Here is a 115,343-nt window from a genome sequence, read left to right on the forward strand (position 1 = left end):
GTATCATGCGGGCAGCCGAACATCTGGCCCGTCCGGCGATCGCGGAAGGGACGCTGGTCGAACTGCTCGCCGATCATCGGGCGGACGATGAGACGGCTTTTCATATCGTCTACCTGCCAGAACGTCAGCTTCTACCCAGAATCAGAGTATTTGTCGATTTCATGATAGAAAAGTTTTCGTCGCCTAGCTGGGATTTCAGCCGGTATTCGCGGCAGAGATAAGTCTTATTTCGATAACTTAGTTGACCCTGATTTCGTCACACGATTATCGTCGCGTTACATTCATGCGGAAATTCGCCTTCTGAAGTCGACTGCAGCGCCATCCCGGGGGAAACATGGGGGAACGGCGTCGCTGCTCCGCGATGCCCGAATGTTCGATCGTCTTTGCCGGCTGACGTTTGTCAGGCAGACGAAGACGGTCGGTTCTTCGAACCTTATGGGAGGAAAGCATGACGTCCATCTTACGCACTATAATTGGCACAGGTCTCGTGGCAGCGCTCGCGACTACAAGCCTGACAGTGTCTACCGTTGCGCAGGAAACCTACGCGCTGAAGCTCGGTCATACCGGTGCGCCGAACCATCATTTTCAGGAGATCTCAGAACGTTTCGCCGAACTGGTAAGCGAACGGACCGACGGCGCAGTCAAGATTGAGGTCTTTCCGTCCGACTCGTTGGGCAAGCAGGTTGAACTCGTCGAGGGTACGTTCCTCGGGACGACGGACATGGTTTTGACTTCCGACGCCGTTCTGTCGAATTTCGCTCCGGAGATCGGGATCGTCAATTTGCCGTTCATCTTCCGCGACAGCGATCACGTCCGCGCAGTGCTCGACGGTGAGATCGGCGAGCAGCTGTCCGCGAAGGTCGAGGAACAGGGTGCAACGGTCCTTGCGTGGTGGGAAAACGGATTTCGTCATATTACGAACTCCAAGAGGCCGATCGAGACGTCCGCCGACGTTGCAGGCTTAAAGCTGCGCGTTCCGGAAGGTCCAGTCTTCGTGGATACCTTTACGACGCTCGGTGCGAACGCAACGCCGATCGCTTTCACGGAACTCTATTCGGCCCTGCAGCTCGGCGTCGTCGACGGTCAGGAAAATCCCCCCGCCCATATCCTGACCCAGAAGTTCTACGAGGTGCAGGACTTCGCCTCGAAGACCGCGCACATTTACCTGTCCTCGCCGCTCCTGGTCAGCAACATCGCTCTGGAGCGTCTTCCAGAGGAGTACAGGACGGTCCTGAAGACCACCGCGAAGGAACTGGCGCCTGTGCATACCGCCATGGTGCTCGAGGCCGAAGCCAAGCAGTGGGAGGAGATCGCTGCGGCTGGCATGGCGATCAACGAAGTCGACAAGGCGCCTTTCGTTGAGGCGACCCGTCCGGTAATCGAGAAGTATCGCGGGCAGTTCGGTCCCGAGATCATTGACGCCATCATTGCGAACGGCGCGAGCACGAACTGATCGTCCTCCCGGACACCGCAGGCGTGAGCAACGCCTGCGGTGTCACTTCAATGGTCTGGAAAGCACCGCAATGACGAAAATTCTTAACGGCGTGGAGCATCTCGCTGGCTGGCTGACGTCGGTCATGTTCTTGGCGATGACTGGCCTCGTCTGCGTTCAGGTTTTCTACCGCTATGTCTTGAACGTCCCGCTGACGGGTTCGGAGGAGGCGGCGCGGGCGCTCATGGTCTTGCTCGTCATGATCGGCAGCGCGATCGCGGTCAGGAACGGGACGCATATGGCGATCTCGTACTTCGTCGATCTGTCTCCCCGGCCCGTACAGATCCTATGCTCGACGGTCTATTTCTTCTGCATCTTCGCGGTCGCCTTGCTTCTTAGCATCAAAGGGTTCGAACTGGCGGATCGGACGATGTTTCAGCGCACACCGGCCCTGCAGATCCCTAAGGGATACCTCATTGCCGCATTTCCGATCAGTGGAATGCTCATGACGATCTTTGGTCTCGAGCAGCTGGTACGCGCACTTCGTGGCGGCATCGCAGTCAGCGGTCGCGAACACCCTCTCGATTGAACCGTAAGGTCTGAACAACCGTGGTCGTCACTCTCTTCATTCTGTTTTTCCTGCTGTTGATTGCCGGCGTCCCGGTGGCGTTCGCCCTCGCTGTCGCCTCGACTGCGGTCCTGGTGCTTTTCACTGACACGCCGCTGCTCCTCGTCGTCCAGAGAATGTATTCCGGCCTCGACGTCTTTGCCTTGATGGCGATCCCGCTCTTTCTTTTTGCGGGCTACCTGATGAGCGAGGTCAAGATCTCAGAAAAGCTCGTCGCCCTCGCATCGGTGCCGTTCGGGCGGTTCAGGGGCGGTCTTTCACTTGTTGCGACCGGTTCGTCGGCGATCTTCGGTGCGATCTCCGGGTCGGCGAATGCAACGACAGCCGCGATCGGCTCAGTGATGGTGCCCACCATGGCTCGTAAGGGTTACGACCAGGCCGATGCCGCAGCGACGGTCGCCGCATCCGGCATTCTCGGGCTGATCGTGCCACCAAGCATCACTATGGTCCTCTACGGCGTCGTCGCGGGAGTTTCGATCGGCGATCTATTCCTCAGCGGCATCGTCCCTGCCATTATCATCGCAGCCGGTCTGATGGCGGTGAACTACGCCGTTGCGATCAGGAAGGGTTATGCGGCAGACGAGGCGGTTGGCCGTAAACAAGCTCTTCGAGCACTGCGCGACAGTCTCGTCGCGCTGCTGATGCCCCTCATTATCTTAGGCGGGATCTATTCTGGTGCCTTCACCCCTACAGAATCGGCAGCCATTGCCTGCGCCTACGGTCTTCTCGTCGGCTTCTTTTGGTACCGCAACCTCAGCTTCGCCCGCACCATCGCGATCACGCGTAAGTCCGTGGAGGTCACGGCCTCGATTCTCTTCCTAATCGCAGCCTCAAATATCTTCACCTACATCCTGTCGGCCCAAAGCGTCCCGGCCAGACTGGCCAGCGGTCTGCTCGGCATCTCCGACAGCGCAGTTGTCATCCTTTTGATTATCCTCGTCATTCTCCTAGTCCTCGGGACCTTTCTCGACAATGTCGCGGCCGTCATTCTCATTACGCCGACCCTAATGCCAGTGATCTCGGCCCTAGGCATTGATCCGATCTTCTTCGGCGTCTTCCTCGTGATGGCCGTTGCCGTCGGGCAAATCACTCCGCCGGTTGGGCTCAATCTGTTCATTGCGCAGGCTTTAACCGATCGCCGGTTCGAGGACGTGGTCGCGAGTTCTCTTCCCTACCTTGCCATGTACATCCTCCTCTTGATCTTCTTCATCTTCACACCTGGCCTACTCTCGATCTTTTCGTAACTCCTCGAAGAGACGGTACTCGCAGTCAGATCGGTTCTGGACAGCACGCCGATGCCCCGGTCAAGTAGCGAGGCCACGGTTTACCGGATGTCGACAGCCGGGGTGGGGGCGAAGTTGTGCGACCCATTATGAATATGCAGCTAGCAAATAGCAGTTATTATGACTGACGATTGGAGTTCATCTGTCTATTCAGTAAATTTATTCCAGAAAGGCGGTTGAATTACTCGATCCGCCGTCAATACGCATAGGAGGAAACGTATTATGCTTGATCTTGGAAACCGTAAATCGATCTATCAGCCGGAGCAGCAGGGCTTAAAGTTCCCGGACCTGCCGGAATTCGACACGCCCGCGGAGGAGCGCAAGCACCGCAAAGAACGGCTCGTTGCGGCATGCCGCTTCTTCGCTCAGCAGGGATTCGACTACGGATTCGCAGGCCATCTGACCATCCGCGATCCTGAGCGTCCGGAGCTCTACTGGACCAACCCGATGGCGGTGCATTTCGCCAACGTGAATATGTCGAACCTGATCCTCGTCGACCACAAAGGCCAGGTCGTCGAAGGCGAGTATGCCGTAAACCGGGCTGGCTTCGTCCTGCACGCCAACGTGCATGAAGCCCATCCAGATATCATCGCCATGTGCCATGCGCACACCGTTTACGGAACCGCGTTCTGCGCACTCGGCCGTCCGATCGAGCCGATCACGCAGGATGCATGTGCGTTCTTCGAGGATCACGTCATCATCGGCGATGAAGCCGGGGCTGTCGCGGTTGAGAACCATGCTGGTTCGAACGTTGCTGCAGCCTTCAAGGGCGTGAAGGCAGCGCTTCATCAAAACCATGGCCTTCTGACAGCCAGCCGCCATAGCATCGACTCCTGCGCCTTTTGGTTCGCAGCTCTCGAGCGCTGCTGCCAGCAGCAGCTGATGGTCGATGCGACTGGCCACAAGCAGACCTACGTTACGCCGGACCGGGCCCGTTACAGCCGTGAGCACGTTGGCAGCGAGTATATCGGCTGGCTCCACTTCCAAGCGGTCTACGAGCAGCTTGCTAAAGAACAGCCCGATATGTTCGACTGAGGCTGTAGCTTAGTTCAAAGAATTCGACGTTTAGAAAGCGGAATAAGGGCGCCCACAACGCGGCGCCCTTAGAGCCCGTCCGGAAAGGGTTGAATAATCGGGGTGGCGATGATTCCAGAAGGTGTCTTAAGCCTGATCTGGAAGAGCCATGTGGACCCCGACCACTCGCGCGGAGCATAACCGCGATCACCTTCGCTACGAAACAGACCTCACCGACGCGGAATGGGAAATTCTCGAACCGTTTCTGCCGAAGCCGAAGGCAGTGGGACGACCGCTGAAGTGGCCGCTTCGCGAGATCGTCAACGCCATCTTCTATGTGCTGCGTGGCGGGATAGGCTGGCGGTTGCTCCCCAGCGACCTGCCGCCCAAGAGCACGGTCTTCGATCACTTCAGCCGCTGGCGCGATGAGGGCGTCTTCGCCAGCATCAACCACCGTCTCGTGATGGCGGACCGCGAGCGGGTTGGTCGAGAGGCCTCCCCGAGCGCCGCCGTGATCGACAGCCAGAGCGTCAAAACCACCGAAAGCGGTGGACCAAAGGGCTATGACGCCGGAAAGAAGGTCGCCGGGCGCAAGCTGCAGGCGATGGTCGATACGGACGGAAGAGCGCTCGTCATCGAACCCCAGCCCGCGAACATCCAGGATCGTGACGGCGCTGGTTCCATTCTCAAAGTGTCCCGCAAATCATATCCGTTCGTCGAGAAGGCCTTCGCCGACAGCGCCTATTCAGGCGACCGGCCGAAGGACGCCTCGCCGATCGACATCGAGATCGTCAGGAAGCCGCCTGATCAGGTCGGCTTTGCCGTTCACCCCCGCCGCTGGGTCGTCGAGAGGTTCTTCGGCTGGATCAGCCGAAACCGAAGGCTCTGGAAGGATCCCGAAGCGACGATCGCCTCCGCGACTGCCTTCCTCTATGCCGCCTCCGTCATAATCCGCATAAGACGTCTCGGGCGTGCATCATGACCTTTCCGGACGGACTCTAAGCTGACTCGACGATTAGGACGTACGATCTTGTTCATCCTGCATTAATATTGTTGCTTGATGGCAACATCTACGAATTCTGAAAATCATGTAGTGGAACTGCCTGTTCTCCTTACGCGTATAACTCCCGGAATTGGAAAATCATCTGTCTCTATTGCGCTAAACTAAGGGAGAAAATGTATGACGAAGACCTTGAAATGCTTCTTTCTCGCTTCCGCGCTTTCAGCAGGGAGCCTGCCAGCACACGCGAACGAAACCATCGTCATTTGTAAGGAAACAATGGCATCCCCTCCGGCTGCGGCAGGATGCTTGGTGTCGGCGTTGTCATTCATGAATTCTTGGCCGATCAGCCTTTTGGCCCCAATGGCGAGATCATGAAGGTTCTGGCCATGCCTGTTGAGGTCGTTTCCGGCAACATCGAGATTGCGAAGCGCGAGCGTGGTGCAGGAGCCAAAGTGCTCGCTACGGCGACGGGGATCAGCGTAGACGCTATTGAAGAAAATGGTGGCGTCTTCGGTGGTGGCCTCTCGGGTGGTCGCGGTAGCTTCTTCCGTAAGAATTTTGGCATCCGCTTCTAATCGGTGCGCACGTCACTTGGCTCCGGCGGACAGACGTTCGCCGGAGGTAGCTCACCAAATTCATGGAGATTCCTATGAAAAACGTCTTGACTACCGCTGCCTTCGCGCTTTCGCTTGCCGTTTTGGCTGTGCCAGCTTCCGCTGCGGTCCTTTTTGACTCCCTTGATCCCTGCATTGGGGCCCGTAAGAAGTTTAAGCAGATCCGCCATGACGCCCTGACCGCTCACGACCGCGCTATCGCCATGACAAGCGCCGCAGAACTGACGGATGGGTACAAAACGGCTTGGGTTGAGGCTAAGCGCATGCAGCTCCGACCAATCTTTGACGAACATGTCGCACCGGAACTGACGAAGTATGGTGTTGCAGATTTTGACACTGCATACACGACTTGGTTCGACAGCCAGTTGGCCGCGTACACGACCCAGGAACTTGACGCGCTCATCACAAACAACATGCGGGAAGACCTGAGGAAGCTCGCTCTCGATGCGAAGAACGCAGACGTCAACATGCTTGGAGAGCAGAAGGCCAAGCTCAACGAGCAATGCAAGATGGATGTGGCGAACCAAGTGTTCCGCGGCACGGTGACCGTCGCCGTGACGCCCTTCGGCGCAATCGCGCGGAACATCGAGATTGCGAAGCGCGAGCGTGGTGCAGGAGCCAAAGTGCTCGCTACGGCGACGGGGATCAGCGTGGACGCCATTGAAGAAAATGGTGGCGTCTTCGGTGGTGGCCTCTCGGGTGGTCGCGGTAGCTTCTTCCGTAAGAATTTGGGCATCCGCTTCTAATCGGTGCGCACGTCACTTGGCTCCGGCGGACAGACGTCCGCCGGAGCCAATACGTTTAACAATTTGGGCCCGTGAACCAGAAACAGTCACTTATGCCCATGTCTCTAATGCTGAAAATATCCCAGCTACCGATCAATGCCAAAATTAAGCTGGCAGGACTTTTTGAACCTCTCAGGCTATTATAGCGCTTACGGTCCATATCATAGCTTATTGACCCATGTATGCGTTCTCTGCAATTTAAGCATCTCGATCGGCATAGGCCATTTTGCATGGTTTATTTATCAACGGATCAATACCATTCGCTTGCCTCTCGATTGGTGACCGACCAGTATGCGGAGATTGTGATGAAGCTCTACGAATTGCCAATGCAGGAAAATGGACGCGTTGTGCTGCCCGCAGACCTGCGCAAGTCTCTGGGGCTTTCGAAGGGCGACAAGGTCCTGATCGAAGCCGAGGGCGACGAGGTCAAGTTGACCACAGCACGGTTACGGCGCAAACGGGCTCAAGCCATTGCCAAGAAGTACGCGCGCCCAGGCGTTAGCGTCGTCGACGAGTTTCTCGCCGAAAAGCGCGTTGAAGCCGAACGCGAAATAGCGCGGATCGAACCGGATGCAGAAACAGATGAGAACGGTGGCGGTTCGTGATCGCCTGCGTCATCGATACGTCGGCGATTCTCGCTTATGCCTTCGCCGAGCGAGGTGCCGCCAATGTCGAGCGCTGGATCGATGGCGGTGCGGCGGCCTCGACTCTCACAGTTCAGGAAGCCGTCTCGAAGCTGTGTCAGAGCGGCATGAGCCGCAACGAGGCGGAGGACCTGATCCTGTCGCTCGGGCTGGTCATCCAGGATCTCGATCTTGACCTTGCGTTCAGCGCAGGGGCCATGTTCGACCTGACGAAACCTTACGGTCTAAGCCACGGGGATCGCGCCTGCCTCGCCCTTGGACAGAAGCTTTCCGTTCCGGTGGTTACCGCCGATAAGGCGTGGTCGAAGGTCGCGGCCGATCTCGGACTGAGGATCGAGCAGTTTCGCTGAGATAGCTGAACTCGACCGAACGGGCAAATGGGGCCGAAAGCGGACGGTCAGCTTCGAAACGGTAGAAACGAAAAGATGCCGTGTCGAGAACAGTCACGGTGGATGGAGCCGCCGATCCGCGGATATTTCAAGATTGGAAATCTGCGACCCGTCAGCCTACAAACTCGTAGGCTAGCAGGGAACATGCTGTAGGAAACTGCGACAGCCGGTCGGCGGGCTGCGAGCAATATAGCATTGTAAGCCTTTTTGCATGGCAGAGCTTCAGCAAGACGCGCTTCGCGCGACGGCCTGTAGGCTCTTGAAGGTGTCAAAGCGCTTTCGATGCACGTCCCGCGTCGCATCGTCGACGGTGATAGTCTCGGCGAAACGGCTCATCGACTCCATCGCCTCGGCGATGCTTTTGAAGGCAATTCCAGCGACTGCGCCGAGGATGGCGGAGCCGAGGATGACCGGCTCCTCGACATCCGGGATGGCGAATTCCATGCCGGACGCATCTGCGAGGATCTGGCGCACGACCGGATGGCGCCCAGCACCGCCGCTGAGGACGACGCGAGCGATGGCAATGCCCTGTCGTTCCTGAGCCTCGACGATCTGGCGAAGGCCGTAGCCTACGCCGCAAAGGCCGGCGACGTAAAGGGCGAGGAGCGAGTCCAGATCGTCGTCCATGCCCAGGCCGGCGATGACCGCGCGGGTCTTGGGGTCGGCGTAAGGTGCGCGGTTGCCGAGAAATTCTGGAACGACGTGGACGCCGCTTGCGAGCTTCACTGCATCGCCGGGGCTCTCCACCCGGTGGGCAGCCTGCACGGCGAGCCAGTCCGGCAACGACATGCCGGCCTTTCGGGCTTCGACTTCGGCCTTGGCGGAAAACGGATGATGGCGCAGGAGATGGGCGATCGCGGCCCCAGCCGCCGACTGGCCGCCCTCGTTGAGCCACAGGCCGGGCACCATCGCATCGTAATACGGACCCCAGACGCCCGGCACGAAGACCGGCTCCGTCGTCGTCGTCATGGTGCAGGACGAGGTGCCGAAGACGTAGGCGAGGTTCGATTCGGCGCCGCCCTCGGGCCCGACCGTACCGACCCCGCCTGCATGGGAATCAATCAGACCAGCGCCGACTGGCGTTCCGGGAAGCAGACCGAGCTCGCGGGCCGCTTCCGTCGTCAAACCTTCACCAAGCGCGGTGCCGGGCGAGACCACGCGCGTGCCGATGCGCTCGAAGCCTTCGTCGGCGAGAGCGCCGAGACCGATGGCGCGGAAATAGTCGGCGTCCCAGCGCTTCTCGTGGGCGAGATAGGTCCACTTGCAGGTGACCGTACAACTGGACCGCTCGAGCGCGCCGGTCGCGCGCCATGTGAGGAAGTCGGTGAGGTCGAAGAACTGCCAGGCGGCCTCGAAGATCTCCGGCCGGTTCTCCCTCAGCCAGAGCAGTTTGGGCGTTTGCATCTCCGGCGAGATCGTGCCGCCCACATAGCGCAGCACCTCATGCTCGCCGGCATTGATACGTCGGGCCTGATCCGCCGCCCGATGGTCCATCCAGACGATGACGTCGCGCTCAGGCGCTGTGGCGTCCGAAACCGGCAGGGATCGACCGCCTTCGCCGAGGACGACAAGGGAACAGGTCGCGTCGAAGCCAATCCCCGCAATTGTTTCGGAAGGAACGGTCGATGCTTTGAGAGCGCCCTTCACCGATCGGCAGACAGCCTCCCAGATGCCGGTACTCGACTGCTCGACGATGCCGCCGGGTGCCTTCGTCATGGCGATCGGCGCCTTGTCGCTGCCGAGCATCCGGCCTGCCCGGTCGAAGACGCCGGCGCGTGCGCTTCCCGTCCCGACGTCGACGCCGAGGAGATGGATATCGCCCGCCATCCCTAGAGCTCCACGCTGTTCGGCAGGATGACGAGGTCGCGCACGACGACGTTACGGGGCCGCGTTACCATGAAGAGAACGCATTCCGCGACTTCACGCGCCTCCATCAGGGAGCCGTTGGCGAGAGCCTCGTCCTTCTTCGCCTGTGGCCACGAATCGATGAGGGCCGTGACGACGGGCCCGGGAAGCACCGCGCCCATCCTCACGCCATGTTTCGAAACCTGCTGACGGGTCGCGTGGAGAAAAGCCTGCACGGCATATTTCGAAGCGGTGTAGACCGGCTCCCACTTCACAGGAATGACGCCGGCGACCGAGGACGTGAACAGGATATCGCCGGTTCCGCGTTCGATCATGCTCGGCAGCACGGCCCTGACTGACCGGAACGCGGCGTTGACGTTGAGGTTGAGGACGCGGTCCCAGACGTCCGGGTCGCCTTCCGCCGCCTCGCCGCCGACATAAGCGCCGGCATTCGCGTGGAAGATGTCGCACGGTCCTGCGAGCGCCTCGATCCGCTCCCGGAGGCGCGAGACCTCGGGGCCGTCGAAGAGATCGAGGGTGAGGGCGAGGGCGCGCTCGCCGAGCTCCGACTTGAGCGTCTCGAGCTTCTCCGCATCGCGGTCGATCAGCACCACCTTTGCGCCGTTCTCGATGAGGATGCGGGCGCATTCGAGCCCGATCCCCGAGGCCGCGCCGGTGATCGCGGCGGTCTTTCCGTCGAGTTTGGTCATGAGGTCGTTTCCTTATTAGCGGCCGTGGCTGGCGCGCGAGCGCCGGGCGAGCGAGTCGACGATCACGGCGATGGCGAGCACAGCACCGGTAATCATGTAGCGCAGCGATCCCGAGAGGTTCAGAAGTGTCAGCCCGTTCGAGATCGCCTGGATGACGAGGACGCCTAGGAGGGCCGACCAGGCCGAGCCGCGCCCGCCGAAAAGCGAGGTTCCGCCGATGACGGCGGCTGCAATCGCGTTGAGGTTGACGTCTCCGGCGCCGGCCTGCTGGCTGGCGGAGGCGAGGCGGGCTGCCGAGAAGACACCGCCGAGCGCCGCCAGCGAAGAGCAGAGGACGAAGGCCGATAGGCGAATGCGGCGCACGTCGATGCCCGACCGCCGGGCAGCCTCCGCATTACCGCCGACGGCGAACAGAGAGCGCCCCCACTTCGTGCGGGTGAACTCTCCGGCTGCGAGCGTCAAGGTCCGATGGCGGGCGGCGCCGTCCTTTCGGGAGTCCTTGACGCGGAAGGTGACGGTGCGGTCGTCGAAGGCGGTTATCCGGCGCGACGAGATAGCGACCCGGTGGGTGTAGCGCGACAGGTAGGCGAGCACGGCCTTCGGCCCGGCGAAGGGCGGCTTGGAATAGACGACCCAACGCTTGCGACGTACCGGCGCGAGATGCCGGGCGAAAGCCCGAGGATCGGACAGGTGAATGATTGATCCATGGAAGTCGAGCCGACCGGCCTCGTGGAGTGCGACGAGCCCTTCGAGGAAGAAGCGCCGGAACAATGATCCAAGGACGCGGACCGGCAGCAGGAAAGCGGGACGCGATGCGATCCAGCGTGATCCGTCCGGCGAAAGCCCCCCACCGGGCACGATCATGTGGAGATGGGGATGATGGGTCATCGCCGAGCCCCAGGTGTGGAGGACTGCGGTGATGCCTATACGGGCGCCGAGATGCTTCGGGTCCGCGGCGATCGTCGTCACCGTCTCGGACGCCGCCCGGAACAGGAGATCGTAGACGACCCGCTTGTTCTGGAAGGCGATGGCGGCGATCTCGGCGGGCAGTGTGAAGACGACGTGGAAGTAGCCGACCGGCAAGAGATCGGCCTCGCGCTCGGCCAGCCAGTCGCGCGCCGCCGCACCTTGGCATCGCGGGCAATGCCGGTTGCGGCATGAGTTGTAGGCGATCCGCAGATGGCCGCAGTCGTCGCAACCTTCGACGTGTCCGCCGAGGGCTGCGGTTCGGCAGGCTTCGATCGCCGACATCACCTTGAGCTGGGACAGGCTCAGATGTCCGGTGTTTGCGGCCCGAAAGTTCGGGCCATGGTCACGGAAGATGTCGGCGACCTCGATGGAGGCGGCCACGGCCCGTCACTCTCGGGCGTTCTCATTCTCCATCAGGATCTTGAGCTGTTCGATCGGACTGGTCACGGCGCGGATCGTTCGGGTCGCGACCTTGGCGTAGAGCGCGGTCGTGTCGAGCTTGGAATGACCGAGCAGAACCTGGATCACCCGGATATCCACGTTCTGCTCGAGCAGGTGCGGCGCGAAGGAATGGCGCAGCGTGTGGGGGCTGACACGCCTGGTGATGCCCGCGGCCTCGGCCGCTTCGTGGACCGCCCGGTTTAGCCGGCGGGTGGAGACCGGCTGCAGGCGACTGCGTCCGGGAAACAGCCAGCCATGCGGCAGCATCACGCCACGTTGCCGTCCTTCTTTCCACCAGAGGCGCAGAAGTTCGAGAAGCTGGGGCGAAAGCATCGCATTGCGATCCTTGCGTCCCTTACCTTCCTCGATCCGGATCAGCATCCGCGTGGAGTCGATATTGTCGATCTTCAGTGTCGCGACCTCGGACACCCGCAGGCCCGCTCCGTAGGCGGTGCCAAGCGCGGCGCGATACTTCGCGCCCGGCGCGGCTTGAAGAAGCCGCCCGACTTCCTCCACGCTCAGGACCTCGGGCAGTTTGCGAGGATATCGTGCGAGGACGAGCCGCCGCGAGAGATCCGGCCGGTCGAGCGTGACGGTAAAGAGGAAGCGCAGCGCCGAGACCGAGCAGTTGATCGTCGGTGGCTGCACGCCGGTCTGGGCCTGATGGACCTGGAAGCGGCGAAGATCGTCCGCCGTCGCTGTCTCGGGTGAGCGACCGAGGAAGGCGGCGAAGGTCTGAACGAAGCGGATATAATCTCGCTGGGTGGCTTCGCGCAGACCGCGAACCGCCATGTCTTCGAGCATGCGACGGCGAAGGGGAGTGACGGGACGGTCGTTCGAATGAGGGGACATCGGATCTCTCCATGAGATGAGGGAAACTCCTCATGCTCACGGCGTCGACCGACCTAACTCAATCCTCGTTCAGGACCCGCGGCTGCGCACCGATCTCGAAGCACGCTCCCATCCCGCGCGAGCGGGTTCGTGCATGGGCGCAAAGCTGCCAGCGCTTCCCTGCCCTACGGATTTTTGAGCATGCTCATCTTTGGCCGTTTCTGCCGACGCCCACTTTTAAGAGCCGGTTTTAAAGTTCTATAATTGAGCACTCAAAGCTTACAGTTCTGCTAAATAACCGGTAATTACTGATTCAATATTTTTGTCCTGTTCCAAACCCATTAAGAGTGCACTTTGTACGCTGAATTTGCTTGGCCAACTGCAAACGATGGCCTCCACTTTCGGGTCCGGTTTGATTTTCACTCGCTCTGCTACCGTCGATCCACAAGTCTTTGACAAAGCTTCTAGCATCTCTTTCGGCGTCACGGTTATGCCGGGTAGGTTGATCTGGATGCGACGGGCGAGCAACGACCGGTCCATCGTGAGCAGCGAGACAAGATTGGCGATCACTGTCTGCGGAGAACTGATCCATAGAGCCGTATCAATTGGGACGGTGCAAACTGCATTCTTACCGGACAGTGGTTCGCGCAGGATGGAACTAACGAAGGATGAGGCGGCGGCATTTGGCTGTCCGGGCCTGACTACCACCGTCGGCAGGCGCGCGACGACACCGTCGATAAAGCCGCGTCGCGTGTAGTCGGCGACAAGCATTTCGACAATGGCCTTCTGCGTGCCGTAGGAGCTGCGGGGACGTAGAATCTGATCGTCGAAGACAACCGGCGGGCAGTCGTCGCCGAACACCGCAAGCGAACTCGAAAACAAAAAGAAGGGTCTCGATCCAGCTTCGCGACAGGCATCGAGCAGAAGCCGCGTCCCATCCAGATTGGCACTCATGCCAGTCTCGAACTCAGCTTCCGCCTGACCGCTGACTACAGCCGCCAGATGGAAGACGCCGCATGTCTGCGGTCCGATAACCATCTTTGCTAGATCCGGATTAGAAATGCTGCCGGTCCTAGAGACAACGCGCTCGTCGGCAAGCGGACATTCGGCGAGGTCGAGCGAGACGATCCGGTCGAACGCGGGGATGCCCGGACGCTCCTCTTCCCTAGCTTCGAGAAGCGCGCGAATAAGGCGTGTGCCGAGAAAGCCAGCTCCGCCGGTGACGACGATATCCATCGTGTTTATCCTTTTATCGGTTACGCGAAGACCGCACTGTCCTGCAGTCCCATCCGCTTGGGATCAAACAGCCGTTCGTCCATCAATTTCGGCTCGCCATCGAGCTCGGGCGTAAAGTCCATGTGGGAAAGCACATCGCGTTCGAGATTTATACCAGGTGCGATTTCTTCGAGGTGCAAACGGCCGCCGACAAGACGGAAAACGGCCCGCTCTGTGACGAACAGCGCATGCCGGCCCTCGCTCGAGGCGAACGCACCACTGTAGGAGATCTGTTCAATTGTTTCGCGAAATTTGCGGTGTCGGCCCTCATTAAGGATGACGAGACGTCCATCGCGGCATTCCACCTCTAGTCCGCCGGCGGTAAACGTGCCGCTGAAGATCGTTTCCTTGGCGTTCTGGCTAATGTTCACGAACCCACCGATCCCGACGATCGTGTTGCCAAAACGCGAGATGTTGACGTCGCCCGAGGCATTCAGTTCAACGAAGGAGAGAAACGCACGGTCGATGCCGCCGCCGTCATAAAAATCGAACTGGTAGGGCTGATCGACCATAGCCGCGTAATTCTGCGCTGCGCCGGAATCCGGACCGGTGAGAGGCGCACCGCCGATAAACCCCTGCTCGTTCGTAAGGATTACCTGCTCTAAAATCCCTTCCTCGGCCGCTACTGATGATATACCGGTCGAAATTCCAGCGCCGATATTGCAGATCGCACCGGGCGCAAGCTCCATCGCTGCACGCCGCGCGACGATCTTGCGTGGACCGAAGGGAAGTGGTCGAATCCCGTCCAACGGAACGCGAAGTTCGCCAGCATAGCTCGCATCATAATGCGTAGCGTAGGTCTGGCTCTGCTCGGGCTCGACAACTACATGGTTAACTAAAATGCCTGGGATCTTCACCTGCCGTGCCGGCAGAGTTCCGCGCTTGGCCTTGCGCTTTACCTGAACGATCACTGTACCGCCTGCTCGTCGAACCGCCTGGGCTGTAGATAGCATTTCGCCCGGGATTGCTTCCTGCTCCATCGTTACGTTGCCGTCCTCGTCGGCGGTGGTGCCGCGCAGGAAGGCAACGTTCATCGCAAACGGCTTGAACCGCAGCCATTCCTCGCCATCGATGGTCATGAGTTCGACCCGCGGCTCGCTCATTGAACCACCCTGCAGACCGCCGGCTTGGCGCGGATCGACAAAGGTATGTAGCCCGGTCCGAGTGATGAGGCCGGGGCGACCTGCCGCCATGTCACGCATCATCTGAGCGAGAACGCCTTGCGGCAGAGTGTAAGCTTCGATCTCGCCAGCAATCGTCATTGGAATGAAGGCAGGCGCATCAATGAGCGCGCTCGTGATGAGACGGCTGACCATGCCGGGTTTGGCTAGATGGGCCGCACCTCGCTCCTTTCGGTCGCCAATCCCAACTACATGGACAAGGGTAAGTCCAGACGGCGAATTCGTCTCGCCAAAGCGTCGTCCAAGCGCGGCCAAAAGTGCTTCAGGCACTGCGTGCCCGCCGCCCGATCCACTGGCAACCAGCGTATCTCCGGTTTCGACCAGCTTGGCCGCCTCTTCTGCGGTGATGAATTTCACGGCCATTCCCCTGTCGATCTTCTCTACCATTGACGACAACCAATTCCCTCTGTAACCGGTTACAACGAGAATTTCTAACGGCGCTTTTCTTCAGTGGCAAGAGAAAACGCGCGACGATCGGGAGCAAGGGTGTTCAATGGCTGAATCAGGTTTGGATTACGTGAAAATTGGCGAGGTCTTCCGCTTTGCCAAAACAGTCGGAGAGGTCGATGTCACGCTTTTTGCGGGTTTGACTGGCGATTTCAGCGACACGCATATCAACGAGCAATACATGAATGAGCGTTCCTCACTTGGCACGCGGATCGCTCACGGCGCGCTGATCGTCGGTTACATGTCAACGGTTTCAACCGTCAGCATTGCCCACATCATTCACAAGCCTGGCCTTACTGATTTTCCGGTATCGTCCGGATACGACCGGATTCGCTTCCTTCGTCCGACCTTTCTCGGCGACACCGTGACAGTCACTTACGAGATTGAGAGTATCGACCGAGAGGTCGGCAAAAGTTTCGCGAAAATGGAGGCTATCAACCAGCGTGGAGAGTTGCTCGCCGTTGGGACCCACGTGATGCGTTGGGCAAAGAAGCTTTCCGATGCAGCGAATTCGCAGGTTGCAAACTGATGGATCAAGGGCTTTTGGGAACAGGCGTCCTTGCCATATGGAACGGGATCGCACCCGGCAAGGAAAGTGATTTCCTGCGCTGGCATGTCGGCGAGCACATTCCAGAGCGGATCGGCGTTCCAGGTTTCCTGCGGGCCCGGCGCTACTTCGCGCTCGAAGGGGAGCCGGCCTACTTTAACTTCTACGAAGTAGAAACGCCGGAGGTGCTCTTGTCAGCTGCCTATCTCGAACGGCTTAACGATCCGAGCGATCTAACGCGTGCGATCGTCCCGCATTTTACGGATACGAGCCGGACACTTTGCGACGTCGCCGCGACAAGAAGCATCGGCGTCGCGGGCACCGTTCTGACACTCAGGTTCGATGAGACCGTTTTGGATGCCGCCGGCATCAGCGAGCGGCTCGCCAGCGCACCCGACGTCTCGGGAGTCCACTGCCTGATGCGAACGTACAACGGCCCTTCCGATACGTCGGAAAGCAAAATGCGACGCGAGCGGGACGGATCGTCAGCTGCGATCGTTCTGGTTGAAAGTGCATCGCCCAATGCGCTGCGCAGCATCAATCGATCGGTTCTAGACGCTACCGGCCTTTCTGATTTTGGCCTGCCTTCCCCAACCCACCGCGGAATCTATCAACTCGACTATCTGCTGGCCGCGCTTGCCGCTGACTGAACCCGTTTTTCTTGCCAGCACGAACATCCGTGCCTGCTGGTTCGAGCGACATACACAATAAGGAGATATATCCAATGAAGTTTGCACGCTATGGCGAAAAAGGCTTGGAAAAGCCGGCTCTCGTCGACGCCCACGGTCAGTTGCGCGATCTTTCGGCCCATTGCGAGGACGTGACCGGCGAAGCATTCGAGAGCGGTCTTTTCGAAAAGATCGCCGCACTTGATCCGGAGAGCCTGCCAGTGGTCAATGGCAGTGTGCGCATCGGTCCCTGCGTCGGAAAGATTGGCAACTTCATTGCGATTGGCCTCAACTATACCGATCATGCCGAGGAGACCAATGCACCGATTCCTACCGAGCCAATCCTCTTCAACAAGGCGAGATCCTGCGTCGTCGGCCCCTATGACGATGTCGTCCTGCCGCCAGGTTCGCAGGACGCCGATTGGGAGGTCGAACTTGCCTTCCTGATCGGACGTCGAACCTACCGGGTTTCCCAAGACAATGCGCTCCAGTCCGTCGCCGGTTATTTCGTCTGCAATGACGTTTCTGAACGCGACTATCAACTGAAGCGAGAAGGCCAGTGGATGAAAGGCAAGTGCTGCCCGACCTTCGGCCCCATCGGCCCTTGGCTGGTGACACCGGATGAGGTCGGCGATCCGCAGAATCTTAGTCTCTGGCTCGATCTCAACGACGAGCGGTTTCAAGACAGCCACACCTCAAAGATGATCTTCCCGATCGCCGAGATCGTTTCATATCTCAGCCACTTCATGATTCTGGAAGCCGGCGACATCGTCACGACTGGCACGCCTCCCGGAGTTGGCCTTGGCATGAAACCCGAGCGTTATTTGAAGGCTGGCGACGAAATGCGTCTTTCCGTCGAAGGCCTTGGCGAACAGAGACAGAAGGTTGTCGCCTTCTCGAACTAACTTTCGCTGCTATCGATCGGCGCCTGGAGTAGGTATGAGCAATGGGTGCCGATCGAAGCAGGAGGCAAATACTCGATGCCAGCAGGCGACCGCGAGTTAAAGGCGACCAAGAACCGATCTATAAAAACCGATGGCGAGAAGCCTCTTGGCGGCTTGCGCCAAGTGGCGGCAATTGCCGGCGTTTCGACGGCGACTGTTTCACGCGTCGTCAATCGACCTGAAACCGTCTCCGAAGCATTGCGCAAGCGTGTGGAGATGGTTGTCGACCAGCTCGGCTGGATTCCGAATGGGGCCGCGCGTGCGCTATCGTCGAACCGGACCGGGGCGATCGGCGCGATCTTTCCAGCGCTGGCACTGGGCGATTTTGCCCGTGCTATTGACGCCATGCAGGATGCGCTCGCCGAGCGAAACTTTCTTCTACTCCTCGCTCGCTCGCAATACGATGCCGATCTCGAATTCAACCTTGCGCGGAAGATGGTGGAACGCGGCGTTGACGGCCTCGTACTTGTCGGAAAAACGCGTACGGAAGGCTACGAACAGTTCCTTTCCAAGGCTGAGATCCCTTACGTCAATACCTTTGTCTACGACGATACGGCGAAGCGTCCTTGCATAGGTCCTGACAATGCTCAGGCAATGGAAAGTCTTGTCGACTACCTTGTATCGTTAGGTCACAAACGTTTTGGAATGATCGCCCAAACGACACGCAACAACGATCGAGCCGCCGCTAGGCGGGAGGGTGTTCGAACTGCTCTGGCGAGGCACGGCCTTGCCATTCCGCCCGAGAGCATTGTTGAAGGTCAGTGGAGCATTGAAGAAGGCCGCATGCTGTTTCGCCGCATCGTTAAAGCCGATCCCCTGCCCACAGCATTGATCTGCGGAAATTCTTTACTTGCGGTCGGAGCGGTTCTGGAAGCATCTGAGCTCGGGATAGAGATCCCAAAGAAGATGTCGATCGTTGGCTATGACGACATCGAGCTTATGGCGGAACTACCGGTCCCAATCACCACGGTGCGGGTTGCATCGGACGAAGTCGGACGCGTAGCCGCCCGCACCATTGCTGATCTCGTTGATCGAAAGCCCCACATTGCTGGCGAGCGCATTCCAAGCGAGATCATCATCAGAGCCTCGACTGGCAAGCCCCGAGAGGACTGAAACTCTCGCCGATCGAAAGCACGATTCATACGAGCAGCCTCTCGTTGTTCAAGCCGGCACTCAACGAGAAGGTTTTGATTGGATGCTTGACTCGAGATCACTCTCAATTCATTTATGTAACCGGTTACAGTTGGTAGCTGTCTTTTTTCTGGATGAGGAGGTCCGAAAAATGTCGAAGAAATCAACCTTTCTAGCGACGGTCGCCGTCGCAGCCCTCAGCGCTTGGCAACCGGTTACAGCCCAAGAGACATGGCAGCCGACTGAGCCGATCCAGATCATCGTTCCATGGTCTGCTGGCGGCGCGACCGATGCGGTCATGCGGGTTTTGGCCGGCGAAGTATCCGAAGCCCTCGAGGTCCCGGTGGTTGTCGTCAATCAAACCGGTGCGCGCGGTACAGTCGGAACAAAGAGTGTTATGGACGCTCCCCATGATGGCCTGACATGGGCTTCAGGTGGCGTCCAGGATCTTGGAACTTATAAGGTTCAGGGGCTCTTGGACACCAGCATCGAGGACTGGGAAATTTTCCTCGTCATGCGGAATGCGCCCGTGCTCAGTGTCGGGATGGAGACCCCCTTCGAGACGCCACAGGATGTTGCGAACTACATGAACGAGAACGCCAGCGGCCTTACCGTCGGCACGTCCGGTATTCCCTCCACTGCCTATTCGGCAATGCAAGCCTTTCAGAACACCGTCGGCGGCGAGTTTCGTGCCGTTGCATACGAAGGCGATGCACCAACGATGGTCGCCGTCGTCTCCGGCGAAGTTCAGGCCACGACCCAGTCCGGCCCAGGCCAGGCAGCGATGATCCGCGGCGGGCGCGTGAAACCTCTCGCAGTGCTTGCTGATACAAGTCTCGAGATTGAGGGCGTTGAACCTATTCCCCCAATCACCGAAAGTTTTCCGGAGTTCTCCGCGCCAGGCGTCACCATTCAGGCCGGCATCTTCGTTCCGGCAGATGCACCCGACGAAGTGATCGCGCGCCTTACCGAGGTATGGGAGAACGAGATCGTCAACTCCGAGGCCCTGAAGAATTACGCTTCGGAAAACGGCTCAATCTTTACGCCGGTTTACGGCGAAGAAGCGATGCAGATGGCAAAGGAGGCGGTCGCAGAAACCGCTTGGCGGATGCATGAGGACGGCACTGCGACCGTCTCTCCTGACGAGGTGGGCATTCCGCGCCCTTAAAAGCCAGCCATCTAGCGAATGAAATTGAGCCCTCGTCCTGACATTTCGGGCGAGGGCCTTGGGAGGCTGCATGCATAGCGATGGATACAAGACGGCTGATCTATGGTCAGGTCTCTTCTGGATCGTTTTGGGCGGCGCGATAATCGCCAACACGGCGTCAATGCCGATCCCCTACAACCTCGGTGCGACGTTCCTTACCGGACCTGGATTCGTTCCGGGTGTTCTTGGTGCGGGTCTTATGCTGCTCGGTGTGATCCTTTCCCTTCGCTCACGTAAAGCGAATGCAAAGAACCCGGAGGATTCCGAACAGAGACTTTCCACTTGGCGCCCATTCGCCGCGCTCGTCCTCATGTTCGTCTACGCGTCCTTCCTTGCGTTTCGGCAGCCTTTCCTGCCCGCAACGATCGTGTTCGTCGCTCTGTTCGTAATAGTTTTTAATTGGCAGGACCGGGACACGGCAGCACGTCTCAAACTTCTCGTTGGCGCTTCGGTGCTGGGCATCGCCACCGGTTTCGTTGTTGAATTTATCTTCGAGACTTTGTTCTACGTCCGTCTCCCCTGAGGTCGCGATGTTTGATTTTCTTCCCTTACTGTTGAATGCATTCAGCGAGCTTTTCGACTTCCAGTCGCTAGGCCTCGCTGCGATCGCCTGTTTTGGAGGGCTCGTCATCGGTGCCCTACCAGGCCTGACGGCTACGATGGGTCTGGCGCTACTCACCACGATGACCATCCGCATGGATGCAAACGATGCGATTCTTGTTCTCATCTGCACCTATGTTCTCGCAATTTACGGCGGCAGCCGCAGCGCGATCCTTCTAAACATCCCCGGCACTCCTTCCTCGGCTGCGACCGCTCTTGACGGCTATGCTCTCGCCCAGCAAGGCCGAGCCGGCGAAGCTATGGGCATGGCAACCGTAGGATCGGCCGCTGGCACACTTCTAGGTCTCGTTCTTCTCGCAGTGATCACGCCGCCGCTTGGCGAGTTCGCACTCTCTTTCGGGGCCTATGAATTCGCTTGGCTGGCTTTCGCAGGTGTGATGCTCTCCGGCGGTCTTAGCGGGACCGATCCAGTTAAAGGCTGGATCGCAGGTATTCTCGGGCTTCTCGTTGCGATGGTTGGCCGTGAGTCGTCCTACGGCTACGAGCGCTTCACTTTTGGGATCACGGAAATGTCCGGCGGGATCGAGCTTTTGCCCGCCATGGTCGGCGCTTTCGGGTTCGCAGAGGTTCTCTATGTCATGCGCCGCAAGGCCAATGCCTCTATTAATGACAGTTCCGGCCGCATTCTGCCGCGACTGTCGGAGTTCCTGGCGATGCGATGGGTTATCGTTCGCTCAAGTCTTTTAGGCACGTTCACAGGGCTCTTGCCTGGCGTAGGCGAGGACATCGGTGCCTGGACCTCCTATGCGCTCGCCAAACGCACCAGCAAACACCCCGAACTCTACGGGAAGGGTTCGGTCGAAGGGCTGACGGCCGCCGAAACCGGCAACAATGCCTCTGTACCAGGCGCAATTATTCCTGTCTTGACGCTCGGAATTCCAGGATCCGGTGTCGCGGCGGTCTTGATGGCGGCACTGATCATTCACGGTGCGCAGCCCGGGCCACTCATGATGACGACCTCGCCCCAGCTCGTCTACGACATTATCGCGATGCTTGTTATCGCTACCTTCGGTATTCTTATCCTTGGCCTCGGCCTCACCCGTGTGATGATCCTGATCCTGCGAGTGAAGGAGACATGGCTAATGCCGGTAATCGCCGTCCTTTGTCTGATCGGTCCCTACGCTATCCAGTCACGCGTCTTCGACATCTGGGTTGTCGTATTCTTCGGTGTCTTTGGCTTCTTCCTGCGGCTGAAGAACTATCCAATGGCCCCCCTCGTGCTCGGCATCGTTCTCGGTGGCATCCTCGACCGGAACCTCAGACGTGCGTTCACGCTCGCCGACGGCGACTTCACGCCGTTCTTCACGCGACCAATCTCCGCCGTCCTAGCAACAATCGTTTTTTTAATGGTCCTTGGCCAGATCCCGCCAGTTCGCCGTTTCTTCTCGCGCCAGTACTCTCGTCTGGCGGGCAAGGCGGAAACCAAAGCATGAGAACCGAGATGCCATTCATTACCGGAACCACACGCTTCATAGCCATGCTCGGGGATCCAGTGAAACAGGTGAAGACGCCGGCAGCCTTCAACGCGTTCGCGGCCGAGGCAGGCCTCGACATAATCACGCTTCCCATAAACGTTCAGGCTGAAACGCTGGCAAAAACCCTCGAAGCGCTTCGTGGGTTTCAAAACTGCGCCGGTGCCATCGTTACTTATCCTCATAAGGCTGCGGCACTCCAAGCCGTCCAAACCTCGGACGAGATTGCCCGTCTGGTAGGCGCCTGTAACGTCATCCGGCGTGATAACGACGGACAACTTCATGGCGGCATGACCGATGGACGCGGCTTCGTTGCCGCCTTGCGCTCCAACGGTGTCGATCCACGCGGCCGGGACATTCGCCTGATCGGCATCGGAGGCGCGGGCTCTGCGATCGCGGCGGCTCTTGCAGAAGCGGGTGTAAAGCGGATCGTCGTTCATGATCTTGACGACCGGCGCACCGCAGCGCTCGCGCAGAAGTTTCGTAAAATATATCCTGATACGTCGATCGCTGCTTCTGACTTTTCCGATTTCGATCCCCTTGTCGTCGTCAACGCGACCCCTGTGGGCATGAATGGTGATCCGAACTTCCCTTACCCGCTCGACGGCCTAACGCCGGATTGTCTCATCGCCGATATCGTGCCGACACCTGTCGTCACAGCTTGGCTCGAGAAGGCCCGATCGCTCGGCCATCAGATCCAGACCGGCCCAGAAATGGTGGCAAACCAGCTTGGTGCCGTGGTGAGACATATCCTCCCGGAACTAACGGCTGATCAAATGAGGAGATTTCAGTGAAACTCGGCTGCATCGGAGATGATTTCACCGGTTCTTCGGACCTGGCCAACATGCTCGCCAAAGAGGGCATGCGGGTCACGCAGTTCACCGGCGTGCCGCAGGAGGATGCGGACGACGACGTCGATGCGGGTGTCGTTGCGCTCAAGTCCCGCACCACCGCGCCGGAAGATGCCGTGAGGCTTTCGCTTCAGGCGCTCCAATGGCTTCAGCGGCAGGGCTGCACTCAGTTCTTCTTCAAATATTGCTCGACCTTCGACTCCACGAAGGAAGGCAATATCGGCCCCGTGATCGACGCGTTAATGAAGGCGTTGCACGCGGAGACGACCATCGTTTGCCCCTCCTTTCCCGCAACCGGCCGCAGTGTCTATCAGGGCCACCTGTTCGTCGGCGACAGGCTGCTGTCGGAATCGGGCATGGAGGATCATCCGCTGACCCCGATGGTGGATGCGGACATCCGGCGGTGGCTCGGCTATCAGACCAGCCAGGGCGTCGGCCACGTTCCGGCCGTCACCGTGTTCGATGGACACGAGGCGATCGCCGCGAAACTGGTATCCGAGACGCGGGCGGGGCGACCGGTCATCGTCGTCGATGCCATCCGCGATGCCGATCTTCGCCAGATCGGCGCGGCTGCGAAGGATCTGAAGCTCGTAACAGGCGGCTCGGGCGTCGCGCTCGGTCTGCCCGCCAATATCCTTAGGCGCGACGAGATCAGCGACGTCGCGGCCGAATGGCAGGGGCTTCCAGGCCCGGCGGCGATCCTTGCAGGGTCCGCCTCGAAGATGACGCAGGCCCAAGTGAGGCGTTACGCCAAGGACAATCCGTCGATGGAGATCACGGCGGAGGCGGTGATGAACGGCGGGGCGACACCGGATCAGGCCGCACGGTTCGCCCTTGAAGCCGCCGGAACCGCGCTTCTCTATTCGTCCGCCAACCCAGAAACCGTCAAATCGGCGCAGAAGCGCTATGGCCGCGAGACGATTGCAGCCCGGATCGAGGATTTCTTCGCGCAGACCGCTCGCCTGCTTGTCGACGGCGGCATCGAACGGCTGGTCACGGCGGGCGGCGAAACGTCGGGCGCCGTGGTCGAGGGGCTTGGGCTGTCGGCCCTGCGGATCGGCCCCGAAATCGCGCCGGGCGTTCCGGCTCTCAAGACAGCGGACCGCAATCTCGTCCTTGCCCTTAAATCCGGCAATTTCGGTGACGAGGCCTTCTTCGAAAAGGCGCTCGCGCTTCTGGACGGCAAGAGATGAGCACGATCAACACGCTGCGGGAAGACATCTGCCGCTTCGCCGGCTCGCTTCATGCCCGCGGGCTCACCCACGGGTCGACAGGCAACATTTCGGCGCGAACACCCGATGGCGGGCTTCTGGTGACCCCCACCGGATCGTCCTTCATGACGCTCGATCCCGCCCGCCTCAGCCATTTCGACGCCGACATGACGCTGATCGACGGAGAAAAGCCGACGAAGGAAATGCCCCTCCATCGGGCCTTCTACGACACGCGATCATCGGCCGGTGCCATCGTGCATCTTCATTCGGCCCATTCGGTCGCCCTGTCGATGATGCCGGATGCCGACGAAGACGACTTCCTGCCGCCGCTCACGCCCTATCCCATCATGAAGCTCGGACGGGTCAAGCTCCTGCCCTACTTCCTGCCTGGGGACGCTGCGATCGGAGAGGCCATTCGCGGTCTGGCCGGCAAGCGGTCGGCGGTGATGCTGGCCAATCACGGTCCTGTCGTCGCCGGAAAGGATCTGGAGTCGGCCGTCTACGCCATCGAGGAGCTCGAAGCCTCCGCGCAGCTCGCCATGTTGACCCGGGACCTGAAGCCTCGCCATCTGACGGACGAGCAGGTCACCGAGCTCGTCGAAACCTTCGATGTGGAGTGGGACCGATGACGCTTCTTTCGGCCAATCTCGGCTTTCTGTGGAAGGACTGGCCCCTTCCCGACGCGATCCGTGCGGCAAAGGCTGCGGGCTTCGACGCCGTCGAGTGTCACTGGCCTTACGACACACCTGCCGAAGCCGTGAAGGCCGCTCTCGAGGAAACCGGCTTTAAGATGCTCGGGCTCAACACGGTGAAGGGGTCCCGCGAGGGCGATGCCGGGCTTGCCGCACAGCCGGGACGTGAGGACGAAGCCCGGGCTGCGATTGATCAGGCGTTCGCCTATGGTCGTGCGATTGACGCCGGCGCCGTTCATGTCATGGCCGGCACGGCCCGCGGCCAGGACGAGACCGCCTGCATGGCCGCGTTCGCCGCAAATCTCGCCTATGCCTGCGATCGGGCGCGAGAGGCCGGCGTGACCGTGCTGATCGAACCGCTCAATCCCTACGACAATCCCGATTATCTTCTCATCGGCTTCGACAAGGCTCTCGGCATGCTCGACAGGGTCGCCCGCGACGAGCTGAAGATCATGTTCGACTGCTACCATCTGCAGATCACAGACGGCGATCTCCTCCGCCGGTTTCGCCGCCACGCGGACGTGGTCGGACACGTGCAGTTTGCCGGCGTCCCCGATCGCAGCGAGCCCGACCGCGGCGAGGTCGCCTACGAGCGGCTGCTTCCGACGATCGCGGATGCGGGCTTCGAGAGGCCTTTCGGCGCCGAGTACAAACCGTCGGGCGACACCAACGACACGCTCGGCTGGATGAAAACACTACGGTGAAAGGCCGAGCGCGGTGCAACCTTATGAAATATGAGATAAAGTACATTAGCATACATAGAATGAGACGTGGACACCTCCGGAAACGGGGTGATTTTCATTTCGTAGACGGATTGGGTGTCGTGCTGATCCGATCGGCTCCATTCGGACGCTGATTTCGGACCGAACGGCGTGATTTACCGCCGTTATCGGCTCATACGGACGCAGTTCGGCTGTCGAGCCATTGCCATCGGTTCATGTTGTAGGCCATGTTGGCGAGCGTGATCGTCGCCTTCGCCCTGGCGATGCCGATCGTTCGGACCACCATGCCCATCGGCCCCTTCTGGCGGGCGAAGACATGCTCGACGCATGATCGAACGGTCGACTTCGCCGCGTTCGCCTTGCGGGTCGCGACCGGCATGGGTTTGCCTTTCGGTTTGCGCCGGTGAATGCGGCTGGTCTTGCCCGCTTTGCCCAGAAAGCGTTCGTTCTCGGCCGAGCGATACGCGCTGTCTGCCCAGACGTCGGACGCAGTGTTGTCCGGATCGATCAGGCCCTCTCGCAGACGTGCGCCGTCATGGGCCGCAGCGTCGGTGACGAGAGACTTGCGGATGACGCCATGCCGGCGGTCGATCGAGATGTGGTTCTTGTAGCCGAAGGTCGGGATCGCGATGTCGACCTGCTGCTTCTGGCCGTCTTCTGCGGGTTTGGCTTTCGAGAACTTCACCGTCCAGCGGGCATCGATGTCCTTTTGCCTGGCCTTGAACGGCTTGTCCTTCCAGATCTCTTTCGCGCTCTCGCCGGCCTTGATCCGGGCCTTCTCATCCCCGGTATTCCTCTGGCGAGGAGCGGCGACGAGCGTGGCGTCGACGATCTGGCCGGACATCGGCAGATAGCCCGCTTCGCCGATCGCCCGATCAAGGCGCAAGAACAGGGCATCGAGCGCGTCGGCGGCGATCAGAGCCTCACGGAAATCCCACAGCGTGTTGGCGTCCGGGACGCTGGCGTCGCTGACCCACAGGGCGTTCGGCCGCGGTGCCTGGAACTGACGGTTCACCCGGTCGAGTGGACAGGACGAGGCTTTGTCGCTGATCGTCGTCCTGACCGGCTTGCCACGGACGAGGCCTTTCAACCCCATGGCTTTCATCAGCCGAGCGACGGTGCAGCGCGCGACGCCGACGCCTTCGCGCTTCAACTGGCGCCAGACCTTGCGCACCCCATAGACGCCGAAGCTCGCCTCGAAGACGCGGCGGATCTCGGCGCAGAGGTCGCCATCGCAGCGTTCGCGGGCGGGCCTTCGAGACGCATCTCGCTAACGGGCGGCATGGTCACGATACGTCGATGGGGCGATCGGCAGAGTGAGCCTTGTCGCGCCATTGGTCCGAGCGACAATGGCGAACGGCAGATCGGCTCGACTCCGCATCGTCGGCATGCATCGCGAGCTGGATCTGCGCGAAGACGGCAAGGCCGGCTACTGAGCTGACCTTACCCCCGCAAGGCGAACCGCCTTGCTCTTACGCCGCCCCCTCTGCTACGTCGCAATCGCCAACCAGCCGCTGCGCCGTGAACTTGTCAGTGATCAGAAAGTCGATGACGCCGGTGTGGAGCGCGCCGCGAATGGCTTCGGTTTTGGCTTGTCCCCCGGCCAGCGCGATCACGCGCTCGACCTTCGAGAGTTCTTCGAGCGTGATCCCGATCACACGGTCATCGAGGGGCGTGCGGATAGGCGCGCCTGCGGCGTCGAAGAAGCGCAGGCTCATATCGCCGACGCCGCCGGCCTCCTGAACCTCCGCAAGTTCGCGCGACGAGAACACGTTGCCACTGCGGGCGAGCATGCTTGAGGGCTCCAGTGCACCGATCCCGACGATGGCGAGCGTGATCTTGCCGAAGAGATCCGTCGTCGCGCGCACGTAAGGGTCGCCGAGCAGGACGAGCTTTGCCTCGCGCGAGGGTGCGACGCCCGGCGCGCTTAGATGGTGGGATTCGGCGCCGGTGAGCTTGGCGAGCCGCGTCGTTAGCTGGTTGGCATGGGTCTGAACGCTCGGATCGCCGACGCCGCCCAGGGTCTGGACGATGTAGCGCGCTTTGCCTGTCTTCATCGGATGGATGTTTTCGACCATGCGCAGAATGGTTTCCGACCAGCTCGATACGCCGATGATCTCGTCGGCCTGTAGCGTTGCCTCCAGAAAATGTGCCGCCGCCTCTCCGATCCGCACCATGATGGCGCCGTCGCGATCCTCCGCGCAGTCGACGACGATCGCTTCGGTGAGGTCGTAGCGCGTGCGCAGCGCCGTTGCGAGATCGGAGTAGATGCCTGGCGGCGCGACGACGCTCGTACGCACGATCTCCTCTTCATATGCGCGCTTGAGCATACGCGAGACGGTGGCCTGGGAGATTCGCAGATGCTGGGCGATATGGGCCTGGCGATATCCCTCAATATGGTACATCTGCGCAATTCTCGAGATCATCCGCAGTTCGTTCAGTCGCGACATTCGACGCTTCGGCCCGAGTTCGTGTGAATAAATATTCACTACACGATTGCGATCGCTCCCGCAACAGCCTTGCGCCAACGTTGGACCCTGGCTTCGCGAACGGTCGGAGCCATGGCCGGAACAAGGTCCGGATCGTGACGGGGAAGCGAGGAGATCGCGTCGAGATCGGCCCAGAAGCCGGTGGAGAGACCCGCCAGATAGGCGGCGCCGAGAGCCGAAGCCTCGCTGTTGCGGCAGGGCGTGACCGGATGGTTGAGAATATCGGCCACGATCTGCATCAGCTCGCGGTTTCGGCTGGGGCCGCCATCGACGAACAACCGGCCGAAGCTCTCGCTTGCCGGCTCCATGATGTCGAGGACGTCGAGAACCTGATAACCCATGCTCTCGGCCGCTGCCCTGGCGATATGGGCCGGCTTCGTACCGAAGGACAGGCCGCTGACGAGACCGCGCACCTCCGAGTTCCAGTGGGGTGCCCCGAGCCCCACATGACCCGGCACCAGCGTCACGCCGCCGGCGTCGCCCACCTCGGCCGCGCGCTCCATAAGCGCCTCCACACTTCCAAAACCGAGCAGCTCCGCCGTCCAGGGCAGGATCGAGGCGCTGACGAGAATATTGCCTTCCAGCGCGAAGGTTGACGTGCCGCCCATCGACCATGCGATGGTCGTCGTCACGCCCTGTGGGGGCACGACGAATTCGCCGATGGTCGCCATCACCGAGGAGCCGGTGCCGAAGGTCACCTTCCCATCGCCGATGCGATAGGCGCCGTGGCCGAACAGGGCGGCATGAGAATCGCCGATGGCCGATGCGATGGGAAGGCCGTCCGGCAGCATCGGCGTGCCCCGGGTGGTGCCGAACAGCCCCGAGGAATCGCGTATCTCCGGCAGCATATGCACATCGATGCCGAACAGGGCGCACAGATCGGCGTCCCACGCGGCGGCGGAAAGGTTCAGAAGCTGAGTGCGGGCGGCGTTGGATCGGTCGGTGGCGTGTACCGTCCCGCCGGACAGGTTCCAGACGAGCCAGCTGTCGATCGTACCGACGCAGATGTCGCCGTTCGCCCCGCCGTGATTGTCGAGCAGCCAGCGGATCTTGGTCGGCGGGAACATGGGGTCCAGCGGCAGGCCGGTGCGCGCGATGACCTCCGGCTCGTGCCCGGCCTCGCGAAGCGCGGCGCAGGCGGCGGAGGTGCGCCGGCACTGCCAGGAGACGACAGGCCCAAGAGGGCTGCCCGTTCGCCGATCCCAAATCAAAACCGATTCCCGCTGGCTTGAGATGCCAATGCCGGCGATCTCGATGCCCTGCGCCCCGGCAAGGCAGGCGGCGATCGCCCCACAGGTCGCGGCCCAGATCTCCTCGCCGCTCTGCTCGACCCAGCCTGATTTCGGATGGGCAATCGGCACGGGTGCCGAGCCGCTGGCGAGGATCTCCCCATTCTCCGAGACGAGGATAGCCTTGCAATTGGTGGTGCCCTCGTCGATTGCGAGGATCGCCTGCCGCGCCATGGGCTACCGCTTCCGCCGAACGAGGTCGGCGGCGCTGTCGGCGATCGCCTCCGGTGCCATGCCGAAATCGTCGAGCAACGCATTGGCAGAAGCCGTATGGGCGAAGACGCCGGGAACGCCGAGACGCTTCATGGGAACGGGCTGCGTCTCGACCACGACCTCGGCCACGGCGCTGCCGAGCCCGCCGAAGATCGTATGCTCCTCGCAGGTCAGGATCGCGCCCGTCTCGACGGCGGCGGCGATGATCGCAGCCTCGTCGATGGGTCGCACGCTCGCCATGTTGAGAACGCGCGCGCGAATGCCGCGCTCGTCGAGAAGCGAGGCGGCGATCATGGCGCGGTGCGACAGGACGCCGTTGGCGATGATCGTCAGATCGTGGCCGTCGCGCAGCATGTTCGCCTTGCCGAGCTCGAAGACGTGTCCCTCAGGCAGAAGGTCCGGTACGCCGACACGGCTGAGGCGCAGGAAACAGCCGCCGTCATGCTCCGCCGCCCAGCGGATCGCGGCGGCCGTCTCGATCCGGTCGGCGGGCGCCACGACCGGCACGTTGGGCAGGGCGCGGATCCAGGCGAAGTCCTCGATGGAATGGTGCGTGGGCCCGAGCTCGCCATAGGCCATGCCGGAGCTGATGCCGACGAGCTTCACATTCGTCATGGAATAGGCGATGTCGGCCTTGATCTGCTCCAGCGCGCGCCCGGTCAGGAAGGGGGACGCGGCGCACACGAAGGGGATCTTGCCGCCATTGGCAAGGCCTGCGCCGACGCCGACCATGTTCTGCTCGGCGATGCCGACATTGATCAGGCGTTCGGGGAATTTCTCCTTGAAACCACCGAGCTTCGACGAGCCCACCGAATCGTTACACACGGCGACGATGTCCGAATTGGATGCGGCAAGCTCCTCAAGGACGCTTGTAAAGGCATTGCGGCAGTCGTGGCGTTCTGCGTTCTGAAAAAGCATGGGTGTCACGCGGCCCCTTCGAGTTCAGCCATTGCTTGCTTGTATTGGTCTTCGTTCGGGACCTTGTGATGCCAGGCCACATTGTCCGTCATGAAGGAGATGCCTTGGCCCTTATTGGTGTTGGCGACGACGCATTTCGGCCTGCCGGCGGTGATCGTCTCGGGTGACAGGGCCTTGCAGATCTGTTCGATGTCGTGGCCGTCGATGTCGTCCACCGCCCAGCCGAACGCCTCAAGCTTGGGGGCAAGGGGCGCAAGATCGTTGGTTTCGGCCAGACGCGCGCCCTGTTGCAGGCGGTTATGGTCGATGATCAGCGTCAGATTGTCGAGGCCGAACTGGGCCGCGGCCATGATCGCCTCCCAGTTCGAGCCCTCCTGCATCTCGCCGTCGCCGACGATTACGAAGGTGCGCCAGGATGCGCCGTCCAGCTTGGCCGCCTTGGCCATGCCCACGCCCACCGGCAGGCCATGACCCAGCGGTCCGGTATTGGTCTCGACGCCCGGAACCTTGACGCGGTTCGGGTGGCCGTTGAGCCGCGAGCCGTGCTTGAGGAAGGTCGCGATCTCCTCTTTTGGGAGGAACCCCTTCTCGGACAGGGTGATGTAGAGCGCGAGGGCGGTGTGGCCCTTGCTGAGAACGAGCCGGTCGCGATGCGGGTCGGCGGGATCGATCGACATGGTGTGGAAATACAGGACAGTGAGCAGGTCGATCACGGACATCTCGCCGCCGATATGCCCAGCCCCTGCCTCGAAGACAGCCTGAAGGTCGCGCCGCCTTATGCGGTTTGCGATTGCGCTCAATTCATGGGGGGGCATTCCGGTCCTCCGTCCCTATGTTGAATATATATTCTGACAAAACTAATCATGCACACCGCGGACCGTCAAGTTGAATTCTTGCCGTAGCCTACCGAGAAGGTCGGGCTGATGTCGTTCGTTCCAGTTGACAAGCCTGCCTCCGACAAGTACGGATTTTAAATTACACATGCATAATTATGCTGCGGAATATCGGGAGGTGGCCGTAACATGACGACCGCGACAGCGCGCAACCAGACGCGCATTTCAGATCTGTTTTCCATGAGCGGCGCGACGGGCCCGCTCATCGGCCTCGTCCTTCTCTGCGTATTCCTTTCCTTCGCCGCCGATTCGTTCCTGACGACGCGGAATCTCCTCAACATCATGGACCAGGTCACTGTCCTCGGCATCATGGCCGTCGGCATGACTTTCGTGATCCTCATCGGCGGTATCGACCTTGCCGTCGGCTCGGTGCTTGCTCTCTCGATGATGGTCATGGGCTATCTGTCGAACATGGCGGGCATGCCGCTGGAGCTCGCCATCGCGCTCGCGCTTCTGGCGGCGGCCGCGACCGGGGCGGTGTCCGGCCTGCTGATCACATGGTTCAGTGTCCCGGCCTTCATCGCGACGCTCGCGATGATGTCAATCGCGCGTGGCCTTGCGAACATGATCACCGACGGCCAGCAGATCGTCGGCTTTCCGGCCTGGTTCAGCATGCTCGCCTTCACCCGGTATGGCGGATTCCTGACCCTGACCGTCGCGATCATGCTGATCGTCTTCGCCCTGGGGTGGATCTTCCTGCGCTATACGGCGAGCGGGCGCAGCCTTTATGCCATCGGCGGCAATCCCGAGGTCGCACGCCTCGCCGGTATCCGCGTCGGCCTGACGACCATCGGTGTCTATGTGGTCTCGGCCCTTCTTGCCGGTCTGGGCGGGATCGTGCTTGCCATGCGTCTCGATTCCGTTCAGCCGACTGCCGGTTTCACCTACGAACTCGATACCATCGCAGCGGTGGTGATCGGCGGCACCAGCCTGTCGGGAGGACAGGGCGGCATCGTCGGGACGATCATCGGCGTCCTCATCATCGGCGTCCTGCGCAACGGCCTGAACCTGCTTGGGGTCTCGCCCTTCACCCAGGCCGTCGTCATCGGCGTCGTCATCGCGCTCGCGGTCGCCGCCGAGGCGTTCAAAAAGCGCTGAACGGATCGGCGGGCGGCGTCAATGCCGTCCGCAGCGGGGCGCCCGGCCGCGTTTTCCGGGCATCGGCTGGCCGTGCACCCCCTCGCATGGCCGAACATTCATGAGGAGACTGACATGACATTCAAATCGACCCTCATTGCTGCGACCGCTCTCGCAGCCTTCGCCTTCGGCGGCGCGCAGGCCGAAGAGGTCAAGCGCATCGGGCTTGCCGTCACCAATCTTCAGGCCGACTATTTCAACCAGATCAAGATCGGCGTCGAAAACTACGCCAAGGAGAAGGGCATCGAGGTCATCACGGTCGATGCCAAGAACGACGGCGCAACCCAGGTGAGCCAGGTGCAGGATCTCCTGACCCAGGACATCGACGCGCTGATCTACCTGCCGGCGGGCGCCGCGGCCGCGACCGTTCCGGCCCGCCTCGCCAAGCAGCAGGGCATTCCGGTGGTCAATGTCGACCGCAATGCCGAGGGCGAGCCGGGCGACACCTTCATCGCCACCGACAATGCCGCTTCGGCCTATGAGGTGTGCAAGCACATCATCGGTCTTGCCGGCGGCAAGGGGAAGATGATCATGATCCACGGCCAGAAGGGCACGACCCCCGAAGTGGAGCGCACCAAGGGCTGCATGAAGGCCATTGAGGAAAATCCGGGCGTCGAGCTTGTTGCCGAACAGTGGTCCCAGCAATGGTCTCAGGCCGAGGGCCTCGACATCAGCCAGAACCTTCTGCAGGCCAATCCCGATGTGAACATCATCTTCGGTCAGGCCGACGGTCTGGCCCTCGGCGCCGCTCAGGGCGTGAAGGTGTCGGGAATCGACCACCGCGTCTATATCGGCGGTTTCGACGGCGACACGACCGCCCTGCCGATCCTCGCCGAGGGCGGCTATGACGCGACGGCGACCCAGCAGGTCCGCGGCATCGGCCGTCTTGCCGTCGACAGCGCGATCAAGCTGGCAGCCGGCGAGGAACTACCGGCGGAACAGCTCCTGCCGGGCTTCCTGACGACGCCCGAGAATGCCCAGGAATACGTCGAGAATCATCCCTGATTTCTTCAGATATCGGTTCCGGAGCCCGCATTGCGGGCCCCGGAACCGTCCAAAGGGAGGAGGAAGCATCGGCCATGACCACCAATGCAACGCCCATTCTGACGCTTCGCGGCATTCGCAAATCCTACGGACCGATCGAGGTTCTCCACGGTATCGATCTCGATATTCACGCCGGAGAGGTCGTGGCGCTGCTGGGTGAGAACGGCGCGGGAAAGTCGACCCTCTCCAACGTCATTTCCGGCACGGTCCGCCCGTCCGCGGGTGTCATGACTTGGCAGGGCAAGACCTACGCGCCGAGCGCGCCGCGAGAGGCCATAGACGCGGGTGTCGGCATGATCCACCAGGAGCTTCTGCTCCTGCCACACCTCTCCATCGCCGAGAACATCTTTCTCGGCCGATACCCGAAGAAGGGCGGTCGCATCGATCGCCGGACAATGGCGGACGAGGCCGCCAAAGGGCTTGCGCGCCTTGGTCTCGATGTCTCGCCGAACCGCCTCGTCGCAGGGCTTTCCACGGCCAACCAACAGCTCATCGAGATCGCGAAGGCGCTGACTCTCAATGCCAAACTCCTGATCCTCGATGAACCGACCGCAGCGCTTGGCGGCGAAGAGACCCTGAAACTGTTCGAACAGATCACGCGCCTGCGCGAGCAGGGCGTCGGGATCATCTACATCTCGCACCGGCTGGAGGAGATCCGCCGGATCACCGATCGCATCGTCGTCATGCGAGACGGCGACAAGGTGCAGGAATTCGACCGGGCGGACGTGCCGGTTCGCTCGATCGTGGAGGCCATGGTCGGGCGCAGTCTGGAGCGGATGTTCCCGGCTTTGCCGGTGCCAGGGGAGGAGACCGTCCTCGAGATCAGGAATCTCAAATCGGGCCTCGGCCATTTCGAGGGCATCAATTTCAAGGTGCGCAAGGGAGAGATCCTGGGCATTGCAGGTCTCGTCGGTGCCGGCAGGACCGAACTCGTGCGCGCCATCGCGGGCGCCGATCCGATTGCGGCCGGACAGGTGCTTCTGAACGGCCGCGACATCACTCCCAAGGACCCGCGCACCGCGATCCGCAATGGCATCGTCCTCGTTCCAGAGGACCGTAAACAGCAGGGGCTCATCACCGGTCATTCCATCGCCGAGAACATCGGCTACGCAAACCTGTCGAGCTTGATCCGCAACGGGTTCGTCACGCGCGGGCGCATCAATCGCTTCGCCGAGGAGAACATCGAGAAGTTCGGCGTGAAGGGACGCGGCGGCCAGAACGCCAGCGAGTTGTCGGGCGGGAACCAGCAGAAGGTCGTCATCGCGAAATGGCTCGCGCGAAATCCGAAGGTGGTCGTCCTCGACGAGCCCACCCGCGGCATCGATGTGGGCGCACGTTCCTCGATCTACGAGATCATCGTCGCCCTGGCTGCGGAGGGTGTCGCGGTCATCGTCGTCAGCTCCGATCTCGAGGAGGTTCTGGGCGTATCGAACCGGATCATGGTCATGGCGGCGGGCCGGCAGGCGGGAATCCTTGACCGCGAGGCAGCCAACGACGTTTCGGTCATGGAACTTGCGACCGCCTGATGGGAAAGGAGAGCCCAATGAAGCGCTTCGAAGGACGAACCGTCGTCGTGACCGGTGGCAATAAGGGGATCGGGTTTGCGATCGCCCATCGTTTCGCGAGCGAAGGGGCCAATCTCGTGATCGCCTCGATCGAGGCGCAGGTCGAGGACGCCGCGGCGTCGCTTCGAGAGACCGGCGCGGCCGCCATCGGGGTCGTCTGCGACGTCGCCGACGCGCAGTCGGTCACCGCGCTCTACGAGAAGACCGAGCGGGAGTTCGGTCCGCCGGACATTTCGGTCCAGAACGCCGGGATCATCACGATCGCCAAGGTCGAAGATCTCGGCGAACGCGAGTGGGATGCCACCATGGCGGTCAACACGAAGGGCACGTTCCTGTGCTGCCGCGAGGCGATTGGCTGGATGCGCAAGGCCGGGCGCGGCGGGCGCCTCGTCAACATCGCCTCCGGGCAGGCGCGCGAGGGCTTCATCTACACGCCGCACTATGCGGCCTCGAAATTCGGGGTGATGGGCCTGACGCAGAGCCTCGCCAAGGAAGTGGCGGAAGACCGCATCACGGTGAACGCCGTCTGCCCCGGCATCATCGAGACGGATATGTGGGACTATAACGACCGCGTCTGGGGCGAGATGCTCGGTGACTACGCTCCCGGCGAACTTATGGCGAGCTGGGTGCGGAACATTCCGATGAAGCGCGCCGGCAAGGGCAAGGACGTCGCGGCCCTGATCGCCTTTCTCGCCAGCGAAGACGCCGATTACATCACCGGACAGGCGATCAACGTAGATGGCGGGCTGATCATGTCCTGATCCTCGGCCATACGGATCTCCACCCCATCTCGTCATCGATTACCGACAACACCGGACCCTTCCCATGCCCGAAATCACCTTGAATGCCCCGGCCCTCTTCGATCTCTCGGGTCGCGTCGCCCTCGTCACTGGAGCCGGCAGCGGCATTGGCCAGCGCATCGCCATGGGCCTTGCCCAGAGCGGCGCCGACGTGGCGCTGATCGACCGGCGCACGGATGGTGGCCTTGCCGAGACGGCGAACTTCATTGCCGGAACCGGCCGCAGATCGGTCGAGATCGCAGCGGACGTCACGTCGCAGACGGCGCTGAGCGATGCCGTGCAGCGCGCGGAAGCCGAACTCGGGTCGCTGCGTCTTGCCGTCAACGCCGCCGGAATCGCCAATGCGGCGCCTTGCGAGGAAATGGACGAGGCGCAGTATCAGACCCTCATGGACATCAACATGAAGGGGGTCTGGCTGTCCTGCCGCGCCGAAGCGCGCGCCATGCTCGCCCACGGCAAGGGCGGTTCGATCGTCAACATCGCGTCCATGTCCGGCGTAATCGTCAACCGGGGCCTCAACCAGGTCCACTACAACGCCTCCAAGGCCGGCGTCATCCATATGTCGAAGTCGATGGCCATGGAATGGGTCGATCGCGGCATCCGCGTGAATTCCATCAGCCCGGGCTACACCGCGACGCCAATGAACACGCGGCCCGAAATGGTGCACCAGACCAAAGAGTTCGAGAGCCAGACTCCCATGCAGCGCATGGCAAGCGTCGACGAGATGGTCGGACCCGCGATCTTCCTCCTGTCCGACGCCGCGTCCTATTGCACAGGCGTCGATCTTCTCGTCGACGGCGGCTTCTGCTGCTGGTGAAACGGGCCCAGATGTTCAGTCCCGGACCGCAGTAGCAGTCTCAACGACGGAGCAAATCCAGGCCAGTGTGGCGGAGTAAAGCCAGGCCAAGGGGCCGAGAGGGCACGATGTCGGGCGAACTGAGAAACTGACCCCCTGACGAAGCGAAGAATTGGCCCCCTCTCGACACCGAGAGGAGAACGCCATGACGATCGAGAATACGAGCATGTCCGACGCACTCCATGTCCGCTTCGACAACTGCTACCTGAGTGGGAAGACTGCATAGCCTGCGGATGGTCGACGGGTCGAGCGGGAAACTGCGCCGTCGCAAGCGAGCCCGGCGTTAACCACGTTAGCAAGTTTGCTCGTATCGACGCCTTGCGATCGGTGGTTGAGGGCGGCAGGTCATCAGGCAGGCAGCGGACCAACGGGTCATCCGCCGCCCTTGAAGCAAACGGCCCCCGTCGGTGTTACAGCACCGGACGAGGGCCTGACCCAGAACCTAAGTGAGAGGTCCCAGGCTATGACGAGCCATATCCGCTTCGTCCCTTCGTTGAAAGTTTTAACGAACACGCACATCGGTCTCTTCCGAATCGCGCGCGCTTGCGCCGTTTCGTTCGCCTGATCGATCCGATCGGCCCGAACGGCTGTTCGACGGAGACCGCCTTTTCCGGCGTGCTTCGTCTAGTTCGCCTTTCCACATTTCACTGAGACGACCAGCACCGTTCGCTGACGGTAGGGCTCGCGACCTGCGAGATCTCACCGCACGATCGGGCGTGACGTACATACTGTCCTATCCGCTTTCGGAACGGTCCGCCGTTCGAATGTTGGTCTGGGCGGGATGCATGGCGTCGGTCGTCCCTCATCGAAGGGATATCCCCCATGAACCCATCCACGCTCCGCGCCTCGCGGCGTCGGCCGCCGCAAACATCTTCCGCACGGTGTACGGAGAACGTCCGCGCTCTCGACGTCCCTGCCGACACCAGCGAAGTCGAACCCTGTCTCGATCAGTCCGTGCGTTGGGACGCCCCCCGATCGCAAGGATACCGTCGCATCTGAGGATATCGCATCCGGTTCACACCGTTCGAACAGGGCGTCGGCACCTGCGGACCTGCCGCGCTCCTATCCCTGCCGCCTCGATCCCGACGCCATCGCAGCCGACCTTGAGCCGTTCGTCGAGAAGGCAGTCGCTCAGGTCGCTGCCGCCGTACCGAGCCCGGACGCGATCCTCGGTCGCTACATCGCGGTCGCGGCCCTCATCCGCTCGGTCTCGTTCCATGAGGGCAAGCTGCTTGAGGACGCGATGATCGCGATCGGAGCGGCGAACCCCGATCTCGTCGTCCTCGGCAGCAGCGTCCGGCTTCCGGTAACGGCGGCCGCCCTTGAAGCGGTTGCGCATAACAGATCGGGGGCGCTCGTCGGATTGTCCTTCGATGCCGACGCGAAGGCGAAGTCGACCTATACGCCGGACCTCGTCACCGTGAACCGGCGCTATCGTTCCGCCCTCGTCATCGACGTGAAGCGCTCGCTCGCCTCCTATCTCGACACTCACCGTCTGAGCGAAATTAGAACCCGCATGCTGGCGGCCTCCCTGACGGTACGCCCAACCGACCTCGAGATCGGCCTCCATCTCGCGGACATCGTCCGTTGTCCCTGCGCGCCGCGCGGCGAATGCGATGTCCTCGAGATAGGTGTTCATGCGCTCGATCTCGGCGCGGAAGATCTGTTCGAGCTGATCCTTCGTCGTCATGGCGGCAGTCGGTCTCACGGTCAGGTCGGCAAGGAGCGTGTTCAGACGCTGCGCCATGTAGATCGCCTTGCGATGATCGGACAACCGCAGGGAGAAGGACAAGCGCGCCTGCCGAGGCATGCGCCTGAAGCGCACGGGCACGCGAGCACGCCAACAAAACGTGTGCCCACGCCGTTCGAGAGTGGGAATGTCATGCCGCCGAGCCACCGACCGGGTTCCTTCGTCCGAGAGCCCGGACGGACGACAATGGCCATCACCTCTGGACTACAGGTTTGGCCCAAGTGCGAGAACGATAAGCTGACGGATTCTCAATCAAGAGAGAAAAAGATTACAATGATTTGGAGAGTGCTGGCTGGGGAACCTGGATTCGAACCAGGACTAACGGAGTCAGAGTCCGTGGGTCTACCGTTAACCTATTCCCCAATGGCCCGTTGTCGGGCAGGGTCGATATATCGGTTCGGCGCAGGATTGGAAACCCTTTGTCGGGAAAAAAATCGACATGCCGGTTCCGGCGGCCGATGCGCCGGGTGTCGCGGCGCGCTTTCGCGCTGGCCTTTGCGAGGCGGTCGCCTATCCTTCGGGTCATGGACGACCACGCGGACACAGGCCTGCTCGAAGGCGCGGAGGATGGGCTTTGCCGCTGCCGGTGGGCGGGGCAGGATCCGCTCTACCGGCAATATCACGACAAGGAGTGGGGGCGCCCCGTGGGATGCGACCGGCGGCTTTTCGAGAAGCTTTGCCTCGAAGGCTTTCAGGCCGGCCTGTCCTGGATCACGATCCTGAGGAAGCGCGACGCGTTTCGCGAGGTCTTTCACGGGTTCGAGATCGAACGGGTCGCGGCGATGGGCGAAAGCGATGTGGACCGGCTTGTCGCCGATGCCCGGATCATCCGCCATCGCGGCAAGATCGAAGCCGTGATCGGCAATGCCAAGGCGACGGCGGCGGTGATCGAGGCGGAGGGCTCGCTGGCCTCGTTCCTGTGGGCGCACGAGCCTGCGGCCACCGAACGGCCAGACCAGGTGACGCCCGAATGGATACGCGCCAACCCCGTCACGCCCGCCTCCCGGCGGCTGTCGGCGGCGCTTCGCAAGGCCGGCTTCCGCTTCGTCGGACCCACGACATGCTATGCCTTCATGCAGTCCATGGGCTTCGTCAACGATCATTATCCCCGATGCCATGTGCGCGAGGCCTGCGAACGGGACCGTGCGGCGTTCGTGCGTCCCTAGAACAGCGGCCCGAAAATCGGGATCGATTGTCGGAAAGCCCGATGTTCGAACGCCAACGGATAGCGGGCGCATCCCGCGTCCGACCAAACGCCGATGCTCGAAGGTTCGCTCGCAGTGCCTTCGTCGCCGCTTCCGGATCGGCGCAAATCGTGTCGCAAAAGGACCGGAACGACCGGCTCCATCCGCCGGCCTCGAAGACCGGATCGCGGGGACGGACGGCGGCGGTCCGGCGCCCCCGACCCCATGCCATACGGACGGGGCAGCGGTACGGGCGCGTGCGAGCCCTTTTAAAAAGGCACCGGCGGGGTCATGGTCGACCTCCCCGGCGCTTGCAGCCGGCGAGGCCCTGTCGTTCGAGCCCGCGTCAGCTCGCTTCGTCTGCCGGCGTCAGCTTGATCAACCGGCCGCCATTGCCGTCCTCGAGCACCCAGATCGCGCCGTCCGGGCCCTGTTCGACCTCGCGAACGCGCTTGTCCCACGAGAAGCGCTCCGCTTCGCTGGCGGACTCGCCCTCGATGTCGACATGGACCAGCGCACGGCCCGAGAGCGCGCCGAGAAACGCGTCGCCCTGCCAGTCGGCGAAGGTCTCGCCGTCATAGATGATCAACCCGGCCGGCGAAATCGATGGCACCCAGGAGACCTTGGGAGCGGCGAAGCCGTCTTCCGACGGGTCGTGATCGGGGATCGAAACGCCGGAATAGTTGACGCCGTTCGAGGCTTCCGGCCAGCCATAGTTTGATCCGGGCGTGACGAGGTTCAACTCGTCGCCGCCGCGCGGCCCCATCTCGGTTTCCCACAATCGGTTCTCGCCGTCGAAGGCGATGCCCAGCAGATTGCGGTTGCCGACCGTCCAGAACTGCTTGGCAAGGTCGCCCTGGTCCTGAAACGGGTTGTCTGCGGGGACCGAGCCGTCGAGGTTGAGACGGACGATCTTGCCGAGGTTCTTGTCCATGTCCTGGGCGGGCGTCTGCTTCTGGCGATCGCCCGAGGTGATGAACATGAAGCCTTCCTGATCGGACCCTTCCGGCCCGAACGCGATGCGGTGCGAATAGTGCCCGTTGCCGGGAACGTGTGGCTCCTGCTCCCAGATCTTGGTGACGTCCGTCAGCTTCGGCGTGCCTCCGGAGGTGTCGAGCACGGCCCGTGCGACAGCGGCACCGAACGTCGCCCCGTCGTCGAGGCTTTCGGCATAAGAGAGGTAGATGGCGTTCGACTGCTCGAAGTCGGGGCTGACCACCACGTCTCCGAAGCCGCCCTGCCCCCCATAGGCGACGTCGAACATGCCCTCGACGGCGGTCTTGGTGCCGTCCGGCGAGACGTGCTGCAGCGTGCCGGCCTTTTCCGTCACCAGCATCGATCCGTCCGGCAGGAACGTCATGGCCCAGGGTTCTTCGAAGTCGGCCAGCGGGGTCGCGGTCAGTGCGGTGCCCTCGCTGCCGTCGATCGAAAAGCTTTCCTGCGCAAGCGCCGGAGAGGCCAGGAGCACGCCGGAGGCGAGAAGGGAACCGAGGGCGGAAAGGCGGCGCGTGCGCGAGCGGGTCGAGGCGGTCTGGATCATGCTTCGTCTCCTGTCGGATTGAGGTCGCGTTTCCTTCCAGATAGGGACGCTGGACACGAATATCCGCCTTTACGAAGATTTTGCCGCAGGTCCGCAACCCGGGCGAGGTGCCCCGGGGCGTTGCCGACTCGAAGGGGACAGGGATGTTTCCCGATTCGTTCGCTCCTTCCACTTGCAGAACACAATAAGAACAGATACCGTTGTTCAGGTTTTGTTTTGGAGGCTCCGATCCGTATGCTGACGCGCAAGCAGCACGAACTTCTGTCCTTTATCGATCGGCGTTTGACCGAGACCGGGGTGCCGCCCTCGTTCGACGAGATGAAGGACGCGTTGGACCTCAAGTCGAAATCGGGCATTCATCGCCTGATCACGGCGCTGGAGGAGCGCGGGTTCATCCGCCGCCTCCCCAACCGCGCACGCGCGCTCGAAGTGTTGAAGCTGCCCGAGGCGATGCGCCGGACCGAGGCCCAGACCCCGCCGCCGCGCGGGTTCAAGCCGAGCGTGATCGAAGGCTCCAAGGGGGCTCGCACCCGGCCGGACGAGGCGGGAGGCGGCCGTGCGCCCGGCGCCAATATCTCGATCCCGGTGATGGGCCGGATCGCCGCCGGCGTGCCGATTTCCGCAATCCAGCACAACACCCATTCGATTTCCGTTCCGCCCGACATGTTGCGGGGCGGCGAGCATTACGCGCTAGAGGTCAAGGGCGACTCGATGATCGAGGCCGGCATCCTCGACGGCGACACGGTCGTCATCCGGCGCGGCGATACGGCGAACCAGGGCGAGATCGTCGTCGCGCTGGTGGACGAGGAAGAGGCGACCCTCAAGCGGTTTCGCAAGAAGGGCGATACGATCGCGCTCGAAGCGGCCAATCCCGCCTACGAGACGCGGATCTTCGGGTCGGACCGGGTTCAGGTCCAGGGCAAGCTGGTGGGCCTCATCCGCCGTTACTGAGGGATCGACCGCCCGCCCGTTTCGGCCGCGGCCGGGCCGGTGGAGGACGTTGACCTGTCGCGATCCGGCGTGCCGGACGGCGCCAAGGGCGGGTTCGCGTCCAACGCGTCCGATCGCTGCGCAACGGAAGATGTCGTTGCCGCCGCCGGCAGCGTCGGGACGGGGCCTTTGCCGCCGGACGACGCGTCGCGGATCGGCGGCGCCGCATGCGCGCCCGCGTCCGGCGCGTCCGGCCTAGGCGCAAGGGGCGGGTCCCTCGGCGCCGGATTCTTCCAATATTCCGGCCAGGCAGCAAGGCGGTGCCGGTTCCACGGCGCCGGGTCTTCCGGGATCGAACGCTCGATCAGGATGTCGCCGGAGGCGCGGTCGCGGCGGATGGCGAGCGAACCGGTGCGTCTCAGGGTCCTGAAGGTCACGAGATGGGCGCCCGACCGGCAGCGCGTCTGGCGTGCGGCCCGCGCGACGATGGCGATGTCCGCCGCGTCGCACGCTTGGCCGAGAAGCCGGTAGTCGGTGGTATAGGCGATCTCGATGCCGCTGCCGGTCGAAAAGCGACAGAGCTGCGACGCGCAGTCGTCCAGGCCTTGCAGGCTGCCCCGTTCCACACCGCCGGCAAGAAAGGCGCGGTCCCATTGATCCGCGACGAAGCCGTTGGGCCGCTTTGCGGAATAAAGAATGTCCCCGTCTTCGAGGACCGCGAACGTCTTGCCGTCCTCGAAGATCAGGACATCGGGCCGTTCCAACGGTATTGCGGCGAACGCAAAGCCCAGCCCGGCGATCGGAACCGCTCCCCATCGCAGCCGTCCGACCGGGACGCAGAAGACGAGAAGCGCGAGCGTCATGGCGATGAGCGCCAGCGGCGAGACGATGCCGGTCGGCTGGTCCGGCAGCCATTGGCTGAGGCGGACCGCGACCCCTATCAGAACGTCGAGCCCGAACCCCATGACGGCAAGCGCCGGGGAATCGAGGCCGAAGGGCATCAACACCACGCCGATCAGCGCCATCGGCATGATGAGAAGCGCGAACAGAGGCATGACGGCGACGTTCGCGACGAGGCCGAACGGGGCGAAACGCTGAAAATGGTAGATCGAATAAGGGGCCGTCGCGAGCCCGGCGATCAGTGCGGTGGCCGCCGTTCCGGCAATGTAGATCAGAACCGACCGGGCGATGCCGCCCGAGGGCGGCTCGGTGCGCCCGCGGGTGCGCCACCGCATGTGCTTGTGGCGCGTGTAGGCGCCGAAAACGCCGACGAGCCCGATGGTCGCGGCGAAGCTCATCTGGAAGCTGGCGGTCAGCACGGCGTGCGGACTGAGCGCGAGGATGACGATGGCGGCGATCGAGACGTTGCGCATCGTGATGGCCGGACGGTCGGCGAGAACCGCGAGCAGCATGACGAGAAGCATGAGATAGGCCCGCTCGGTCGCAACGCTCGATCCCGACACGACGAAATAGAAGGATGCGACGAGGATCGCGCCGACGGCCGCCCATTTCTTGATCGGCCAGACGAGGGCGAGGGGACCGAACAGGGCCAGCCCCCGGCGGATCGACATCATGGCAAAGCCGGCGACGAGCGCGACGTGGAGCCCGGAAATCGCCAGAATGTGGGCAAGCCCCGTGGCGCGCAGGGCTTCCGTCGTGGCTTCGTCGATTCCCTCACGCTGCCCGGTGACGAGGGCGGCGGCGACGGCGCCCGGCTGGCCTGGAATCATCGTGCGAATGCGGTCGGTCATCGCGCCGCGCAACCCGGCGATGCCCGTCCGGGCCCGGTCGATAAGGCCTTGCCGCGCTTCGGCCATATCCTGACCGGTGTTTGGCCGCGGCGAGCCGAGTGCGAAACCGTAGGCGCCGAGACCGTCGAAATAGGGGGCGAACGCGAAATCGTACGCGCCGGGAAAGGCCGGCCCGGCAGGGGGACGCAACCGGACGAGCCCCTCGTAGCGATCGCCGGGCGCCATGATCGCGTGCCCGGCGCGAACCACGATGCGGGCGCGCTGCGGCGGCCGCGAAAGCGCGGGGCGCAAGGTCTTCTCGATGTCGACGAGATAGCGCGAGCGGCCCTTTTCGTCGATCTCGTGACTGGCGATCCGTCCCACGACGAAGACGGTCGCCTCGCCGGAAAACACCGTCGTGCCGGTTCTCCAGATTTCGGCGTGGGAGAGTGCCATGCCGGCCAGGAGGCCCGCCAGGACACGCATCGCCGCCGTGCCGCCCATTCTGCCCGACAGGTGCCGGATCGCCATGAGAAGCCCGAGCAAAAGCGCGGTCAGCGCCAGCACGCCCCGGGAGGCGCCGAGGCCATGGACGGCGGTCGCTCCGGCCGCCATCGCGATCGCGACCATATGGAAGTCCGTTCGGTAGGCACGCTCGGTGCGCCATTCGGCGGCGAGCCAGGTTCCGATCCCCGAAAAACCGACGACCGGGGGGCGGCGGGCGAACCGCGCGAGAAACGCCGCCGCCCCGCCCATGCGATCGCGCACGAACCGGATCGGCCCGGCGGAGCGGCCCGTCTCGGGCAGGGTCTGCGGATCACGCACGCGGCAAGGGTCCGTTTCTTGTCACCACCGTCCGCTATGCTACACACGCCTTCGACAAAGCGGAACGATCTTCCGTGTAAATTGCACCTCTCGATGAATGGAGCATCCATGACGGACGGCGTCGTTACCCGTTTTGCGCCCTCGCCAACCGGCTTTCTGCACATTGGCGGCGCCCGCACCGCCCTGTTCAACTGGCTCTACGCGCGCGCCAAGGGCGGGCGGATGCTGCTGCGCATCGAGGACACCGACCGCGAGCGTTCGACCCCCGAGGCGGTCACGGCGATCATCGAGGGGCTGAAATGGATGGGGCTCGAGGCCGACGGGGACCCGGTCTCGCAGTTCGAGAGCGCAGGCCGCCACCGGGCGGTCGCCGAGGAGCTGCTGGCCAGGGGACAGGCCTACAAGTGCTATGCCACCCAGGACGAACTCGCGCAGATGCGCGAGACGGCCCGCGCCGAAAAGCGGCCGCCGCGTTATGACGGGCGCTGGCGCGACCGCGATCCGTCGGAAGCGCCGGCCGGCGTCGATCCGGTCATCCGCCTGCGCGCGCCGCTCGACGGAGAAACCATCGTCGACGACGAGGTCCAGGGCCGAATCACCTTCAACAACAAGGAGCTCGACGATTTCGTCCTGCTGCGCTCGGACGGCTCGCCCACCTATATGCTCGCAGTGGTCGTGGACGATCACGATATGGGCGTCACCCACATCATTCGCGGGGACGACCATCTGACGAACGGGGCCCGCCAGACCCTCATCTACAAGGCGATGGGCTGGGACGTGCCGGTGATGGCGCACATTCCGCTGATCCACGGCCCGGACGGCGCCAAGCTCTCCAAGCGCCACGGCGCGCTCGGCATCGAGGCTTACCGCGCCATGGGCTATCTGCCGGTGGCGCTGCGCAACTATCTCGTTCGGCTCGGCTGGAGCCATGGCGACGAGGAGATCATCTCCACGCAGGACATGATCGCCTGGTTCGACGTCGGCGACATCAACAAGGGCGCGGCGCGTTTCGACTTCAAGAAGCTGGAAGCCGTCAATGGATGGTGGATCCGCCAGTCGGACGACGAAACCCTGACCGATGCCCTGATGGGCGAACGCGACGCACTGCCGAACGGCGGCATTCTGAAGACGCGGAGCGACGCCGAGACGCGCGCCATGCTGCTCGCCGCCATGCCGGGCCTGAAGGAGCGCGCCAAGACCCTCGTCGAGCTCGCCGACAGCGCGACCTATCTTTTCGCCGCCCGTCCCCTGCCGATCGAGGACAAGGCCGAGGCGATCCTCGCCGACGGCGGGCGCGAGACCATCGCCGGGCTCACGCCGCGTCTCGAGGCCGTGTCCGAATGGGCCGTCGAACCGCTCGAGGCGGCCGTGCGTGCCTATGCGGAGGAGAAGGACATGAAGCTCGGCAAGGCGGCCCAGCCCCTGCGGGCCGCCCTGACCGGCCGCACGACCTCTCCCGGCGTCTTCGACGTCCTGGCGGTGCTCGGCCGCGACGAGTCGCTCGCCCGGCTGAAGGACCAGGCGGCGGGCTGACCCGCAGGCCTTGCAGGCTTCTCGCCTTCGATGAAACATACTGCACTGCAACGGCGCCAACTTGTTCCGTTGGTTCGGATGAAGTAGGCAATGCCTGAGACAACTTGTGCGCTGCGAAAGATCGACGGATCTTGCCAAAGTAGCCGCGAACGGAAGGGGAAATGCATGACGGACCAGTCCGCCAAATTCACGCTCGGTTCGGAAAACGCCGAACTTCCGGTCCGCTCGGGAACGATCGGCCCCGAAGTCGTCGACGTCACACAGCTTTACAAGGATACCGGTCTCTTCACGTTCGATCCGGGCTTTTCCTCGACCGCATCGTGCGAATCGAAGATCACCTATATCGACGGCGACGAGGGCATCCTGCTCCATCGCGGCTATTCGATCGAGGAACTGGCCGAGAAGGGCGATTTCCTCGAGACCTGCTACCTGCTGCTGTACGGCGAGCTGCCGACGACGCGTGAGAAGGAGGATTTCGTCTACCGCGTGACGCGCCACACCATGGTGCACGAGCAGATGAGCCGGTTCTACACGGGCTTCCGCCGCGACGCCCATCCGATGGCGGTGATGGTGGCCTCGGTCGGCGCGCTCTCGGCCTTCTATCACGATTCGACCGATATCGCCGATCCGCACCAGCGCATGATCGCCTCGCTGCGCATGATCGCGAAGATGCCGACGATCGCGGCGATGGCCTACAAGTACCATATCGGCCAGCCCTTCGTGTATCCGCGCAACGATCTCGATTACGCGGAAAATTTCCTGCACATGTGCTTCGCGGTGCCGTGCGAGCCCTACGAGATCAACCCGGTTCTCTCGCGCGCGATGGACCGCATCTTCACGCTCCACGCCGATCACGAGCAGAACGCCTCGACCTCGACGGTGCGTCTCGCCGGCTCCTCGGGTGCCAACCCGTTCGCCTGCATCGCCGCCGGCGTCGCCTGCCTCTGGGGGCCGGCCCATGGCGGGGCGAACGAGGCGGCGCTCAACATGCTGATGGAAATCGGCACGAAGGATCGCATTCCCGAATTCATCGAGCGGGCCAAGGACAAGAACGATCCCTTCCGCCTGATGGGCTTCGGCCACCGGGTCTACAAGAACTACGATCCGCGCGCCAAGATCATGCAGAAGACCTGCCACGAGGTGCTCGACGAGCTCGGCGTGCGCGACGATCCGCTTCTCGAAGTCGCCATGGAACTGGAGCGCATCGCGCTGACGGACCCGTACTTCGTCGAGAAGAAGCTGTATCCGAACGTCGATTTCTACTCCGGCATCACGCTGAAGGCCCTCGGCTTCCCGACGGCCATGTTCACCGTGCTCTTTGCCGTGGCCCGCACGGTCGGCTGGATCGCCCAGTGGAAGGAAATGATCGAGGATCCGAAGCAGCGCATCGGTCGTCCGCGCCAGCTCTATACGGGCGCGCCCCGGCGCGACTATGTGGGCGAGAACGAACGCGGCTGAACCTTCGCTTCATCGATGATCTGACGAACAGGCCCGGGATGAATCATTCCGGGCCTTTTTCGTGGTGTGTTTCGGAGCGTTTTCCGGGCGGCAGGCCTGTGAGGCAGGTCAGGGAGAGCCGCGCCTGTGCCGTCAGCCAAGCCGGTTGGCGTGCCCCTGGCGCCGAACGAGCGCTGATCGCCGGACTTCGTCGCCGACCCGTTCACCGATGCGCGCCGCCTCAGGATCCTTGCGAGCGTTGATGACTGCACGCGCGAGAACCTGGCCCAGGTCGCCGATACCTCGCAATCCGGCGCCCGCCTGGTTTGCGGATTGGACCCGGTCTTTGCTCTGCATGGGAAGCCAAAGATGATCGTCCCGGACAATGGCAGCGAGTTCACCTCGAACGCCATCCTGGCCTTTGCGGACAGGATGCGCATCGACTGGCATACCATCGCGCCGGGAAAGCCCATGCAGAACCGCTTTATCGAAAGCCTCAACGGCCGCCTACGCGACGAATTGCTCAATGAAACGCTGTTTTCGTCGATGTCCCAAGCCCGGCAGAAGCCGGCTGTTTGGCAGGCCGACGCCAACACATCGCGCCCCCTTCAGGAATTGGTTGGAGCACTCCGACCGCCTTCGCCGCGACCGTCCCTCGTCAGAACATTTCGCGCAGATCGCTGCGGAGATTAGCGGAGAGCGGGCCTCGTCTCTGTTTGGGTTTTAAGCGGCGAGCTTGCGGTGCTGCAAGCGCCGATGTTCGATTGTTTCTTGCCTGATCCTTTCGCGCTTTTTGATGATGGCGGATGCCCTGCCGAAGTAGGCGTTGGCAGGCGTCACCTTGTCGAGGCTCTCATGGTAGCGCCGATAATTGTAATGCTCGACGAACTTCCCGATCTGGGCCTCGAGATCGCCGGGCAGGAAGTAGTTTTCGAGCAGAATGCGGTTCTTCAGCCGATCGAACATCGGCAAGGGGGCGTTGCACTTCGCTCCGGACCTCAGGCTCGATCCCCGACGCCCGACCTGTCGAGCTTCGGCTGGAACGTGCAAGATCCCCTGGCGGGCGGCGGGCTTCAGCCGGACTGCGGGAGGCCCGCCTTCGACAGGGTGTTGCGGGTTCCAAAGACGTGCGAGCGCATCACCGCTTCCGCCCATCGCGGATCGCCCGCCTCGATCGCCGTGATCAGCATGCGATGATCGCTCATCGCGCGCGCGAAATCGTTGCGCGGCAGGGTCGTATAAGTATTGGTGATCAGGCCGATATCCATCAGGCGCGCCGCCGAATCGGCCAGAACCGCATTGCCGCACGCATCGAGGATGCGGTGATGGAACGCCTTGTTGAGACGCGAAAGGGTCTCGATCGGGGTTTCGGTTTCCTTGTCGGATCTCTCGCCCCCTGCGGCGCCGGCGGAACCTGAGCATTCGTTCGCGTCACGCGCCCTGCACGCCTCCTCCATCGCCGCCTGAAGCGATTTCAGCGCGTCGAGATCGGCCGTGGTCCGCGATCGCGCGGCAAGACCGGCCGCCGCGCTTTCGAGAAGCGCGCGAACCTCGTAGATGTCGGCGATGTCGCGCTGCGATCGATGCTTGATGACGGTGCCCGATCGCGGCGTCATGTCGACGAAACCGTCCGCCGCAAGGCGCACGATGGCCGAGCGCACGGGCGTCCGGCTCGCCCCGAAGCGTTCGGCGAGCAGTTCCTCGGTGATCTTTTCGCCGGGCTTCAGGCTGCCCTTCAGGATCCCGCGCCTGATTTCCTCATACACCCGGTCCGCCGCCCGCAACCCCGGCTTGGCCTGTCCATTCCTCGCAGACATTTCGCCCTCATTGGATACAATTACCAAAGTTTTCCGGCTTGCGACCGGGAATTGCTTGACGCATTGGATACATTGCGCAATCCTTAAAGGAAAGTATCAATCCGCCGACCGAGCGGAAAGCGGGATGTGGGAGCGTCCCGTCCAGGGAGGACATGCATGAAGGCACAGCCTCGCAAGCCGCTCGACGGCATCCGCGTGCTTGAGATGGGCCAGCTGATCGCCGGTCCGTTCTGCGGCCAGTTGCTCGCCGATTTCGGGGCCGAGGTCGTCAAGATCGAGCCGCCGAAGACCGGCGACGCGATGCGGCAGTGGGGCCGCGCGGACGAACAGGGCCGCCCCCTGTGGTGGCCGGTCATTGCGCGCGGCAAGAAATCGATCACGCTCAACCTGCGCGAGAAGGCGGCCCAGGCCCTCGTGCGCGATCTCGTGAAGCAGACCGACATCCTCGTCGAGAACTTCCGGGTCGGGCGCATGGAGGAATGGGGCCTTGGCTACGATGCCCTGAAGGCGATCAATCCGCGCCTCATCATGGTCCGCGTCACCGGCTTCGGGCAGACCGGCCCCTACAGCGCGCGCGCCGGGTTCGCCTCTGTCTGCGAGGCCATGGGCGGCATGCGCTATGTCGCTGGCTATCCCGACCGCCCGCCCGTGCGCGCGGGCATTTCCATCGGCGATACCCTGGCCGGCCAGAGCGGCTTCCAGGGCGCGCTCCTCGCCCTTCAGCATCGCCACGCGACCGGCGAAGGCCAGATGGTCGACGCCTCGATCTTCGAAGCGGTTCTTTCGGTGATGGAGAACATCGTCACCGAATATGATCGCGGCGGCCATGTGCGCGAGCGCTCGGGCAGCTTTCTGCCCGGCATCGCGCCGTCCAACGCCTATCCCACCAGCGACGGGCAGACCGTCATCGTCGGGGCCAATCAGGACAGCCTGTTCCAGCGCCTCTCGAAGGTCATGGGCCGGCCCGAGCTCGGCACCGACGAACGCTACGCGACCCACCGGGCACGCGGCGAACATCAAAGCGAGATCGATGCGCTGGTCGGCGAGTGGACGTCGCGGCATACGGCGAACGAAATCGTCGACATGCTTTCGGATGCGGGCGTGCCGGCGGGTCTGACCTACCGGGCCCCCGACATGCTGGACGACCCGCACTTCGCGGCGCGCGAGGCGATCACCCGGATCGAGGATCCGGAGCTCGGACCGACGGCCATGCAGAACGTCTTTCCCAAGCTGTCCGCCTCCCCGGGCGCGATATCCCACACCGGCCCGAAACTCGGCGAGCATACCGATCAGATCCTTTCGGACTGGCTCGGCTATGACGACGCCCACATTGCCCAATTGAGGTCGGCCCATGTCGTCTGACGCTTCGAACATGGACACGAACGGCGCTTGCCCGAAGGAGATCGCGCGATGATCGAACCCATCGTCGTCGTCCTCATCCTCCTCGGCCTGATCGCGCTCGGCGCGCCGATCTTCCTGGCGCTGGGAGCCGCCGGCCTGACCGGTCTCTACATGGCCCGGGGGCCGATGGCCTTCTTCTTCGGGCCGACATCGCTGTTCGGCCAGCTCAACAGCTTCGAGCTTCTGGCCCTGCCGCTGTTCGTCCTGATGGGCGCGTTCCTGGCGGCGACCCCGGTCGGCGCGAACCTCTTCAAGGCGGCGGTGATCTGGCTGCAATGGCTGCGCGGCGGGCTTGCGATCTCCACCGTCGGCGCGTCGGCGGTGTTCGGAGCCGTCAGTGGCGTCTCGATCGCGGGCGTTGCCGCGGTCGGCTCCATCGCCGTGCCGCAAATGCTCGAGCGCGGCTATTCCCGCCAGCTCGCGGCGGGCAGCGTCGTCGCCTCCGGCGCCCTCGCCATGCTGATCCCGCCGTCGGTGCCGCTGATCATCTACGGCGCGGTCTCGTCAGTTTCGGTGGCCGACCTCTTCATCGGCGGCATCGTGCCGGGCATCTCGCTGGCGCTCGCCCTGTGCGTCTACATCTACTTCCGTGCCCTCTTCAATCCGAAGGAAGCGCCGCGCGGCGAATATGTGGCCTACAGCTGGGGCGACCGGCTTCGGGCGCTGGGCGGCATCTGGCACGCGATCCTTTTGATCGTCGTCGTCCTCGGCGCGATCTATTCCGGCATCGCCACGCCCAGCGAGGCGGCCGCCTTCGGCGCGGTCGGCGCGTTTCTCGTCGCCGTCGCGATCTTCCGCTGTCTCGACGTCAAGGGCGTGATCAAGGTCGTGGCGCAGAGCGCCCGGATTTCCGGCGCGATCCTCATAATCATGGGCTGCGCCCGCATCTTCGGCGACTATCTCAATCTCGTGCGCGTGCCCGACGCCATCACCGGCCTGCTGATCGGAACCGATCTTCCGCCGGAAGTGATCCTGATGCTGATCATGCTGATCCTCGTCGGCCTCGGCATGCTGGTCGACGCCGTCTCGCTCATCGTGGTGACGACGCCGATCCTCCTGCCGCTTATCACGACACTCGGCTACGACCCGCTCTGGTTCGGCATCATCCTCGTCATGAACCTCGAGATCGCGGTCATCACGCCGCCGGTCGGCCTCAATCTCTACACGCTGAAAGCCGTCGCGCCGATGCTGAAGATCGAGGAAATCGTGCGCTCGGTCGTACCGTTCGTGATCATCCAGTTCCTGATGCTGGCGCTCTTCGTCCTGGTGCCTTCGCTCAGCCTCTGGCTGCCGAACCTGATGAAAAACTAGAACCTGGGAGAAACTATCATGACCCTATCGAGACGTTCCGTCCTTGCCGGCACCGCCGCCCTGTCGGCCGGCGCCGCCTTCGGCTTCACCATCCGCACGGCCTCGGCCGCCGAAACCCTGACCGGCGTCACCTATCTTCCGCCGTCCTATGCCGACCTTGCCTACGGATCGCAGGGGTTCGTCGATTTCGTCACGGACAACCACGCCGACGCCGTCACGATCGACTTCTACGATTCGGGACGCCTGCTTTCGGCGGACGAGCAGCTTCCGGCGCTGCGTTCCGGCACGATCGACTTCATGTTCCACACCACGAGCTACATCACGCGCTCCCTGCCGATCCTCGGCATCACCGGCCTGCCGGGCGTCGTCGGCCCGCTCTACGAGAACCCGGACCGGTTGAAGATCGGCTCGCCGCTCTTCGAGCTGATCAATACGGAACTGAACAAGCAGGGCCTCACGGCGCTCAGCCTCGGCGGCGGCATCATGGAGCCGGAATTCATCTGGTCGACCGGCTCGCCGGGCATCCGCACCCTCGAGGCGATCGACGGCAAGAAGATCCGCGTCGTCTCCTTCGAGGCGACGAAGGCGATCGAGGATTTCGGCGGCGCGGCCGTTCGCATTCCCTCCTCCGAGCTTTATCTGGCGCTCCAGCGCGGCACGGTCGACGCGGCCGTCGCCAACATATCGACCATCAACGGCCGCTCGGTCCAGGAACAGATCAAGCAGGTGTTCACGGTTCCGGTCACCGCCTACGGCATCGGCATCTTCGTTCAGACCGATCGCTACGCGGCGCAGCCCGACGCGGTGAAGAGCGCGATGCAAGCCGGCGCCGCCTGGTTCGACGAGAACAGCGCAAAGACCGCGAACGAGGACTATTACGAGCAGCAATACTGGCCGAAGTTCCGCGAGAGCGGCGTTGAGGTGATCGAACCCGACCAGGCCGCGCTCGATCGCTTCGCCGAGGTGTCGGCGAACGTGCGCGAGGCCTGGATCCAGGAAGTCGGCGAAGAGGTCGGCAAGAAGGCGATCGCGCTGGCCATGGGCGAGAGCGCCTGACGCCTTCGACCCGCACGGCGAAAACAGGTCCGGGCCGACCCTCCGGCCGGCCCGGCATTCTCGACTTTCTCGAAGGCGAACGGGATACCCCACGATGAAAACGGTTCCAGTCAAGCTCATCGATGCCGTCTCCTGGTGTCTGCAGGTCGGCGGGGTCGTCGCGCTCGCCTTCATGGCCGTGACGGTCACGTACGACGCGCTGATGCGCTACGTGTTCGCCGCGCCCACCTCCTGGAGCCTCGAGATCAACTCCTTTCTCGTCGTCTATCTCGCTTTGATGACGGCGGCGGACGTCGAGCGGCGCGGCGAGCACATCGGCATCACCCTCGTGAAGGATGCGGCAAGCCCGTCCGGCAAGCGCATCATCACCATTCTCGTCAGCCTTGTCGGGATCGGCTTCTGCGCGATTCTGGCCTATCGCGGCTGGCTGATGACGCATGATTCCTGGAGCTATGGCGAGCGGGTCTCCTCATCGTTCGGCACGCCCAACTGGATCCCCTACGCGATGCTGCCGATCGGCTTCACGATGCTCGGGCTGCAATTCCTCCTCAACATCTTCCGCCCTCACAAGGTGAGCGATGGCGAGGCGCAGGCCGTTGTCTGAGACCCTCGCCCGCAAGCTTCTCGCCGCCCATCTCGTGTCCGGACAATTGACCCCCGGGACGGAAATCGGGCTCCGCATGGAGCAGGTCCTCCTGCAGGACGTGCTCGGAACGCTCGTCATGCTCGAACTCGAGGCCATGGGCGTCACCCGCGTCTCGACCTCTCCCAGCGTCCAGTACATCGATCACGGCCTCGTCCAGTCCGACGAGATCAATGCGGACGCCCATCTCTTTCTGAAAAGCGCCTGCGAACGCTTCGGCGTCATCTATTCGGGCCCCGGGAACGGCATCAGCCACCCCGTCCACATGGAGCGGTTCGGCGTGCCCGGCGTCTCCCTCATCGGCTCCGACAGCCACACGGTCGCGGCCGGCTCGCTCGGCATGCTGGCGATCGGGGCCGGCGGCGTCGAGGTCGCCCTCGCCATGGCGGGCGAGCCTTTCTACATCACCGCGCCGCATGTTTTCGGCGTCGAACTCGTCGGCGAACTGCCCGACTGGGTCTCGGCCAAGGACGTGGTGCTGGAAATGCTGCGGCGCCACGGCACGTCCGGCGCCACCAACACGATCATCGAATATTACGGGCCTGGCCTTGCCTGCCTTTCGGCCATGGACCGGCACGTGATCGCCAATATGGGCGCGGAGCTCGGCGCGACGACGAGCGTGTTTCCGAGCGACGACGCGATCCGGCGCTTTCTGGAAGCACGCGGGCGGGGCGCCGATTTCAGGCCGTTTTCCGCGGACCCCGGCTGCAGCTACGACCGGCACGACCGGATCGATCTGTCCGCGCTCGAACCCCTGATCGCCAAGCCGCAGAGCCCGGGGAACGTGGTGCCGGTGTCGAGCGTCGCCGGCGAGCCGATCTATCAGGCCTATATCGGCTCCTCGGCCAATCCGGGCTATCGCGATTTCGCGGTGGTCGCGGACATCGTGTCCGGCAGTCGCGCGGCGGAAGGGGTCTCGCTCGACATCAACCCCTCGTCCCGGCAGGTGCTTCAGACGCTGGTCTCCGAACGCAAGCTCGGCAGCCTCGTCGCATCGGGCGCCCGGCTCCACCAGGCTGGTTGCAACGGCTGCATCGGCATGGGCCAGGCGCCGGCGTCGGGCAGGAATTCCATTCGCACCGTGCCGCGCAATTTCCCCGGGCGCTCGGGCACGCGCGAGGATTCGGTGTTTCTGGCAAGCCCGGAAACCTGCGCCGCCTCCGCCCTTTCGGGCGTCATCACCGATCCGCGCACCCTCGACCGCCCCTATCCCCGCATCGCGGAGCCGGATGCCATGCCGATGAACGCGGCCGGTTTCGTGTTTCCGCAGGCCGGTCGCCGCCCGGAACTCTACCGCACCCGGCACACGCCGCTCCTGCCGGACTTCGACGCCTATCCCGACCGGATCGAGGTGCCGGTGCTTCTCGCGCTCGAACACGACGTCTCGACCGACGACATCATTCCGGCGGGGCAGATCCTGCCGCTCTGGTCGAACGTCTTCGCCACCGCCGACCATGCCTTCGGGCAGGTGGACGAAACCTATGCGTCCCGCACGCGGCAGGCCGACACGGCGCGCAGCGGCCACGCCATCGTCGCGGGCAAGAATTACGGCCAGGGCTCGAGCCGCGAGAACGCCGCGCTCGTGCCGCGCATCATGGGGCTTCGCCTCGTCGTGGCGCAAAGCTTCGCGCGCATCCACTGGCAGAACCTTTCGAGCTTCGGCATCCTGCCGCTGGTCTTCGTCGACACCCCTTCGAGCCTCGCAATCGGCGACACGATCGTCGTCGAGGACATACGCGCCCAGCTCGAGGCGGGCGCCAGCGTCAGGGCGCAGGTTCGCCGAAAGGACGGAACCTTCGAGCCCCTCCACCTCCGCCACGATCTCAGCGAGCGTCAGGTGGACATCATGACCTGCGGCGGCGTGATCAACTGGATCGCCCGGCGCCGAGACAACAGCATGGAGCGGACAAGCGCATGATCGTCGCCAAGACCGGGTCCGTGACCCTTCTGGAGGTCGCGCCGCGCGACGGGTTCCAGTCGATCGCGGAACCTTTGCCGACGGCCGAGAAGATCGCCGTCATCGAGGATCTGGTGGCGAGCGGCGTGAGGCGGATGGAGCTCGGCTCCTTCGTCAGCCCGCGCGCCATCGCGCAGATGGCGGACATGGCCGACATCGCGGCGCACTTCAAGGACGTGCGCGGCTGCCGCATGTCGGTGCTGGTGCCGAACGCCAAGGGCGCGAGCCTTGCGCTTGCCGCCGGATATCCCGCCCTGGTCTTCGTCGTCTCGGTGTCGGAGGCGCACAACAAAGCCAACGTCAATCAGAGCGTCGCGCAATCGCTCGACCAGCTGCGCGCGATCGTTTCGCAAGCCGGCGATGCGGGCGAAGGCCTGCGCGTCGATTTCGGCACGTCCTTCGACTGCCCGTTCACCGGCACGGTTCCGCTCGATGACGTCAGGCGCGTCTTTGCCGAAGCGCTGGAGATTGCGCCGAAGGCGGAGTTCGCGCTGTGCGACACGACCGGCCGCGCCGACCCGATGATGGTCGCGCACCGCTTCGAAACCGTGATGGCCGATGCCGCGCCCGACACGGTCTGGGCGTTCCACGGTCACGACACGTTCGGCATGGGGGTCGCGAACGCGCTGTTCGCGCATTCCGTCGGCGTCGACATCATCGAAGGGGCGGCGGCCGGTCTCGGCGGCTGCCCGTTCGCACCCGGCGCGACCGGCAACACGGCGACGGAAGACCTGCATTTCGCGTTCGAGCAGGGCGGGGTCGCCACCGGCATCGATCGCGAAAGGCTGCTCGACGCCGCCGACCGGATCGCCGGACTGCCGGGCGCGAGGACGGCCAGCCACCTGCGCGGCGTGCCGAGGGCCCGCGCGCTGGCCGACCGCTGACGGCGCGGCACCCGACGCGAAGGCTCAAGGGCGGAAAAAAATTCGCGCGCGGATGGATGGATCGCCGCCGTCGTCCGTATACGGGACATGAGCGATCGCCGGAATGATAGAGACGTCGTTGGTTTGCTGGAGCCGCTGAGGCGGTATGCGCTGTCGCTGACGCGCGATCCGGCGGACGCGGAGGATCTCGTCCACGATGCCCTCGTGCGGGCCATGGAGCGACGCGACCAGTTCAAGGCCGGGCACAGCCTGCGGCCCTGGCTGATGTCGATCCTCCACAATCGGTTCGTTGACAAGGCGCGTGCGAGGCGCACCGAAGCCGTTCATCACGCCGACCTTGCCATACGCGAAGCCTCCGGACTGCCCGGAGACCAGGAGGGCGTGGTCCGGCTCGCCGACGTGCGGCGCTTCTTCACCATGCTTCCCGACGAGCAGCGCGCCGCGCTGCATCTCGTCACGGTCGAGGGCCTCTCCTACGAGGAAGCCGCCGGCGCCCTCGCCATTCCCGTCGGCACGCTCGTCTCGCGCCTGTCGCGGGCACGGGCGCGCCTGCGCGAACTGGAAGAGGGCGGGCCCGCCGACAATGTCGTCAACTTTCGAACCAAGGCAGGTCCGGATGCGCTCTGACCCGATCACCGAATTCGACCTGACGGCCTATGTCGACGACCAGCTCGGCGTCGATCGCCGGATCGAGGTGGAAAGCTATCTTGCCGAACGCCCGGCCGAGGCGGCCGGCATCATGGCGGACCTGCGCTCGCGCGACGAGCTTCGCCTCGCCCTTTCGAGGATGCCGGTTCCGGTCAGCGTGCGCACCAATGCGATGGCCGGGCGCCTGGAGCGGGCGCTTCGGCGCCGCGTCGTCATCCGGCGCCTTTCGCGCGCGGCCGTGTTGCTGCTCGTGGCGGGCGCCGCCTGGTACGCCCAGGACGATGTCAGGACGCTGGGGGTGAGGCCGAGCGTCGCCTCCGCGCCACCCCCCGGTTTCGTTCAGGACGCGATCCGCGCCCACGGCACCAGCATCGTGCGCGCCGCCATGATCTCGCAGCCCGAGATCGCCACCTACGATCCAGCCGAAATCCTGTCGGCGACCGCGATCCGCGTGCCCGCCCTTCCCGACGACTGGACGGTCCGGGACGTTCAGGTGTTCCCCTCGACCTACGGGCCGAGCCTCGAAATGGTTCTCGGCACGCCGGACCATGGCGACATCTCGCTGTTCGCCGCCCGGCCCGGCTATTTCGACGTCGACCCGGTCGGCACCGTGGTCGACGGCACCAGCACCGCAGCGTTCTGGCAGGTCGGCGAAGTCGCCTACGCGCTCGTCGCCAGCCAGCAATCCCGCGAAGCCCTCGAACGCACGGCGACGCGGATTTCCGACGACCTTCGCTGACGCGGAGGCATTCGATGAACACCGCCCGCAACCCGACACATTCCAACCCAAGGAGCATCCAGCGATGAACACACCCTTCCGCGGCTTCGGCGTCAACGCCGCACCGGCCCGGTCCCAGGCCCTCTTCGACGAGGGCCTGCGCCAGCACATGCTGCGCATCTACAACTATATGGGTCTCGGCCTCGTCATCACCGGCATCGTCGCCTTCGCCGTCGCCAACACGCCCGCACTCTACGTGCCGATCTTCAGCACACCCCTGAAATGGGTGGTGATGCTGGCGCCGCTCGCCTTCGTGATGGTCCTGTCCTTCCGCATCGAGCGCATGTCGTTCGGCACGGCGCAGATGCTGTTCTGGGCGTTCTGCGCCATCATGGGCCTGTCCATGGCCTCGATCTTCCTGGTGTTCACCGGGGCGAGCATCGCGCAGACCTTCTTCATCACCGCCACCGTCTTCGGATCGATGAGCCTTTACGGCTACACCACCAAGCGCGACCTTTCGCGCATGGGCTCGTTCCTGATCATGGGCCTGATCGGCGTCATCATCGCCAGCCTCGTGAACCTGTTTCTCGCCTCCAGCGCGCTGCAGTTCGCGATCTCGGTGATCGGCGTCCTCGTGTTCACCGGCCTCACCGCCTACGACACGCAGCGCATCAAGGAAGATTATTCCGAGCATTACGGCGCCGAGGCCGCCGGCAAGATGGCCGTCATGGCCGCGCTGTCGCTCTACCTGAACTTCATCAACCTCTTCCAGCTTCTCCTGAACCTCACCGGCCAGCGCGAGGAGTAGGAACGCCCGGCCTTTGCCAGCCCGACTTCAGAGACATGCGAGGACCCCCCATGGACCGCAACGAACAGACGATGATCCGAGACCTTTTCGGCAAGCTTTCGCAGGCCGAACAGACCGCGCCGCCGCGCGACCCGGAGGCCGACCGCTTCATCCGAGAAAGCGTCGAGAGCCAGCCCGGCGCGCCCTACTACATGGCCCAGACGATCATCGTGCAGGAGCAGGCGCTCGAGGCGGCGAAGGCCCGCATCGACGAACTCGAACGTCAGGGCTCGCGCCCCTTCGGCGGCCTCTTCGGCAACCGCTCGCGCTCCTCGTCCCCGCGCCCCTGGGGCAATCCGGACGACGGGCGATCCTCCGCAGCGGGCATGGGCGCGGGTGCGGGCGGTTACGGCCGGCCGGCCGCCGGGAGCGCTGCCCGCGGCGGCGGCTTCCTCGCAGGGGCCGCCCAGACGGCGATGGGCGTTGCCGGGGGCATGATGCTCGGCTCGATGCTGGGCGGCATGTTCGCCGGCGACGAAGCTGCGGCCGGCGAGATGGACGCCGGAGCGGGGGACATGGGCGCCGAGGAGATGGCGGCGGACGAGACGGCCGACTTCGGCGGCGATTTCGAGGATATCTGATCGGGCGCGCCGGGCATGACGGGAACCGCCCGGTTCCTCATCGCCCGGCGCGGCACACGCAAGACCGGTGGCATCGAGCGCTTCGCCGTGACCGCGAAACGGGACGGGGCCGGCCACGAGATCACGCTGACTGGCGGGCTTGTTCGGCAAGGGAACGGTGGCGGTGCCTGCCTGCTGTGCGCTCGGCGGGAATTATCCTGAGCCGTCGAGGACCGGCGTCGTCGGGCGCGGCCGGAATCGTTCCTTCGAGCCCGACCCTCCGACCTGCTTCTGCCGCCATCGACGGCCTCCAACTTCGGATCAAGACCTTTTCAAGGAAGCCTTTCTCGCCGACCTCGGCCGGATCATCCAGACCCACCAGGACTGGGCGTTGCCGATCGTCGCGCTCATCTGCCTCGGTGAATCTCTGGTTCTCGTCGGGCTCGTCATTCCAGCAACGGCCATCATGCTCCTGATCGGCGGGCTGGTCGGCTCCGGCATCCTCGACCCGGTGCCGGTCCTTGCCGGTGCCATTCTGGGCGCGATCGTCGGCGATATCGTCTCCTATCTCATCGGCCGCTGGCTCGGGCCCGGCATCGTCTACCGGCCCTGGCTGCGCCGCTACCGACCGGCGATCGCCCGCACCCGGCTGTTCTTCCGGACATACGGGTTTTCGGCGGTCTTTCTCGGCCGGTTCCTCGGCCCGATCCGCTCGACGGTGCCGCTCGTCGCCGGCATGATGGCGATGGCGCAGACGCCGTTCCAGACAGCCAATATCCTGTCCGCCGTCCTGTGGGCGCCGATGATGCTGGCGCCCGGCTATCTGGGGGCGCGCGGCGCCGACGAGGTCGGCGCGATGACGGGGCAAGGGTCCTTCGGCATTCTCGCTTTGGTCCTCGCCGTGACGATCGTCGCGACGCTTCTGGGCGGCAGGCGTCTTCTCTCAACGCGTCGTCCGCGCCGGCAACGCCCGTCCGCCACCCCGTCCGGCACGTCCGTCTGAACCACCATGCCTGCGCCGCCTCGCCGCGCGATCGCGCAACCGCACATCTAACGCCGCGTTCCGCGCGCATTCGAACGACACCTTCAAGCAGAAAGGCCTCGACCTTCCGTGGACCACATGCCCCGACCACGCCACCCGGCTTTGAGCTCTCCGCGAGCTGTGACCCGCTGATGGAACCGATCCTTCTCCTCTTCGTCGGCATCCTCATCATGCTCGCGATCATCGCGGCGAACGGCTATTTCGTGGCGCAGGAATTTGCCTACATGTCGGTCGACCGCACGCGGCTCGCCGCGCGGGCCGCCGAAGGCGACGTGGCGGCAAGCCGGGCGCTCGCCGTGACGAGGCGCACCAGCTTCATGCTGTCGGGCGCCCAGCTCGGCATCACCATCACCGGCCTCCTCGTCGGCTTCGTCGCCGAGCCGCTCGTCGGCAATTCGCTCGGCCTGATCCTCGGCGATGTGGGCGTTTCGCCCGGCGTGGGCATCGCGGCCGGCACGATCCTTGCCCTGGGCGCCGCCACGATCATCCAGATGATCTTCGGCGAACTTTATCCGAAGAACCTTGCCATCGCCAATCTTGAACCGCTCGCGCGCGGGCTTGCCGGTTCCACGCTTCTCTACCTTACCGTCTTCGGCTGGCTCATCGGCTTCTTCGACAAGTCCGCGAACCTCCTGCTGCGTTCGCTGCGCATCGAGCCCGTGCACGATCTCGACGTGAGTGCGTCCGCCGACGACCTGCCGCGGATCATCGAGGAATCGCGCGACAGCGGACATCTGCCCCACGAGCTCTCCTTGATGCTGGACCGGATCGTCGACTTTCCCCAGCGCGACGTGGAACATGCGATGATCCCGCGATCGCAGGTCGACTGGGTGAACCCCGAAACGACGCTCGACGAGGTCCGCGCGCTCATGGCGCGCGCCCACAGCCGCTATCCGGTCATCGAGGACGATACCCCCGTCGGCGTCGTGCATCTGGCCGATGTCCTGACCTATCTCGAGACGGGCCGGACAGACGAGCCCGTCGCGCTTGCCATGCGGCCCGCCACGGTGCTGCCGATGCAGATGCTCCTGCCCGATGCGCTCGCGCGCCTGTCGAACTCCGATGATCAGCTCGCCTGCATCATCGACGAATATGGCGGCTTTGCCGGCGTATTGACCCTCGAGGACCTCGCCATGGAAATCGTCGGCGAGATCACCGACGAGCACGATGTCGAGATCGGCGACGCCGTCGTGTCGAAGGGCGACGGCCTCTGGCTGATGGAAGGCGACGTGCATCTCGACGAGGTCGAGCGCACCATCGGCTACGATCTTCCGCGCGGCGATGTCGAGACCATGGCGGGCCTGCTCATCGCCGAGCGGGGCGCACTGCCGCAGGTCGGCGACACGGTATCCGTGGACCTGCCGATCGATCCGGCCGAGCTGATCTCGGACGAGCCGCTGCGGCGGCGCCTCGATGTCGAGGTGCTGCGCGTCGAACGCCACGTCCCGACTCAGCTGCGGGTGCGGCTCGTCGAAATCGCGATGACCGGAGACGAGGCATGACCGACCCGTTGATCGTCGCGCTCGCGACCGCCGCCTTCATCGCGCTCAGCGCGCTTTTCGTGATCATCGAGTTCGCCCTGTTGGGCGCCCGCCGCCACCGCCTCGAGGAACTGGCCACCAAGAGCCGCTCGGCGCGGGCAGCCCTTCGCGGCATGAACGATCTCACCTTGATGCTCGCGGGCGCACAGCTCGGCATCACCGTCTGCACCTTCGCCCTCGGCGCCATCACCAAGCCGGCCGTCGACGCCTGGCTCGGGCCGGTGTTCCTCGAATGGGGCCTGCCCGGCTGGGCCGCAGGCGCGACGGCGTTCGGCCTGTCGCTGTTCGTCGTCACCTTCCTGCATCTCGTCGTCGGCGAGATGGCCCCGAAATCCTGGGCCATCGCCAATCCCGAGCGCTCGGCCCTTGCCGTCGGCCTGATCTCGCGCGCCTATGTCTGGCCGATCCGCTGGCTTCTCGGCGGGGTGAACCGTCTTGCCAACCGGCTGGTGCGGGCAAGCGGCGTCGAGCCCGTCGAGAGCGCCGCCGTGGGCGGGCAGGACATTGAAACCATCCGCCAGCTCGTCGAGCATTCGGCCAAGGTCGGCACGCTGGAGCCGGAGATGCACCAGCAGATCTCGGGCCTCATCGACCTGTGGACCCTGCCCGTCGATGCCCTCGTCGCAAGGGACGTGAAGCCGACGCAGGTCACGGCGAGCGCGACCGTCGCGGAGGTGCGTGCGGCCGCCCGTGCGTCGGGGCACATGCGCATCCTGATGTTCGGCGCGGACGGCACGAGGCCCTCCGTCTCGCACGTGCGCGACACGCTTATGCTGCCGGAAGACCAGCCCGCGATCGAGAGCGCCCGGCCGGCCTTCACCCTGCCGGCGCAGACGCCCGTCTACGAAGCGCTGTCGCGCATGCGCGGCGCGAGCGTCCAGCTCGCCGTGGTGATGGACGGGGCCGAGGTGCGCGGCATCATCACTCTGGCCGACATCAGCATGCGCGTCCTTCCGGCCGAGACGGACACCCTGCGCGGCGCGATGGCGGCGAAGGCGGCCTGACGAGGACGGGCGGGCGCCGCCTTGCTCATACGAAGTCCGGTCGATCCCTTCGGGATGCCGGATTTCAGTCCGCTCAAGCGCCGCGCGGGCTTCGATCCCGGTTCCGGTCCGATCGACCGGACCCCGGATCACTCCTCCCGGAAGGACCGCATCATCTGGTCGCTGAACGGCTTGACCAGATAGGACAAAGCGGATCGGTCGCCGGTCTTGAAGAAGGCCTCCACCGGCATGCCGGGGACGAGAAGCTGCTCGTCCAGCGCCTCGGCCTCGTCGGTGATCGCGATGGTCGAGAGATAATAGGTCTGGCCGGTGGCCGGATCGAGGGTCGCGGCGGCGCCGACGATCCGGACCCGTCCGGCGATCTCGGGCGTGGTGCGCTGGTTGAAGGCCGAGAACCGCAGCTTCACGTCCTGGCCGACCATCACCTGGTCGATGTCCGTGGGGGCGAGCCGTGCCTCCACCACGAGTTCCTCGCCCTCCGGCACGATGCCCATCACGGTCTCGCCCGGCGAGATGACGCCGTTGACGGTGTGGATCTTCAGATCGTTGACGAAGCCGGAGATCGGGGCCCGCAGATCCATGCGCGACAGGCGGTCGCGCGCGGCCACGATGCGCTCGGACAGTTCCGCGACGCGGGCATCGACGTCGCGCAGCTCGCGCTGCGCATCGGTGCGAACCTGCTGGTCGAGTTCGATGATCTTCATCCGGGCTTCGCTGATCTGGCCCTTCACCCTTGCGATATCGGCCTCGATCTCGCCCTTCAACCCGTCGATCTTCGCCAGATCGCGTTCCATCGTGCGGGTTCGCGTGCTCTCGACGAGCTTGCGGTCGACCAGCGGCAGGAGACGGGCGAGGTCCTCGCCGATCATCGCCCGTTCGATGCCATTGGCATGGCGCTGGGATTCGAGGCCGCGCACCTCTTCGCCATGCTGCTCGATCTGGGACTGCAACTGGTCGCGCCGCGCTTCGCGGGTGGCGCGGTTGTTGGCGAACAGCCGGCGCTCCCCCTCGGCGATCGCGGCGGTGGGCGCGGCGCTCTCGAACCCTTTGTCGAACACGACCGCCTCGGCGCCGTCGCGTTCCGCGCGAAGCCGAGCCTGCCGGCCGACCAGTTCCGAAAGCTGGGAGGAGATCACTCCGAGTTCCGCCTTGGTCTGCGTCTCGTCGAGGCGGATCAACACGTCGCCGGCCTTCACGACATCGCCGTTGGCAACGAGGATCGCGCCGACGATGCCGCCGTCGCGATGCTGGATCTGCTTCACCTGCTTTTTCACCGCGACCTTTCCTTGCGCGATGATCGCACCCGAAAGGCTCGCCTGCGCGGCCCAACCGCCGCATCCCACGACAAGTGCGGTGGCCAGAAGCCCCGACAGGACGATCCGCGAGCGGATCCCGAATCGCTGGCTTGCCTCGACCGTCTTGCCCGCCCGTTCCGTCTTGCTGCCGTTCATCTCGTGTTCCTCCATGAAGTGTTGTGCGAAGCGACGCGCCGTCAGTCGTCGTCGCCGGCCAAGATGAAATCCCGTTCCGTCAGAAGGTGGCGGCCGTACAGGACGAGCTCGAATTCGCAATCGTCCGCCTCGTCGAGCTGTCCGGCCAGGACCGTGATCTGCTGCTCGCCGGCCTCCTTCGCGATGAATTCGTGCCGGAAGGTCAGGGCTCCGAGTTCCTCGGCGGCCGCCGAGGCGGCGCCGGCGAAGAACAGCTTCTGCGCGCCGAAATCGTCGAGGTCCCGGCCGAGGCGCGACAGGTCGATGCGGTCACCCACCGAAAAGTCCTGAATATGGTCGCGCGGGCCCCCGTTATTGGTCAGCGCGTCCAGGGTTCGGAAGACGAAGATGTCGTTGCCCGCGCCGCCGATCATGATGTTGACCTCGTCATTGGCCACCAGCCGGTCGTTGCCGTGGCCGCCGCGGACATTGTCGATCTCGATGAGGCAAGCCTCGCGCGTGCCGTCGATCATCACCCAGCCATCGGGCAGATCGACGGTCGAATCGAACACGATCTCCGACAGGTCCACGGTGTCCTCGCCGTCCCCGCCATCGACCGTGTCGATAACGCCGTCGGCCTCGAGAACGAAGCAATCGTCGCCTTCTCCGCCTTCGAGGATATCCATGCCATCGCCATCGGACAGCGTGTCGTCGCCTGCCCCGCCGACGAGGTGATCGTCGCCGCCGCCGCCATAAAGATCGTCGTCGCCCATGCCGCCATCGAGCATGTCGTTGCCGGCCCCGCCGTGCAGTCCGTCGCTCCCGGCCGCGCCGGCAAGGCTATCGTCGCCTTCGTTGCCGTGAAGGACGTCGTCGCCGTCACCGCCGTCGAGCGTGTCGTCGCCGGTACCGCCCTCAAGTTCGTCGTTCCCGGCCCCGCCGAGGAGGATATCGTCGCCCTCGTCGCCGCGCAGGACGTCGTTGCCGTCGCCGCCATCGAGCGCATCCGCGCCGGCCCCGCCGTGCAACCCGTCGTTCCCGGCCCCGCCGATCAGCACATCCTCGCCCGCATCGCCGTGGAGAAGGTCGTTTCCGTCGCCGCCGTCGAGCGTGTCGTTGCCCGCGCCGCCGATCAATACATCGTCGCCCGCACCGCCTTCGATCCTGTCGTCGCCCGCACCGCCGTCGATGACGTCCGACCCGGCGTCTCCGAAGAGGAGATCGTGGCCCGCACCGCCGTCGACCACATCGTCGCCATCGCCGCCATGCGCCTCGTCATCTCCGGTCCCGCCGTAAATGACGTCGTTTCCGGTATCGCCGAAGATGAGGTCGTCGCCCGCCTCGCCGAACAGCGTATCGTCACCGTCGCCGCCGAACAGGATATCGTTGCCCGCCCCGCCCCAGAGAACGTCGTCGCCATCGCCGCCCACCAGCCGGTCGCGGCCTTCGCCGCCATGAAGGACGTCATCGCCCTCCCGGCCGTAGGCCATGTCGTCGCCGCCGCGGGCATCGATCAGGTCGGCATAAGGCGTTCCGATCAGCACATCGTCCCCGTCGGTGCCGACGATGGCCTCCTTCTCGGGCAGGCGGATCTCCAGATGGGCGGTCTGGACGACCGGATCGGTGCCGTCGGTGACCTCATAGCGAAAGATCACCGCGCCGGTCTCATCGGTCGCAGGGGTGTAGAGCCAGCGGTCGAGACCGATCCGTTCCAGTCGGCCACCGCCATCGACTTCCAGATGGCGAACGATCAGCGTGTCGCCGTCGGGATCGCTCGCCCCGTCGAGGAGCTCGCCCATGGTGATGATGACCGACAGGTTGAGGAGGCCGTGGTCGAGATAGACCGGGCCCGTCAGGACCGGGCGTCGGTTCCCCCGCACCGGCGGGGACGCCTCGGGCTCGTCGTCCCCGTCGCCGGTCCCGGGCGAAGGGGCATAGGGGTCGCGGTCGTGCTGGGCCGGATTGTGGGTGTCGCCCGGCCTCGTCGCGTCGCCGGGCCTCGCGACGTCGCCGGGCATCCATGTGCCCTCGGGGGGAAATCCGGGGTCGCCGTTTGGTCCGACGGGGTTAAAGCTCGACGGCGGCAGGGTGTCGATGGCGAAATCGTCGAACGGCCGATTGTCGTTCGCCACCGGCCGGACCGCAGCCGGCGCGCCGGCAGAGCCGAGCCCCAAGAGCCGCGCCCCCTCGCCTGTTCCCGGGTCCTCGACCGGCAGCATCTTGGTCGCGCGCTCGAACACCGAGCGGTAGGGCTCGTCGCCGGCATCGGCGAAGGCGAACTGGGAAACGTCGAAGGCCGGCAAGGGCTTGCCCTTGGCGAGGGCGTCGAAATAGTCGGCGATGCGCACGACCTTGTCGAGATCGGCCGTGTCCGCCGGCTCGATCGGGGACGGCTCCGCCGCAACGGCGTCCGGGGCCGGACCGGGGTGCGGGGACGATTTCGGCTTCGCTGGCGCATCCGTCTCCTCGTCCTGAAAGAGCTGCCTGACGATGCCGACGAAGGCCACCACGAACAGCGGCAGAATGGCGAGGGAGTTGACGCGCGCGGCGTCGGCCGCCAGCGCGAAGCGCTGCTTGGGCGCGTTGGCGGCGTCCTGATCCGGAATTCCGAGTGTCAGCCTGTCGTCCATCGCCGCGCCCCCTAGACCTTCGATGCCGCGGCGACCGCGGCCGGCGCATAGCCGGTGCCGGTGCCGGTGGTCCCCATCGGACGCGCGGCGGGACGCGCCGGTTCGCGCAGGATCTCCTCCTTCGGCCCGAAGCCCACGAGCCGGCCGGCCTGGATGACGCCGACCATGTCGACCGCGGCAAGGGCGCTCGGGCGGTGGGCGACGACGATGGCGATGCCGCCGCGGGCGCGAAGGTCCGTCAGGGCTTGCGTCAGCGCCGCTTCGCCTTCGGCGTCGAGATTGGAGTTCGGCTCGTCGAGGACCACCAGGAAGGGATCGCCGTAAAGGGCCCGCGCAAGACCGATGCGCTGGCGCTGCCCGGCGGACAACGCGATGCCGTGCGGGCCGAGCTCGGTCTGGTAGCCGCCGTCGAGCCGGACGATCATGTCGTGGACGCCCGCCGCGCGTGCCGCGTGGACGATCTTGCGCGCATCGGCGTCCGGGTCGAAGCGCGCGATGTTCTCGGCGATCGAGCCGTCGAGCAGCGAGACGTCCTGCGGCAGGTAGCCGATATGGACGCCGAGCATGTCGGTCCGCCACTGGCCGAGTTCGGCATTGTCGAGCCGCACATTGCCCCTGAGCAGCGGCCAGACGCCGACAATGCCCTTGGCGAGCGAGGTCTTGCCGCCGCCGCTCGGTCCGATCAGGCCCAGCGCCTGGCCGGCGGTCAGCTCGAAGCTGACATCGCTGAGGAGAACGGTGCCGGTGCTCGGCGCGACCACGGTGGCGTTCTCGACCTTCAGGGACTTCGTCGGCGGCGGCAGGTCGAGAAGACGGGAATCGTCGTCCATGGCCGCCAGCGTTTCCTTCAGCCGCGCGAAGCTGCGGCGGGCGGCGACGACGCCCTTCCAGTTGCCGATCGCCATATCGACGGGGGCGAGCGCGCGAGCCGACGCGACGGAGGCGGCGATGATCGCTCCGGCGGTGAGGTCACCGACGATGGTCAGATAGGCGCCGAGGCCCAGAAGCGCCGACTGCAGCATCATGCGCAGCACCTTGGACAGGCCGCTGAACGAGCCGCTGATGTCGCTCGTGCGGGTCTGGAGGTCGAGATGGCGCGCATTGGCCTCGGCAAAGCGGGCCACGGCCCGGCCGCCGAACCCCATGGCGCGCAGGATGTCGGCGTTGCGGGCATGGGAATCGGCGAGATTGGCGCGCTGGATCGCCACGCGGTTCATCTCCGTGCTGCTGCGCTTGGTCATGAATTCGGTGATGAGGGTGAGCGCGATGAGAACGATCGCGCCGCCGATGGTCAGGAGCCCGAGCAGCGGATGCAGCAGGTAGACGAAGCCGATGAACAGGGGCATCCAGGGCAGGTCGAAGAGCGCGATCGGCGCCTGGCTGGCGACGAAGCCGCGAACCGTGTCGACGTCGCGCCCGCGCTCGAGGGCTTCGGAGGTCGAATAGCCGTAGCGCGGCATTTCGATCACCACCTGATGGGTCAGCGGCGCAAGCTTTGCGTCCATGCGCGCGCCGAACCGGACGAGGATCTGGGAGCGAAGCACGTCGAACATGCCCTGGAACAGGTAGAGCCCGATCGCCAGCGCCGAGAGCGCCACCAGGGTCGGCACGCTGCCGCTGGTGAGGGCCCGGTCGTAGATCTGCAGCATGTAGAAGGCGCCCGTCAGGGCGAGGAGGTTGATCACCCCGGACAGGCCGAGCAGGAAGATTGCCAGGCCGCGATAATTGCCGATGCGCTCCGACATGCTTGTCGGATTGGCGCGCGGGCGGCGTCGTTGAGCGCTCATGATGCGGTCCCCTCGATTGAAATCGGCGATCGGAAAGCTCTGGGAGGGCGGGGGCGATCGCCCCCGCCTTCGGTCCGTCAGACGACGCCGGTGAAGTCCGACGAGGTCAGGGCGTGATGGCCCGCGACGTCGAGGGTGAAGTCGGCGCCCGACCCCCCGGACACATTGCCCTGGATGCGGGTGAGCGCCTCGCCGTCGTCGCCGGTCACATGGGTGACGAGAACCTGCCCCGCGCCGTTGAGCGATGTGGCCGAGAGGGTGAACCCCTCAGGTCCCGCCATGCCCGACAGGTCGATCCGGTCGCCATGGGCAAACCCCTTGATGAGATCGCCGTCGGCATCCGCCACCGAGCGGAAGACGAAGGTGTCGTGGCCGCCGCCGCCATCCATGACGTTCGCGACCGCGCTGGCGATGATCTGGTCGTTGCCGGCGCCGCCCACGAAGTCCTCGAAGCCGAAGACCGCGTCGTGACCGCTCTGGGCGCTGGAGACGCTGCCGTGCCGCAGGGTGCCGTTGCCGAGATCCACCGTCAGGTTCGCCGTGATCGTGGCATAGTCGAGCATGTCGTGCCCGTCCTCGCCCCAGTAGATGTCGTCGCCGTCACCCTGCCTTGCGACGAAGCGGTCGTTGCCCGCACCGCCATAGGCGACATCCGATCCGGCAGCCCCTTCGAGCATGTCGTCGCCATCGTCGCCGAACAGGCGGTCGTCGCCGGCATCGCCGAAGATCATGTCCTCGCCGGTTCCGCCGAACAGGACGTCGTCGTCGGCCCCGCCGAAGATCATGTCCCGGCCGCCATCGCCCTTGACGAGGTCTTCGCCCTTGCCGCCCATCAGCGTATCACCGCCCTCCGCGCCGAGGAGGATGTCGTCCCCCTCGCCGCCGCTGAACACATCCGCGGCAGCGCTTCCGGTCATGACGTCGGCCGCGGCCGTCCCGGCCACGCCGAGACCTGCGCCGGTCGTGGGCGGCGGCGACGCGGTATCGTCGTCCTCCTCGACCGGGTTCCCGGCATCGTCGTCGTCACCGGCGTCGTCGTCATCGTCGTCGTCATCGTTATCGTCTTCCTGGCCGTCGCCGTCGTCGGTGGTGCCGTCGTCGTCGTCCTCGTCGGCGTCGTCACCGTTGCTGGCGGTGTCTTCGCCGTCCTCGTCCTGATCGCCGTCGCCGTTGCCGTTGCCGTCGTCCTCGTCACGGTCTTCGTCGTCGGTGCGGAACATGTGTTCCGGCAGATCCTCCATGCCGGTGTTGCGCGCGACGATGTCGGCGAATTCCTGGCCGTCGATGAAGGTCTCGTAGAAGTCGAAATCGTCGAGGCGGTCGATGTAGTAGAAGCGGTCGGCATCCTGCAGGCGTTCGAACTGCTCGCTGAGCACCACCCAGAACGTCTCGCCGACGATGCCGTCATTGATGTGCCGTTCGGCGAGACCCCCGACCCAGAAGTCGACGCGGTCGATGCCCTTGACGAGGCCCGTGCCGTCCGCCTGAAGCGCGATGCCGATGTCCGGATTGATCGCCCGGAACGCCGCGATGTCGGCCGCGGCGAGCGTGAGGTCCGGATAGGCCTCCATGAACTGCGCGATGACGGCGTTGCTCAACCCGTTGCGTTCCTGGAAGTCGGCCCAGGAGGCATAGGGCGTCAGGTTTCCGCCGGCAAAGCCGACCGCTTGCGCGACGTACGGGTCGCTCGAGGCCGAAAGATCCATGCGGATCTGGTTCAGGGTGCCGAGACCGACATCCCAGCCCCGCGCCACGTTGAAGGCGAAGAGGTCGGCGCTGATGCGCACCAGATCGTTGCGCACGGCGTCGACGATGTTGAAGTCGACCGCTTCCGACGGCTGGCCGATATTGCCGCCGATGATCGCATTGACCCCGTGCTGGGCGTAGCCGGGCTGCGGGCTGTAGCCTTGCGGCAACGGTCCGGTGAACACGCCCGGCGCATTGCTCGGATTGAGGAAGGCGTCGAAGAGCTTGACCTCGGTCGGATTGCCGTCCGCGTCCAGCACCGTCAGCGTCTCGCCGATCAGCGAATGGCCGAAGCGGAATGCGGCGGCGGCGAACTCGTGCGAGATCGCGGCGTTCGCGTTCGGATCGTATGCCTCGAAGCCGTGCGTGCCTTCGCTGCGCAGGCCGCCGAGAAGCGTGTCGAGATATTCATCGAACACGACCCGCTGATATTCGGCCTCGTTGATCATCTTGGCCGCCTGGAACACCTCCTCCGCCGTGCCCTCGAAGCCGGCCGCCAGCAGCCCATCCACGTGATGGTTGTGATTGCGGGCCCAGATCGTGTGGATCGAGGTCAGGGCGAAGTTCTCGTTCGCCCGCCCGTCTCCGGCCATGTAATGGTCGAGCACGTCGATGAACGGGTTGGTGTCGAGCAGCAGCGGATGGGTCGAACCCATGAAGTTCGAGATCATCTTGCTGACGACGCCGGGATCGAACGCGCCGGTCTCCGCGTCAAAGAGCGTGCCGGTGGTCTCGCTGTCGATCTGGTAGGCTGTGTAATAGTCGCGGAAGCTGACCTGGCCGCCCGGCAGGGACGGATCTGTGAAGATCGTGTTCGCCGACCAGTGATGCTGGATCAGCTCGCGCAGGGTCGGCAGAAGGCTGAAGTCGGGGTTCGAGGGATCGGGTGCGCCGGAGAACAGGCGCATGCCGTGGCCCTGCTGTCCGTCGCTTTCGCGCAGGAACTGGCCGATCAGAGCATGCGAGCCGTAGGCCTGGTTCTGGTCGACATAGGGCGAGGTCTGGTTCTTGTGCTGCGGAACCCCGTCCTCGTCGTAGCCGATGACCGTGCCGCGGGTGAGGTCGGCGGGATTGGCGGGACCGGGCGAGCCCGGGAAGCTCGCCCCCGACGCACCGATCTGGATCGAACCGCTGCCGCCCTTCGGCAGGAAGTCGAGCCCGTGGTCGATATACTGGCCCATCGCCATGAAGAAGATGTTGGCGTCGTTGCCGGCCTTGGGCAAACCGTCCTCCTGCGCGCCCAGAATATTGGAGATGGTGCGCGGATCGAGTCCGGCGAAGATCGGGTTGATCGCCCGGTTGCCGTCCCCGTCCGGCTCTCCGTAATGGGGGTTGGTGATGCGGATGAAGGCCTCGTCGGCCGCGCCCCAGCCCGGATTGGCCTCGTTGTTGCCGGCGCCCGAAAGCGCCCGCACGCCGGTCGGCACGTCGTCGTCGCCGGCCGACGCCGGTTTCTGCCCGTTGACGAGGGCCTTCAGCCCGGCAAGGTCGCTCGGCGTGTACTCGAAGGCGCCCGAAACGCCTTCCTCGTTGCCCGAAGGTGGCGGCGTGTTCTGGAAGATCGGCGGCACCGCTCCGGTGAACCGGATCGTGTGCGCGCCATTGGTGAAGGACTGGGTTCCGTCGCCATTGTCGACCAGCGAATAGGTCGAGCGGTCCTGCCCGGGCGCGAGTTCGACGACGTCCTGCGGGCGAAGATCGCCGATGATCGTGTCGTTGCCGCCGTTCGAGCGGAACAGGATGCGATGGGCCGACAGGATCGAAGAGATATCGACCGTGTCGCCAGCCTCGCTGCCGTTGATCGTGACGGTGTTCAGCGCAAGGCTCGTCGCCGAGAAATCGCCGACCAGCGTGACCGTGTCGCCACCGGCCGGCCCGCCGGCCGCGCCGACCGGAACCGTATTGACGACGATTTCCTCGATCCCGCGCAACTGGGCGAACACTTGTCCGAAATTGTTGCCGTTGCGGGTGACGACGATCTCGGTGTCCGCGTCGACGTTCGCCTGCTGGGCGAGCGGGGCCTGCGCGACCCAGGCCGCGCGGGTCCAGACGGTGAAGGTTTCGGCGCTCGCATTGCCGTTGATGACGAAGGTGTCGGCCCCGTCCTGCGCCCCGCCGTCCACGAGGTCGCGGCCGTCCGAGCCGAGGAGGCTTGCCTCCGCCGTTCCCGAACTCCACACGATGGTGTCGTCGCCCTCGCCTCCGTTCACCGTGTCGGCGGCGACCCCTCCCGTCAGCTGGTCGTCGCCCGCGCCGCCGTTCAGCGTGTCCGCGCCGGCTTCGCCGTTCAAGATGTCGTTGCCGTCACCGCCGTTCAACGTGTCGTTGCCATTGCCGCCGAGAAGGATGTCGTCGCCGCCAAGGCCGCTGAGAACATCGATGCCGCCGGCACCGTTCATGAAGTCGGCGCCCTGCGTACCGGATACGGTGTCGGCGGCAGCGCCCGCGCCGACGAACCGCAGGCCGACGGTCTGGGTCGGCTGCGAGAACAGCTCCTCGGCATTGCCGGCATCGTCGGTGAAGCTGACGGCCGCGCGCAGTTGCAGGTTCACCTGGGCCACGCCCGGCGTGAAGCTTGCGCCGACAGCGCCCGCAATATCGCTCCAGCCCGAAATGCCGAGCGACTGCCAGCGAACGGCGAAGGTCGCCGTGGCCGTCCCGTTCGGATCGCCGATCCCCGACAGATCGACCGTCAACGCCTCGCCCTGGGTGGGGCTCGCATCGCTGATCACCGGCGCGCCGGTGGCAGGCTGGGCGATGGTGTAGTCCTGATCGGCAAAGCGGATCACCTCGACATTGCGCAGCGTGTCGACGCCGTCGGACACGAGGTTGCGTCCCGTCAGCGGATCGACGGCGCCGGGGGTCACCGCGACGTGCGTCACGGTGATCGTGCCGTCCGGGTTGGTGGTGATCGTGTAGTTCGCCATGACGTCGTTGAAGACGGCGACATCCTCGTCGCCCGCCTCGCCGCCGTCGCGGATCTCGCGCACGATGTGCAGCTGGTTCGGCACGATGGTGCGCGAGATCATCAACTCGAACAGCGACTTGCCGACCCATGTGGCAGGTGCCTCGCCGGCGGCGAAGACATGTTTGAGACTGTCCACCGTCGCGATCTCGTTGGCGTCCGAATTCTCCTCACCGGCGCCGGTGATGCGGATGCGCACGTTCAGCCAGCTGTCGCCATCGATGAAGTCGTCGCCGCCATTGCCCTGGATGAGGTCGCCGCCGCCGCCGCCCAGAAGGATGTTTCCGCCGTCGAAGGCGATCTGCGCTTCCCGGTCGCCGGGGCCGGCGTTCTCGACGAGGGTGCCGAGGAGCGCGCGCAGACCGTCGATCCGGTCGACGCCGGCCTGGGTCAGTTCGTCTTCGAAGAACACGCCTTCCGCGGTGCCGATGGTGGCGGCGCCGTCCGTGTTCCGCACCCGGTCGTCGCCGCGCAGGATGTCGTCGTGCATCCAGCCTGACAGGGCTTCCACCTTGTCGAACCGGTTGCGCAGGATATCGGCCTGCTCGGTGGTGAAGATCGGCACGCGCAGGTCGGCGTCGGCGCCGAAGGAGACGTCCTTGAAGATCGACCAGTCGAAGCCGAACATGCCTTCGTTGCGGATGACGCTTTCGCCCTGGACCATGATGTCGTCGCCGGATTCGGCGTCGAAATCATGCTCGTCATTGCCGGCGAACATCACGTCGTGGCCCTTGATGGCCGAATTGAAGAACAGCTCCGAATTGTCGCCGGCCGTGGTGTCGAAACCGCCGCCGCCTTCCATCCAGTCGTCGCCCTCGTTGCCCATCAGGAAGTCGGCGTCGTCGCCGCCGAGGACGAAGTCGTCGCCTTCGCCGGCGAACACCTCCGTCGCATCGATGCCGACGAAGAACACGTCCTTGCCGCTGCCGCCCATCAGGATGTCGAGACCGTTCGAATTGGCGATGACGTCGTCGCCCTCGTCGCCCTTGAGGAAGTCGCCGGTGTCGCCGGAATCGGTGATGATGTCGTCGCCGGCCCCGCCATTGACCAGATCGACGCCCGCGCCCGATTCGATGCGGTCGTTGCCCGCGTCACCCCAGATGCCGTCGTCGCCGAAATCGGTGATGATGGTGTCGTTGCCGTTGGTGCCGCCGACCACGGCATGTTCGCCGCCGAAGATGCGGATATAGTTCGCGCCGACCGCGCCGGTCGGATCCGTGCGGACGACCTTGCCGAGGCCGATCGCTTCGAGGAACGGATCGCCGCCGGTCGGGTCCTTGCCGGAGGCGCTGAGATTATCGGGATCGTAGTCCGCCTGATTGGCGACTTCGACCTCGAGGACGTAGTCGTAGGTGGCGAAGGCATCGACGCCGATATGGCGCAGGACAATGTCGTCCGCAGTGCCGCGAATGCCGTCGGGACCTGCGGCGGCGAGCGCGGTGTTGGCCATGATCATCTTGGCGAAGGAGTTCTGCTCCAGCGCGTTGAGCATGTTCTGGCCCTGGGTGCGGGTCAGGTAGTAGAAGCGGTCGCCGTCCTGGAGGTTTTCCAGCTGCAGTTCGAAGACCGCGTTGAAGGTCGAGCCGAGGAAGCCGCCGAACGGCATCTTCTTCTCGGCAAGGCCGCCGATCCACAGGTCCACCCGGTCGAGCCCTGTCTCGGCATTGGCCCATGCGCCGGTGCCGGTCAGGAATTGTGTGCGATCGGGGGGCGACCCCTCCCCGCCGAAGACGATGGCCATGGCGGCATCGCGCTTTCCTTCGGGGGACGTCGCGCCGGTAATGGTGTCGTGCGTGCCGTAGGCCGCGATGAAGTTGACGATCGAGGCCGGATTCTTGAGGTTCGCGGCGAAATCGGCCCAGTGATCGTAGGGCTTCAGGAACGTCGATCCGCTGGCTGCGTAGAGCTGGCCGCGCGCATCGTTCAGCGAGGGCATTCCGGTGTCCCGTCCGCGCGCGATATTGATCGCGGCCAGATCGAGCGGAAGTCCGAGCAGATTGTTGCGCAAAGCCCCGACGACGAATTCGTCGATCTCGCTGCCGCGCTCGATGGTCATGCCGCGCACGATCGCCGCCGCGCCCTCGTCGTGCGAAAGGCTGCCGTCATTGTCGAGGAGGACGGGATTGAGGAACGCCTCGACGAGCCCGAGATCGGCATCGAGGAAGGCACCGTCCGGGCCGATGCGGGGCATGTTCTCGGTCAGCATCGAATGGCCGAACCGGTAGACCGTATTGGCGAATTCGGAGAAGATCGCCGGATCGACATCGGTGACCGAGTTGAACACGAACACGTCGATATTGGGCTGGATCTTCCGGGCGAACTCCTCGAACACCAGGTGCTGGTACTGCATTTCGGTGGCAAAGCGCGCGGCCTGGAACAGGCGCTCGCCATCCCAGCCCGCGCCGTTGAAGAGGGCGTCCGTGGCAAGGAACGCACCCTTGTCGCTCGCCGCGTCGAAGGCCGCATTGAAGGCCTCGAGCGCCGCGGCGTCGATCCCGGCGGAACGCCATTCGTTGACGAAGGCGACGTCGCCGCTCTCAAGGATCGTCAGCTTCTGCGCGTCGACCTGGCGGTTGTGCTCGGAATGGAAGATGTGGTGGACGGCGGTGAGGCCGATATTCTCGTTGCCGCGCCCATCGCCCGATATGTAGTGGCGGTCGAGAAGCTCGTTGTCGTATTGCGGGACGTTGGACGTCAGCTGGACGTCGTCGATCAGAATCTGCCCGCCATTGCCGCCATGGGTGATCTGGATGCGCAATTCCTGCCCGTCGGCTGCCCCGGGCACCGGGCCCGTCGACAAGGAGACCGGGCGCCACGCGCCGTCCTGCGGCGCCGTCAGGACAGTGCTCGCCAGCACCGTGCCGCTGGCCGTGACGAGCTGCGCGACACCGCCGCCGAAATCGAGATCGGCGCGATCGCCGACATTGAACGACAGGGTGTAGCTCCGGCCGGCCTGGGTGAAGACGCCGGTGTCGCGGGCAAGGCTCGCATTGTCGCTCAGATAGACGACATTGCCGCCGCCATGGCCGGTTTCGCTGATGACGGTGGCGGTCGGATCGTAGCTGCCGCCGCCGGCGCCGCCGGAAATCACCCAGCCGTCCGGGCTCTGCGGCAACCAGTTGCCCCGGTCCGGATCGACGTTGACGCCGGGCGTGCCGGAGGACAGGTCGACCGACTGGAAGCCATCGGCAAGGAGCGGCGCCGTCCCGACACCGCTGTCGCCATCGGCCAGTTTCAACTGGCCGGACCGGCTGTCCAGCGGATTGGCGTTGTGCGCGATATCGTCGAGGAAGGCGTGGCCGATCCGTGCCGCGGACGCGGCGAACGTATTGACGGGCGCTGCGAGATCGCCCTCGATCAGTTCGGCAAGCGTTCCGTCGGAAGCGAACCGGACGAGTTGCGGCAGGCCGTTGCCGCCGCGAATGAACTCGCCATAGGCATCGGTCTGGATCAGCGGAATGTTGAGGACGTCGCCGTCCGTCAATTCGATGCCGAGCATGGTGGCGGCCTGCGCCTTGACGTCGGCCCAGGTCGCAAGCCCGCCATCTTCGCCCGACAACAGGCGTCCGGTCGAGACCGGCCCCCCGTCCGTCATGCGATATTCGCGCAGAAAGACCTGATGGGAGGCGTGCGAGGTGTAGGTCTGGTTCTGGTCGACGAACGGGGTCGTCGTATTGGTCTGGGATCCGTCGCTCGTCGGGGTGGCACGCGTCAGGCTCATGAAGCGCAGCTGGGCCGGCACCTCGTCCCCGGTGTCCCTTATGCCGTCCGGGCCGTGCGTTGCGAGCGGATCGTCGCTGGCCAGCGGAATATAGACCGTTCCGGCGCCGCCCTTGGTGATGAGGTCGAGGCCGTGGTCGAAGAACTGGCCGAAAAAGGTCATCCACGCATTGAACGGGGCGGACAGCCCCTCGTCCGGCGCGACGTTGGCGATGTCGACCGAGCCGTTGGTGACGGTGACGCCCTTGGCCTCGAGGACGGCATCGAGGGCCGCCTCCAGCGCCGGGATATTGGCCGTGTCCTTTGCGTCGCGCGCCGCCTTCAGGGCCGCGTGGGCGGCGCTGATCTCCGCCTGGTCCGCCCGCACGTCTTCGGATCCGGCGATCGTCAGGGCCGCGATGATGGCGGCCGGGTTGTCGAGGCTCTGGTCGACGATGAGGTTGGAGATCGTCCGCGGCGCGGTGTCGACGATCGTGCCGGGATTGGCGTAGTTGCCGCCGGTGATCAGGCCGCCATCGGCCGGGCCGTTGATGTCGACCGATCCGGCGCCCACCGTGTACTTCGGATCGAGAAGGCGCGGCATCGACTGGTCGGCGGCGCCCCAGGTCTCGCGGCCGGGCACGATGTTGTTGTCGGTTCCGTCCACCGTGCGAAGGCCGAAGGGCACATGCGGGTCGGGAACGGCGAGGGGCTGGCCGGCGTCGCGCGGGATCAGTTTTCCCGTTGCCGCGTCCGTCACGTAATAGGTTTCGCCCGCGCCGTTGAGGGCCTCCGGATCGGCGATGATCCCGCCATTGGCATCGAGCAGGATGCTGGTGAGCGGGATGCCGGCAGCGTGCGCCTCGGCGATCTTGATCTGCTGAAGAACGAATTGCAGGTCTGCCTGGTTGATCTTGAAGGCTGCCATGATCCCAACTCCCCATTGTCGCGGCGTTTGCGCGCGAACCCCAAAAAATGTTCCGACGTCCATCTGCGGAAGAAGCGAGACGCCCCGTCGCTGGCATTCGTCGATGTGGTGTGTAAAGTCGCGCGATACCGCGTCGATCCGACGTCGATATTCACCGGATGTTAAGGATGCCGTTAGGTCAAAAAGTCCGAGAGACTTTCGTTACTTTGGTCCGATCGGCCTCGGCGACCAAAGACCGGCCTCGATCGGGACCTTGGTCGGACCGGTGGCGGCCGGCACGGCCTCTGGCGGCGTGGCGCCGCCTCGGCACGGCCCGGCAGTTCCTGCTTCTCGCAGCGGTCCTCCTCGCGCTGTTCGTCGCGATCGGCGGCGTTCTGCAGTCGCGGCTGGTGAGGGCGGAAGCGCTGGCGGAACATGCGAGAACCGCCTCGGTCTACATGCAGGGCATCATCTCGCCGCACGTGCAGTCGCTCGGCGCGTCCCCGTGGCTATCGCGGCAGGAGCAGTCCCGGCTGGACACGCTCGTCGCCGATACCGGGCTCGGCCGGGAGATCGAGGCGATCAAGATCTGGCGGCCGGACGGGACCATCGTCTATTCGACGGATCCGCGCATCATCGGCGAACGGCATGAATCGGAGAGCGTCGCGAAGGCCGCGCGCGGCGAAACGGTCGAGAATCACGGCACCGGGACGGAGCATGCGGGCGGGGGCGAGACGGCCGGCGACCTCTTCGAGATCTATATTCCGATCCGCGGCAGCGGCGGCGAGATCATCGCCGTCGGGGAGTTCTACCAGCGCTCCGACGGCGTCGCCGGTTCCCTCGCGACGGTGATCGCCGGCAGTTGGGCGATCCGGGTCATGCTCGCCATGGGCGCGCTCGCGCTGCTCTCCATCGTGGTCCTCGGGGCCGACGCGCGCATCACTGCGCAGCGGCGGGCCAACCGCCAGCATCACCGCCGGAATCTCGAGCTCCTGAAGCAGAATCGCGTTCTTCGAAACGAAGCGGAGCGTTCGCGCCGCCTTGGCGCGCAGGCGAGCGAGGACCTGCTCGGCCGCGTCGGCGCGGACCTTCACGACGGGCCGGTTCAACTCCTGACGCTCGCCGCCCTCCACGCCGATCGCCCGTCGAAGGCGATGCCGCTCCTGCAGACGGCGATGGACGAGCTACGCTGCATCGCGGCCGGGCTCGTCCTGCCGGAACTGTGCGGACTGACCGCGTCCGACGCGCTGCGTCTCGCCGTCGCGCGCCACGAGCGCAACACGGGCACGCGGGTCGAGACCGACATATCGGACCTGCCCGCCACGATTTCGCACGAGTTGAAAGCCTGCATGTACCGCATCGTCCAGGAGGCGCTGCAGAACGCGGTGCGCCATGCGGGCGCGCAAGGTCAAAGGGTCGAGGCACGATGCGAGACAGGCATGATCCGCATCGCGGTGAGCGACACGGGACCGGGCAAGGCCGAGGCCGCCGGGGACGAACATCGCCCGAAACTCGGGCTCGTCGCCGCCCGCAATCGCGCGGCCGCCTTCAAGGGCAGCTTCGCCATGCAGCAAAGGCGCGGCGGCGGCACGGAGGTGATCGCCCGTTTTCCGCCCGATCTCGACCCCACGCCGTAAGGCACGTCACGTCGAAGGGCGCATGGCGAAGACCGCGCGTCAGTTGAACGATCCCGGATTCCGCGCATCGCGCCCGCTTTCGATCCCGACCAGCCTTTGGGCCGCCAGGACGACCTCCAGCCGGTTCCGGGCGTCGAGCTTGTGCATCAGCGACGTCATGTAGTGCTTGACGGTCTTCTCGCTGATGTCGAGGCGCGCGGCGATGGCCTTGTTCGTGCAACCCTTCAGGAGAAGCTTGACGATCTGTTCCTCGCGAACGCTGAGATGGCGGCTGGCCGCCTCGCGCGAGGACGGCAGGCGAAGGGCTGCGATCATCTTGCTGGCCAGGGCCGGCGTCACGAACGTCTCGCCCCGCATCGCGCTCTCGATGGCGGCGGTCAGCTCGGCGACCGTGCTGCCCTTCAGCACATAGCCGTTGGCGCCCGCCTCCAGCGCGGCGATCGCCAGATCCGTGCGGTCCGATGCCGTGAAGGCGACGATCTTCATGGAAGGAGACTTGGTCCGGATGCGCGCGATGGCATCGAGCGCATTGCCTGGCATCTGCAGATCGATGACGAGAATGTCGGGTCGCTTCTCGGCGGCGACCGTGATCGCATCGGCGGCGCATGCGCCGCTTCCGACCACGCAATACTCACGGAGTTCGGAGAACAGGCTGACGAGCCCGTCTCGCAAGATCGGATGATCGTCGATGAATGCAATCGATGCGTGTGACATACCCACCCTCAACACAAAATTGCCATATTCAGGCTTGGCACGATTCGCTGAACGTGTAAACGCTCCTGTAACGGTGAGATTTCATCTTTCCAGATCAGTCTTAAATTCTGTTACAATCATTATAAGCATGTATACCAAGATGCGACGCAGTGTCTCTACGAGCGCTTTTCTGATGGTTATTTCATCTCCGACTGTCTCGATACCCGGCCCGACGCCCTCGTCCAGAGGAGGTACCACCGAATATGCTTGGTGCGCCGCAGCCCTGACTGTCGAGGCGTCGCCCGGTGAACCTGTGGATTCGCTCCGTTTTCCAAGGAGATCGCCCATACCGACGGGTTCGAGCCGCTGGACGCCGCCATGATCAACCGCGACGGGTGGCTCCGCCTGTGGGTCGAGGACAGGGCGCCGGCGATGGCCTTGATTTTACCCATCAGGAATTCCGAAAACCCCTTCAGACGCTCGGGCCGATGCGCCTGCCGGCGGACGGCATCGCGGGTCTTATGGGCCGATCATCGCGACCGAAGCGGTCGTGCGGGGCGTCGCACGGCTCGTCGGGGCCCGCCGCCGCCGACAAGCCCCGATCGTCGTCACTTTGAAACCGTTCATCCGAAGCGCGCCGGAACCCCGCTCATGCTCGGAACACGGCGCGATCAGGCCCTCTGCCGTTCGTCCGACAACAGCGCGTCGGGCGCGATCCCACGCTTCTTGGCGCTCGCGCGCACCGCCTCGCGAAGCGTCTCGCTCTTGTGCAGGAGACGCCGGAAGCGTTCTTCGTCGAGGGTCAGGAGGGTCGAGGGCGCGATCGCCCGCACCTCGGCGCGGCGCGGTTTCTGCATCAGGATCGCCATCTGGCCGAACATCTCGCCGCGACCCAGCCGCCAGGTCTGGCCGGCGCTCTGCAACTCCACCGCGCCCGAGGCGATGAAGAACACGCTCTTGGCCGCACTGTCCCTGCGGATGACGATGTCGCCGGCATTGACATATCGCGGCTGCAGGGCCGGGCTCAGACGCTCGAGCGCCGTATCGTCGAGATCGGCCAGCAGCGGAAACTGCCGGACGAGATCGGATCGCTGCAGCGCGATGTCGAGGCGCGGACGTTCCTCGGCGCCAGCCCGGCGCGCGGAGAGATCCTCGACGAGCGCCATGTAGACTTCGGCACCGATCAGCCCGTCCTCGCGCATCGCGGCATATTCCCGCTCCTCCAGCCGCAGCGCGGTGCGCCGGATGAACCGGCGTTCGAGCTCTTCCGCATAGCCGGGATATTGCAGGCGCAGCCCTTCGAGGGCGGTTTCCACCGTCTCGATGCGGCGCGACAGAAGCTCCTGCAGGAGATCGGCCACGCGCCGACCGTGAATCCGGCGGATGCGGCCATCGATAAAGGCCCCCAGATCCCGCAGGATCAGGCGCTGCGCCAGCAGCAGTTCGAACCGGTCGGCGGTCATGCGCACCAGCGGCGCGGACCATCCCAGCCGGCTGTGCAGCATGCCGGCGGCGCGAAATCCGCGGCCATAGGCGACGCTGCGCCGAGCGGCCCGGCCGTAGCCGTTGCGCCCGCCCGTGCGCGCGCCCTCGATCAGCCGGTCGGCATCCGACAGCACCTGCTCGGCCATGCGCGCCGAGATCGTCCGTTCGCGCACGCGGTCGAGGATGGTGTCGCGCTCGTGGCCGGCAAGCGCGATCAGCCCCAGCGCGATCCGGTCGCGGTCGAGAAGATCGGCGCTGTCCTCGGCCATCTTCACCGAGGCTTCCAGACGCTCGCCGAAGCGCTTGGCCTCGGAGCGGACGATGTCGTGGCTGAGTTCGTAGTTCTCGGTCGTGCGCGCGACGTCCTCGCGCACGGTCTGCAGCGCCACCGCCACCACCTGCCGGGACAGTGCCTGGTCGATCGGCGACAGGCGGTCGAGCCCCAGCCAGCCGATCACCGTGCGCAGCGTCGTGCCTTGCACCATCAGGGTGAAGAGCGTGAAGCCGGTGGCGAGAATGCCGACCACGCGCTTGATCTCCGCAGGCACGAGGAAGCTCTCGGTGACCGCCAGCGCCAGCGCCAGGGTGACGGCCCCGCGAAGACCGCCCCACAGGATCGCGACCCGGTAGCGCGTATCGACGAGGGGCGAGACGCGCACGAGCGTCAGCAGCGGCAGCATGACGAACAGGATCGCCACCCGCGCCGCGATCGCCGCCAGGATCACCACGCCGACGAGGACGAGGTCGCCGGCGCGCACCTCGCCCAGAAGCCGCGGGATCAGCAGCGCGGCGAGGATGAAGATCAGCGCGCCCGCCCAGTGCGCCAGCAGGTTCCAGACCTCGCGCAGATTGGCCCAGGCCTGCGGGGGAAGCCGGCCCGGCCCGGCAAGGTTCAGCGTCAGCCCGGCGGCCACCACCGCGATCACGCCCGAGGCGCCGACGCTCTGCTCCGCACCGATATAGGCAAGATAGGGCAACGCCACCGAGATCGAGATCAGCGCCAGCTCGTGGCGCGCAAACAGCGCCATGATCCAGATGGCGATGCGAGCAGCGACCCAGCCGGTCAGCGCGCCGCCTGCGATCAGGACGGGAAAGCGCCCGAGCGCGTCGCCGAGGCTCGGGTCGGACGTGCCGAGCATCACGAAGCCCATGAACAGGCCGAAAAGCGCGATCGCCGCGGCGTCGTTGAGAAGGCTCTCGCCCTCGATGATCCGGGCGAGCCGGCGCGGCGCCGAGATCGAGCGGAAGATCGAGACGACGGCGGACGGATCGGTGGTGGAGACGATCGCTCCGATGAGAAGACAGGCCGCCAGCGGCAGCGCGCTCGTCCAGGACAGGGCGTAGCCGACGCTGAGCGTCGCCACGACCACCGCCACGACGGCCAGCACCAGGATCGGCACCCAGTCGTCGAGCATCCGCCGCAGGTTCATTCCGAGCGTCGCCTGGAAGAGCAGCGTCGGCAGGAAGACGTAGAGGAAGACGTTCGAGCGGATCGGCAGCCCGAGGATCGCCTCGGCCACGGGATTCAGCGCATCGGTCAGGTTGGTGCGCAGGAAGAAGATCGCGCCGGCGCCGATCAGGATGCCGAGCACCGCGAGAATGACGCTGTAGGGCAGTCGCAGGCGCGCAGCCAGGGGCTCCGCCGCGCCGATGACGAGAAAGAGCGAGGCGATGACCGTGGTGACGAGAACAATATCCATGCCCGGGGAAATAGCCGCATTGCGAGACAGTTGAAATCGGTCTTGCGCGAAATTCCCGCGAAATCGGACGCGTTCGGCGGGCCGGCCGGCGTCCGCGCCTGTGCGACCCCAGATTCCGAACCTGCACGCATGGCTCGCTCCCACCAAACGACGATCCAAGGGCGCATTTCGCAACATGTGAGCGATGCAGGATGTCCGATACCAGCGCGCGGTGGCCGGCTCGTGCCTGCGCACCGCGTGCGCCCCATCGATGGACCACACTCGGGCGGCAAGGCGCTGCCGCCGCCAACTGGATTGCGCCGCCGCTCGGCGCAGCCGGCGACCCTTTCGGATGTCCGGACAGCCGACCTTTCGCTTTTCAGGCGAAGAAAACGCCTTTTCTTTGCGCACGATGCCGCTAAAAGCGGCAATCGTTTCGGCACAAGGGTTGTTTCACGATGGCCATGCGGTTTCTCGTCCGGCTCATTCCCGATCTCGGTCACGTCAGCGCGCGCGAACAGCTGCGCGCGAGCGCCGGCGCGCTCGTCGGGATCGCCGTCACCGGCTTTGCCAGCCTCCTCATCCTCGGCCCCGATACGGTCGTCCCGCTGCTGGTCGCGCCGATGGGGGCGTCGGCGGTCCTCCTGTTCGCGGTTCCCTCGAGCCCCCTTGCGCAACCATGGTCGATCGTCGGCGGCAACGTCTCGGCGGCGCTGGTCGGCATCGGGTGCAGGATGCTCGTTGCCGACCCGCTCCTTGCGGCCGCCGTCGCGGTGTGCCTTGCCATCGCGCTGATGTTCGTCCTGCGTTGCCTGCATCCGCCGGGCGGCGCGGTCGCGGTCACCGCCGTTCTTGCAGGTCCGAGCGCCGACGCCCTGGGGTTCGCCTTCGCCGCGATCCCGATCGGCCTCAACTCGGTTCTCCTTCTTGCCGTCGCCCTCGTCTTCAACCGGCTGACCGGCCGGCGCTATCCGCATCTGAGACCCGCCGAGGCGCCTAACGCCCATGGGACCCTCGACCCTCCACCGCGGGAACGCGTCGGCTTCACGCTCGCCGACCTCGACGCCGTCCTCAAGGCGCAGGGCAAGGTGGTCGACATCGATCGCAACGATCTGATGGCGATCCTCACAAAGGCCGAGCATGAGGCCTATCGGCGCCGGTCCGGCGACCTGACATGCGAAGACGTCATGTCCCGCGACGTGGTGACGATCTCGCCGACGACGACGATCGACGAGGCCTGGCACATCATCCAGGACCGCGATTTCAGCGTTCTGCCGGTCACCAGGGACGACAGGACGTTCGTGGCCATGCTGTCGCGCGAGAATTTCATCGAGGCGGTCGGCAAGGGCATCGGCCGCCCGTCGCTGCGCGCGGGAAAGCGGCTGGCGAACGGTCTCGACAAGGGGTTTTCGACCCAGATGACGGTCGACAGCATCGTCTCGAAGGACAGCCGGAAGGCGTTCGCGCACACGTCGATCGCCGAACTCGTGCCCTTCCTCGCAAGCGCCCGGCTCCACCATATCGCGGTGGTGGACGAAACCGACCGGCTCATCGGGCTCGTCACCCAGACCGATCTGGTCATGGCGCTGTTCAGGGGCGATATGGGCGAGGCGACGAACACGGGCGCCGCTTGAGGGGTCCATCGCGCACCCGGCCCATCGCGGAACCGCGGCCAGGCGCGTTTTTGCCGGGAAGGCCGGTCCGCGAAATCGACTATCCCGTTGCCGTTCCAAGAGTTTCTCGCCGGCGCGACTGGACTGCGACGAAGGCCGGGATAAAGTAGCCGATCCAACACGACCCATCGGGGAGATGACGATGAAGCAGGCTTGGATGAAAACTCGGGCATCGGCATGGTCGATCGCGGCGGCCCTCGCCATCGCGGTCGCCGGACAGGGCGGGGCGGCCGGCGCGGCGGAGCCGATGAAACTGACGGTCATCGGCTTCGACTATTCCGACAGTTCCGGAGAGCCGCGCGACCAGACGGAAGAGCACGAGCAGCGGATCAAGGCGTTTTCCGAATGGCTTGCCCGCGACATCTCGCGGGACGAACGCTTCGAGATCGTGCATTTGCCCTGCGTCGAGCGGCACAATTGCACGCGGGAGACCGCGCTTGCGGAGGATATACTGTCGGAAGCCCGCACCGCCGGCGCGGACTATCTCGTCTTCGGCGGCATTCACAAGATGAGCACCCTTGTCGGCGGCGGCCGCATCGACGTTCTCGACGTGAAAGAGGACAGGCTGGTGATCGACCGGGTGATTTCCTTTCGCGGCGACAATGACGCGGCCTTCGAGCGCGCCGCCGAGTTCGCCGCGAAGGACATCGTCAAGACGTTGACCAACGGCGATGCCGCGCAGGCCCGCGGCGCCCGCTGAACCCTGCGGCTTCCAGGCGGGCGATCGCCCGCCGCCGGTGAGTTCGGGCGGATCGCGGGCCACGGCCTCACAGAAGCCTGTCGAGCCCCGCGCGCAGCCGGTCGGCTTCGCCCGCGCCAAGTTCTGCCTCGATCGCTTCGTGGGTCGCCGTCCAGATCGGGGCGGCGTGGGCGAGGACCGCGCGCCCCCTGTCCGTCAGGACGAGGCGGCGGGCGCGCCTGTCGGTTTCGTCCCGAACCAACGTCAGCAGCCCGTCACGCTCCAGCGGCTTCAGGTTCGCGGTCAGCGTCGTACGGTCCATGGCAAGAAGTCTCGCCACCGATCCGAGCGTCGGCGGCTCCGGCCGGTTCAGCGAGATCAGCAGCGAGAACTGGCCGCTCTTCAGGCCTGCCGGGCGAAGCGCCTCGTCGAACCTGCGGGCGAGCGCGCGGGCGGCCCGCTGCGCATGGAGGCAGAGGCAATGGTCGCGCACGTGAAGCGTGGTCGCGAAGGGGACGGCGGGCGTGGGGCCGGATGCCTCTGGGGAAGAATTCTTTGACATCCCTGCTATATGTTGATATCAACTTAAATGACAAGGGATCGGAGAAGGACCGAACGCCGCGGGGTTTTCGTCAGGAGCGGCCCGCGCCGCCTTCCGCTGCGTCGGCCCCGCCTGTCGCCTTCCCGTGCCGCCATTCCCCACAGGCAGGAGCCGCATCGCACGCCTGCCGGATTTTCACGAAAAGGAAACCGCCATGTCCTACGTCACCGGATGCGTCCTCCCCGTGGAGGCCGAACGGCGCGCGCGTTTCGTCGATCAGGCACGGAAGGCCGCGCCGCTCATTCGGGAATTCGGCGCCAGCTGCGTCGTCGACGCCCTCGGCGACGACGTGCCGAAGGGCAAGATCACCGACTTCTACCGGAGCGTTGCGGCCAGGGACGGCGAGATCCTCGGCTTCGGCTGGATCGAATGGCCGGACAGCGCGGCCCGCGATGCCGGCGAGTCCCGGATGATGGCGGACCCGAGGATGGACGTCTCCGACATGGCCTTCGACGCCCGGCGCATGATCCATGGCGGCTTCGAGATGGTCGTCGACGAAGGGCCGGCGGGTCCGTTCGGCTATGTGGACGGGTTCGTCCTCGCCGTTCCGAGCGAAAACCGGGAGGGTTTCATCGCCCATTGTCTCGCGGCGGCGCCGCTGTTCCTGCGCCACGGGGCGACGCGCCATGTGGAATGCTGGGGCGTCGACGTGCCGGCGGGACAGGTGACGGACTTCCAGCGGGCGGTGGCGGCCGAACCCGGCGAAACCGTCTGTTTCTCCTGGATCGAATGGCCCGACAAGGCGGCGCGGGACGCCGGCCAGAAGGCCGTCTTCGCCGAGATGGACACGGCGATGGCGGACAATCCGATGCCGTTCGACGGCAGGCGGATGATCTATGGCGGCTTCGACGTCGTCAGCCGGGAGGCATGAGATGGAAAACCGTCACGGACGCCCGATCTGGTACGAACTCGTCACGGACGATGCCGACGGCGCCGACCGATTCTATGGCCACGTGTTCGGCTGGAGTTTCCATCGCCCGCCCGGCGGCCTCGCGCGCGACTACCGCATCGCCGAGGCGAACGGCACCGCCATTGCCGGGATGATGCAGCGCCCGGCGGACATGGACATGCCCTCGCGCTGGCACGTCTATTTCGGCGTCGACGACGTCGATCGGGCGGTGCGGGAGGCGCAGGAAGCCGGCGCCGCCGTCCAGCTTGCGCCGATGGAGATTCCCGGCGTCGGGCGTCTCGCCTTCCTCGCCGATCCGCAAGGCCAGCCCTTCTATCTGATGCGCAGCGCGAGCGAGACTCCCTCGCGCGCTTTCGTCTGCGGCGAGCCCGCCCCGCACGGCCATGCCGTCTGGAACGAGCTTTCGGCGCCGGACCCGGCCGCAGCCCTCGTCTTTTACGGCCGCCTCCTGTCGATCCGCGCCGAGGGCGCGATGCCGATGGGGGATCTGGGTGCCTATCAGTTCATCCACGCCGGACCTGACAGCATCGGCGCCCTGATGGGACCGGTTCCGGGCGGGCAGTTGGGATGGCAGATCTATTTCGCGGTGGACGACATCGACGCCGCGCTCGCCCGCCTGTCGGAGGCCGGCGGCCACGGCATCCAGGGCCCGGACCCGATCCCCGGCGGAGCGTTTTCGCTCGTCGCCGAGGACGCTCTCGGCGTCCGGTTCGGCCTCGTCGGCCCGCGCGCCAGCGCCTGACGGCGCGTCCGGGCGACTGGCCGGTCCTTTCACGTCCCGATGCGTTGACCGGTTGCGGTTGCGGTTGCGGAACGCCGGACCGGATGGCCCCTTGCGCGCGAGGCCCGGCAACGGGTTCGCCAAAACCGCCCGTGCGCGACAGGTCCGGCACAGCCGTTGCGATCCAGTCCCGGAGCCGTCGCGCATGGCGCGGACGATGAGCGAAGGCCGATGTTCCCGAAAGAAAAAAATTAATAAGCCGGAACTATGAAACTGTCCGGCTGTTGTTCCCCTACATCCGCTGAACGAGCCCGATGCTTGTTCGCGAGGGCTACTGGAATGACGCGTCATGAATACAAGAACAAGTCGCGGCCACGACGCCGAAGTACCTGCCGAAATACCCGCTGGCGGATGGAAGGACATTCTTTGGCGGATCTATGCCGAGATCGGTGACGACCGGGTGATGCTGATTGCGGCAGGCGTCACCTACTATCTTCTTCTTGCCATGGTGCCTGCCTTGTCGGCCATGGTGTCCATCTACGGTTTCATCGCCGATCCGGCGACGATCCAGGACCAGATCTCGGCGCTCTCGGGCATCGTTCCCGCTGGCGGAATGGAAATTCTCAACGACCAGCTGAATCGGCTGGCGCAGCAGGACCCGACAACGCTCGGGCTGACCTTCGCCATTTCGCTGCTACTGGCGCTGTGGAGTGCCAATGCGGGCATGAAGTCGCTCTTCGAGGCGATGAACGTCGCCTATGATGAAACCGAAGATCGCAGCTTCATCAAGCTGACCCTCGTGTCGCTGGCCTTCACGCTCGCCGCCATCGTCGGTGCGGTCCTGTTCATCGGCGTCATGATCGTCGTCCCCGTCCTCCTCGACTTCGTCGGGCTTGGACAGGCGGTCGAATGGCTGGTTCGCATCGGCAGCTTCGTCGCGATCGCCCTCCTGATCTCGCTGGGCGTTGCGGCACTCTACCGTTGGGGTCCGTCGCGGGCCAATGCGCGCTGGACATGGATCAGCCCCGGCGTGGCGCTCACGCTCGTTCTGACGCTCGTCGTCTCGATGTTGTTCTCCTGGTACGCGGCGAACTTCGGATCCTACAACGCGACCTATGGCTCGCTCGGTGCGCTCATCGGCTTCATGACCTGGATCTGGCTTTCCACGACGGTCCTGATCATCGGCGGCGAACTGAACGCGGAGATGGAGCACCAGACCGCCCGCGACACCACGACCGGACGGTCGCAACCTCTGGGAACGCGCGGCGCGGTGATGGCCGACCGGGTGGCCGGCGAGCCGGGTGCGGGAACCGGCCGTCGTTCCGGCGACGACAAGGGAAAGTCCCACCGGGATTCGAGACGTTCGCCGCACGGTGATGGTGAGCGCCCTCGCCGCGTCTCGCTCGGAACCCTGGCATTCGCCGTTCCGGCGACCCTGATCCTTGCTGCCATGCAGCGCCGGTCCGGGACGCATTGATCGAACTCTCGTGCTCTTCGCGGCCCGTGCCGCGTGTCGAGAGCCAAGCTTTCCGTCGACCTTCGTCGTCGGCGGCCCTGCAACCAACAAGAAGAAGAGAAGGCAACGCCCATGCGAAGCATCATCTACCTCATCGGACTCATCGTCGTCGTGCTGGTGGTCCTGTCGCTCCTCGGTATCAGCTGAAAGAACATATCATGATTAACGATCCAACCCAGACGCCCGGATCGACGGGCACGACGCAATCCAACGACGATGTCGACCGGGTCCGCGAGCGCAGCGCCCGCGAGATGCATTCGGCCAAGGAAGAGGCCAGGGAACTGGGCGACAAAACCCGGGCAGCAGCAGCCGATCTTGGCGAAAAGGCCAAGGAGCAGGCGCGCTCCCAGGGAGAAAAAGGCAAGGAAACCGTGGCCGGTGGCCTCGATGACTTCGCCGCCGCCGTCCGCAAGGCCTCGGACGAACTCGGGGACCGCGACCAGTCGATGGCCTCGCAGCTCGTGCGTGAAGTCGCAGGCGGGCTGGAACATGCCTCCAAGACCATCCACGGCAAGGACGTCGGCGAGCTGACGCAGTCGGTCGCACGGTTCGCGCGGGAGCGTCCGGCGACCTTCCTCGTGGGCGCAGCGCTCGCCGGGCTTGCCCTCGGCCGTTTCGCCCGCTCCTCCGGCGAGCACAGCGAAGCCGACTATGCCGATGGCGGCTCCTCCATGCGCGATTATCGCGATCGTCGCGACGACGACCGCCCGGACTATGCGCCGGCCCGTCCGGTTCCGACCGGTGGACCTGCAGGTGCTCGATCCACGATCGATCCGGCCACGCGATCCGGTGGGTTCGAAACAGGCAATCCTGCGGCCTCGAACGTTGGTGAACCGGGTGCGCGCCCGCTGGGCACTGCTCCGGCTTCGCCGACCGACCCGCGCGGCGAGCCGACGCTCGTCCCCAAACCGCGGCCGGCCGATCCGACGGCCACACCGAGCACGCGGCCGGCGACCCCGGGCACCCTTGGCACTTCAGGCATAGGCGGAAACCATGACCACTAATCCCAACGAACCCAAATCGCTTCCCGACCTCGTCATCCATGCCCTTCGCGAAACCAGCGAACTCGTGCAGACGGAGACGCGGCTGATCCGGGCGGAGCTGTCCGACAAGGTCACGCAGGTGCAGGCGGCCGGCGGCGCACTCGCGGCCGGCGGCATCTGCCTCCTGGTGGCGCTGATCACCCTGACGGGAGCCCTCGTGGCGGCGATCGCGGAGATCGGCGAACCCAATATCGGAGCCGGCTGGGCCGCGCTCATCGTCGGTGTCGCGCTGGCCATTCTCGGAGCCGTGCTCCTGATGAAGGGCAAGAAGGAACTTGAACCCGGCAAACTCATGCCGAACCGAACCGCGGACCAGCTGAACAAGGACGTTCGCCTCGCCAAGGAGCAAACCCGATGAGCACCGATACCGATCGTCTGGAAAAAGAAGCCGAATCCCACCGCTCCAACCTCGACTCGACGTTCGACGCGATCCGCGACCGGCTGTCGGTCGGGCAGATCGTGGACGAATTTTCGGGCTATTTGAAAGAGGGCCAGGGCGCCGACACGGTCAAGAACCTCGGGCGCCAGGTGCGCGACAATCCGCTCGCGCTCGGCCTCGTCGGAGCCGGCCTTGCCTGGCTGTTCCTCGGCGACGGTGCGCGGGCCAAGGGCCACGCGGCATCCGACCGCCTCGGCCGCTGGCGCGAGGACCGGGCCTATGACCGGTTCGAAGAGGCGTTTCCGGCCGACGATCGTTCCGGTTCGCCGCGCACCGGGGCCGGCCGGGCGATGAACGATCCGGTCCTTCGCTCCGGCACCGGCACCGCCGGAACGACAAGTTCGGGTCCGGGCATGGGCGAACGCGCCTCGTCGGCCGCAAGCTCGGTCAAGGGAGCGGCCTCGAGCGCCGCATCGGGAACGTCGGACGCCTTCGCACGCGCCGGGCGCTCCGCGTCGGGCGCCGCATCGTCGATCGGCGGATCGGCACGGCGCGGACTGCACGATACGACCGATGCCGTTTCCCATGCCGGATCTTCGGCCTATGACAGCGCGGGACGCGCCGGCCGGGGCATCTATCGCGCCGGCTCGCGGGCGGGCCGGAACCTTGCCGACATGATCCAGGACGAACCCCTGGTGTTCGGCGCCGTAGCGCTTGCCGTGGGTGCCGCCGTCGGTGCCATGCTGCCGGCCACGCGCCGGGAAGACGAATGGATGGGCGAGACGCGCGACCATCTGCGCGACGAGGCCTACGCCAAGGGCGAGGACACGTTGCACCGCGCCGAGGACGTCGCACAGAAAGCCTATGCGTCGGCCAGCGAGACCGCCGAGGAGAAGGGTCTGAAGCCCGATCCGAAGGACGGGTCGTCGGAAACGGTCGCTCACAAGGTCGGCGACGTCGTTCGCTCCGCCGCCGACACCACCAGGGACGAAGCCAAGAAAGACGGCCTCGTCTGAGATCAACGGCCTCGCGCGGCACGATCGCGCGGGGCTCTTTTCCTTCGCCGACCCATTCACCACGCATGGGCGGGAGACATCCGTGATCCGTGGCGGGCCACGTGTTGCCGCACCGGGAGGAACCCGGGCGGAGCGCTGGAATGCCAATTCGCGCGACCCGTCGCAATCTGAACCTTCTGCAAAGGACGATCCGACATGAAAGCGCTCTGCTGGCACGGCACCAACGATATTCGCTGCGATACCGTGGACGATCCGAAGATCGAGGATTCCCGAGACGTTATCATCAAGGTGACGAGCTGCGCCATCTGCGGCTCGGATCTCCATCTGATGGATGGGTTGATGCCCACCATGGAGAGTGGCGACGTTCTGGGCCACGAATTCATGGGCGAGGTGGTCGAGACCGGCTCGGCCGACCACAAGTTCAAGAAGGGCGACCGGATCGTCGTTCCCTTCAACATCAATTGCGGCGAATGCCGCATGTGCAAGCTCGGCCTTTATTCCTGCTGCCAGCGCTCGAACCGCAATGCGCCGATCGCGGCGGCCCAGTTCGGCTTCACGATCGCCGGTCTTTTCGGCTACTCCCACATGCTCGGCGGCTATGCCGGCGGCCAGGCGGAATATGTCCGCGTGCCGATGGCCGACTTCGCCCCGATCAAGGTGCCGGAGGGCATGTCCGACGATGACGTCCTGTTCCTCACCGATATTTTCCCGACCGGATATCAGGGCGCCGAACAGTGCGACATCAAGGGCGGCGAATCCATCGCCGTCTGGGGTTGCGGACCGGTGGGCTACTTCGCCATCCAGTCGGCGAGGATCCTGGGTGCCGAGCGCATCATCGCCATCGAGACGGTCCCCGAGCGGATCGCCCTCGCCCGCAAGGCCGGCGCGACGCACATCATCGATTTCGAGAAGGAAGACGTGTTCGAGCGCATCGTCGAGATCACCCATGGCGAGGGCGCCGATGCGGTCATCGACTGCGTCGGAATGGAAGCCAGCGCCGGTCACGGCCAGGGCGGGCTGATGGCCACGATCAAGGAGAAGGTCGCACCGGCCGAGCGCGGCTTCGTGCTCGATCAGGCCATCAAGGCCGTGCGTCCAGGCGGCGTCGTTTCGATTCCCGGCGTCTACGGCGGACCGCTCATGATCAATATGGGCCAGATCGTCCAGAAGAGCCTGACCCTGCGCAGCGGCCAGACCCATGTGAAACGCTATCTGGAGCCGCTGACCGAGTTGATCCGCGCCGGGAAGGTGGACATGACCTCCCTGATCAGTCACCGCAGCCACGACCTGACCGAGGGCCCCGATCTGTACAAGACGTTCAAGGAAAAGTCCGACGGGTGCACGAAGGTCGTCTTCAATCTCTAGACGAAACCGGCTCGGCGAGTGCCTCGGCCTGACCATCGGGATCGATGTTCGCGAAGGCCGAGGCGTGAAACCGGACAGTCAGCTGGCGCATCGCGCGTTCCAACGGAGGAACGATGCGCCGGCCTCGAAAGAGGCTAGCGGGCTACAAACGCCCTGACCGATTTCAATCCCGCGACCAGTCGGCTCGTCTCGCCGGTTCCCTGTGGATCGGGCCGGTAGAGGCGGGGAAAAAGGCGGCGCATCGCTCGCGCGATGCGCTTCTTGTGCCAGGCATGGTGCGTCGTCCGCGCGTTCAGCAATCTCGGATTGATGACGATCCGGCAGCCTCTTGCGGCCAGCGCGGCGTGGAACGGAACATGCTCGCAGACGAGGGCGCCCGTCTCGTCCCATGCCGCGTAGCGTGCACCGGACAAGATCGCCGCCCGGTAGATGGCAAGCCCTCCGAAGGCGGAGACGACAGGGATCATCGGCGCGTCCGGATCGAGCCGCACCATGCGGGCATGGACGGCCAGTTCCAAAGCCTGACGCGGCCCCATGACCGGTATCAGGGCGTCGTAGCTTGCCCAGCAATCGTCCGGCGACCAGATCGGATGGCGCAGCGCCCACACATCGTAATAGAAATCGTCTTGGTTCGCGGTGCAGACATCCCAGGGTGTCTGGCTGGAAAAGCACGTTGCGACCGAGGCCGGATCGAGCGCACCGTTCACGCCGTCGAGATCGGCGACGACGACATAGCCCGATGCATCGAAGCCCGCACACGATTCGAGCGCTTCGAGATAGGCGTTGCGGCAATGGGCGATGCGCTCCGTGCGTCGCGGAAGACGTTTCGACAGGGCGCCCAGCGAAATCGCGCGGAAATTCGGAATATCGCGCTCCAGCGCGGCGAGAGACGCGGGCGTATCGTCCGTCGAGTCGCTTTCGACGACGATGAAGTGCAGCGACCGCGCCGCGCCGAAGGCCGTTCGCAGGATCTCGATATTGCGGCGCAGGCGCCGCCCGCCATTGCGCACGAGGCCGGCGATCACGAGGTCGCTATCCTCCAGGGGCGCATTCGCGCGCCCCGCGGGCTCGAACCACACGGTGTCCACCGCCGTCAATCCGTGGAGAGCGTTTCGATGCCCGACGGACGATGGTCCTTGTAGTAGTCGTGATCCGAATGCACCTGCGGCGGCATCTGGGCCATGGGCGCCATTTCGCGCAGTCTGCGCCCGGTCGACAGCGCGGCGGGATGGTCGTCGGTCTCGTGACCATCGGCGTAATCGCCATGATCGGCCTCGTCCATCGGAGCCTTGCCGTCGCCATGGGCCGCCAGATGCCCGGCACCGATCTTCTGCATCGCCCACACCGCAGCCTGCGTCCGGTTCTGGACCTTGATCTTGCGCAGGATCGCCTTCAGGTGAACCTTGACCGTCGCATCGGTGATGCCGCACTGGCGCGCGATCATCTTGTTCGACAGGCCGTCGACGAGGCAGAGGAGAATTTCGGTCTCGCGACCCGACAGCGTGTCGCGCCGCTCGGACAGCTCCTTCGCCGAGGCGTCGATCCACGGATGGGTGCCGGCCCGCTCGAAGCCCGAACCGCCCTTCCGGTCGCCGGCGCGGGGCATGACGGGGCCCGGCCTGCCTGCCGCGACCGCATCGTGCCGCGGCCTGGCCCTTTGTGTTTCGAGCGGCAACGGCTGAGCCGCGGCCGATACCCGTCGTTCCTCGAGGACGGCGCGCGCCGGAACGCCCGGGGTGCTCGAGAACACGTGCTCGCCGAGCATGATCAGTTCGATGCTCCGCATCAGGACATGTCGGGAGATGCACTTGGAAAGCAGGCCGTCGGCCCCAAGCCGCTCGGCCCGTTCCCGTGCCGCACTGTCGTAATCCTGCAGCAGGAGAACGATGCGCGATCGCGGATAGGTTCGGCGCAGCATGGAAAGCGCATCGGACAATTCGGGCGACAGACGCTCTTCGCACAGGAGAATGAGCAGATTCTCGGAATCATCCCCCCGCGCCAGACGGATCTCGTCGGGATGGGATACGCACAGCAAGACGTCGAAATTCTCTTCCTGTAGAAGCAACAACAGCCCGTCTCTGAACAGAAATTGGCTGTTGCACAAGACAGCCTTTGATGAAGCCGGCATGGATGACACTCCTTACCTTATGCATCCTGATCGATTTTTCTCAGTCAACTCGATGGCCGATCCAACCATCCTTGCATACTTTGAAGATGGCTCCCGCAAAGTGTTGCAGAATGGAACAACGCCAAAGACATCTCTCAACTTTTATCAATAATCATATTATGTTAACTAGCGTACGAATGTCCTTGATTTGAGTCAATGAATTTGTCGTAAACCCCCTCGATTGGCGCATTTTGGGCCGAAAAATGCTTAATCCCGACGAATGTCGAGAACAGGGACAGACCGTTGCGGCATGCTGTTGCCGCACCTTTTGCGGATCTTGTTGTTATAAAGAGTAGCGATCTGCTTTGCTGATGCGCTTTTTCACTCTGCTTTGCTCGCCTGGGTCGCATATTCCCTTGATGGATGCTCTCGTCGCGATGGCTACCCGATCGGTCTGTCGGTTCGTCGCGCCATCCTGGTGATGAGGTTCGCCGGAAATCGACACGACCGCCATATCCGAGCGTCGACCTTGCGCCCGTGTCGCTTCCGGCACGGCCCTCATCGGCGTCTCACCCGCCGCGCGGGCCGCCGCCGGACCGGTCGCCTCGTACATGATGCACGATCGCAAGCGTCAGGAAGCGCGGCACGATGTTCAGATAGCGACGCCCCAGCCGGCGGGGTTCCCGGCACAGGCGATAGGCCCACTCCAACCCGCTGCGCTGTAGGATTTGCGGCGCCTGGACCTGTCGGCCCGACAGGAAGTCGAAGGCCGCGCCCACTCCGATCAGGACGGGCGCCTCCAGCCTGTCGCGATATGCGTTCATCCAGCGCTCCTGCTTGGGCGTGCCGAGGCCGACCCAGACGATGTCGGGTGCGGCGCGATTGATCGCCTCGACCATGGCCTGCGCCTCGGCTTCGCGGAGCGGGCGGAACGGCGGCTCGTAGGTGCCGACGACGTTCAGCCCCGGGGTCTCGCGGATCAGAGCGAGGCGGAGATCTGCGGCGACGCCGGCCCCTCCCCCATAGAAGAAATGTCTCAGATGATTGTGCCCCGCGCGCGCGCAGAGCGCGCGCATGAGGGACGGGCCGTAGACGCGGCTGACATGGGCAAGGCCGTTGCGGCGCGCCCACCAGACCAGCGGCATGCCGTCCGGCGTCACCATTCCGGCGCGACGATGGATCGAAAGAAGCGCCTCGTCGTCGCGGCATTCGATCACCCCGTGAACGCCGGTGACGCAGACGAAGGTCTTCACCCGGTGGCGCACGAACGCCTCGACGATGCGGACGCCGTCCGCAGGGCCGATGGCACTCACGGGCACGCCGAGAACGTCGAAGCGATCGTGCTGCCAGGCGGCCGGCGCCGCCCCGTCGGCCCAGGCGACGCCCGGCCTCGTCCTGCCGTCGTCCAGTCCGGAAAGATGGTCTGAATCCTTCATCGAGGCGGCCTTTCGCGAATGTCGCACCGGCGAACCTTAGGCCAGGTGCCGGCCGCTTGGCCGAAGACATCGGAGTTAGACAAGGAGGATGAGGACCGATCCCACCGATGCCCCGCAAAGCCCGCCGATTGCCCATGCTAGCCTCGGTCCGACGACGCCCGTTCGGTCCGCCTATCGGCTCGCGGCGGACGTTTTCTTTCTGGTGCGGGCGCAGGCTCCGCGTCCATTCGAGCTGCGAGAGGCGGAAATGATCGTCGATAAGATGTTCGCGAATGCGGGCGGTGCCCGCCGGCCCGGCGTCCGACCTCCGGATCGGGCGGAACGGGCGGCGGTGCCGGAACGGGCTTTGCCGCAGGCGCGCCCGACGCCCCGTCCCGTGCCAGGCCGGCGCCGGCTTTTCAACCTTTCGGGGCTGGCCGCACTGGCCATGCCGCTCCTCGCCCTGCCGCTTCCGGCGTCGATGGCGATGGTCGCGGCAGGTCCGGCAAGCGCATTCGCCCAGACCCTTGCGGCGACCGAGGAGCGCGGCGCCGGCTCTTCGGCGGATCCCGAGACGCGCAGCATCGCCGATCGCTCGCAGCTTGCGCCCGGCGACCGGCTGACGATCTCGGTCTTCGACCAGCCCGATCTGTCCGGCCCGTTCTTCGTCGATGCCGATGGCAGCATCAACTTCCCGCTTCTGGGGCAGCTTCCCGTTGCGGGCATGACCACGCAGGCCGTCCAGGCGACGCTCGCCGAACGGCTGAGCGGCGGCTTCCTGCAGGATCCGACCGTGATCGTGCGCCTGACCGAACTGCGCGCCGTCACCGTCGTCGGCGCCGTTCGAACGCCCGGGCGCTACGCCTTTCTCGAAGGCATGACGGTGTCGGCGGCGATCGCGCTCGCCGGTGGCCCGAGCCTTCTCAATCTGGAAGAGACGCAGGCCCGCGCCGACTTTCTCACCGCCAAGGAGCGCCTGAAGCTTCTTGAAGTCGGCTATATCGGCCAGCTGGCCCGGCGCGCCCGCCTCGAGGCGTCCCTCGGCGGCGGTGCGATCGAGCCGCCGCAGGTCAGCGAGGCCGACCGGGCATTGCTGGCCTCGTTCCTCGCCGTCGAGGAGAAGGTCCTCGCCTCCAGCATCGAAGCGCGCGGGCGCCAGCGCGCCGTCCTCGACGAACAGGTCAAGCAGGTCGAGGCCGATATTGGCGTCTTCAGCCAACAGATCGCCCTCGAGACCGAGCAGATCGAGCTTCTCGACAGACAGCTCGCCGATGCCAACCGGCTTCTCGCAAACGGCCTGACCCGCAAGGCGAACGTCATCGAATTCGAACGCGAGCGCTCGCGAAGCCGGGCCAATCTCGCGCAGCTTTCCGGCAGTCTCGGACGCGCGCGCTCGCTCCAGATCGAGGCGCAGTTTCGCCTGGAACAGCTGGAAACCACGGCGCGGAACGAGGATCTCACCGCCTTCCAGGCGGTCAATCAGCAGATCGCGGAGGCCGAGGCGACGCTGTCCATCGCCGGCGAGATCAGCGAAGTACGCGCACTGCGCGCCGCGCAGTTGCCACCGGACGTCAAGGGCCCGCCATCCGTGCGCCTGACGCGGTTCCGGGACGGGTCGTTCGAGGTCGAGACGGCCGGTCTCTCGGACCCGGTCTGGCCGGGCGACATCATTCAGGTCGGCAGCGATGCCAGCGCCATGACGGCCCGGCCGCTGCCTGCGGCAGGCGCGCCGGACGAAGGCGCACCGACATCCGCCGATCTTGCGAACAACGCGCCGGATCGGCCTTGAGGGAGAAATGCCGCCATGGCGCAAGGCATCGCAGCGTCCGTGATGGCGCTTCTTTCGCTCGTCGCGGACTGCGACACCCCGCCCGGAGAGAGCGACGAGACCGTGCTCTCGCAGCTTCGTCCGGACCGCGCAGCGCCCGGTCCCCGCTCGCGCCCCTGCCCGCGCAACGCCACCGCGATCGCGCCGGGCGAGGCGATCCAGCCGCTCGTCGATCGCGCAGAGCCGGGCGCCGCCTTCTGTCTCCAGGCGGGCGTCCATCGGGGCCAGATCGTGGCGCCGAAGAGCGGACAGCAGTTCGTCGGCGCGCCGGGCGCGGTGATGCGCGGTTCGATCCTCGTCGGCGCGTTCGAAGCTTCGGGGCCCTATTTTTCCGCGCCCGCGCCGTTTCCGCGCATCGACCCGCGCGGCACCTGCCTTGCGGCCCGCCCGGCCTGTGACCGCACCGGCAGCGTCTTCGTCGACGGCAGGCCGCTCGGCGAAGTCGCGACCCTCGACGAATTGAGCGGGGAGGCGAACCGCTTCTTCTTCGACCGGGATGCGAACCGCATCGTGCTGGCGTCCGATCCGCGCGGCCGCACGATCGAGGCGAGCGCGGCCGCCTTCGCCTTTCTCGCCAATGGCGCAAGCGACGTCCTCGTCGCCGATCTCGTCATCGAGCATTATGCCAACCCCGCCCAGCGCGGCGCCGTCTACGACGACACCGATCGGGCCGCGCGCGGCTGGACCATCGCCCACAACGATATCAGGCTGAACAGCGGGCTCGGCGTCCTGGGCGGCCCCCGATCGACCATCGTCGGCAACCGGATCACCGACAACGGCCAGCTCGGGGTCGCGTTTTCGAGCCCCGGGGTGACGGTTCTCGACAACCTCGTCGCCGGCAACAATCGCGAGGGGTTCGATCCGGCGTGGGAGGCGGGCGGCCTCAAGGGCGCGTCGGCCGAGAACGCCGTCATCGCCGGCAATCTGGTGATCGACAATCGCGGCCCCGGCCTCTGGTGCGATATCGAGTGCCGGGGCACGCGCTACAGCCGCAATGTCGCCGCCTTCAACGAAGGGCCGGGCATTTTCCACGAGATCAGCGGCGCCGCCCTGATCGAGGCCAACGTCTTGCGCTGCAACGGCATGGCGGCGTCCTGGTTCTGGGGCGCGGGCATCCTTCTCGCCTCGACGCAAGGCGTCTCGGTCACCGGCAATCTCGTCGTCGTGCCCGCCGACGGCTCGGGCATCGCGATCATCGACCAGGGGCGACCCGACGCGGTCGGCGGCCTCTACCAGGCGGCCGGAAATCAGGTCACGGACAATCTCATTTCCTTCGAAGGCGCGTTCGGCCGCATGGGCGCGGCGAGCGACGTCGATGCGGGAAGTCCGAACGAGGGCAGGCTGGAGGCCGGGCACAACCGCTTCGACGCCAACACCTATCACGTGCCGGCAGGCTTCGAAGGCGCGTTCGCCTGGGGGGCCGACGAAGCGCCGCTGACGCGCCTGCCCGTCGCCGGCCACGAGACCCATGGCTCGATGGTCGTGCGCGTCGATCGATGAAGCACAGAGGGCCGATCGCGCCGGCCGGTCCCCGTCGCGCGAACCCGCCCGGCGATCGAAAGGCCGCCAGGCGCGCGATCTTCGACCGGATGCAGATCGCGCGATGCGAGCGAAACGCTCAGCCGTTCCGGACCATCGAAAGCTGCCCGATCCTGTCGCGCACGGGCCCAGGAAGCGCCAGGAAGCACCGCACGAGAAAGGGGCGGACCCTGCCGAGATAAGCGAGCGCGAGGCGCCCCAGCGGCGTGATCGCAAAGGCATAGTCGAAGATCGCCACCGTTCCGTTCGCCCATTCCGCCTTGTGCGCCGCGTCCGGCGGCATGAAGTCGAACAGGGTGATATCGGCCGCTTCGCTCTGGAAGATGTGGAGGAGGAGCAGGCGGCCCGGCGAATGGGTGGAGAACCGCTCGTCATAGGTCTGGACCATCGAGATATAGCGCCCCCGGTGCAGGATGCCGAATTCGCTCGCGCACAGCTCGCCGCCGACGAGGAGGCGGAACATCCTGAACCCGCCATCTTCGGCGAGCGAGAGAAGCACCGCCGCATTGGCGGGATGAAGATAGCCGGCGCTGATCGTATCGCGCGCCTTCAGCCATTTCGCCTTGAGCGCAAGGCTCGCCTTCAGGGCCGGGACCTGGGCGGCACCCTCGACGCTTTCGTAGGTCAGCGCGCCGTGCTCGGCCAGACGCCGCTCATGGCGCCTGAGGGCGTTCAGCGACTTGCCGCTCCTCAGCGGCGGGCGCGCCTCGCCGGGCGCGGCGGACGGAAGGCGGAGACAGGGCGCTTCGTCGCGCGGCTTGATCCGCAGGGAGAGGTGCGCGGGAAAGCGATGCCGGGCAAGGGCGGAATCGGCGCGCACCCCCTTCAGGAGGACGGCGTCGATGCCGGGCATTGCCGAAATCGCCTGGACCGCAAGCTGGAGCGCCGCGTCGACATTCGTCGCCGGATCGATCAGCACGTCGGCATATTGGGTGGCCGGCGCTCCGAGCGGTCGCAGGATGCGGGCCGGCCCCACATGCCACAGGACGAGGGGCCAGACGAGAACCAGACGTCCCGCCTCGCGCACCGTCACGATGCGCGCCGCCTCGCGAACGCCGGAGGCCCGGCACCCGGCAAGCCAGCTTCGGCACCAGCGCTCGCTCTGATAAAATGTGAGCCCGCAGCCTTCGCTCGAAAGCTGCCTCCATTCGTCGGCGATGAGGCAGGGATCCTCGACCACCGCGCTCGTCAGGGCGCAGGACCGGATCGCCTTGTGCAGGCGTGGACGCGTGCCGTCCGCAAGGACCCCGTCCTCGTCCGCGATGAACCAATTCGACTGGACGTCCATGGTGCGAAAAAACTCCCCGGTGCTGCGATGAGTCCTTCACTGTCCTGCAGCGGTGCCTGCGTCCAATCTGGCATTTCCGTGGCACTCGCAGGTGCGCTATTCGGGATTAACCCCCTGTGTTTCGGACGCCGGCCGTCCGGTTCTGCAGGCGTCCGCCGCCTTTTCCGCCCGGCCGGTTCACGGAGCCCGCCCCATCGCGGCGCAGGCGGTCCCGCAGCTGGTCAGTCGGGCTACCTCTCATCATCGGATGAATTCCCGCGCCCGCTGATGATGATGGCGGAAAGGCGCGAAACCGTGCGCGTTCTTCGATCTCAACCATGATGAAGGTCAGCCCGTGACGCGAGCAAAGCCGAACCGGACGCCCCCGCCGACGTCCCCGCTCGTTCTCGCGCCGCGCCCCGGACCTTCGGGAGACCCGGCATGAGCGTCCCACGCCTGACGAATGCTTCGCGAACCGTCCCGCTGGAGCGGGACCTGCGCCGAAGCTACGATCTGTCCCTGCTCAAGCTCCTGCGCACGCTCTATCGCCGGCGCCTGATGTTCGTCTCCATCCTCGCCGGCGTCCTGGCCCTTGCGATCCTCGCCGGCCTCATCCTGCCCAAGCGCTATACGGCCAGTGCCCTCATCCAGCTCGGCTTCGGCGAGACCGCCCCGGAGAGCGTTCCGGGCGCGGGCGCCGGCGGACCCTCGATCGCGCTCGACGCCGCGGCGCTGGTCAAGGGCGAGACCGAGATCCTCGCCTCGCGGGCGATCGCCCGCCGGGTGCTGGACGCCAACGCGGTCGCCAACATGTTCGCGAGATCGCGATCCAGGCTCGGCCAGGATCCGGTTGTCGCCCTCGAAAAGCCGCTCGAAGTGCTCAACGACGGCAAATCCTATCTGATCACCGTGCGCTACGAGGCGGGCGACCCGGAGGTCGCGGCCACCATCGCCAACGCGTTCGCCGATGCCTATCTCGCCAATCGCGCCGACGAAGGCGTCACCGCCTCGCGCACGCGAAGTCTGTGGCTCGCCGACCAGGTGGCCGAGGCCGAGCGCACCACCGAGGAAGCGGGCCGGACGCTGCAGGCCTTCGCCGAGACGTCGGGCATCGTCGTCTCGACGGCCGGCAGCCCGTCGGCGGCCGACCAACAGATGCGCGCCCTTCTGGAACAATTGTCGGCAAGGCAGGCGAGCCTGCGCGACAAGCAGCTGCGCCTCGACCGGCTTGCCGAAGCCGCGGCGGCCGGCAGGATGCCGCTGCTTGCCGATCTCGAAGGCGCCGAAAGCGCGCGGCGGGCCGTCGACGCCGAGATGACGGCGGCGCGCGATCTCGCCTCGCTCGGGGCGACGCTCGGAACCCTCCACCCCCGCTACCGGCAGGCCCGTTCGGCGCTCGACGCGCTGGAGGCGCGCCGGAACGAGACGGTGAAGCAGGCGGTCGCGCTGGCGCGCACCGATCTGTCCAGCGCGCGCCGGGACGAGACCGCGCTTCTCGGCGAAGTGGCGAAGATGCAGCGCCGCGTCGTCACCGACAGCACGGACCTGCAGCGGGCGCTCGCGCTCCAGGCATCCTGGCAGACCGCGATCACCGAGCGGGATCTGTTGCGCGCGAGCCTGCGGCAGGCCCAGGCGATCGGCGACTTCAAGCCCGTCGCCGCTACTCTCGTCAGCCCGGCCGAACCGATGGCCGAACCGGTGTCGCTCCGCCTGTTGAGCGCGGGCGTCATCGGCGTCTTCGGCGGCGTCTTCGTCGCCCTCGGCTCGATCTTTCTCCTGGAAAGCCGCGACGCGGGCTATGCGGAAGTCGGACCTGCGCAAGACGGTCTCGGCCTGCCCTGCGTCGGTGTCATTCCCGCCCTGAGCAAGACGAAGAAGCAGGCGGGCCACTCGGCAAGGGTGCGCAACGCGGCCCTCCAGACCATGGTCGCCCGCCTTGGGCTTACCGAACAGGTCGGCGACAAGCGGATCGTCGTCGTCGGCTCCGCCCTTGCCGGCGAGGGCAAGACGGCGCTGATCCACGACATGGCCGCCATCATCGCCGACGCCGGTCGCCGGGTCGTGGTGGTGGAATCCTCGCCGAAGGACGAGCGCGCCGCGCTCAGCACCCGGTGGCGGTCCTGGAACGGCGAGATGTCCCGCGGTCTCAGGGTCACGGCGGTCGCGGAACGCTCGAAGGGCGGCCACCTCGCCATGCACGCCTACCAACGCCAGCTGGACGACCAGACGCCGGTCTTCGAGGGTCAGGACCAGTTCATCGCCTGGCTGAACGGCTGTGTCGACCAGTTCGATCTCGTCCTCGTCGAAGCCCCCGCCCTTCTTCTCGACGGCCGCGCGATGGTGCTGGCGCGCGTCGCCGATCTCTTCATCCTCTCCGTCGCCTGGCGAAGCACGACGCGGGCCTCGCTCGGGACCGCCGTCGAACAGCTGGCCGCCATGGCACATCCTCCCCGCGCCATCGCCTTCGCCTTCACCGAGGTCGAGACGAAGAGCCACGACGCCTACGGGCCGGCCGATACGCTCTATTTCCAGAACCGCCATCTGCGTCCCGCGCGCGCCGCCATCGCCCATGGCGCGGAGGCCGGGGCCGCCTGATGTCCGACCTCGTCGATGCCACACGCCCCGCCGCATACGGAACGCAGCCGGTGCGCGTTCGACGGGGCGACGCGGCCATCCGTTGGCACGACTGGTATTTCGCGACCCTGCTTCTGGCGGTCGCGGGCTATGCGATCTTCGGCAAGGGCTTTGCCTATGCGGGGCTGCCGCCGATCTTTCCCGCCGAAGTGCTTCTCGCCCTCGGTCTCCTGACGTTCGTATGGCCGCGCCCGTCCGGGGCGATCCTGTCGAGCCCGGCGCTGGTTCTCGTGCTGGCCGGCATCGCCTGGACCCTCATCCGCACCGTTCCCTATATCGGCCAGTACGGCATCGATGCCATGCGGGACGCGGTGATCCTCGTCTACGGGCTCTTCGCGATCGTCGTCGCCAATCTCATCCTCGAGCGGCCCGAGCGCATCCGCGACGCGCTCGGCTGGGCGACGATCTTCTTCTCGATCAATGCGCTCGTCGTCATCCCCATCTATCTGCTGCAGACGGTGCTCGGCGAGAGCATGCCGAGATGGCCGGTGTCGCTCACGCCCATCCTGCAGGTGCGCGGCGGCGAGGTGGCGGTGCACCTGTGCGCGACCGCCGTGTTCGCACTGCTCGCCTTCAAGCGCTCGTCCGTCCTGTGGACCATCGTTCTTGTCGTCGACATCGCCTTCGTCGCCTCGCTCAGCCGCGGCGGCCTGGTGTCGATCGCCATTCCGCTGGCGCTCGCCATCGTCCTGTCCGGCCGGATCAGGCCGTTCCTCCTGGCGGGCGCCGTCATCGCGCCCCTCCTCGCCCTCTTCTATGTCGGCGGGCTGCAGATCCAGCTTCCGGGGATCCAGCGCACCATCGATGTCGGCCAGATCGTCGACAATGTGGTCAGCATCGCCGGCTCGTCCGGCGACAAGGGGCTCGACGATACGAAGGAATGGCGGATCGGCTGGTGGCAGCAGATCGTCGACTACACCCTTTTCGGCGAATATTTCTGGACCGGAAAGGGCTTCGGGATCAATCTGGCGTTCGACGACGGGTACGCAGCGCCCTCGCTCGAGGGCCAGCCGCTGCGAAGTCCCCACAACGGCAACATGACGATCCTGGCGCGCGCCGGCGTTCCCGGCATGGTGCTGTGGATCGCCATCCTCGCCACCTGGTTCTCGACCCTGCTGTGGCATGTGGCCAAGGCACGGCTCGCCGGCGACCGGGACTGGTCCAACCTCTTCATCTTCCTCACCTGCTACCTCCTCGCCGCCTTCATCAATGCCAGCTTCGACGTGGCGCTCGAGGGGCCGATGATCGGCGTCGTCTTCTGGGTCGTGTTCGGCGCCGGGATCGGCAGCGTCATGGTCTATACGCGCCTGGAGACCCGATGATGGCCCGCGACGATCGACCCGCCATGGCTTCGAGACGGCTCGACAGGCTGCGTCTGCCCGTTCCGCGTGCCACCTGGACGCTGATCGACCAGGCGATCCTGAGCATCGGCACCTTTCTCCTCGGCATCGTCCTCGCCCGCCACATCTCGCTCGATGCCTACGGGCACTACGCCCTGTTCCTGGGCGTTCTCGGCCTGATGAACGCGGGCACCGGGTCGCTCATCTTCTATCCGATGACGGTGCACGCGACCGTCATGGGCGCGCGCGAGCGCGCCGGGCTGGTCCTTTCGACGCTGTTGCTGACGCTGGTGTTCTGCGCGGGGCTCGCGGTCCTTCTGGGGCTCGTGATCTGGCGCTTCGTCGATCCGGCGCTGCTTGTGCCCGCCACGTGCGTGTTCTTCGCCGGCCAGCTCCAGGAGGCGACGCGGCGCGGCCTCCTGTCGGCCTTTCGCCACCGCGACGCGATCGTCGGCGACGCGATCAGCTTTCTCGGACAGTTGGCGGTGCTGTTCGCCCTGATGCAGGTGACGCCGCTCGATCTCGCCATGGCGCTCTACGCGATCTCCTTCACCTCGCTCCTCGGCGCTTGCGTGCAGGTGGCGCAGCTCGGCCTTGCCGGGGCGACGCCCGCCCCCATCGCGCGGACCCTGCGGGACTTCTGGTCGCTCGGGCGCTGGTCGCTCGGCTCCAACATTCTTCTCGTCGCGCGGGGAGCCGTCCTGCCCTGGCTTCTGGCGGCGCTCTCGGGGCCGGCCGCGGCCGGCGTGTTCCAGCTGGTCATGAACATCGTCAACGTCATGAACCCGGTCACCATCGGCCTGTCGAACGTCATCCCGCAGGCCGCGGCCCGCGCGAAGGCCGAGGGGACGGGGTCCGCGCTGCGGCAGGCCTGGCCCTACATGGCGGCCGGCCTGCCGATCGTCGGCCTGATGACCCTCCTGATCATCGCCGTCCCCGATCTCATCGCCCATCTCGTCTATGGCGAAGCCATTCCCGATCCCCAGGCGGTGGCGGCCCTGCGCATCATGGCGATCGCCGGCCTGTTCGGATATGTGGCGGCGGCAAGCTGCGCCTATCTCTACGGAACGGGCGATGGAAGGACCGCGATGATCGGCGACGTCGCGACGAGCCTCGCCGCCCTCGTTCCGGTCTATCCGCTCGTCCTCGCCTACGGCCTTGCGGGTGCCTGCCTTGCCGGCGCGCTCGCCATGGTGGTCCGCGCCGCGTGGATGATCGCCATCATCGCAAGACGCCTGATCGCGGAGCGGCGCGGCGCGGCCGCCGGCTGCAGCCGTGCGCCCGTCCGCAGCGAGCCGGCCGCGGAGCTGCCGGCATGACCGCCCACCCGCTCATCGCAGGCGGTGGGCGGGCGCCTCCTCGGCGCGCCCGCGACCGGACCCTTTCCGACCCGTTGCATGCCTCGCCCCCCACGAAACCTCAGGGAGTTGCCTCCGATGATCGTCACGATCGTTACCCCGACCCTCAACGCGGCCGAATATCTGCCGCAATGCATCGCTTCGGTGAAGCAGAACGCCGTCCCTGGTGCCGAGATCGATCACGTCGTCGTCGATCCCGGCAGCACCGACGCCACGATCGCGATCGCGAAGACGGCCGGATGCCGTCTCATCCAGGGCAAGGACAAGGGCATCTTCGACGCGATCAACAAGGGTTCGTTCCAGTCGCGCGGCGACGTTCTCGGATTTCTGGGCGCCGACGACGTGATGCTGCCCGGTGCCGTGGCCGAGATCGTCAAGGCATTCGAGACGAGCAAGGCCCGCTGGGCGGTGGGCGGCATTCGATGGATCGACGAACAGGGCGCAAGCCTCGGCGACCTTTCCGCACCGCCCGCATGGATCGCACCGCGTGCCTACGCCTCGCTGGGCTGGAACCCGATCATGCACATGTCGACCTATATCCGGCGCGACCTCTTCGAGGAACTCGGCGGGTTCGACATCACCTACCGGGACGCGGGCGATTACGAACTCTTCATGCGGGCACTGGAAAAGACGCCCTTCGTCCGGATCGCCAAACCCCTCACCTGCTTCCGGCGCACCGGAGCCAACAACAGCATGGTCAACGAGCAGCGCTCGCGCCTGGAATCGCGCGCGATCGCCAAGCGCTTCGGACCGGGTTTCGCGGGCGAGCGCACCATCTGGCGGTTCGCGATGCGGGCCCTCATCAATCTGCGCAATCCCGGCTGGCTCGCCCATAAGACGAAAACAGCCGCACGCGCCTTTTTCGATCCGGCGACACCGCGTTATTTCTGACGGTCTTTTATGCTTCGAACATCGGTCCGGTCGGCGCATGGCCGCCGCGGCCGGACCGGCATCGCGCGCCCGGAACGTCCCGCCGGCCGCACGGCAAGTCTGCGCGCCCGAACGAAACGACGCCTGCCGGCCCCTCGAGGCTCGCGGCAGGCGCCGGGCATAGCCGAAGGCGCTTCGAAGGTGCCCGGCCGGTTCGGCGGGACACCCGTCATCGGGCCGTCACTCGGCCGGAACCGCGCCTTCGCGCCGGGCCTCGTCCTGATCGAAGACCCGGATCGGCCCGCCCGCGACCGGGCCGCGCCGCGCGGGCGCCCTGCTTGGCGGTTCCGAAATATCCTGGACGCCCATGGGCTGCGGCGCGTAAGCCGGGAGTGAAACCGGCAGCGGGCTGGCATGGCGCCCGACCCCGCGATAGGTGAAGCCGAGCGCGATCAGGCGCTTGGCCTCCAGATGGTTGCGCAGGTCGACGATGACGGGCCTGCGCATCAGGAGCCTTGCCGCCATCCAGTCGATCGTCAGGAATTCCGGCCATTCGGTCGCGATCACCACGGCATCGGCATCGGCGAGCGCCCGGTCGATCCGGTCGGCGATCCGCACGCCGGGAACCAGCCGGGCGAAATGCTCGCCGGCGGCCGGATCGTAGGCGGTCACGCTCGCGCCCGCCGCAATCAGGTCGGACAGGATCGACAGCGCCGGCGCCTCGCGCACATCGTCGGTGCCGGCCTTGAAGGCAAGACCCAGAAGCGCGATCCGCCGGCCGCACAGCCGCGCGCCGACGGCCTCCTCGATCTTGGCCGCCATGGCATGCTTCTGGCGCTCGTTCGCCGCGATCACCGCGCCGGCGATCTCGCTCGGGCAGCCAAGGTCCGCGGCAAAGCTCGTCAGGGCGCGCAGGTCCTTGGGAAAACAGGAGCCGCCGAAACCGGGGCCGGCCTTCAGGAACGCCGGGCCGATCCGCCGGTCCGCGCCCACGGCGCGCGAAAGCTCGTCGACATCGGCGCCGACCCGCTCGCAGATCTGCGCAAATTCGTTGACCAGCCCGATCCGCGTGGCCAGGAAGACGTTGGCCGCATATTTGATCATTTCCGAGGTTTCGAGCGCGCCGACCTCGACGAGCGGAAAGCCCTGGCTCGTCAGCGGCGCGTACAAAGCGCGCATCGCCGCGAGCCCCGCCTCGCTGGCGCTTCCCACGACGATCCGGTCGGGCCTCGTGAAATCCTCGATGGCGCAGCCCTCGCGCAGGAATTCCGGATTGGAGACGATCGAAAAGCTTCCCGGCTTCAGCCGGCGCGCCACCATCGCCTCGACGGCGCGGCAGGTTCCAACCGGCACCGTCGACTTGATGACGATGGTCAGGTGGCCGCCCGCCTGGCTCGCCGCGCGCAATCCCGCGGCCTGATCGACGGCGGAAAACAGCGCGCGCAGATCGGCGGACCCATCCTCGCCCGAAGGCGTGCCGACCGCGACGATGAGGATGAGGTCGGGCTCGCCCAAGGCGCCGGACGGATCGACGCCGAACGACAGGCGGCGCGCCTCGCCGTTTCGCGCGACCACCTCGTCAAGCCCGGGCTCGTAGATCGGCATCTCGCCGCGCGCCAGCCCCTCGATCTTCGCCGGATCGATATCGATGCAGGTGACGGCGTGGCCGAGATCGGCAAGACAGGCCCCCGTCACCAGACCGACATAGCCGGTCCCCAGGACGCAAACGTTCAGCATGGCAGCAATTCCCTGTTTGTCTTGGTGTTGAAACCTGGCGCGCGTCGGCGCGTCTCGTGCAGATCGGGTGCAAGGGAGCCGCGGGCCTCGCAAGGGTCGCGTCGATCGCAGCGGTCGTCTCAGCGCGCGCCGCGCGCCGCCAGGACGACGGGAAGCGTGTGGACGAGGATGTAGAGATCGAGCCAGACGGACCAGTTTCGGATGTAGAAGACATCCGACCGGCGCTGGGATTCGAGGTCCGAATCGCTGCGATGGCTGATTTGCCAGTATCCGGTGAGCCCGGGCATGACGCTTGCGCGCAGGGCGCGAAAATCCTGGTCGAACGCTTCGAGATGGTAGCGCGGAAAGGGCCGCGGGCCGACGAGGCTCATCTCTCCGACGACGACATTGAGAAGCTGGGGCAGCTCGTCGATGCTCGACTTGCGCAGCGCCGTTCCGATCACCGGCAGGATGCGCGGATCGTTCTTCAGCTTGAAATGCCGCTGCCATTCGCGCGCCGCATCCGGATCGTCGGCGAGATGCCGCGCGAGCCGCGCCTCGGCATCGGCATACATGGTGCGCAGTTTCAGGACGTTGATGGTCCGATCCCGGATGCCGGCCCGCTTCTGGACGTAGAACGGGTTGCGTCCGTCATAGGCAAAGACCGCAAGCGCCGCGAGGACGATGACCGGTAGCGCCAGGACGAGGGCGGGGACGGCGACGAGAACGTCGAAGATCCGTTTCAGTCGCAGATTGTCCGCGACGAGCAGGCTGTGGCGCAGTTCGAGTCCCCCCGAACCGAGGATCGACGGGCTCCGGGTGCGCAAGGTCTGGACCGAGCCTGCATCGCGCAGGATCATGACGCTCGGCAGGTCGAGCTCGGCCGCGATGCGCAGATCGTCCGCTTCATGGCCGCTGGACAGGAGAATGGCGCAGGCGAAGGTCTCGCCGCCCGGCTCGGCCGGCCCGCACGCGGCCATGACCGCGGCGCGGATCTGCGCCGCGGTCATGGCCGGCACCACGGCGAGTGCGCGGTAGCCGAGTTCGGGCTCCTCGTCGAGCGCCCTGGCAAGGCGCCGCCCCTCGCTTTCCTCGCCGATGATGACGACCGGCTCGCGCCACAGGTCGTGGCGGATGAGAAGCCGCTGGACGAGCGTGCGCGCGAGCGTGCCGAAGCCGGTCAGCGCGATGAGCATGACGATCCACACGACCATGAGGGTCCAGATCGTCAGGTCGCGTGCGAGCGCCGCGGCGACGAGGGTCGACAGGATCGCCGCGGCGAGGATCTGCTGGCGGAAGAGGTCGAACGGGCTGAGCCGGCTTGCCGAATACAGCCCGAACGTGGCGTTGACGATGACCAGCAACAGGCCCCAGAGCACCGCGAACGGCACCCAATCGGCGATCGAACCCGTGCCGGTGGGAAACCCGAGGCCCTGTTGCGCGAGGACGAGGAACGCGGCGGCGGAAAGACCCGCCACGCCATCGGCGAGCGCCAGTGCGATATGCTGTTTCAGTCGCAGGCGGCGGATGGGCCGAACGGCCCGCTCACCATAGGCCTGCACCGTCGTGAAGTCAGTGTCTGACATGGCGGTTTGCAATCGCTTCGGGTTGGAAGGACGCTCTGGCTGTCTGTCTGGTGTCAGGCATCGGGCTTTCCGAACATCGATGTTCGATTTTCAAGCCGATGCCCTAGGCGCTGGGTGCGGCCACCGCCGAGCGAGGCTGCGCCACCGCACCCGGCGCGGCATCGGCCATGAGCTGTCCGGCGATCCACGCATAGGTCGGAACGATGCCTTCGCGCAGATGGATCGTCGGCTCCCAGCCGAGCACCTCGCGCAGCCGGGAATTGTCGCTGTTGCGGCCGCGAACGCCCTGGGGCTTCGTCGTGTCGTGGCGCTTGACCAGCGTCTTTCCCGCAGCTTCGCAGACGATGTCGACCAGTTCGTCGATGGTGACGAGCTCGTCCGTTCCCAGATTGAGCGGCAGGCCGTAATCGGACCGCATCAGCCGGACGAGGCCCTCGACGCAATCGTCGATATACATGAAGGAGCGCGTCTGCCGGCCGTCGCCCCAGATGTCGAGCGACCCGCCGTCCCGTGCGAGCGCGACTTTCCGGGAAATGGCCGCCGGCGCCTTCTCGCGTCCGCCATCATAGGTGCCGAGTGGGCCGTAGACATTGTGGAAGCGCACGACGCGCGTCTCCATGCCGTAATCCTCGGTGACGTATTCGCACAGCTTCTCGGTGTAGAGCTTCTCGAGCCCGTAGCCCTCTTCGGGCTGGGCCGGAAACGCGTCGTCCTCCTTCAGCGGCGTCACATCGGGCTGGAGCTGGAGGTGGGCGGGATAGACGCAGGCCGAGGAGGAGTAGAGAAACCGGCCGACCCCGGCCCGGCTCGCCTCGTTGACCATGTGCACGTCCATCAGGGTGTTGTTGACGGTGATCTCCGCATGGGACTGGCTGATATAGCCGATCCCGCCCATGTCGGCGGCCAGGTGATAGACCTGGTCCATGCCCTTGACGGCGGCGGCGCAATTGCCGGGCTCCCTCAGGTCGACCTTCAGGAATTCGTCGCCGGCGGACGCCTCGTATTCCGGCATCTTGATGTCGGCGCCGCGCACGAAATGGCCCATGGCCTTGAGGCGCGAGACGAGATGGTGCCCGATGAAGCCACCGGCCCCGGTGACGAGAATGCGTTGCGAGGCGGATGCGGAAATCGCCATGACGGCTGTCCTTGAACGTTGAACCCGCCGCGATCATGCGGCGGTGTTTCGAACAAAGTCATCGCGTCATCGGGATTACTCTTCCTCGGCCGAGCCCGCCGGCGATCGCAGTGCCGTGAAAGGATTAACCACGCCTTATTTTCCTTGATCCAGATCATCATCGGCCAACGACGGATTGCCTCCGTCACGTCCGATCATCGAATAGTGCGAATAATTTAGGAAGAGAGCAGGACAGCTTTCGGTTGAAGAGGCTCGACTTCGAAAATTTGATCGAGATCAGTCAATACTGAAATGCGATCTTTCTTTCTCCCCCAAACGGACAAATAGACGACTCGAAACAGTCCCGATTTGCCAGCATTTTCCCGCCGTCAACAACAAGAAAAGGAATGCTGGAGCTTGGCTATTCAACCGAACGATATCTTCGGAACCGTGGACATGAACCGTCCCGGCGACGCGATCGTGCTGACGTCCGACATGGACGTGCGCGCCGTCATAGATAGATCCCCCGCCGGAGCGACCTTCTGGTTCGAGGCGGGAACCTACAGGCTCGACAGCCCGATCGATCCCAAGGACGGGCAGAGCTTCTTCGGCGAGAAGGGCGCCACCCTCGACGGATCGGTGCCGCTCGAGGGGATCGAGGCCGATGGGGATTACTACTCCGTCTCCGGCCAGACCCAACAGGGCCAGAGATTTGCGACCGAAAACGCCATGAGCGGCTTCGAGCGTGCGGGTTACCCCGAAACCGTCTTCGTCGACGGCCAGCCGCTGAAGGCCGTCGCCAGTCTCGGCGAGCTCGAGGCGGGCGCGTTCTACTTCGACTACGCCGCCGACAAGATCTTCTTTGCCGAGAGCCTCGAAGGCCGGCAGGTCGAGGCCGGCGTCAGCCCCGCCGCGTTCCTGTCCGACGCGTCGAACGTCACGGTCTCGAACTTCGTCATCGAACACTTCAATTCCCCCGTCCAGCGCGGCGCGATCCAGGGCGGAGAAGGCTGGACGGTCGAGAACAACGAGGTCCGCTTCAATTACGGCGCCGGCATCACCGTGCAGGACGATGGCCGGATGCTCGGCAATTTCGTCCACAACAACGGCCAGCTGGGCCTCGGCGCGAGCGGCAACGGCATACTGGTGGAAGGCAACGAGATCGCGCAGAACGGCTACTGGTCGGGCATCGAGGTGGATTTCGAGGCCGGCGGATCGAAGTTCGGCGAAGCCTCCAATCTCGTCGTGCGCGACAACTACGCCCACGACAATAGCGGCTACGGCCTGTGGACCGACGAGAACTCGATCAACGTCCTCTACGAGGGCAATCTCGTCACGGGCAACGAAGCCGGCGGCATCAGCCACGAGATCTCCTACGATGCGGTCATCCGCGACAACACCCTCGTCGGCAACGGCGCGGCGCGCGCCGACGGCTGGCTCTGGGGCGCGCAGGTCCAGATCCAGAACTCCCGCGACACCGAGGTCTACGGCAACCGCATCGACATGTCGGGCGGCGTCAACGGCATCGCCCTCGTCCAGCAGGATCGCGGCGGCGGGCGCCTCGGCGAATATGTGACGATCGGCAATTCGGTCCACGACAATGTCATCGTCTCGCGTTCCGGCGACGGCGTGACCGGCGGCGCGGCCGATTTCGACGAAGACGGCATGCTGAACGGGGGCAACACCTTCTTCGACAACGCCTATTACATGAACGATGGCGACCATTGGCGGTGGGGCGATTTTCCGAGCGGCGACGACTGGAACGCCTATCTCGAAGATTCGGGGCAGGGAAACGGCTCGACCCTGTCGAACGCCATCCCCGACACCGCGAGCTGGCTGACGGGAACCGCGTCCATCCCGGTCGTCGCAGATCCGGGCGGATCGCCCGGTTCCTCCGGCTCCTCGGGCACGCCGATCGTCGCCGATCCCCAGATCCCCGATGACGGCCCGGTTCAGCTGCCGGGCATCTCGTTCGACGGCCAGCCGACGCTCACGGGAACGGCCGGCGACGACGATCTCGACGGAACCGGCGGGGCCGATGTCATCGCGACGGGCGCCGGGCGCGACATCGTCTTCGCGGCCGAAGGCAACGACCTGATCTCGGGCGGCGCGGGTGCGGACATCTTCGTGTTCGAGATCGCGTCCGGGCAGGACCGCATCCTCGACTTCGAGGCATCCGGGCCGGAACACGACACGGTGGTACTCCCGGACGACTACTTCCAGACCGCCGGGGACGTCATCGCCAGTGCCCGCGACGTCGAGGGCGACGTCGTGATCGCCTATGGCGACAATGTCCTCACCCTGGAGGATCTTTCGGTCGCGGCGCTGAGCGATGATCATTTCCAGATCATGTAGTCGGGCCTGAACCGCCGACCTTCCCGATGCGACGCAAATGGCGGGGCGCCCGAAAGGCGCTCCGCCGTTTGGCCTCGAAACGCGGGCGGCAGACACCCGACGGGCGCGGCGCGAACGCCCGCCCGCGCTACTCCGCAAGAGCAAGGGGGTTGCTTGATCGAGGGCAATGACGCCAAGCCAGATCCGGCCATCCTGAAACGGACATCGACCCCGCACTTGGGAGGCATTCGTTTCGTGATGGATCACGCCGACATTCAAGATTTCCGTCCGGTCCCGTTTCCGGCGCTTTCGATCGACCCCGATCTCCTCGGCGTCGCAGCCGCCTTTCGCGAACGCCTGTTCCGGGACATCCTTCCGCTCTGGTCGGTGGTGGGCATCGATCGCACCGAGGGCGGCTTTGCGGAGGCCCTCTCCCACCGCTGCCGGATCGAGCCGGGACCGCGCAGGGTCCGCGTCACCGCGCGCCAGGTCTACGCCTTCGCGACGGCGGCCGAGATGGGGTGGAACGAAACGGCGGCGCGCGCCTGCCTCGAT

Annotated in this window: 89 protein-coding genes, 1 tRNA gene and 6 pseudogenes (2 of these 96 cut by a window edge); 63 read left to right on the top strand and 33 right to left on the bottom strand. The window is 65.0% G+C overall.

Going from position 1 to position 115,343, the window contains the following annotated elements; genetic code table 11:
* The 10 genes from U0C82_RS06060 to U0C82_RS06105 all read left to right on the top strand — a co-directional run.
* Positions 1-221: the 3' portion of a LysR family transcriptional regulator gene (locus U0C82_RS06060; protein WP_322186184.1), read on the top strand. It extends 712 nt beyond the left edge of the window; only the last 221 of its 933 coding nucleotides appear in the window; its start codon lies off the left edge, out of view; the stop codon is at positions 219-221.
* A gap of 227 nt (positions 222-448) precedes the next feature.
* Entirely contained in the window at positions 449-1,453 is a 1,005-nt protein-coding gene (locus U0C82_RS06065) for a TRAP transporter substrate-binding protein (RefSeq protein ID WP_322186185.1), read from the top strand.
* 70 nt (positions 1,454-1,523) lie between these two features.
* Positions 1,524-2,021, top strand: coding sequence for a TRAP transporter small permease (locus U0C82_RS06070; protein ID WP_322186186.1), 498 nt, complete (start codon positions 1,524-1,526; stop codon positions 2,019-2,021).
* A gap of 20 nt (positions 2,022-2,041) precedes the next feature.
* The gene (locus U0C82_RS06075; protein ID WP_322186187.1) at positions 2,042-3,304 is read left to right on the top strand and encodes a TRAP transporter large permease; all 1,263 of its coding nucleotides are present in this window, start codon (positions 2,042-2,044) and stop codon (positions 3,302-3,304) included.
* A gap of 261 nt (positions 3,305-3,565) precedes the next feature.
* A complete protein-coding gene (locus U0C82_RS06080; RefSeq protein WP_322186188.1) occupies positions 3,566-4,378 on the top strand; it encodes a class II aldolase/adducin family protein in 813 nt (270 codons plus the stop codon).
* Between the two features lie 148 nt (positions 4,379-4,526).
* Complete coding sequence (locus U0C82_RS06085) at positions 4,527-5,339, top strand: IS5 family transposase (protein ID WP_322186189.1); 813 nt, start codon at positions 4,527-4,529, stop codon at positions 5,337-5,339.
* Between the two features lie 323 nt (positions 5,340-5,662).
* A complete protein-coding gene (locus tag U0C82_RS06090; protein ID WP_322186190.1) occupies positions 5,663-5,935 on the top strand; it encodes a hypothetical protein in 273 nt (90 codons plus the stop codon).
* A gap of 74 nt (positions 5,936-6,009) precedes the next feature.
* The gene (locus U0C82_RS06095; RefSeq protein WP_322186191.1) at positions 6,010-6,720 is read left to right on the top strand and encodes a hypothetical protein; all 711 of its coding nucleotides are present in this window, start codon (positions 6,010-6,012) and stop codon (positions 6,718-6,720) included.
* 344 nt (positions 6,721-7,064) lie between these two features.
* Positions 7,065-7,364 (top strand): AbrB/MazE/SpoVT family DNA-binding domain-containing protein, encoded by a 300-nt coding sequence (locus U0C82_RS06100; RefSeq protein WP_322186192.1) that lies wholly within the window; start codon positions 7,065-7,067, stop codon positions 7,362-7,364.
* On the top strand, positions 7,361-7,753 hold the full coding sequence (locus tag U0C82_RS06105) for a PIN domain-containing protein (RefSeq protein WP_322186193.1): 393 nt from the start codon (positions 7,361-7,363) through the stop codon (positions 7,751-7,753). Before U0C82_RS06100 ends, U0C82_RS06105 begins: the two co-directional genes overlap by 4 nt.
* A 261-nt stretch (positions 7,754-8,014) precedes the next feature.
* Here the strand turns inward: U0C82_RS06105 and U0C82_RS06110 are convergent, their stop codons facing one another.
* The 7 genes and pseudogenes from U0C82_RS06110 to U0C82_RS06135 all read right to left on the bottom strand — a co-directional run bounded on the left by U0C82_RS06110 (position 8,015) and on the right by U0C82_RS06135 (position 15,431).
* Complete coding sequence (locus U0C82_RS06110; RefSeq protein ID WP_322186194.1) at positions 8,015-9,619, bottom strand: FGGY-family carbohydrate kinase; 1,605 nt, start codon at positions 9,617-9,619, stop codon at positions 8,015-8,017.
* Positions 9,620-9,621: 2 nt separating this feature from the next.
* A complete protein-coding gene (locus tag U0C82_RS06115; RefSeq protein ID WP_322186195.1) occupies positions 9,622-10,347 on the bottom strand; it encodes an SDR family oxidoreductase in 726 nt (241 codons plus the stop codon).
* A 15-nt stretch (positions 10,348-10,362) separates the two neighbouring features.
* Positions 10,363-10,776 (bottom strand): annotated as a pseudogene (locus tag U0C82_RS19035) (ABC transporter permease subunit); the annotation flags it as partial.
* Between the two features lie 3 nt (positions 10,777-10,779).
* Positions 10,780-11,697 (bottom strand): annotated as a pseudogene (locus U0C82_RS06120) (IS91 family transposase); the annotation flags it as partial.
* A gap of 6 nt (positions 11,698-11,703) precedes the next feature.
* Entirely contained in the window at positions 11,704-12,609 is a 906-nt protein-coding gene (locus U0C82_RS06125) for a tyrosine-type recombinase/integrase (RefSeq protein ID WP_322186197.1), read from the bottom strand.
* A gap of 258 nt (positions 12,610-12,867) precedes the next feature.
* Positions 12,868-13,824: a D-erythronate dehydrogenase gene (gene denD / locus U0C82_RS06130; protein ID WP_322186198.1), complete on the bottom strand. Its 957-nt coding sequence runs from the start codon at positions 13,822-13,824 to the stop codon at positions 12,868-12,870.
* Positions 13,825-13,844: 20 nt separating this feature from the next.
* Positions 13,845-15,431 (bottom strand): acyl CoA:acetate/3-ketoacid CoA transferase, encoded by a 1,587-nt coding sequence (locus U0C82_RS06135; protein WP_322186199.1) that lies wholly within the window; start codon positions 15,429-15,431, stop codon positions 13,845-13,847.
* 106 nt (positions 15,432-15,537) lie between these two features.
* Between U0C82_RS06135 and U0C82_RS06140 the strand changes: the two genes are divergently transcribed.
* The 11 genes from U0C82_RS06140 to U0C82_RS06190 all read left to right on the top strand — a co-directional run bounded on the left by U0C82_RS06140 (position 15,538) and on the right by U0C82_RS06190 (position 25,539).
* A complete protein-coding gene (locus U0C82_RS06140; RefSeq protein ID WP_322186200.1) occupies positions 15,538-16,020 on the top strand; it encodes a MaoC family dehydratase in 483 nt (160 codons plus the stop codon).
* On the top strand, positions 16,020-16,688 hold the full coding sequence (locus tag U0C82_RS06145; protein WP_322186201.1) for a DUF4286 family protein: 669 nt from the start codon (positions 16,020-16,022) through the stop codon (positions 16,686-16,688). Before U0C82_RS06140 ends, U0C82_RS06145 begins: the two co-directional genes overlap by 1 nt.
* Positions 16,689-16,762: 74 nt before the next feature.
* Complete coding sequence (locus U0C82_RS06150) at positions 16,763-17,611, top strand: fumarylacetoacetate hydrolase family protein (protein WP_322186202.1); 849 nt, start codon at positions 16,763-16,765, stop codon at positions 17,609-17,611.
* A 75-nt stretch (positions 17,612-17,686) separates the two neighbouring features.
* Entirely contained in the window at positions 17,687-18,763 is a 1,077-nt protein-coding gene (locus U0C82_RS06155) for a LacI family DNA-binding transcriptional regulator (protein ID WP_322186203.1), read from the top strand.
* A gap of 169 nt (positions 18,764-18,932) precedes the next feature.
* A complete protein-coding gene (locus U0C82_RS06160; protein ID WP_322186204.1) occupies positions 18,933-19,949 on the top strand; it encodes a Bug family tripartite tricarboxylate transporter substrate binding protein in 1,017 nt (338 codons plus the stop codon).
* 70 nt (positions 19,950-20,019) lie between these two features.
* Positions 20,020-20,511 (top strand): tripartite tricarboxylate transporter TctB family protein, encoded by a 492-nt coding sequence (locus U0C82_RS06165; RefSeq protein ID WP_322186205.1) that lies wholly within the window; start codon positions 20,020-20,022, stop codon positions 20,509-20,511.
* Between the two features lie 7 nt (positions 20,512-20,518).
* Positions 20,519-22,042 carry a tripartite tricarboxylate transporter permease gene (locus U0C82_RS06170; protein ID WP_322186206.1) on the top strand — a complete coding sequence of 508 codons (1,524 nt, stop codon included), beginning with the start codon at positions 20,519-20,521 and terminating at the stop codon, positions 22,040-22,042.
* Positions 22,039-22,875 (top strand): shikimate dehydrogenase family protein, encoded by an 837-nt coding sequence (locus U0C82_RS06175; protein ID WP_322186207.1) that lies wholly within the window; start codon positions 22,039-22,041, stop codon positions 22,873-22,875. The genes U0C82_RS06170 and U0C82_RS06175 overlap by 4 nt, the downstream gene beginning before the upstream one ends.
* A complete protein-coding gene (gene otnK, locus U0C82_RS06180; RefSeq protein ID WP_322186208.1) occupies positions 22,872-24,125 on the top strand; it encodes a 3-oxo-tetronate kinase in 1,254 nt (417 codons plus the stop codon). Before U0C82_RS06175 ends, otnK begins: the two co-directional genes overlap by 4 nt.
* A complete protein-coding gene (gene otnC, locus U0C82_RS06185) occupies positions 24,122-24,772 on the top strand; it encodes a 3-oxo-tetronate 4-phosphate decarboxylase (protein ID WP_322186209.1) in 651 nt (216 codons plus the stop codon). Before otnK ends, otnC begins: the two co-directional genes overlap by 4 nt.
* Positions 24,769-25,539, top strand: a complete 771-nt coding sequence (locus U0C82_RS06190; protein WP_322186210.1) for a hydroxypyruvate isomerase family protein — start codon at positions 24,769-24,771, stop codon at positions 25,537-25,539. Before otnC ends, U0C82_RS06190 begins: the two co-directional genes overlap by 4 nt.
* Before the next feature lie 190 nt (positions 25,540-25,729).
* On the opposite strand, the pseudogene U0C82_RS06195 reads toward U0C82_RS06190, so the two are convergent.
* From U0C82_RS06195 to U0C82_RS06220, 6 genes and pseudogenes are all read right to left on the bottom strand, one after another.
* Positions 25,730-26,515 (bottom strand): annotated as a pseudogene (locus U0C82_RS06195) (IS5 family transposase); the annotation flags it as partial.
* A 6-nt stretch (positions 26,516-26,521) separates the two neighbouring features.
* Positions 26,522-26,872: pseudogene (locus U0C82_RS06200) on the bottom strand (IS3 family transposase); the annotation flags it as partial.
* Between the two features lie 157 nt (positions 26,873-27,029).
* Positions 27,030-28,007, bottom strand: a complete 978-nt coding sequence (locus U0C82_RS06205; RefSeq protein ID WP_322186211.1) for a sugar-binding transcriptional regulator — start codon at positions 28,005-28,007, stop codon at positions 27,030-27,032.
* 38 nt (positions 28,008-28,045) lie between these two features.
* A complete protein-coding gene (locus U0C82_RS06210) occupies positions 28,046-29,509 on the bottom strand; it encodes an FGGY family carbohydrate kinase (RefSeq protein WP_322186212.1) in 1,464 nt (487 codons plus the stop codon).
* A 3-nt stretch (positions 29,510-29,512) separates the two neighbouring features.
* Positions 29,513-30,466, bottom strand: a complete 954-nt coding sequence (locus tag U0C82_RS06215) for a transketolase family protein (protein ID WP_322186213.1) — start codon at positions 30,464-30,466, stop codon at positions 29,513-29,515.
* Between the two features lie 5 nt (positions 30,467-30,471).
* Positions 30,472-31,281: a transketolase gene (locus tag U0C82_RS06220; protein ID WP_322186214.1), complete on the bottom strand. Its 810-nt coding sequence runs from the start codon at positions 31,279-31,281 to the stop codon at positions 30,472-30,474.
* Positions 31,282-31,488: 207 nt separating this feature from the next.
* Here U0C82_RS06220 and U0C82_RS06225 point away from each other — a divergent pair, with 207 nt between their 5' ends.
* From U0C82_RS06225 to U0C82_RS06245, 5 genes are all read left to right on the top strand, one after another.
* Entirely contained in the window at positions 31,489-32,457 is a 969-nt protein-coding gene (locus U0C82_RS06225) for an ABC transporter permease (protein WP_322186215.1), read from the top strand.
* A gap of 114 nt (positions 32,458-32,571) precedes the next feature.
* A complete protein-coding gene (locus U0C82_RS06230) occupies positions 32,572-33,501 on the top strand; it encodes a substrate-binding domain-containing protein (protein WP_322186216.1) in 930 nt (309 codons plus the stop codon).
* Positions 33,502-33,575: 74 nt separating this feature from the next.
* Positions 33,576-35,066: a sugar ABC transporter ATP-binding protein gene (locus U0C82_RS06235; protein ID WP_322186217.1), complete on the top strand. Its 1,491-nt coding sequence runs from the start codon at positions 33,576-33,578 to the stop codon at positions 35,064-35,066.
* 17 nt (positions 35,067-35,083) lie between these two features.
* Positions 35,084-35,866: an SDR family NAD(P)-dependent oxidoreductase gene (locus tag U0C82_RS06240; protein ID WP_322186218.1), complete on the top strand. Its 783-nt coding sequence runs from the start codon at positions 35,084-35,086 to the stop codon at positions 35,864-35,866.
* A gap of 64 nt (positions 35,867-35,930) precedes the next feature.
* Complete coding sequence (locus U0C82_RS06245) at positions 35,931-36,722, top strand: SDR family oxidoreductase (RefSeq protein ID WP_322186219.1); 792 nt, start codon at positions 35,931-35,933, stop codon at positions 36,720-36,722.
* Positions 36,723-37,776: 1,054 nt separating this feature from the next.
* On the opposite strand, the gene U0C82_RS06250 is transcribed toward U0C82_RS06245, so the two are convergent.
* Both U0C82_RS06250 and U0C82_RS06255 read right to left on the bottom strand, forming a co-directional pair.
* The gene (locus U0C82_RS06250) at positions 37,777-38,658 is read right to left on the bottom strand and encodes a DUF6538 domain-containing protein (protein WP_322186220.1); all 882 of its coding nucleotides are present in this window, start codon (positions 38,656-38,658) and stop codon (positions 37,777-37,779) included.
* 142 nt (positions 38,659-38,800) lie between these two features.
* Positions 38,801-38,874: transfer RNA gene (locus U0C82_RS06255), tRNA-Gln, on the bottom strand.
* A gap of 161 nt (positions 38,875-39,035) precedes the next feature.
* Between U0C82_RS06255 and U0C82_RS06260 the strand changes: the two genes are divergently transcribed.
* Entirely contained in the window at positions 39,036-39,677 is a 642-nt protein-coding gene (locus U0C82_RS06260; protein ID WP_322186221.1) for a DNA-3-methyladenine glycosylase I, read from the top strand.
* A gap of 364 nt (positions 39,678-40,041) precedes the next feature.
* Here the strand turns inward: U0C82_RS06260 and U0C82_RS06265 are convergent, their stop codons facing one another.
* Positions 40,042-41,235 carry a PQQ-dependent sugar dehydrogenase gene (locus tag U0C82_RS06265; protein ID WP_322186222.1) on the bottom strand — a complete coding sequence of 398 codons (1,194 nt, stop codon included), beginning with the start codon at positions 41,233-41,235 and terminating at the stop codon, positions 40,042-40,044.
* 234 nt (positions 41,236-41,469) lie between these two features.
* Here U0C82_RS06265 and lexA point away from each other — a divergent pair, with 234 nt between their 5' ends.
* A complete protein-coding gene (lexA, locus tag U0C82_RS06270) occupies positions 41,470-42,186 on the top strand; it encodes a transcriptional repressor LexA (protein ID WP_322186223.1) in 717 nt (238 codons plus the stop codon).
* Here lexA and U0C82_RS06275 read toward each other — a convergent pair.
* The gene (locus tag U0C82_RS06275; protein WP_322186224.1) at positions 42,180-44,720 is read right to left on the bottom strand and encodes a ComEC/Rec2 family competence protein; all 2,541 of its coding nucleotides are present in this window, start codon (positions 44,718-44,720) and stop codon (positions 42,180-42,182) included. The two genes, lexA and U0C82_RS06275, sit on opposite strands and share 7 nt — an antisense overlap.
* A gap of 108 nt (positions 44,721-44,828) precedes the next feature.
* Between U0C82_RS06275 and gltX the strand changes: the two genes are divergently transcribed.
* The 3 genes and pseudogenes from gltX to U0C82_RS06290 form a co-directional block, all read left to right on the top strand.
* Complete coding sequence (gene gltX / locus U0C82_RS06280; protein WP_322186225.1) at positions 44,829-46,253, top strand: glutamate--tRNA ligase; 1,425 nt, start codon at positions 44,829-44,831, stop codon at positions 46,251-46,253.
* Between the two features lie 165 nt (positions 46,254-46,418).
* The gene (gene gltA / locus U0C82_RS06285) at positions 46,419-47,711 is read left to right on the top strand and encodes a citrate synthase (protein WP_322186226.1); all 1,293 of its coding nucleotides are present in this window, start codon (positions 46,419-46,421) and stop codon (positions 47,709-47,711) included.
* A gap of 105 nt (positions 47,712-47,816) precedes the next feature.
* Positions 47,817-48,367, top strand: a pseudogene (locus tag U0C82_RS06290) (integrase core domain-containing protein); the annotation flags it as partial.
* Positions 48,368-48,413: 46 nt separating this feature from the next.
* On the opposite strand, the pseudogene U0C82_RS06295 reads toward U0C82_RS06290, so the two are convergent.
* Together U0C82_RS06295 and U0C82_RS06300 are read right to left on the bottom strand one after the other, a co-directional pair.
* Positions 48,414-48,644, bottom strand: a pseudogene (locus tag U0C82_RS06295) (IS3 family transposase); the annotation flags it as partial.
* A 119-nt stretch (positions 48,645-48,763) separates the two neighbouring features.
* Positions 48,764-49,507: a GntR family transcriptional regulator gene (locus U0C82_RS06300; protein WP_322186227.1), complete on the bottom strand. Its 744-nt coding sequence runs from the start codon at positions 49,505-49,507 to the stop codon at positions 48,764-48,766.
* Positions 49,508-49,663: 156 nt separating this feature from the next.
* Here U0C82_RS06300 and U0C82_RS06305 point away from each other — a divergent pair, with 156 nt between their 5' ends.
* The 14 genes from U0C82_RS06305 to U0C82_RS06370 all read left to right on the top strand — a co-directional run bounded on the left by U0C82_RS06305 (position 49,664) and on the right by U0C82_RS06370 (position 63,119).
* On the top strand, positions 49,664-50,869 hold the full coding sequence (locus U0C82_RS06305) for a CaiB/BaiF CoA transferase family protein (RefSeq protein ID WP_322186228.1): 1,206 nt from the start codon (positions 49,664-49,666) through the stop codon (positions 50,867-50,869).
* 48 nt (positions 50,870-50,917) lie between these two features.
* Complete coding sequence (locus tag U0C82_RS06310; RefSeq protein WP_322186229.1) at positions 50,918-52,219, top strand: TRAP transporter large permease; 1,302 nt, start codon at positions 50,918-50,920, stop codon at positions 52,217-52,219.
* Between the two features lie 18 nt (positions 52,220-52,237).
* Positions 52,238-53,275: a TRAP transporter substrate-binding protein gene (locus U0C82_RS06315; protein WP_322186230.1), complete on the top strand. Its 1,038-nt coding sequence runs from the start codon at positions 52,238-52,240 to the stop codon at positions 53,273-53,275.
* A 94-nt stretch (positions 53,276-53,369) separates the two neighbouring features.
* Complete coding sequence (locus tag U0C82_RS06320; protein WP_322186231.1) at positions 53,370-53,879, top strand: TRAP transporter small permease; 510 nt, start codon at positions 53,370-53,372, stop codon at positions 53,877-53,879.
* A complete protein-coding gene (locus U0C82_RS06325) occupies positions 53,872-55,836 on the top strand; it encodes an aconitate hydratase (protein WP_322186232.1) in 1,965 nt (654 codons plus the stop codon). Before U0C82_RS06320 ends, U0C82_RS06325 begins: the two co-directional genes overlap by 8 nt.
* Positions 55,833-56,759: a hydroxymethylglutaryl-CoA lyase gene (locus U0C82_RS06330; RefSeq protein ID WP_322186233.1), complete on the top strand. Its 927-nt coding sequence runs from the start codon at positions 55,833-55,835 to the stop codon at positions 56,757-56,759. The genes U0C82_RS06325 and U0C82_RS06330 overlap by 4 nt, the downstream gene beginning before the upstream one ends.
* An 87-nt stretch (positions 56,760-56,846) precedes the next feature.
* Positions 56,847-57,386, top strand: a complete 540-nt coding sequence (locus tag U0C82_RS06335; protein WP_322186234.1) for a sigma-70 family RNA polymerase sigma factor — start codon at positions 56,847-56,849, stop codon at positions 57,384-57,386.
* A complete protein-coding gene (locus U0C82_RS06340; protein ID WP_322186235.1) occupies positions 57,376-58,146 on the top strand; it encodes an anti-sigma factor family protein in 771 nt (256 codons plus the stop codon). The genes U0C82_RS06335 and U0C82_RS06340 overlap by 11 nt, the downstream gene beginning before the upstream one ends.
* Positions 58,147-58,210: 64 nt before the next feature.
* The gene (locus U0C82_RS06345; RefSeq protein WP_322186236.1) at positions 58,211-58,933 is read left to right on the top strand and encodes a Bax inhibitor-1/YccA family protein; all 723 of its coding nucleotides are present in this window, start codon (positions 58,211-58,213) and stop codon (positions 58,931-58,933) included.
* A gap of 50 nt (positions 58,934-58,983) precedes the next feature.
* On the top strand, positions 58,984-59,553 hold the full coding sequence (locus tag U0C82_RS06350) for a DUF2076 domain-containing protein (protein WP_322186237.1): 570 nt from the start codon (positions 58,984-58,986) through the stop codon (positions 59,551-59,553).
* 15 nt (positions 59,554-59,568) lie between these two features.
* A complete protein-coding gene (locus tag U0C82_RS06355) occupies positions 59,569-59,754 on the top strand; it encodes a hypothetical protein (protein ID WP_322186238.1) in 186 nt (61 codons plus the stop codon).
* Positions 59,755-59,923: 169 nt separating this feature from the next.
* Positions 59,924-60,535, top strand: coding sequence for a DedA family protein (locus U0C82_RS06360; protein ID WP_322186239.1), 612 nt, complete (start codon positions 59,924-59,926; stop codon positions 60,533-60,535).
* A 170-nt stretch (positions 60,536-60,705) separates the two neighbouring features.
* Positions 60,706-62,076, top strand: a complete 1,371-nt coding sequence (locus U0C82_RS06365; RefSeq protein ID WP_322186240.1) for a hemolysin family protein — start codon at positions 60,706-60,708, stop codon at positions 62,074-62,076.
* Complete coding sequence (locus tag U0C82_RS06370) at positions 62,073-63,119, top strand: CNNM domain-containing protein (protein ID WP_322186241.1); 1,047 nt, start codon at positions 62,073-62,075, stop codon at positions 63,117-63,119. The genes U0C82_RS06365 and U0C82_RS06370 overlap by 4 nt, the downstream gene beginning before the upstream one ends.
* A gap of 128 nt (positions 63,120-63,247) precedes the next feature.
* Here the strand turns inward: U0C82_RS06370 and U0C82_RS06375 are convergent, their stop codons facing one another.
* The 4 genes from U0C82_RS06375 to U0C82_RS06390 all read right to left on the bottom strand — a co-directional run bounded on the left by U0C82_RS06375 (position 63,248) and on the right by U0C82_RS06390 (position 78,304).
* The gene (locus U0C82_RS06375; protein WP_322186242.1) at positions 63,248-64,570 is read right to left on the bottom strand and encodes an HlyD family type I secretion periplasmic adaptor subunit; all 1,323 of its coding nucleotides are present in this window, start codon (positions 64,568-64,570) and stop codon (positions 63,248-63,250) included.
* 41 nt (positions 64,571-64,611) lie between these two features.
* Positions 64,612-67,179 carry a cadherin-like domain-containing protein gene (locus U0C82_RS06380; protein ID WP_322186243.1) on the bottom strand — a complete coding sequence of 856 codons (2,568 nt, stop codon included), beginning with the start codon at positions 67,177-67,179 and terminating at the stop codon, positions 64,612-64,614.
* Between the two features lie 11 nt (positions 67,180-67,190).
* Complete coding sequence (locus U0C82_RS06385; protein ID WP_416186631.1) at positions 67,191-68,966, bottom strand: type I secretion system permease/ATPase; 1,776 nt, start codon at positions 68,964-68,966, stop codon at positions 67,191-67,193.
* 77 nt (positions 68,967-69,043) lie between these two features.
* Complete coding sequence (locus U0C82_RS06390) at positions 69,044-78,304, bottom strand: peroxidase family protein (RefSeq protein ID WP_322186244.1); 9,261 nt, start codon at positions 78,302-78,304, stop codon at positions 69,044-69,046.
* A 206-nt stretch (positions 78,305-78,510) separates the two neighbouring features.
* On the opposite strand from U0C82_RS06390, the gene U0C82_RS06395 reads away from it, so the two are divergent.
* Positions 78,511-79,920 (top strand): sensor histidine kinase, encoded by a 1,410-nt coding sequence (locus tag U0C82_RS06395; RefSeq protein WP_322186245.1) that lies wholly within the window; start codon positions 78,511-78,513, stop codon positions 79,918-79,920.
* 39 nt (positions 79,921-79,959) lie between these two features.
* Here U0C82_RS06395 and U0C82_RS06400 read toward each other — a convergent pair whose 3' ends face one another.
* Together U0C82_RS06400 and U0C82_RS06405 are read right to left on the bottom strand one after the other, a co-directional pair.
* Entirely contained in the window at positions 79,960-80,634 is a 675-nt protein-coding gene (locus U0C82_RS06400; protein ID WP_322186246.1) for a response regulator transcription factor, read from the bottom strand.
* A gap of 650 nt (positions 80,635-81,284) precedes the next feature.
* A complete protein-coding gene (locus U0C82_RS06405) occupies positions 81,285-83,798 on the bottom strand; it encodes a cation:proton antiporter (RefSeq protein ID WP_322186247.1) in 2,514 nt (837 codons plus the stop codon).
* A 443-nt stretch (positions 83,799-84,241) separates the two neighbouring features.
* On the opposite strand from U0C82_RS06405, the gene U0C82_RS06410 reads away from it, so the two are divergent.
* Together U0C82_RS06410 and U0C82_RS06415 are read left to right on the top strand one after the other, a co-directional pair.
* Positions 84,242-85,411, top strand: coding sequence for an HPP family protein (locus tag U0C82_RS06410; protein ID WP_322186248.1), 1,170 nt, complete (start codon positions 84,242-84,244; stop codon positions 85,409-85,411).
* Between the two features lie 196 nt (positions 85,412-85,607).
* Entirely contained in the window at positions 85,608-86,150 is a 543-nt protein-coding gene (locus U0C82_RS06415) for a DUF2380 domain-containing protein (protein WP_322186249.1), read from the top strand.
* A 67-nt stretch (positions 86,151-86,217) separates the two neighbouring features.
* Here the strand turns inward: U0C82_RS06415 and U0C82_RS06420 are convergent, their stop codons facing one another.
* Entirely contained in the window at positions 86,218-86,691 is a 474-nt protein-coding gene (locus U0C82_RS06420) for a MarR family winged helix-turn-helix transcriptional regulator (protein ID WP_322186250.1), read from the bottom strand.
* A 193-nt stretch (positions 86,692-86,884) separates the two neighbouring features.
* On the opposite strand from U0C82_RS06420, the gene U0C82_RS06425 reads away from it, so the two are divergent.
* The 7 genes from U0C82_RS06425 (at position 86,885) to U0C82_RS06455 (ending at position 93,680) form a co-directional block, all read left to right on the top strand.
* Entirely contained in the window at positions 86,885-87,601 is a 717-nt protein-coding gene (locus U0C82_RS06425; protein WP_322186251.1) for a DUF1428 domain-containing protein, read from the top strand.
* Between the two features lies 1 nt (position 87,602).
* Complete coding sequence (locus tag U0C82_RS06430; RefSeq protein WP_322186252.1) at positions 87,603-88,382, top strand: VOC family protein; 780 nt, start codon at positions 87,603-87,605, stop codon at positions 88,380-88,382.
* 328 nt (positions 88,383-88,710) lie between these two features.
* Complete coding sequence (locus tag U0C82_RS06435; RefSeq protein WP_322186253.1) at positions 88,711-89,838, top strand: YihY/virulence factor BrkB family protein; 1,128 nt, start codon at positions 88,711-88,713, stop codon at positions 89,836-89,838.
* 197 nt (positions 89,839-90,035) lie between these two features.
* Positions 90,036-90,881, top strand: coding sequence for a hypothetical protein (locus U0C82_RS06440; protein ID WP_322186254.1), 846 nt, complete (start codon positions 90,036-90,038; stop codon positions 90,879-90,881).
* Positions 90,871-91,278, top strand: a complete 408-nt coding sequence (locus U0C82_RS06445; protein ID WP_322186255.1) for a phage holin family protein — start codon at positions 90,871-90,873, stop codon at positions 91,276-91,278. The genes U0C82_RS06440 and U0C82_RS06445 overlap by 11 nt, the downstream gene beginning before the upstream one ends.
* Positions 91,275-92,315: a DUF3618 domain-containing protein gene (locus U0C82_RS06450; RefSeq protein WP_322186256.1), complete on the top strand. Its 1,041-nt coding sequence runs from the start codon at positions 91,275-91,277 to the stop codon at positions 92,313-92,315. Before U0C82_RS06445 ends, U0C82_RS06450 begins: the two co-directional genes overlap by 4 nt.
* Before the next feature lie 195 nt (positions 92,316-92,510).
* Positions 92,511-93,680, top strand: coding sequence for a zinc-dependent alcohol dehydrogenase (locus tag U0C82_RS06455; RefSeq protein ID WP_322186257.1), 1,170 nt, complete (start codon positions 92,511-92,513; stop codon positions 93,678-93,680).
* A gap of 134 nt (positions 93,681-93,814) precedes the next feature.
* On the opposite strand, the gene U0C82_RS06460 is transcribed toward U0C82_RS06455, so the two are convergent.
* The 3 genes from U0C82_RS06460 to U0C82_RS06470 form a co-directional block, all read right to left on the bottom strand.
* Positions 93,815-94,768, bottom strand: coding sequence for a hypothetical protein (locus tag U0C82_RS06460; protein WP_322186258.1), 954 nt, complete (start codon positions 94,766-94,768; stop codon positions 93,815-93,817).
* A gap of 5 nt (positions 94,769-94,773) precedes the next feature.
* The gene (locus tag U0C82_RS06465; RefSeq protein ID WP_322186259.1) at positions 94,774-95,748 is read right to left on the bottom strand and encodes a response regulator transcription factor; all 975 of its coding nucleotides are present in this window, start codon (positions 95,746-95,748) and stop codon (positions 94,774-94,776) included.
* Positions 95,749-96,356: 608 nt separating this feature from the next.
* Entirely contained in the window at positions 96,357-97,223 is an 867-nt protein-coding gene (locus tag U0C82_RS06470) for a WecB/TagA/CpsF family glycosyltransferase (protein WP_322186260.1), read from the bottom strand.
* A gap of 247 nt (positions 97,224-97,470) precedes the next feature.
* Here U0C82_RS06470 and U0C82_RS06475 point away from each other — a divergent pair, with 247 nt between their 5' ends.
* Positions 97,471-98,991, top strand: coding sequence for a polysaccharide biosynthesis/export family protein (locus tag U0C82_RS06475; protein ID WP_322186261.1), 1,521 nt, complete (start codon positions 97,471-97,473; stop codon positions 98,989-98,991).
* A 15-nt stretch (positions 98,992-99,006) separates the two neighbouring features.
* Positions 99,007-100,530, top strand: coding sequence for a right-handed parallel beta-helix repeat-containing protein (locus U0C82_RS06480; RefSeq protein ID WP_322186262.1), 1,524 nt, complete (start codon positions 99,007-99,009; stop codon positions 100,528-100,530).
* A 118-nt stretch (positions 100,531-100,648) separates the two neighbouring features.
* Here U0C82_RS06480 and U0C82_RS06485 read toward each other — a convergent pair whose 3' ends face one another.
* On the bottom strand, positions 100,649-101,857 hold the full coding sequence (locus U0C82_RS06485; protein WP_322186263.1) for a GNAT family N-acetyltransferase: 1,209 nt from the start codon (positions 101,855-101,857) through the stop codon (positions 100,649-100,651).
* 420 nt (positions 101,858-102,277) lie between these two features.
* Here U0C82_RS06485 and U0C82_RS06490 point away from each other — a divergent pair, with 420 nt between their 5' ends.
* The 4 genes from U0C82_RS06490 (at position 102,278) to U0C82_RS06505 (ending at position 108,059) form a co-directional block, all read left to right on the top strand.
* On the top strand, positions 102,278-104,431 hold the full coding sequence (locus tag U0C82_RS06490; RefSeq protein WP_322186264.1) for a GumC family protein: 2,154 nt from the start codon (positions 102,278-102,280) through the stop codon (positions 104,429-104,431).
* Entirely contained in the window at positions 104,431-105,792 is a 1,362-nt protein-coding gene (locus U0C82_RS06495) for an O-antigen ligase family protein (protein ID WP_322186265.1), read from the top strand. Before U0C82_RS06490 ends, U0C82_RS06495 begins: the two co-directional genes overlap by 1 nt.
* Before the next feature lie 23 nt (positions 105,793-105,815).
* Entirely contained in the window at positions 105,816-107,129 is a 1,314-nt protein-coding gene (locus U0C82_RS06500) for a lipopolysaccharide biosynthesis protein (RefSeq protein WP_322186266.1), read from the top strand.
* A 117-nt stretch (positions 107,130-107,246) separates the two neighbouring features.
* Positions 107,247-108,059: a glycosyltransferase family 2 protein gene (locus U0C82_RS06505; protein WP_322186267.1), complete on the top strand. Its 813-nt coding sequence runs from the start codon at positions 107,247-107,249 to the stop codon at positions 108,057-108,059.
* Between the two features lie 219 nt (positions 108,060-108,278).
* Here the strand turns inward: U0C82_RS06505 and U0C82_RS06510 are convergent, their stop codons facing one another.
* From U0C82_RS06510 to U0C82_RS06520, 3 genes are all read right to left on the bottom strand, one after another.
* Positions 108,279-109,775, bottom strand: coding sequence for a UDP-glucose dehydrogenase family protein (locus tag U0C82_RS06510; RefSeq protein WP_322186268.1), 1,497 nt, complete (start codon positions 109,773-109,775; stop codon positions 108,279-108,281).
* 119 nt (positions 109,776-109,894) lie between these two features.
* Entirely contained in the window at positions 109,895-111,340 is a 1,446-nt protein-coding gene (locus U0C82_RS06515; protein WP_322186269.1) for an exopolysaccharide biosynthesis polyprenyl glycosylphosphotransferase, read from the bottom strand.
* 103 nt (positions 111,341-111,443) lie between these two features.
* Positions 111,444-112,475 (bottom strand): NAD-dependent epimerase/dehydratase family protein, encoded by a 1,032-nt coding sequence (locus U0C82_RS06520; protein WP_322186270.1) that lies wholly within the window; start codon positions 112,473-112,475, stop codon positions 111,444-111,446.
* Positions 112,476-112,871: 396 nt separating this feature from the next.
* On the opposite strand from U0C82_RS06520, the gene U0C82_RS06525 reads away from it, so the two are divergent.
* Together U0C82_RS06525 and U0C82_RS06530 are read left to right on the top strand one after the other, a co-directional pair.
* Positions 112,872-114,809 carry a right-handed parallel beta-helix repeat-containing protein gene (locus tag U0C82_RS06525; RefSeq protein WP_322186271.1) on the top strand — a complete coding sequence of 646 codons (1,938 nt, stop codon included), beginning with the start codon at positions 112,872-112,874 and terminating at the stop codon, positions 114,807-114,809.
* Positions 114,810-114,962: 153 nt separating this feature from the next.
* A protein-coding gene (locus tag U0C82_RS06530; protein WP_322186272.1) for an AGE family epimerase/isomerase crosses the window boundary here: on the top strand, positions 114,963-115,343 show its start. Its footprint extends 1,002 nt past the window's final position; only the first 381 of its 1,383 coding nucleotides appear in the window; its start codon is at positions 114,963-114,965; the stop codon falls past the right edge of the window.

The sequence above is a fragment of the Fulvimarina uroteuthidis genome, assembly GCF_034321785.1.
In the GTDB taxonomy this organism is placed as follows: domain Bacteria; phylum Pseudomonadota; class Alphaproteobacteria; order Rhizobiales; family Rhizobiaceae; genus Fulvimarina; species Fulvimarina uroteuthidis.

What these genes read in the sequence shown, in the direction of transcription:
- denD (WP_322186198.1), bottom strand. Translation starts at nt 13,824, where the DNA reads ATGGATATCGTCGTCACCGGCGGAGCTGGCTTTCTCGGCACACGCCTT.
- U0C82_RS06100 (WP_322186192.1), top strand. Translation starts at nt 7,065, where the DNA reads ATGAAGCTCTACGAATTGCCAATGCAGGAAAATGGACGCGTTGTGCTG.
- U0C82_RS06420 (WP_322186250.1), bottom strand. Translation starts at nt 86,691, where the DNA reads ATGTCAAAGAATTCTTCCCCAGAGGCATCCGGCCCCACGCCCGCCGTC.
- U0C82_RS06505 (WP_322186267.1), top strand. Translation starts at nt 107,247, where the DNA reads ATGATCGTCACGATCGTTACCCCGACCCTCAACGCGGCCGAATATCTG.
- U0C82_RS06485 (WP_322186263.1), bottom strand. Translation starts at nt 101,857, where the DNA reads ATGGACGTCCAGTCGAATTGGTTCATCGCGGACGAGGACGGGGTCCTT.
- U0C82_RS06340 (WP_322186235.1), top strand. Translation starts at nt 57,376, where the DNA reads ATGCGCTCTGACCCGATCACCGAATTCGACCTGACGGCCTATGTCGAC.
- U0C82_RS06445 (WP_322186255.1), top strand. Translation starts at nt 90,871, where the DNA reads ATGACCACTAATCCCAACGAACCCAAATCGCTTCCCGACCTCGTCATC.
- U0C82_RS06510 (WP_322186268.1), bottom strand. Translation starts at nt 109,775, where the DNA reads ATGCTGAACGTTTGCGTCCTGGGGACCGGCTATGTCGGTCTGGTGACG.
- U0C82_RS06440 (WP_322186254.1), top strand. Translation starts at nt 90,036, where the DNA reads ATGATTAACGATCCAACCCAGACGCCCGGATCGACGGGCACGACGCAA.
- U0C82_RS06400 (WP_322186246.1), bottom strand. Translation starts at nt 80,634, where the DNA reads ATGTCACACGCATCGATTGCATTCATCGACGATCATCCGATCTTGCGA.
- U0C82_RS06065 (WP_322186185.1), top strand. Translation starts at nt 449, where the DNA reads ATGACGTCCATCTTACGCACTATAATTGGCACAGGTCTCGTGGCAGCG.
- U0C82_RS06370 (WP_322186241.1), top strand. Translation starts at nt 62,073, where the DNA reads ATGACCGACCCGTTGATCGTCGCGCTCGCGACCGCCGCCTTCATCGCG.
- U0C82_RS06125 (WP_322186197.1), bottom strand. Translation starts at nt 12,609, where the DNA reads ATGTCCCCTCATTCGAACGACCGTCCCGTCACTCCCCTTCGCCGTCGC.
- U0C82_RS06480 (WP_322186262.1), top strand. Translation starts at nt 99,007, where the DNA reads ATGGCGCAAGGCATCGCAGCGTCCGTGATGGCGCTTCTTTCGCTCGTC.
- gltA (WP_322186226.1), top strand. Translation starts at nt 46,419, where the DNA reads ATGACGGACCAGTCCGCCAAATTCACGCTCGGTTCGGAAAACGCCGAA.
- U0C82_RS06265 (WP_322186222.1), bottom strand. Translation starts at nt 41,235, where the DNA reads ATGATCCAGACCGCCTCGACCCGCTCGCGCACGCGCCGCCTTTCCGCC.
- U0C82_RS06115 (WP_322186195.1), bottom strand. Translation starts at nt 10,347, where the DNA reads ATGACCAAACTCGACGGAAAGACCGCCGCGATCACCGGCGCGGCCTCG.
- U0C82_RS06385 (WP_416186631.1), bottom strand. Translation starts at nt 68,966, where the DNA reads ATGAGCGCTCAACGACGCCGCCCGCGCGCCAATCCGACAAGCATGTCG.
- U0C82_RS06260 (WP_322186221.1), top strand. Translation starts at nt 39,036, where the DNA reads ATGGACGACCACGCGGACACAGGCCTGCTCGAAGGCGCGGAGGATGGG.
- U0C82_RS06430 (WP_322186252.1), top strand. Translation starts at nt 87,603, where the DNA reads ATGGAAAACCGTCACGGACGCCCGATCTGGTACGAACTCGTCACGGAC.
- U0C82_RS06145 (WP_322186201.1), top strand. Translation starts at nt 16,020, where the DNA reads ATGGATCAAGGGCTTTTGGGAACAGGCGTCCTTGCCATATGGAACGGG.
- U0C82_RS06160 (WP_322186204.1), top strand. Translation starts at nt 18,933, where the DNA reads ATGTCGAAGAAATCAACCTTTCTAGCGACGGTCGCCGTCGCAGCCCTC.
- U0C82_RS06330 (WP_322186233.1), top strand. Translation starts at nt 55,833, where the DNA reads ATGATCGTCGCCAAGACCGGGTCCGTGACCCTTCTGGAGGTCGCGCCG.
- U0C82_RS06205 (WP_322186211.1), bottom strand. Translation starts at nt 28,007, where the DNA reads ATGTCGCGACTGAACGAACTGCGGATGATCTCGAGAATTGCGCAGATG.
- U0C82_RS06210 (WP_322186212.1), bottom strand. Translation starts at nt 29,509, where the DNA reads ATGGCGCGGCAGGCGATCCTCGCAATCGACGAGGGCACCACCAATTGC.
- U0C82_RS06085 (WP_322186189.1), top strand. Translation starts at nt 4,527, where the DNA reads ATGTGGACCCCGACCACTCGCGCGGAGCATAACCGCGATCACCTTCGC.
- U0C82_RS06175 (WP_322186207.1), top strand. Translation starts at nt 22,039, where the DNA reads ATGAGAACCGAGATGCCATTCATTACCGGAACCACACGCTTCATAGCC.
- U0C82_RS06220 (WP_322186214.1), bottom strand. Translation starts at nt 31,281, where the DNA reads ATGCCCCCCCATGAATTGAGCGCAATCGCAAACCGCATAAGGCGGCGC.
- U0C82_RS06350 (WP_322186237.1), top strand. Translation starts at nt 58,984, where the DNA reads ATGGACCGCAACGAACAGACGATGATCCGAGACCTTTTCGGCAAGCTT.
- U0C82_RS06215 (WP_322186213.1), bottom strand. Translation starts at nt 30,466, where the DNA reads ATGCTTTTTCAGAACGCAGAACGCCACGACTGCCGCAATGCCTTTACA.
- U0C82_RS06135 (WP_322186199.1), bottom strand. Translation starts at nt 15,431, where the DNA reads ATGGTAGAGAAGATCGACAGGGGAATGGCCGTGAAATTCATCACCGCA.
- U0C82_RS06500 (WP_322186266.1), top strand. Translation starts at nt 105,816, where the DNA reads ATGGCTTCGAGACGGCTCGACAGGCTGCGTCTGCCCGTTCCGCGTGCC.
- U0C82_RS06095 (WP_322186191.1), top strand. Translation starts at nt 6,010, where the DNA reads ATGAAAAACGTCTTGACTACCGCTGCCTTCGCGCTTTCGCTTGCCGTT.
- U0C82_RS06305 (WP_322186228.1), top strand. Translation starts at nt 49,664, where the DNA reads ATGAAGGCACAGCCTCGCAAGCCGCTCGACGGCATCCGCGTGCTTGAG.
- U0C82_RS06240 (WP_322186218.1), top strand. Translation starts at nt 35,084, where the DNA reads ATGAAGCGCTTCGAAGGACGAACCGTCGTCGTGACCGGTGGCAATAAG.
- U0C82_RS06455 (WP_322186257.1), top strand. Translation starts at nt 92,511, where the DNA reads ATGAAAGCGCTCTGCTGGCACGGCACCAACGATATTCGCTGCGATACC.
- U0C82_RS06225 (WP_322186215.1), top strand. Translation starts at nt 31,489, where the DNA reads ATGACGACCGCGACAGCGCGCAACCAGACGCGCATTTCAGATCTGTTT.
- U0C82_RS06365 (WP_322186240.1), top strand. Translation starts at nt 60,706, where the DNA reads ATGGAACCGATCCTTCTCCTCTTCGTCGGCATCCTCATCATGCTCGCG.
- U0C82_RS06390 (WP_322186244.1), bottom strand. Translation starts at nt 78,304, where the DNA reads ATGGCAGCCTTCAAGATCAACCAGGCAGACCTGCAATTCGTTCTTCAG.
- U0C82_RS06410 (WP_322186248.1), top strand. Translation starts at nt 84,242, where the DNA reads ATGCGGTTTCTCGTCCGGCTCATTCCCGATCTCGGTCACGTCAGCGCG.
- U0C82_RS06320 (WP_322186231.1), top strand. Translation starts at nt 53,370, where the DNA reads ATGAAAACGGTTCCAGTCAAGCTCATCGATGCCGTCTCCTGGTGTCTG.
- U0C82_RS06495 (WP_322186265.1), top strand. Translation starts at nt 104,431, where the DNA reads ATGTCCGACCTCGTCGATGCCACACGCCCCGCCGCATACGGAACGCAG.
- U0C82_RS06405 (WP_322186247.1), bottom strand. Translation starts at nt 83,798, where the DNA reads ATGGATATTGTTCTCGTCACCACGGTCATCGCCTCGCTCTTTCTCGTC.
- U0C82_RS06450 (WP_322186256.1), top strand. Translation starts at nt 91,275, where the DNA reads ATGAGCACCGATACCGATCGTCTGGAAAAAGAAGCCGAATCCCACCGC.
- U0C82_RS06380 (WP_322186243.1), bottom strand. Translation starts at nt 67,179, where the DNA reads ATGGACGACAGGCTGACACTCGGAATTCCGGATCAGGACGCCGCCAAC.
- U0C82_RS06355 (WP_322186238.1), top strand. Translation starts at nt 59,569, where the DNA reads ATGACGGGAACCGCCCGGTTCCTCATCGCCCGGCGCGGCACACGCAAG.
- U0C82_RS06165 (WP_322186205.1), top strand. Translation starts at nt 20,020, where the DNA reads ATGCATAGCGATGGATACAAGACGGCTGATCTATGGTCAGGTCTCTTC.
- U0C82_RS06230 (WP_322186216.1), top strand. Translation starts at nt 32,572, where the DNA reads ATGACATTCAAATCGACCCTCATTGCTGCGACCGCTCTCGCAGCCTTC.
- otnC (WP_322186209.1), top strand. Translation starts at nt 24,122, where the DNA reads ATGAGCACGATCAACACGCTGCGGGAAGACATCTGCCGCTTCGCCGGC.
- U0C82_RS06080 (WP_322186188.1), top strand. Translation starts at nt 3,566, where the DNA reads ATGCTTGATCTTGGAAACCGTAAATCGATCTATCAGCCGGAGCAGCAG.
- U0C82_RS06435 (WP_322186253.1), top strand. Translation starts at nt 88,711, where the DNA reads ATGAATACAAGAACAAGTCGCGGCCACGACGCCGAAGTACCTGCCGAA.
- lexA (WP_322186223.1), top strand. Translation starts at nt 41,470, where the DNA reads ATGCTGACGCGCAAGCAGCACGAACTTCTGTCCTTTATCGATCGGCGT.
- U0C82_RS06310 (WP_322186229.1), top strand. Translation starts at nt 50,918, where the DNA reads ATGATCGAACCCATCGTCGTCGTCCTCATCCTCCTCGGCCTGATCGCG.
- gltX (WP_322186225.1), top strand. Translation starts at nt 44,829, where the DNA reads ATGACGGACGGCGTCGTTACCCGTTTTGCGCCCTCGCCAACCGGCTTT.
- U0C82_RS06110 (WP_322186194.1), bottom strand. Translation starts at nt 9,619, where the DNA reads ATGGCGGGCGATATCCATCTCCTCGGCGTCGACGTCGGGACGGGAAGC.
- U0C82_RS06470 (WP_322186260.1), bottom strand. Translation starts at nt 97,223, where the DNA reads ATGAAGGATTCAGACCATCTTTCCGGACTGGACGACGGCAGGACGAGG.
- U0C82_RS06475 (WP_322186261.1), top strand. Translation starts at nt 97,471, where the DNA reads ATGATCGTCGATAAGATGTTCGCGAATGCGGGCGGTGCCCGCCGGCCC.
- U0C82_RS06090 (WP_322186190.1), top strand. Translation starts at nt 5,663, where the DNA reads ATGCTTGGTGTCGGCGTTGTCATTCATGAATTCTTGGCCGATCAGCCT.
- U0C82_RS06155 (WP_322186203.1), top strand. Translation starts at nt 17,687, where the DNA reads ATGCCAGCAGGCGACCGCGAGTTAAAGGCGACCAAGAACCGATCTATA.
- U0C82_RS06235 (WP_322186217.1), top strand. Translation starts at nt 33,576, where the DNA reads ATGACCACCAATGCAACGCCCATTCTGACGCTTCGCGGCATTCGCAAA.
- U0C82_RS06490 (WP_322186264.1), top strand. Translation starts at nt 102,278, where the DNA reads ATGAGCGTCCCACGCCTGACGAATGCTTCGCGAACCGTCCCGCTGGAG.
- U0C82_RS06245 (WP_322186219.1), top strand. Translation starts at nt 35,931, where the DNA reads ATGCCCGAAATCACCTTGAATGCCCCGGCCCTCTTCGATCTCTCGGGT.
- U0C82_RS06140 (WP_322186200.1), top strand. Translation starts at nt 15,538, where the DNA reads ATGGCTGAATCAGGTTTGGATTACGTGAAAATTGGCGAGGTCTTCCGC.
- U0C82_RS06415 (WP_322186249.1), top strand. Translation starts at nt 85,608, where the DNA reads ATGAAAACTCGGGCATCGGCATGGTCGATCGCGGCGGCCCTCGCCATC.
- U0C82_RS06190 (WP_322186210.1), top strand. Translation starts at nt 24,769, where the DNA reads ATGACGCTTCTTTCGGCCAATCTCGGCTTTCTGTGGAAGGACTGGCCC.
- U0C82_RS06150 (WP_322186202.1), top strand. Translation starts at nt 16,763, where the DNA reads ATGAAGTTTGCACGCTATGGCGAAAAAGGCTTGGAAAAGCCGGCTCTC.
- U0C82_RS06170 (WP_322186206.1), top strand. Translation starts at nt 20,519, where the DNA reads ATGTTTGATTTTCTTCCCTTACTGTTGAATGCATTCAGCGAGCTTTTC.
- U0C82_RS06345 (WP_322186236.1), top strand. Translation starts at nt 58,211, where the DNA reads ATGAACACACCCTTCCGCGGCTTCGGCGTCAACGCCGCACCGGCCCGG.
- U0C82_RS06070 (WP_322186186.1), top strand. Translation starts at nt 1,524, where the DNA reads ATGACGAAAATTCTTAACGGCGTGGAGCATCTCGCTGGCTGGCTGACG.
- U0C82_RS06520 (WP_322186270.1), bottom strand. Translation starts at nt 112,475, where the DNA reads ATGGCGATTTCCGCATCCGCCTCGCAACGCATTCTCGTCACCGGGGCC.
- U0C82_RS06335 (WP_322186234.1), top strand. Translation starts at nt 56,847, where the DNA reads ATGAGCGATCGCCGGAATGATAGAGACGTCGTTGGTTTGCTGGAGCCG.
- U0C82_RS06425 (WP_322186251.1), top strand. Translation starts at nt 86,885, where the DNA reads ATGTCCTACGTCACCGGATGCGTCCTCCCCGTGGAGGCCGAACGGCGC.
- U0C82_RS06515 (WP_322186269.1), bottom strand. Translation starts at nt 111,340, where the DNA reads ATGTCAGACACTGACTTCACGACGGTGCAGGCCTATGGTGAGCGGGCC.
- U0C82_RS06375 (WP_322186242.1), bottom strand. Translation starts at nt 64,570, where the DNA reads ATGAACGGCAGCAAGACGGAACGGGCGGGCAAGACGGTCGAGGCAAGC.
- U0C82_RS06315 (WP_322186230.1), top strand. Translation starts at nt 52,238, where the DNA reads ATGACCCTATCGAGACGTTCCGTCCTTGCCGGCACCGCCGCCCTGTCG.
- U0C82_RS06300 (WP_322186227.1), bottom strand. Translation starts at nt 49,507, where the DNA reads ATGTCTGCGAGGAATGGACAGGCCAAGCCGGGGTTGCGGGCGGCGGAC.